Genomic DNA, 115,343 nt, shown 5'->3' with positions numbered 1-115,343 from the left:
GGATCGTTTAATCCGTATTTTTCTAGAATGATTTCTCTTTGTTCAGGAGAAAGCTTTTCTTCCATGGTAAGAGGTGTACCTGGCATTAACTTCATTAAGAAGAATGTAGCAGAGGCAATAATAAATAAAGTAATTATCATGTAGACAACACGTTGAAGTAAATATTTCGTCATTATGCGCACCTCCTAAATAATAACCGTCAATCCCGGTGGAATTTTATAAATATTCACCAAAATTCGACAATTCTCAAACAAGGTAAAAGAGAGTATGATTACATACTCTCTCATATCCTTTAATTAGTTATTACTGAATTATTTCGTCTTTCCTTCGATATAAGCCCACTTGTAGCTGTAATCAGGACCAAAAGAGTTATTTAGTACACCTTTTACATACGGTTGAAGTAATTGAGCAGTTCCACGTTGGAATAGAGGCCCAATTCCTGCATCTTCTTCAAGTAGGATACGCTCAGCTTCTTGCATTGCTTCGAAACGAGCTTCTAAGTCACCAGAAAGAGTAGTTTTTGCATCTGTAATTAGCTTATCAAACTTAGCGTTTGAGTATCCACTAGCATTGTGTCCGCCATCAGTAACCCAAAGGTCAGCGAATGTCATAGCATCCTGGTAATCAGGACCCCATCCAGCAACTTGGATTTGATAATCTAATTTCTCATCAAGCTCTAAACGTTGCTTGAATGGTACGTTTTTTAGAGTAATTGTTAAACCAGGTAGATTCTTTTCTAATTGGTTCTTGAAATACTCAGACATTTTGATTGAAGTCTCAGTGTCTCCACTTAAGAGTTCAAGTTCTAACTTATCTGTTCCAAGAGTAGCAAGACCCTTAGTCCAATGTTCTGCAGCTTTAGCAACATCAGTTAAATTGAAGTCACCGTTCTTAGCACGGAAATCTTCACCAGTTGTTGGGTGTGTTACAAAATCAGCAGGTACTGCATAGTAAGCAGGTACTGAACCGTTATTTAAGATTACATCTGCTAAGCCTTGCTTGTCAATTGCCATACTAAGTGCTTTACGAACATCAACATTCGCTAAAGGACCATCTTTTTGCATATACTTAAAGTAGAATAATGTTGGCTCACCAAACGTTAAGAAGTTTGGATCCGTCTTGAACTTGTCAACGAATTCAGCAGATAATCCAACGCGGTCGACTTGACCAGTTTCATATAAGGCTACAGCAGTTGCAGGATCTTTAACAACCTTTACTTTGATTGCATCTAACTTAACATTTTCTTTATCCCAGTAAGTGTCGTTCTTTGTGTATACCCAACCTTCTTCATGCTTCCACTCAGTTAATGTGAATGGACCATTGTAGATCAAGTTTTCAACTTCTAAACCGTAGTTCTCGCCTTGTGCATCGCGGAACTCTTTATTTTGTGGTAAGAATGTAGCAAATGTAGTTAGTGATAAGAAATAAGGTGTTGGCTTTTCAAGTGTAACTTCAAGAGTAGTAGCATTAACTGCCTTAACTCCTAATTCATTTAGGTCTGTGATTTCACCAGCTGCGATCTTAGTAGCGTTCTTAACATCTCCTAAGATGAATGCATATTGTGATGCACTTGCAGGGTCAACCGCTTTTTGCCATGAGTAAACGAAATCTTCAGCAGTTACTGGAGTACCGTTTGACCAAGCTGTTTCACGAAGGTTGAACGTGTAAACAAGTCCATCGGCGCTCATCTTGTGGTCAATTGCTACACCAGCAACTGGTTGCATGTTTTCACCAAGTCTGTAAAGACCTTCGAAAACTTCAGACATAACTTGGAACGCAACAGCATCTGTACCCTGTACAGAGTCCATTGTTGGAATTTCAGCTGAGTCAAGAATGTTTAATACTTGCTCTTCAACAACTGCTGGTTCTTCAACAGCTGGCTCTTTGTCATCAGTACCTTGTGCGTCTTCTGGTGTTTTTGTATTGCCACCACAAGCAGCTAAAAATAAGCTTAGTACTAATGAAAGTACTAGTAACATCATCCATTTAGAATTTCTCATGGATAGGTAACCTCCCCTTAAAAATTAATTTTATTTAATTAATAGATGTTTTTCATCTACAGTTTGTATTATACAAGTTTTCTAACTATTTTGCATATATTTTTTTTTACACTTTTAACAAAATACCTACTATATTTACGTTTCTGTTACAAAAGATAGTCCTTTAGACCTACTATATTCAGTAAACATACTGTGTTATTTTATCCAATATTTGCTTAATTATGTTTAGGATTGTATATTTATATCACTGTTTATATACTTTGATGTTGTTGTTACGTATTCTTGTAACATTTTATACCATCAAATATACATAATAGCTTATATTTACAATTTCCAGTTCAATTAAGGTAATATGAACATTGTTAATGTATAACACAATTGTTAGTAGGGAGGATTAATTTTGAAAAGCATTATAATGAAGCAAACCATCATTATCTCATTTGTCATTTTTTTAATTTCAATAGGCATCAGCATACTATTCTACAAATCATTCTCACTCCTTTCAATGATTAATAGCTTATTTTCAGTTGGTATGTCCTTATTTTTGATCAGTGCATTCTTATTTATTGGGAAGAGTGGATTCTTTGATGGAATTATATACAGCTTTCGTCAATTTTATAAATCTTATTCAAAACAAGGACAACAAATCGGTGATGAACTCGATCACATGGCTTTACCCTCTGAATATTCGTATTCTTTTATTAAACCCATGTTTTATTCAAGTTTCCTTACTATTGGCCTTATGCTTATTTTATTGTTCTTCTATTATTAAACGCTCTTGAAAATGTCATTATGTTCATATATAATTAGTAAAACTTTACAAACTAAGCGATGAGAAAGACAAGTATATGTCGGGTAACCTTCACAGAGAGCCTGTGGTAGCTGTAAACAGGTATGGTCCTCACATAGAATGGGCTTTTGAGCTTTTAAACCGAACTGATGCAAATTCAAAGTAGGCTTTAACGCACTCCAAGCGATACATTGGACCCTGTTTAGTATCACAGGAGAAAGCGATTTTGCAGTTATGCAAAATAATTAGGGTGGCACCACGGTCATTCGTCCCTTTTCATAGGGATGAGTGGCTTTTTTTGTTGGAAAAAAACGTTGTAGGAGGCTACACTATGAAAACTATTTTTTCTGGAATCCAACCAAGCGGTTCATTAACCCTAGGAAATTATCTTGGAGCACTCGTACATTTTCCTCCATTACAGGATGAATTCAACTGCTTTTTTTGTATAGTGGATCAACATGCGATAACTGTTCCGCAAGATCGTATCGCTTTGAGGAAAAACATCAAAAGTCTTGCCGCCTTATATATCGCAGCAGGTATCGATCCATTTAAATCAACTCTTTTTATTCAATCAGAGGTTCCTGCACATGCGCAAGGAGGATGGATGATGCAATGTATTGCCTACATTGGTGAGCTTGAGAGAATGACACAGTTTAAGGACAAATCACATGGCAAAGAAGGCGTGTCTGCTTCCTTACTAACATACCCTCCTTTAATGGCTGCTGATATTCTTCTTTACGGAACCGATGCCGTTCCTGTCGGAGATGACCAAAAGCAACACCTTGAATTAACACGTGATTTAGCTGATAGGTTTAATAAGAAATACAATGATATTTTTACAATTCCTGAACCAAGGATTTCTGAAGTTGGTGCTCGAATTATGTCCTTACAGGAACCAACGAAGAAAATGAGTAAGTCAGATGAGAATTTAAAGAGTACTATTTTTATTTTGGATGATGCAAAACAAATTGAGAAAAAAATTAAAAGTGCTGTCACAGATTCTGAAGGAATCGTAAAGTTTGATAAAGAAAATAAACCAGGAGTTTCTAATCTACTAACTATCTTCTCGATCTTATCAAATAAGACCATTTCTGATCTAGTAAAAGACTACGATGGGAAAGGGTACGGAGATTTTAAAGCTGATGTTGCAAAAGTTGTTATTGAAGCTCTCAAGCCTATTCAGGAAAAATATTATTCTCTTATAGATTCTGAAGAACTTGATGTTTATTTAGATCAAGGTGCAGAAAAGGCAAATCTAACCGCCAAAAAAATGCTTGCAAAAATGGAAAACGCAATGGGTCTTGGACGTAAGCGGTAATATAGTAAGGCTCATTTTGAAAGATTATTGTTTTTTAAATAGGTTTAGTGAAAGCAAGCTGTATAAATAAATTGAATGGAGCGTTAGGTGCTAGGGCTCCTGTGGGTGCAGCGGGACAGTCGAGACTCACGCAAGGCGTTTGCGCTAAGGTAGGCTTTTTCACAGTAGTGAAAATAACCTTCTTTTTTTCGCCCACCCCTTTTGGGTTAAATAGCAACAAAGTTTACGAAAACAGCCTATATTAAAAACCCGCTATTGATGGCGGGTTTTTCGTTTTTTATACGGGAATTATATTAAAGTTTAGTTTGATTGTACAAAATCCCTTCAATCATTTTCAATATATGAATAATCCAAAAATTACTAGCCTCTTCCACCTATTATTCATGCTATACTAGTTTTAGTATTTCCAGAAAATTGTCGAAATATAGGGGGAGCTTTTATTGCAGAGAATTAAAAGGTTTTTTTCTCAAAACATAAAAACAATAAAAACAGAGAAGAAATTACCTTCATTTAATCATTTTAGAAAGTTTCACTTTAGAGATGTTGCTTTTAAGTCACAATTCCATGGAATTAGCTTTAAGTTAAATCTTGCATTCATTTTATCTCTTGCTACATTCGGAATTATTTTAAGTGCTATTATTACTCCTTACATTACCAAAACGATGAAGGATTTAATCCAAGAACAGTCTCTCTCTGTTGCACAAACGCAAATGAAAACGATGGAGAATCACATTGCTACAACAGTTGAGGAACTGCAGCTCATGGCTGACATTCTCGTTAATCAAGAACCTAATGAAATTAGCGGTGGGTATGCAAAAATGAGAGGGTCTAACCCGAAATTCTTAGATATCTATCACATTGGTATGGATGAAAAAGAAATTATGAGAAAAGGACTTACAACAGTTCTCTCTGACCGTTCGAAAGATCCTGTTTTTAAAGAAGCTTTAAGCAATGGACAATATATTAGTCCCCTCCAAGTAAATGATGGAGGCTTGCAGAATGCATTTACCTTTGAGGTAGCTGCAACGGTTACAAATTTATTGAGCAAGCCCATTGGAGTGATTGGTACATATTTAGATACATTTTCAGTATGGAGGACTACTAGAGGAGAAATAAACGAAGTTACAGCACAGAAAATGTACGTAGTATCCAAGGACGGTTATGTTGTAGCCGCCGATGATCAAAAATGGTTAAAGACTTTTGAGAAAAAAAATAGAGTCTATTCTACACTTTCTAATCATGAAGGTGTTAATGACTTTATGAAGAACCTAGATAAAAAAGATTCCAAAGGATTTAGTGGTGTTGGAACGTTCAAAAATGATCAAGGTGATGATCAAGTTACAGCTTATTCCTACAATGAGAAGCTTGGTGTAGCCATTTTTGTTGAAACACCAGTTCATGTTGCATATAACTCCGTTTCTTCTATGCAAACGATTATTTTTGTTCTTATTATACTTTCTGTCATCGGGATTGCTATATTTAGTTATATATTCTCTAGACGTCTCGTTTCACCTTTACGTCAGCTTATTACAGTTACAAATGAAGTTGCGAATGGCGACCTAACTAAACGCATAACAATTATTCGAAAAGATGAAATTGGACAATTAGCGAGCTCATTCGATACCATGATCGTGAACTTGGAAACCATCGTTAAGCACACACAAAATGCATCACAGCTTACGTTTGAAACATCAAGTGACTTACGAGAATCTGCCCGTGAAGCTGCTGCTTCTTCAGAGCAAATAACGGCTGCTATTGATGAAGTTGCTAGAGGTGCTGAGCAGCAATCTGCCATTAGTCAGGAAACAGACGAGAAAGTTAACCAATTTCTTCATGTTGCATCACAATTGGAAGGCCAGAGTCATGTTGTCATTGAAACAGCAAAGAACACGCAAGAAAATATTTTTTCTAATCAAGAAGTATTAGAAAAGTTAATCCAGGGCGTTCAAAGATTATCAGTTGCGACATCTGATTCATCTACTGAGGTTAAGAAATTAGAAGGCCGAACGAAGCAAATTAAAAAGATTATTGAGCGTACGAATCAGATTGCTAGTCAAACAAATCTTTTAGCCTTAAATGCTAGTATCGAGGCTGCACGTGCCGGCGAGCACGGAAAGGGCTTCGCTGTTGTAGCAAATGAGGTTAGGAAGCTTGCGGTACAAAGTAACAATACGACCGTAGAAATCGACACAATCATTAAGCTTATTTTAGAATCTATTGAAGTAGTTAGCACCAAGATGGCTGAGAGCATTCTTCAAGCACAAGAAGAAAGTAAATCAGCAGTGTTAGCGAAAAATGCATTGTCTAAAATTGTCCATTCGATGGATCAGGTACTTCAGTCCGTTCAGTCAATGGACGAGCTATTAATGCAACAAAAAGAATACATTCAAACGATTCAAGATCATTCAAAAGAAGGATTATCTTATGCTATTCAAGCGAGCTCTTCTACTCAAGAAGTGGCAGCATCCTCCATTCAGGCATCAGGCAATATGAATGGTGTTATAGAGAATATAGATTCTCTCCTTAAAATGGCAAAGGATCTAAATGAATCAGTAAGCCGTTTTAAGGTACTTGAAGAATCCGAATAATGAAAAGGGGTGCATTTAGCGCCCCTTTTTAATTTACTCTTGTTTCTTGTTCTAGCTCCCATAGCTTTTCAAAGAACGGTTGTCCTTTAATTAAGTTTTCACACAGCTGTAAATGTCGCTCACTCCAGCCATATTGAACATCCTCGAGGAGGTGATTCCAAGCGTTCTCAAAGTCCATCTCTTGTATAGCTTGGTATCTAGAAGGATCCCAATCGGTATACCAATAACGAACTTCCGCTACATTATTTGAAGTGTATAGCTGGTCCAAGGCCATTAAAAGCAACTGCTTCAACTGACGCTCTTTTCGCGTAAGGCCGCTCATTAAATTTGGAGAGGGTGATAAAATATGATATTCCTTCAACCCATCACTCTTCATTGAATTAAATTTATAAGGGGAAGGTTCCTGATCTGATACCATATCATAGACAAGCTGTTCCTGCCTTGGTATCAAACGACTTTTGCGGATAGGAATATTATAGCCAATCGTGTCAACGACTAGTATACCCACTCCATCTGTAACGACAAAGCAGTAATCAAGCTGAATTCGTTCATGATTTTTTCTCAAATAGGACTTTTGAAACACGTCTTTCATTAGTGAGCTTGGCAAATCTAACAAATCGTTTTCTATGTAATGGTATAGCGTTGTGTCAACCTTAATAAGTGGGACTTGGTCTAATAGCTCAACGCTATCATCTTTACGCCATTCATGGAAATGACAAACATTGTAGCCGTTCTCCTCACCTTCAAACCAGTTAACCCATACATCATGCAGATACAACATTGATTACCCCTCACTTTATATCTGTTTGTTAAGAATCAGTATAGGCAGTCATACGTTAAATTATTCCATCTCGGGAAACTTCTTGTACATTATTTCTTTGATTTTTGAGCCACCGCTGTTTTTAGGAGAAATTATAATCGAAAATACATTTTTTATTCAACAACCATCCTACTTTCTAAAAAAGAACCCTTATCACATCATATTTTACTTAAATGTAGGTCCGAGGAGTATTGGATGTGTAAACAAAATTTTGAAACAAAAAAAATCCATCACATAAATGTGACAGATTCATAGCTATCGGTTTGACTTTGGATTAAATGCATCCTTTAAGCCTTCACCCACAAAATTAATAGATAATATCGTTAAGGTAATTGCTGCAGCAGGAGGTACCCAAATCCATAACTTATCGCTTAATACATCAGGACTTCTTGCTTCTTGCATCATATTTCCCCATGTTGGAGTAGTCGATGATACCCCAAATCCAAGGAAGCTTAGCCCTGTTTCAACGACGATCATGACTGCTAGTGTTAAAGTAGCTTGAACAATGATGGTTGACAAAACATTAGGTAGTAAATGTTTGGTAATCACCTTGAATGGAGAACACCCAATTGAAATGGCGCTAAGAGTATACTCATTCTCTTTTTCTGCCAATATCTTACTTCGAACTAAACGGGCTAATCCGCCCCATGACAGGAGACTAATTACAACAATCAATGTCAATAAGCCTGAGCCTTGGAAAATAGAGCTTAATACGATAACAAAAATCAAAAATGGAAAGGTCAGAATAAAATCGGTGAATCTCATCAAAGCATTATCAATTGCTCCACCGAAGAAACCAGCAGTAGCTCCGATGACTGTTCCAATAATACTTATAAAAATCGTTATCGTCGCAGCAAGTGTTAATGATACTCGACCACCATATAAAAGCCTAGCAAAAACATCTCTTCCGGCTTTATCCGTACCAAAAAAGTATTCAGTCGAAGGTTCCTTAGCCATTTGAAGTAGATTTACTTTCTGAGTTTCTTCATATGGAATTGTAAGTAATGGGGCAAACACTGTAACCAGTGTAATAAAAACAAGGAAGATTAATCCTATCATCGCCGGTATATTCCGTAAAAACTTACTTCTAGCTATAGCCCATGGAGATCCCCCCCTTGTTACAACCCTTTTATTATTGACAACGACAATTGTTTGATTTTGAGTAACTGGTTTCATGTGTCACCTCTATTCTAGTCTAATACGTGGATCAACTAATCCTAAGAGTATATCCGCAAGTAAATTTCCGAGTAAAGTAAAGATCGTTAGCATTAATGTAATCGCCAATACTACTGAGTAATCGCGTGACAAAATGGACTCTATAAATAGGAACCCAATACCCGGATATGTGAATATCGTCTCAGTGATTACTGCTCCACCTACTAAAGCAGCGATGTCAAACCCAATTAAGGTTACAATTGGAATCAATGAATTTCTTAAAATATGCTTATTGTAGATCGCTGACTCCTTAGTACCTTTGGCCCTGGCTGTTCTCACATAATCTTTCCGAGAGCTTTCAATCATGTCATTACGTAAAAACTGAGTGTAGCTGGCAGTGGCAAATGCACCAAGAACGGCAGCTGGTAGAATCGTATGCTTAAGCTTACTAAAGTAAAAGTCAAGAGTACCTGGCTCTATGCCCGTTCCAATACTTCCTGTAGCAGGAACCCATTGAAGCTGAAAGGCAAATATATAGATTGCTACTAGAGCCGCCACAAAGCTAGGGATAGCTAGGCCTAAATAGTTGTAGAAGGAAATTGCATAGTCCCCTAAACCATAAGAATGACGACCTGCATAACGCCCCATTAGAAAGGCTAAAATGTACGTAATCGTTAATGCAAATAATGCTAAAAAAATTGTATTAGGTAAACGAGAACCAATTAGCTCCATTACTGGTAATTTATGATTAAATGAATCACCAAAGTCTCCCTGTAGAACTCCTCCAACCCAACGGAAATATTGAAGATGAACTGGATCATTCCATCCCATTTTTTCACGCATTTCATTAATATATTCTGGGCTAGAATTGAGTGGATCTACTTTACCAGTTAGCGCATCCCCTGGCATTAACTTTGCCAGGGAAAAGCACACTACTGAGATAAGGAAAAGTAATGGAATCATTCCTAGTAATCTACGAAGCGTGTAAACTAGCATTATGATTTCCCCTTATCTAGGTGAAACGCGCATCGCATTTGATTTGATGCACGTTTCACCATCTTAGTATTCTAGAATCGTACTTATTCTTTTACCCACCATAAATGGACATCTCTTTGTACTGTAAACGCGTTCGCAGCTGTGTTTTGAAGACGCTTATTTACTGCATAAACATCTAATGGTTGGAACATGAAGATCATTGGAAGCTCATCGTTTACTAGCTTCTGCCACTCATAGTAGATTTCCTTACGGTGTTCAAGTACATCTTTGCTCTTGTCTTCAGGGAATTTTACACCCGCTTTAATTAACTCATCAGACTTTTCGTTATACCATCTTTGCATATTCCATTGGTCTGTACTTAACCAAATTCCAGACGGATCTGGATCCGTTGCTAGACCCCAAGCACCGTTGAATGTTTCAAACGATGGATCATCTGCATCAATAGAATCATAGAATAGGTTGAATTCCTTAAGTGCTCCGCCGTTTAGACGAGCATCAATTCCAGCGTCTTTCCAGTTTTGAAGAATGTATTGTGCACGTGGCTCAGCAGTTGACGTACTGCTCATTGCATCAAAGTTTACAGTGAATTTCTCACCCTTTGGATCTTCAACCAACCCATCACCGTCAATATCCTTATACCCTGCTTCTGCAAGAAGTGCTTTTGCTTTCTTTACGTCATATTCATAGGCATCGATTTGATCATCAGGAATCTTAGCCCAAGAAACAGAAGGCTGTGGAACGTTTACAAGCTGACCAAGACCATTACTGAATGCGTCTAGAATACCTTTACGATCTAGAGCATGTGCCATTGCTTTACGAAGTAACTTATTTTGGAACTTCGGATTGTCAGAAACAACTACACCTTTATCCTTATCCCAACGTCCGAAGTCAAACCCAATATAGCTATAACCTAGGCTTGGCTCTTCATGAAGAATGAGGTTATCTAGAGCTTTAATTTGTGGATATTGGTCTGAAGGAGCACCCATAATATCTACTTCTCCACTTTCAAGTAGTCCACTTGCAAGTGTAGGATCGATTACCTTATATACAACGCTATCTAATAATGGCTTACCTTGCCAGTAATCATCAAAACGTTCGAACTCAATCATTTCACCAGGAACGATATTCTTCACTTTAAATGGTCCAAATCCTTGTGGAGTCTTACGAACTTTATCTGAATCTATCATGTCCTTAACTGCAACGCCTTCATAGTGATCCTTGTGCATTGGGAATAACCAAATGTTATCTAAAAGGTTTACGATTGGCTCCTCTACTGTAACAGTAATTGTGTAATCGTCTTTAACCTCAATACCTTCAATTTTGTCTGCAGTGCCGTCTTTATAAGCTTGTGCACCTTTAATCATAGAAACGTTCGTGAAACGTTGCCCAGGGTAATCTTTATCAGCAATTACATTCCAAGCAAATTCCATATCTTCTGCTTTAAGCTCATCACCATCATGCCATTTAACACCTGGCTTAATCGTAAATGTTACTTGTGTATTGTCTTCTGACATTACCCAAGTAGCTACGTTCGGCTCTGGTAAAAGATCATCACCCGTCGAAAGTAATCCTTCTGACATAAAGCCTAGCGCTAGAGAATCGTCTTCTCCTTCATAAAACGCGTAATCTAAAACACCTTTAAATGGTTGTGTAAATGCAAAAGTAACATTTCCACCAGCTTTTGGTTCATCATTTGCTGGCTCTTCTTCAACTTCTGTTGTAGTATCTACTGGCTTATCTTCTGGTTTTGCCGTGTCTTTTGTTCCCCCATTACAAGCTGCTAGGAACATAGAAAGTACTAGTAACATAGCTACTAGCCATAATACTGACTTTTTCATCATTTTCCCCCCAATAAAATTAGTATTTGAAAAATTCCTTTAAAGATTGTTGCAGCGAGAACGTAGAAATAATCCTGTATCACTTTAGTTGTAAAGGTGACAAGCAACTCTATGTCCTGGCTTCACCTCCTTTAAAGAAGGCTTCACCTGCTGACATTCAGACATGGCATGACGGCAACGTGGGTGGAATGTACAGCCTGAAGGTGGATTAACAGGACTTGGTACATCACCTTGTAGAATGATTCGGTCTTTCTTCTTCCGTGGATCTGGTTCTGGAATGGCTGAAATTAATGCTTGTGTATAGGGATGCATGGGTTCTCTATAAATACTCGCTTTATCTGCAACCTCTACTAATCCGCCAAGGTACATAACTCCAATTCGATCGCTCATATGTTTGACAACGCTTAAGTCATGGGCAATAAATAAAAACGTTAGATTAAATTCGTCCTGAAGTTCTTTTAATAGGTTTAATACTTGTGATTGAACGGAAACATCGAGAGCGGATACAGGCTCATCTGCAATAATAAGCTTTGGCTTTAATGCTAAGGCTCGGGCAATTCCAATTCGTTGTCGCTGCCCTCCTGAAAATTCATGAGGATATTTATAATAGGCATCCTCAGGAAGTCCCACCTTAAGTAATAAATCTAATACCTCTTCTTTCAGGTCTTTCTCTGTTTTTTTCGTGTAATTACGGATGGGTTCTGATACTAGTTTACCTACCATCATCGTAGGGTTTAACGAAGCATATGGATCCTGGAATACCATTTGGAAATCCTGACGAATCTTTCTAAGAGAAGTTCCTCTTAAGTTCGTTATATCTTTCCCATCAAAAATAATTTGTCCCTCTGTTGGCTCTAAAAGGCGCAAAATGGTTCTTCCAGCTGTCGACTTTCCACAGCCTGATTCTCCAACAAGCCCTAATGTTTCGCCCTTTTTAATTTCAAAAGAAATATCGTCCACTGCCTTTACAGCTCCGATATTACGTCTAAAGAATCCCCCTTTTATAGGGTAATACGTTTTGAGATTCCTAACTTCTAATAATACATCCTTCTCGACATTCACTGTGACACTCATGTACTTACCCACACCCCTTTTTCAGAGTAGCTCACATCATATAGTAAACAGGAAACATCATGTCCTGTTGCTACTTCAGCAAGAACAGGTGTGACTGTTTTACATTCGGCTGTAGCTTGTGGACAACGTCCAGCAAATCGGCAGCCAACCTCTGGCATGTTCACTAACGAAGGAACAATTCCTTTTATAGAACTTAATACCGCTACATCCTCTTCCATCTTTGGAATAGCACCTAATAACAGCTTAGTATAAGGGTGTTTGGGATCGTGGAAAAGAGTGTCAACATCTGTCTTTTCAACAACCCTCCCTGCATACATCACGATGACTTCATCACACATTTCAGCTACGACACCAAGATCATGTGTAATTAGTAGAATAGACATATCATTTACTTCTTGAATTTCTTTAAGTAACTCTAAAATTTGGGCTTGTACCGTAACATCAAGAGCAGTTGTTGGTTCATCAGCAATTAACACTTTAGGTTGACACGCAATGGCAATCGCGATCATAACCCTCTGCCTCATCCCCCCGGAAAGCTGATGAGGATATTCGTCTAAAATCTTTTCAGGTCTAGAGATACCAACACTCTTTAAGAGGGCAATACTTTTTAGCCTAGCCTCTTTCTTCGTTAAATCCAGGTGGTTTAATATTGCTTCTTGAATTTGAAATCCTATTGTAAATACAGGATTTAAAGAGGTCATTGGTTCTTGGAAGATCATTCCTATATCCTTGCCACGAACTTTATTAATCTCTTTATCTTTTAACTTCGCAAGATCCTGTTCTTGAAACAGAATTTCACCATCCAAAATCTTCCCGTTTTCTTTAGGCAAGAGTCCCATAATGGATAAAGACATGACACTCTTACCACAGCCGGACTCGCCTACAATTCCAATTATCTGCTTTGGTTTTAATGAAAACGAAACACCATCTACCGCATTGTAGTACTTTCCGTTAATTTTAAATCCAGTCTTCAGATTATTAACCTCTAGTAACGGTGATTTACTTCTCGATTTAATGTTAGCGTTCATCTTACACCTCTGAATTCTCTGACATTCACAAAGTTATTTGTTTAAAATATTATTACAAATTCGTTACAATTGCAAGAATATTTTATATTTTTGTAACATTTAGATTTATATTATCAAGGGAAACCATACCAAATAAGGACTTCTTCAATTATACTTTTAGTAATTTAATTATTTTTTCTGTTTTCATCTTTTCAATCTTTTTCAAAGAATATTTTTTCTCTTCTAAAAGTAAGTCAATTAGGTAGAATCCTACGCAATATCCCAGCATTTTAGGATTGCTTTTCAATCCATATAAAATCTCTTGGGACTCTTTATCATTTTTATGCTTAAACTTATTGGGATATACGAGCTCACTCCACCATTTTTCCAATTGTTCGGTAGAATATAGCTTTGTCCAATAGGCCACAAACTCGTTTCCGCAATGCTCTCTAACTGCATGCTCTGCTAGTCCTTCAAGAATAATAGTATCTAGTAACGTTATATCTTCTTCTTTTTTTGATATATAGTTCAATCGACAGACATGGTTATATTCATGTGTCAGTAGTGCTTTAATTTCAGACTCATCTACTTTAATAGCAAAGAACAAAAAGAGCTTATCATCAAATGCAACACCCGACTTTCCTTTGTTCTCCTTCATAATTTCCGTTTGACGCTGGTTCACTGGTAAAATAAAGATAGGTATATCAGGGCCATTCCACTTCTTTTTTAATACTTCAAATTCTTTTTTAACAATCTTCCAATAGTTTTGCTCTAGAAAGAGTTCCACATCATCTCTTCTAGTAAATATGGATGATCTATACATCCCAAATAGGCTAAGGTACTCATATATGTCACCTGCTTTATTTCCGTTAAAATAAGTGGACAGTTCTTCACATATTCTTATAGGTTGGTAACCAAAATCTTTTAGCCAAGCCTTCGTATCAATAACTCCCAACACCTTCACCCCTCATCAGTTCATACTCCTATCTTATGAAAATAATAAAAACTGAGTGAGGAAAAATACCTCACTCAGTTTTTTTGTTTGTTACCTCGTTTGAAGAAGGGGGCATCAGCCAGAGCTTTGATTAAATAAGGCTAATTCATAAAAGAGAGGCGTGGACAAGAATCTAAAATCAGATTTTAATTCTGATTAAAAAAAACCTGTATAGTTAGATACATTAGTATCTAACTATACAGGTTTATCGTTTTATTCGAATTTTTTAAAGACTAATGTTGCGTTGTGTCCACCAAAACCTAGAGAGTTACTTAGGACAGCATATACATCCTGTTTTCTTGCAACATCAGGGACATAATCTAGATCACAGTCTGGATCTGGTGTCTCAATGTTAATTGTGGGTGGAATGATTCCCTCTGAAATAGCCATTACAGAGAAAATTGCTTCGATCCCACCTGCTGCTCCTAATAAATGTCCGGTCATTGATTTTGTTGAACTAACTGCCATTTTATAAGCGTGATCTCCAAATACTTCTTTGATTGCCATCGACTCATATTTGTCATTATAAGGTGTACTTGTACCATGGGCATTCATGTAAGTGATTTGCTCAGGCTGAAGCCCTGAATCTTTAATTGCTTGTCTCATTGCACGTACTCCGCCTTCTCCAGCAGGTGCAGGTGCAGTAATATGATAGGCATCACCTGTTGCACCATAGCCTACTATTTCGGCATAAATACGTGCACCACGAGCTAGCGCAAATTCAAGTTCCTCTAAAATAAGGATCCCAGCACCTTCTCCCATGACAAAGCCATCACGATTTGCATCAAATGGACGACTAGCTGTTTTCGGGTCTGAATTAAACGATAATGCCTTCATAGAGCTAAATCCAGCATATGCCATGATCGTTAATGGGGCTTCTGTTCCACCCGTCACCATCGCATCTGCATCACCACGTTGAATGACTTTAAAAGCATCCCCAATCGAGTTCGCACCTGATGCACAGGCGGTCACGGTACATGAGTTGATTCCTTTTGCACCTATAGCAATTGACACTTGCCCTGCTGCCATATCGGGAATCATCATTGGAACATAGAATGGACTTACCCTTCTGTAGCCTTTAGCTTGAAAATTTCTGTATTGCTCTTCATGTGTTTCCATTCCGCCAATCCCTGAACCAATCCAAACGCCAATACGAGGGGCATTATCTTCTGTTATCGTTAAATCTGCATCCTTAACAGCCATTAGAGAAGCAGCCATCGCATATTGCGTAAAGCGGTCCATTTTCTTAGCATCTTTCCGATCCATATAATTTTCAGGATTGAAGTCTTTTAACTCTGCTGCCACTTTGGCAGGAAATAGATCCGAATCTACACGAGTTAATGGTCCAACACCTGAAACCCCATTAATTAAATTGTTCCAGGTTGTTTCTAAATCATTTCCTAGTGGAGATACCGTTCCTAATCCTGTGACAACTACGCGTTTCTTTTGCATAGAATATTCTCCTTTTTGAGACGAAATATATTTTTTTCGCATTGACTGAGATCATTGAATTCTATAATAAACTTCGATTTTACATTTTAGGCATGATGAATGGAAATTATACCTTTAGCTAAGGCAACGTTAACGACCCCAACGCATGGCGATTGCTCCCCAGGTCAATCCTCCACCAAACCCAACCATAACGACGACATCATCATCTTTAATCGTTCCGTTTTCTAGCTCTTCTACAAGAGCAATGGGGATTGAAGAAGAAGAAGTGTTTCCATATTTCTTAACCGTTTTTGACATCTTCTCTTCAGGTAATTCAAGTCGTTGTCTTGCTGCTTCCATGATACGAATATTGGCTTGATGAGGAATTAAAAAATCTACATCTTCCTTACCCAATCCTGCCTTTTCTAGTACGTTTAGACAGGATTCACCCATTTGGCGCACAGCAAACTTAAATACTTCTCTTCCGTTCATGATAATATACTCATCCTGATACAAGTGCTTAGCACCGGTTCCATCAGAGCCTATTTCAAATGAAAGAATACCTCTTCCCTCTGACACAGGACCAAGAATGGCTGCACCAGCACCGTCACCGAAAAGTACAGCTGTATTTCGGTCAGACCAATCCGTAATCCTAGAGAGCTTCTCAACACCAACTACTAATACATGTTGATAGGTACCCGCTTCGATGAATTGTTTCCCCATTACGATTCCATACATAAACCCTGCACAAGCCGCACTTATATCAAATGCAGCCGCATTCTTTGCCCCTAACTTCTCTTGTATAACGCAAGCAACAGATGGAAAAGGATTGTCCGGTGTAACTGTTGCAACAATGATTAGATCAATCTGCTCCGCAGTAATCCCAGCGTTTTCCAATGCCTTTTGAGCTGAGGCATAGGCCATGTCAGACGTGTTAATATCATCGCCTGCAATTCTTCTTTCTTCAATACCCGTTCTTGTACGTATCCATTCGTCAGATGTATCTATTATTTTTTCCAGATCATGATTGGTCACTACTTTGTCAGGTAGATATCGTCCAATTCCAATTATTCCAGCATTCATGGAAAAAACCCCTTTTTTATTATCAATTATTATGACTTGGTACTAATTTTATAGCAAGAATATCAATTTAGCAATCATTTTGGTATCTAGTTTTTCACATTCGGGCAACTGTCCATAGCGAATTAAAATCCCTCAACATAATTTATCGTATATACCATGTATGCACTTACCCATCAATTCCATACAAATATCCTTAAAGACCATTCTTTTTAGGAGGTGCTATTATGAGCGAAATAGAAAAACAAGAACCTTCAAAACAACAAGAATCCAATTACCACCCTTTTGACCGATTAATGTTTGGAACGAGAAGAGTGCCCGTCAAAGTAGAAGAAGATAAGGCTGAACCCCAATCAACATCCACTTCCAAACAAAGCGAATCATTTGATATGATGACGATGATTCAAAATGTTGATCAACTTATGGGGTCTGTTAACAAATTCAAGCCAATGGTCAAACAATTAGCTCCACTTCTTGATTTATTTAAGACAAAAAAATAGACGCTGGGATCAGCGTCTATTTTTTTTACTTTTCTTCTAGTGCATCATGACGCCCGAGATCATACGCATCTGACATAACTTTTGTTAAAAGTTCTATCACTGGTTGTAGCTTAGATAAATCTAACTCCAAACCAGTCTCATCTAGAATTGACTTTGCCTCCGGTAAATACTTCATAGCAATTTGCATGAATTGTAGCTGTTTTGAATCCATTTATCATTCTCCTATTAATCAGTTTGATTCGGAAGATTTCCTGTCTTAATGTAGACCTGCACGGCCTTATCTATCTTCTCTTGAAGCTTAGTACTAACCTCAGGACTATATTTCCCTAAAGTAATAACTTGATCATCAAAATCAAAATAAAGATTTCCAGAAGCTAATTTACCTTCATTAAATTCTTTTGCAACAACCTCGTACAACATGTCTACATGCTGTACAGTACTAGTCAGTACTGTTGCTTCACCTAAATCAGATTGATCAGAGATGTAACCTATTGCATATAAACCTTCTTCTTTTAGCCGCTCAATAATAGGCACGTTAAACCCATCACCAGCAGGATAGACGACATCTACTCCGTTATTGATCATGTCCTCTAGCTTATTTAACGCAATGTCAACATCATCCCAGTGTTCCGTATAGCTAATCTCGACATCTACTTCCGGATTTTCAAAAAGTGCTCCTTCAAAAAATCCGTTTATTTCAGGCTGCCATTCAAATGCAGCAAGGACACCCACTTTGTTTGTTTTCGTCATCTCTCCCGCAATCATGCCTCCAAAGAAGCCCATTGCGTCAGCATTAAAATTCAAGCTAGTAACGTTTTCTCCTCGGACATCTCCGTTAAAACAAACAAAATGAATGTCTGGGAATCTAGCTGCTAATTTATTAAACCAGGGTGCATATTCACTTCCATGCCCAAAAATTAAGTTTACCCCTTTATTCGAGTATTCCTGGATAGCATCGAACACGACATGTTCATTATCCATTCCTTCTTTATAAAAAACGTCCACATCAAACACAGATTGAACCCTGAGCATTCCTTTGTAGCCTTTTGTTCCCCATACTTGGTCATTCACTGTTTCAGGTACAAGCAAACCTACCTTTTCAATCTTTCCTGGGACCATAGGCTGTGCGCATCCAGTTAAGATGAAGGCGATTAGCAATAGGACGATAAGTGGCTTTTTCATCTATCTTAGTCACTTCCTTTATCAAAACTCCCATTATATCTCTTAATTGGGAGCATACTGATCTATCTTAGGTTCTGTTATGAGTCCATTTTATAATGCATGTCCTAGATTATTTTACCCTTTAACCACCGTAATGGTAAAGGATAATTCTCTTAACTCAAGATATTTCTAGAATTTCTAGAATTTAAAATAAATCTTTTACAAATTTTTTTTAGATGTTAGCCTAATATGAGACCTTTGTTTACTTAATCCTTCTTCAATAGTTATACATGGTCTAAATGATAAAAGTTCTTCCGCCTTTTTGTTTGAGAGTCTATTGCTGAAATTTTCTTCATTGTTTTTTCTACCTAGAAGATAATTCATACCTTTCAACCATTCTCCGGAATTCCCAGTTGTTATATGGATGATTTCCTCTGAAATCATGCAATTTGCAGCTTTTTTAATGGCTTCAATTGCATCCTCAACATAAAGGACATCACCTATATATTTATCATCCACCCAACCAACGTCTTTTCCTTCTTCTAACAACCTCAAAACCTGTTGAAAAGCAAATGTATCAGGCTGCCATGGTCCATAAAGAGTTGGTAGTCTTAGTATTAGAAAAGACAGGGCTTGTTTACTATTTTGAGCTTGAATAATTTCTTCCAAAGTCAAATATCGCTCTCCTCTTGTAGTTAGGGGAGAAATATGTGTCTGCTCGGTTATGAATGTTTCCTTATGTGCTACTATTTCTGTTGTGGATAAAAAAATAAATCGTGTTGAATGCAAATGGCAATATTCAATTGCCTCATATAGATATTTCTCCACTAGGCCGGGCTTTGCCTGTTCTTTATCAGAAGGAAGGTCTATAGTGAAAAATAATGTGTCAATCTTTTCGTTTATCTTAGGATTCCAATGTTCTCTATCTTTTTGACTTACATAATGTAAATTAGCGTTTCGACCAATTGACATCTGCTTTTCTTCTTTTTGGTCATACGAACCTTCGTTTTGCTCTAGATCAAGTCCATAAACGGTTATTCCTTCTTCTAAAAGTTTTTTAGTTAGGTGAAATCCAAGAAAGCTGAATGCACCGATGACAATAACTTTTTCCAACAGAAATCACTCCTCTCTTTTAGGCTTATCTACTATCCTATGAATACTAGCAGTCAAGAATGACGCTAATACAATACTTTTTCCTTTTTAAAACTCAAAAAGTCCCCTTATCCTTAAGTGATAGAGGGACTTTTATAAGGTTCTCTCATGCTTCTCAAAAAATTGTAATAGGCTACTCCCGATGCCAAAACGCTTCTCATTCACATGGAAGACTAACTGTATCGGAGAATTCTTATTTCGATTTTGCTCATAAATTCTGCTCATTTTCTTCGATTGGTATGTTTTTTCATCTGTAGATATCCACATTTTTACTGGAGATGTTCCTGTATGGTCTTTTATCGTAGGAAGCATCTTGACTTGTTCATCAAATTCATGTTCTTCCCACTCATAAGCATCTAAAACTTCTTTCACGACTCTTTTGTAAAATAACTTATTTTCTTGTTCATGAATGAGCTGAGCTCTTAAGCTTAAACAAGGATTTAACATTGCCACAGACCTGAGTTTATCTCCCATTTCATCCATCAGCTGAAGTCCAGTCAAAGCACCCATTCCTTCTACTAGAATGTGAATACATTCATTTAGAATTTCTCTTTTCATGACAACATGATATAGTCTTTTAGCAAACGCAACAGCCCTATGTGATCCATAATTACGACCAAAGAGATTGGAGTAAAAAACAGTATAACCGTTATCCAGAAAAACCTTAAGAAAGGTAAACCTTCCTGCATTCTGAATCCAAAAGCTCGTTGAATGATCCACAAAATGGTTTCGGTCTCCAATCACAAAAATAGCAAATCCGTTTGGGCGCTCTGGCAAGTGAACGACATTCCATTCTCCGTCCAAAATAAATTGATGTTGATTCATTACTGCTCTCCCCCGCTCAAGCAACATCCACAGGAAAATCCCGCTCGTATTAATGTATGTTCTTCAGAAAAAAATGATAGGGGAAATGCCCATAAATGTAAAAAACTTGAGAAATTCAATTGATTGGTACACTACATTTTCTATTCTGTAAGTAGGGAGTGGGTTACTTTACAGAAAAAAAACATTTCTAACCTAAGAAATGTTTTCTTTATAAATATTTTCCAATTGTATTTCCTCTTTTAATTCACTCAATCTTTCCTTACCTAATCTAGTTAGATTAGACTCATCCTGATCTAACAAAAGCTGTAACTCCTCTTGTTTATCAGACATGTGAATTCCTCCCTCTTCACTTTTTACTTATCAATCATTTTCTTATATAAGTATGAATTTTATACATGGAATTATGTAAATTTTCTATAAATTTCTACATATTTATTTTTTATTATGCTATGTGTTATAATAGAATCAAATGTAAGAGAAATTGAGGTGATACCATGCGTTACTTTTGGACATTCTTTTGGACATTCCTTTTAATTCAAATGTTATTTTACGTAATCAGCGCTATGCAAGGTGGTACATATGATTTCATTCAAGGATCCATCATTGCAGTTGTCTTCTCACTACTAATTTTCATTTTAGGGGATGCACTTATACCTAAAGAGCCTGCTGCACACAAGCATGACTAATAAAAACCCATTCAAGATTTGATCTTGAATGGGTTTTTATTTATGTTTTTGAGGATTTTATGAGAAAACACCATACAATAAAGTTAGGATGCTCCTCTACTAGTAAATATCTTTAAAAAGAGCATTCCCACAAAAAAACAGGGAATGCTCATCTACTATGGTTTTCTTTGATAGCTCCATTTTCGGTTATGGTTCGATGTTTCTGGAAAAGAATCCCCAGCATTTAGTTTGATCAACTTAGGATTCGTTACCGTGCTACCAGTCTCACCGATTTCAATATATAATCCGTTGTTTGGTGCTTTTTGTCCGGGTGTAAATTGGCGATTTTGTCCCATTGTGCACCCTCCTTATTTGAAATGGGTTGCCCAACTATTTTACCCTTCTTCTAAAATTTATTTCATAGTATGTCTGATATTTATCTATTCAATAATTGGAATTTTTATAAAGACTAATCTGCAATTCGTAAGGCTATTTTTGCATACCTAGACATCCTGTTCTTCGTCCAAGGCGGAGTCCATACTATTCTTACGTCGACTCCTTTCACCTCAGGCAGGTCTGAGAGAGCTATCTTAATTCCTTCTGTAATGGTTCCAGCTAGTGGACATCCCATTGAGGTAAGAGTCATGGTAATAACCGCTACTCCCTCGTCTGTTAGCTCTACCCCATAAACAAGTCCTAAGTTTACAATGTCAACACCTAATTCTGGGTCGATTACTGTTTCTAGTGCACCGAACATACTTTCTTCCATGGCTTGATCCATTTACACCACTCCCTTACTCTCTTTGTTATAAATATAACCAACATAGTTTTTAGCATTAATCTATTTGCTTACAGATTCCCTCACATTGCTTTTAACAGCCTCTTTTCGCAGCCAAAATGAATAGGAAAGTGTAAGGATTGGTAAGCACCATAAGAGTATGGCAAAAGGCAAATAAGTAAATAGAGACACACCTAGCACGGTACTACACATAATCGCTAGTACACTCCAAGGAATCATTCCAGCAAATAACATGGATGAATCGGCCATTACCCTAGCCAGTTGCTCTCTTTGGTGATTTTTTGTCCAATCTGGCAAAAATGTTCTTCCCGTTAAGATAATTGGGAGAGTCTGGTTACATGCTAACAAGGAAATAAACAAGGTAGCTACCATCGTTTTCCAGGTCATCGTGTACAGAGATGTTTTAGTCCCCAACCATTTAGTTAACAATAACTGAAAAACTTGGAATTTCTCTATAATGCCATTATAGGCTCCTGCAAGTCCAATGAAAGCGACTAAAGGAATCATCTTTCTCAGCCCTCCGCCAGACTCTTGAGTACCGTTCCATAAAAATTGAAACTCTAAAGGTATTCTTTGGTAAGAATAGATAATGACTAAAGCGACAGCAATACTCACAATAAAACATGTTCTTATTTTTATTTTTAATAATGCAAGAAGAATCAGAACCAACAAAGGGAACATGACAATTACATTTGCTTCTAGTTCAGTTTTAACACTGGAAAGAGGCTGGCTGTCGATTAAGATATCTTGTATGAAAAAGAATAAAATTGATGCTACACAAGCTACAAAACCCGTTTTCCAAAGTATCCGTTGAAACGGCTTACGCTCTATTTCAAGTGTGTTAGATAGCAATTGATTTGCACTCGAAAATGGGGAGGTACGGTCTCCAACAAAAGCCCCTGAAACTAAAGCACCTGCTGCTATTTCAACTGACATGCCGATTGATACCGCGGCAGCAATAATAGGAATTCCAATCGCACTTAATGTACCTACACTAGTTCCTAGGATCATTGAAACAACTAAAGTACTTATAAAAGCAGAAACATAAAAAAAGCTTGGGTTGATAAAAGAAAGAATGACTTCTACCATGCCAGTAATTGTACCCGCTATCTGCCATGACGGTAATAACAAGCCAACAAGCAATAGAATTAGTATTACTTCTTTTGTTTTAAGTAACCCAACTAAGGCACTCTTCCCAATCTCAGTATATGTATAGCCTTTTCGAATACATACGTAATATAAGAATATAAACCCTGGTAAGAAACCAAAAAATAGTAAAAAATTAAATACAACAGAGCACACGATGCCTATTAGTGTAACAAGTACAATCATGACTGTGTCCTTTAAACTAATTTGTTTCTTCATGCTATCACCTCCTTTCTGCATAGTATGAAAGTAGACATTCGAATTAGAAACACGGTAAACTAAAAATTAGACAAAGCTAATAAAAGGAGAAACGTATGAGTAAACCACATTTAATAGCTGTTGATTTAGACGGTACATTATTAACGGACAACAAAATTATATCATCAAGAACAAAACTTGCTTTACAAAATGCAATGAATGCAGGTCATCATGTAGTCATCGCGACTGGAAGACCTTACAGGGCAAGCCAAATGTATTATAAAGAACTTGGTCTTACAACACCTATTGTGAATTTTAATGGAGCACTCGTTCACCACCCCACCTCTTCAACCTGGGGCACATTTCACTCACCGTTTGATATCAAAACGGCCAAGCAAATAATCGAGACAGGTGAAAGCTTTACCGTGAAAAATATTTTAGCAGAAGTAATAGACGATGTATATCTTCACTATCATGATGAAGAAATGATGAATATTTTTACAACAGGGAATACAAAAATTCAAACAGGTGACCTAAAAGAAATATTGCTTCATGATCCAACATCTGTATTAATTCATGCGAATGAAGAACATGTTGCCGATATTCGAAAGCATTTGTCAGATGTTCATGCTGAAGTAATTGATCATCGCAGATGGGGTGCTCCTTGGCATGTTATTGAAATTGTTAAAAGTGGATTAAATAAAGCAGTTGGACTAAAGAGAATCGCAGAGCATTTTAACGTACCAACCGATCGAATTGTTGCATTTGGAGACGAAGATAATGATTTGGAAATGATTGATTACGCTGGTCACGGTGTTGCAATGGGGAATGCAATTTCACAACTTCAATCTATTTCAAACTTTATAACCAAGACTAACGAAGAAGACGGGATCGCCCATTACTTAGAGGAAGTTCTGCAATTAACAAGGAAATAACTTGGCTATTAGAGGATGTTCAAAAAGTCCGGCAAAAATAGCTTCGAATTTCTTCGTCAGCTCGTCTTTCCGCTCCTCACGTATACAAAACATACGCGCAGGTAGCTCAAGACTTTGCTTCCTTGAACTTCTTTGCTCTTTTTGTCCTCCTTTTTGAACAGGCTCTATTATATATATGTTCACAACAAAGAAAGAAAAAAACAGTTGATAATTCCAAAGCGGTAAAGTTTTGAGCATTCGAACATCTATCTCTACATAAATCCTTTATTAGGAAATTCTCTCTTGAATAGGTCATGATTTTTTTCCACAAACTAATCTTCGACGCTAAGGTAAGCGTCATCTACTTTAAGGGGGAATAAATCATGGGCCGAAGCAATAAATCAAAACGCTTTGTTCAACAGGGCACAGATTTTATTACAAAGCATGATGAACGATTCCCGTATCGATCAACTTTAGCAGAAGCTGAAGCGAAGAAATTAAAAAACGTCACTGAGAGCTCTCTTGGAGGCGTTTAAATGGGTAACCAACTTTTTCAAAAAGCCAGAGAGTCCGTTCACTTTGCCAAGCAGGCTTCATCTGGAACTGGTTCTATTGAATTGATAGTCAAGCAATAGAAATAGCAAAAAATGCTCTTTCCTCTGCCTATGCAAATACTACGAATGCTAAAAAAAGAGCAGCTTCGTGAATTGCAGCAGAAGCTAGAACAGCTCCAATAACTTGTAAATTCAATACCATTCACACAACCTGCGGCGATTACTCCGCAGGTTTCTCTTTTCATATACATACTCATTCTGTTACTATTTAAATTATCTAACTCTACTGGGGAGAAACATAAAATGAAGGTACTTACATTAAAACAAAAACAAAATGAGAATCATTACCCAATTGACCTTATAGATTCCTCCCTGTTTTATTTATCTAAAACAACGACTGTCTTTCCAGTAGCTGATTTTACGATCTATGAAAAAAAAGGACAAAGGTCAAAAGCCATCCATACCGTAAAAGATGCTATTGAATTCCCATATGAGTATCCTTTTATTAGCTATGCCGTTCGGAATATATCAACGCATCAAGTGTTTTATACGTTCTTTCGATATAATCTTGTAAGTAAAGAGCAACATGAAGTAGGTACTGTTCACTATACTTTTGACGCTGAGCTCGAAGGTGTGTTTATGACCGATACAGAGGTCATGTATATCATTCGTAAGATCGACGAATCCGATTATGACGACGATACAACCTTTTATTTATTGGATGCTAAAAAGCAGAAGCAATATGTTATAAAGGAACCCAGTTTTCAAGACTCCATTTCTACACCCACAATTTTTAGTCATAAAGGGGACCCTTATTTATTATTGAATCCTTATTATTTTGAAACGTGGGAAAAGGAAGACCATTTTCGTCTGAAGGGTCAGCTTTTTAAGGAGAAGGAGTACATTGCCGTCATGCCGTTAAAGCATTTTATTAGGGATGTTAAGGCAGGAGCTCCACTAAACACTTTGTTGATTGAGGAAAAAAATAAAGGTGGTTTTGCTCGAGTCATTGCAGAAAATGGAGACTCGATCTTCTATGTTCAAAAGGATTTTAGTACAAAAAAGGAAGAACTGATTGAATTGAGTAAAGATACTCTTCAAAAGAAGAGTTATTTTCTTCCGAGCGGATTTTCGTATCACTCCATTCGCATATTCAATGACAATGTCTATTTTGCGTCCATTGATGAAGACTACTTTTATTCACCCATGAAAAAGGAGATATTTCGTTTAGAGCATACCTATTTTCAACATCTGTCAGGTGTAATGAATGTTTATGTCCATTACTTGGATCATCGGTATATTGTGGCTGATTGCTGGACAAGAAATAATGGAGCAGATCTTTTCTATGTCGCTATAATAGATAAGGAAACTCGTAACGTTCAATACTTTGAAGATAAAGCATTGGGCTGTGAAGTTTACGATCAAACAGTTGTTATTTATTAAATCATAAAACATCCCCAGCCAAGATGTGGCTAGGGATGTTTTTTATTTAAATTGCTGTAAAGGTACATAGTAAGAATTAACTATAGAGCCATCTTTCGCACTTCTTTCAAAAATATGTGCTGTTATGGTTCCGTTGGAAGGTAGCTTATCTTTTGGAATCGAAACTTTCAATTCAAATGCTGACCACGATGGTGCGCCCTCATTTGCTTGAAAAGGTGTCTCTTTGATTAGTTCATTATGTCCGTCTTCAACACTGTACATGAAAGACGCTTCAAATACACGGGCTTCACCTGTTATGATGTATTCTCCATTCTCACCAGTTGACTTGATGTTACGAAATGCAGGATTATCAGAATCTACTTCAGATTCACTTGCTTCTGTTTCAGTATTTTCTACAGATTTTTCAATTGTCAGTAACCCTTCGGCAACAAAGGTACCTTTGTCTACTTTCTTGCCGTTAATTTCGATCGGTATTACAGTTGCCACAACTCTATAATCCCCTGCTTCTACCTTTTTTCCCTCTTTTGTATAATCCCACTCATCCTGGAAGGTAAGCTTATCCCCAGCTTCTAGCTTTTGCATAACTAATGCCATTGTAAACATTTTACCATCTGAGTACCGATATACTTCATCTCCTGCATTATCACTTACTACTACCTCAAATTTTTGACCAGAAGAAAAGGTTAAATCTGCAACTTCTTCACTATTATTGGTAAAAGTCATTTGGAACGTAGCTTTTTCCTTAGTTGGTTCGATTTCTACTTTCGTACTAAAATCTGCCAAATCAATGGAAGGTGATGTTGTTTCCTCTAATTCTTCGTTCCCTGTATTTCCATTTGTTACTTCATCTGTGCTTCCACAGCCTGCTGCCAGAAACAGCAGGCCTATAATAAAAATGAATCGTATCATTTTATTTCCTCCTAATGTTTGCTTCTTCTACTATTGTAGTCGAAATTGGATCAAGAAAGGTTACACTTATTATGTTTTAACCATCTTTTCTAAAGAATCCGAAGACCCCTGTGGATTGAACAATATTTGTAAATGCATTTTGGTCCACTTCTCTAATAATTCTCTCTAAATCATAGAGCTCATACCTTGTAATGACAATCATAATCATTTCTTTCGGTTCGTTTGTAAATGCCCCTTTTGCAGGAAGAATAGTGATCCCTCTAACTAATTTTGAGTGGATGGCCTGCTTCAGTTCTTCTCCTTTTTTTGTAACAATCATCGCTGTTAGTTTGGCATGTCTTGTATGAATGGAATCAATTACTCGAGTCGTAACATATAAGGCAACTAGAGTGTACAGAGCTTCCTGAGTCCCATAAAGTAATCCGGCTGCAACGATGATGATTGCATTTAGCGCGAAAATGTATGGCCCAATTGGTTTATCCTTCATTCTAGACAATACCAACGCAATGATATCAACACCACCAGTGGATGCACCAAATTTCAAGGTCAATCCTACACCCAAAGCAATAATAACACCACCAAATACTGCATTTAACAAGATATCCGTTGATACTTGGTATACAGGTATTAGTTCAAGAAACAGTGTTGTCAAAGCAACACTTAAAAAACTATACAGTGTGAAGGATTTTCCAACCTTTTTCCACCCTAGAATGGTAACTGGTATATTTAAAAGGAATAAAAGGATACCCGTTGAAATGAAAAAAGGTGTATGATCCTGAATTAAGCTAGCAATTAACTGTGCTACGCCTGTAAATCCACTCGCATAAACATGGGCTGGTATTAGAAACAGGTTAAGACCTATAGCATTTAATAAGGCACCTAGTAGTACAACGAGAATTTTTTTGCCCTCTGCCAAAACCATGAAACTCCCCCTTATTTTCCCTTTATCTATAATGTTGCCTATTTTTCCTGAAATGAAACCAAAAAGTTGAGTTTTCACCGGGAAATAAGTTAAACTTATCTTTATATATATATTAATTTTATACATAGGTTTTTAGTAGAAGTAACAATGAGTTTATGAATTAAGAGGTGAGAGAAATGTCAGTACAATTATTAACTGATAGTGGCTGTGATTTACCGAAGGAATGGCTAGAAAACGAGAAAATAACGTTATTTCCGTTAGTTGTTCATATAGATGAGCGTGATTTTTACGATATGGAATCCATTGACTCTTCAAAAGTGTATGAAGCAATGAGAAAAGAAAGTGTTCCTAAAACCTCACAAGTTCCACCAACCAGGTTTCAAGATACCTTTACTAAACTTGCTGAAGATAAGCAGGAAGCCATTTATATATCATTTTCATCCGAACTTTCTGGTACCTTTCAAACAGCAACATTGATTGCATCACAAGTAAAAGAGCAATACCCTGACTTTAAATTAACCATTATTAATACGAAATGTGCTTCATTGGGCATGGGTTTAGTCGTCGTAAAAGCAGCAGAGTATGCCCGAGGCGAGCTCGAATATGACGAGCTTGTAGAGAAAATTACGTTCCAAGCAACTCATATGGAACATATATTCACTGTAGATGATCTTACATATTTAGCTAGAGGCGGGAGAGTTTCTAAAGCCTCTGCCTTTGTTGGAGGGCTGTTGAATATTAAACCTTTACTTCATGTTGAGGACGGAAAACTTATTCCATTAGAGAAGATTCGCGGTCGAAAAAAGGTGCTACAACGCATGGTTGATGTAATGAAAGAAAGAGGAGTGGACCTATCTACCCAAACCATAGGTATTAGTCATGGTGAGGATGAGGAGACAGCTTTATTTCTACGTGAAAAGATCAAGGAGCAACTAGGATGTGAGCACTTCTTCATTACTCAGATAGGCTCGGCCATCGGAGCCCATGCTGGACCTGGAACGATTGCCCTTTTCTTTCTGAATAAAACGGAGTAGTACATAAATAGGGCTACTTTGAGTTAGGCTAAGGTAGAATTGAATTCTAAAAAGGAGCTGAGCTTCTATTGCCTAAAACAAGTGATAATGACAAAAAAGCACGTGACAACAATGCCAAGCACGTCGAAAAGAACTTAGAGGCAGAAGAAAACCGCCAAAAAGGAGAAAATCAATACTCAAAAAAGACCGATCATAAGTAGGAAGCTTGGCTAGATGCCAGGCTTTTTGTTGTTTTGATTGCAATTGAGAAAACATGGACCTTCCCTTAGTGCCTCTGGTTACCGTCTTCTCCCTTTTTCGTGATTTACGGGCATCATTGAGACCCTTTGGCTACTGGCTAAGCACTTTTTCTCAATTCACGCGACTTGACTAAGTCGGGCTACCTAACTTACTATCACACCAAATCAGCTGTACATTGCGGGCATCTTGATGCCTTAATTGGAATAGAAGTTGTACAATAGGTACATTCTTTCTGAGTAGGACTAGATGGAGCTTTTTCTTCTTTTCTTCTTAGTCGATTGATTTGACGAATGACAAGGAAAATGACAAAAGCCATGATGATAAATTGGATCACATTATTAATGAATATCCCGTAATTGATAGTTGGTGCTCCGGCCTTTTGGGCATCAGCCAACGTTTGATAATCACCTGCATCTAACGTAATGAAAAGATTCGTAAAGTCTACTTTACCGATCAGCATTCCAAGTGTTGGCATAACGAGATCATTTACAATCGAAGTGACAATCTTGCTAAAAGCACCACCTATGATGACTCCAACAGCAAGGTCAATCACACTCCCCTTCACAGCGAACTCTCTAAATTCCTTAAATATCCCCAAACTTAGTTCCTCCTTATAGTCGTTTTAGTTTTTACTATGTTCAAAAAAGGTCAGCATTATAAGCTGACCTTCAGGCTATATTACATCTTAAATTGTGATAGTACTGAATTTAATTCGTCTGTTAGTTCTCTCATGGAGGTCACTTTGCTAGCAAGTTTTTCAAATGCATTTAGCTGTTCAGCTGTTGATGCACTTATCTCTTCACTTCCAGCTGCAGATTGTTGAACAACAGCACTAATATTTTCTACAGATTCTAGCACTTGTTCACCAAGTAATTTTGAGGCGGACATTCCTTCAACTAGACCTTGAATATCCGATGAAATACCTTGAACCTTTTGCTCGATTGTTTCAAAAGCTTCTGTTGTGACAATCATTGATTTCTCCTGTTTTTCAGAGAGTTTTACACCTAAATCAACAGATTGTAAAACCTGTGACAAACCCTTTTTAATATGATCCACCATTTCAAAGATTTGCTTTGTTGCTCTCGTTGAAGCTTCGGCTAACTTTCTAACCTCATCTGCTACAACGGCAAATCCTTTACCCGCTTCACCAGCACGTGCCGCTTCTATCGCAGCATTTAAGGCGAGGAGATTTGTTTGCTCTGCTATAGCAGAAACAGAAGTGGCCATCTCTTCAATTTTGCTCGCATATCCAGTGAATTCCTTCGTTGCTTTCTCAACCATTTTTGTTGATGAGATATTTTCAGATAAAAGCTGACGTTGTTCTTCCATGGCCTCTCTACCGGAAGTAATGGATGCCACTGCTTCTTGACTATAATCAGCGGTTTGTTTAGAACGTAGTAAATTAGCCTCAAATTCTTGTCCCATTTGTTCGACAATATGAACAGAATTTTGTAGGTCCTCAGAAATAACCTGTGATCCAGATGACAGTTCTTCTGTAGAGACAGCAACTTGATTACTAATCTCTGTTAATACATTATTTTCTTGTTCAATTTCACGTGAGTATTGCTCAACATTCTTGCTCACACTTTCCACAGATCCAATAAGTCCTCTAAGCTGCTCAACCATTTGAGTGAAAGACTGATTAAGCTCACCGATTTCATCTTTCTTGTTATAGTTCACTTTCTCTACTACAAGATCACCAGAGGAAATTTTTCTTGCGTTATCAGTTAGCAATTGAAGTGGTTTCGTAATAGACAATGTAAATCGATAGCTAAACAGAATAGATGCAACCACTAAAATAACAGATCCTAAGCCTGCAATGGTAATAATCATTCCAATTTTTTTCTTGAGATCTTCCTGTAAGAAGTCATAGTGGGTCGATGCATACAAATCTAATAAATGTAAATCATTTACAATTCCTTCTGTTCGAATGGATTGCCGTTTTACTTCAGCCGCATCTAGACTTTGTAAGGACTTTTGGGCATCAAACAGTAAGACTTCATACTTGCTAAATGATTTGGTAATCACTTCTTTCGTTAGTTCTAAAGAATTCAACTTTTGAACTTTTTCAAAGTTTTCGCGAGTTAATATAAGCTGTTCAAGAGCTTCAAGCTTATTAGCTTCTGTCATATTAAAAGAATAGTTGTTTAAGCTTTGCTTTGTGATTTTCATTTGAGCATTTAGTTCGTGTACAGAAAGTAAGAAAGGTACATAATCTGTGTTGGATTTCTCGATTTCAACCATCTTTATAATAATGTATCCAATCATCATGATGGCTAGTGTAAGAGCAATCATGGAATGAAGCATTAATTTTTTCTTAAGATTCATATCTGTTGTACCTCCTTCCTTATGGATTTACTGTTATTTTCCCAGCAATAATATCATCTTTATGATCAGTGATCGTCTTAAGTTGCTGCTGTGTAAATGGAATAACACGAATAGGTGATAAATTTACCCCATTCTCTTTCAATCCAAGTTGAATAAGTCCCTTAGGAAGCTCTTTCTTTTCTTTAAAAGAAGAAATTGTTTGATATAATGCAACATCAACATTTTTTAGCATGGAAGTCATAACCGCTTTTTCGGCATAAAAATATTGATCACTGTCAACACCGATTGCATAAACACCTTTGTTTTGAGCTTCTTTTAAAACACCTACACCTGTAAAGCCGGCAGCTGCATAGAGGACATCAGATCCCTCTGCAATCATTTTTGTTGCTATATCTGTGCCAAGCTTATCATTTCCAAAATCACCAGCATACACGACAACCACTTCAATTTCAGGGTTGATCGTCTTAGCACCTTGTTCAAATCCTCTAGCAAACTTATTAATGAGAGGAACATCAGCACCACCAATGAATCCTAGTTTATTCGTTTTTGTTGCTAATGCAGCGGCAACTCCCGCTAAAAAACTTCCTTCATCTTCTTTAAAAGTAATGGAAGTGATATTTTCTAGCTCAGATACTGAGTCTATTAAGATAAACTTTTGCTCAGGGTATTTTTTTGCTACTTTTTCTAAATCTTCTTGAACCATAAAGCCTAATCCGACGACAACATCATTTCCAGTTTCAACAAGCTCGGTTAAACCTTTTTCATACGTTTCTGTATCCTTTAGCTCACGATAATCGAATAATATATCGAGCTCTTCTCTTGCTTTTATTAAGCCATTAAAAGCTAAATCTGAGAACGATTGGTCCCCTAACCCAACGTCTGATAGCATAATACCAATCTTAATTCCATCAATCTCTTCTGATGTGTTCGTGCTGTTTGTTGAACATCCTACTAAAAGAAGAACTACAATCATGATGAGGGATGTTATCTTTTTACCCATTTACAATCGCTCCTTTTTTGCCATTACTACACTTTCTTTTATCGACATGATTCGACGAAAGTTAATCTTTATAGAAAAGATGTAATAATCAGTAAATTTCGTTTTAAAAAAACATCAGGCTGTCCGAGATATCTCGAACAGCCTGATGTTTTGGTGGTAGAGTGTATTAATTATTAATTTATTTTCTTGCTGAATTATACGTCCAGCCTTCTTCCTGATACACTTTCCCTTCTTTCATTAGTTTTCCTAACGCTCGTTTGAAAGCTCCCTTACTCATGTTGAAAATTTGTTGGATATCCTCAGGTGTACTTTTATCGGAATAAGGCATAGCCCCACTTCGTCCCTCCATGTAGTCATAGATAGCCTGTGAATCAGTGTCCATTCCTTCATGTCCTCTTGGTAACAGGGATACATTTACAGAACCATCTTCTTTTACATCAACGACTCTACCTTCCACTACCTGTCCTAAACGTGGTTCTACTTTCCGTTGCGATTCATGAATAAACCCAACCAACTTGTCATCAGTATAGATATAAGATCCTACTTTGACTGTTTTATAGATCGTTCCTTTGATATTTTTGTTAAATACTTCTCTTGTACCAACAACTCCGATTTCCCACATTACAGGCTCTGTTGCCAATCTTGCAAGTAGTCGACCATTCCGATCCTGCATTAGGCTACAATAAAGCTTATCTCCAACTTCAGGCCATAACTCCTCGAACAATGGAAGATCGTCCTTTGAAAGAAGCATATCCTTAGTTAATCCGATATCAATAAAAACACCTAACCCACGATTCACCCCAACGACTTCAACCCATTCATATGTATCAATGACAATTTTAGGTGTCTTCATTGTCGCAATTGGTCTGCCCTCATGGTCATGATAAACAAATACTTCTATTTCGTCCTCTATCTCTATCTCACCAATAACTTCACCATTTGGTAAAAGTACCTCATTTTCTTCTTGATCTATCAAATAGTATCCAAAGTCTACTTGCCTAGAAACGTGTAGCATTTGTATAGTACCAGGATTGATTCCCATCATTTGTTACCTACCTTCTAAAATTATTCCTAAACTCATTCTTTCCATTTCGAATCATTATATCACTATTTTACTATCTATATGATTAGTATGTGCTGATTTCACCTTTTCCTTGTAAAAGGTCGGGGAAATTTTGTACAATAGTAATTATTATCATTTACGGAGGAGATTTACTAGATGTCAAAAGAAAATTCATTTGATATAGTTTCGAAAATTGAGTTACCAGAAGTGACGAACGCAATCACCAGTGCCATGAAGGAAGTAAAAACTCGTTACGATTTCAAAGGGAGTAAGAGTGATATTTCCTTAGACAAAGAGGAGCTTGTCCTCGTTTCGGATGATGATTATAAGATGGAGCAATTGAAGGATGTATTACTTAGTAAGCTGATCAAACGAGGAATTCCCATAAGAAATCTTGATTATGGAAAGCTAGAAAATGCAAGCGGTGGAACCGTAAGACAGCGTGCCAAGCTAGTTCAAGGAATTGACAAGGACAATGCGAAAAAGATTAACATGGTTATTAAAAATTCTGGGCTAAAAGTAAAAAGTCAAGTTCAAGACGATCAAGTTCGAGTTACAGGTAAAAATAGAGATGACTTACAAGCTGTCATGGCTGCGGTAAGACAGTTAGATTTAACTGTAGAAGTACAATTTATTAACTATCGTTAAGAGACAGAGTGAAGACTCTGTTTTTTCTTTTTACTTTTTTCATATTTCCTCTGCTAGAAGACATACTAACCTTCAGTAATTATGAGAAAAGGAGCAAGCTATGACAAAGCAAAAACAACCTCAACAAACATTACCACCACAGCATCAAAATAGGCAGCCAGGACTTGAATCAGAAATGAATCCTTTACCTAAATTTGTTGATCCTGCTTATCGGGGGAGTGGGAAGCTTAAGGGAAAAGTCGCTATCATAACAGGTGGTGATAGTGGAATTGGAAAGTCGGTAGCCATTTACTTTGCTAAGGAAGGAGCACAAGTTAGCATCGTATATTTGGACGAGCATGAGGATGCAAATGAAACGAAGAGTTTGATTGAAAAGGAAGGCTCCCAATGTTTATTGATACCGGGTGATATTGGAAAAGAGGAATTTTGCCAAGAAATTGTAAACCAAACGATACAAGTATTTGGTAAGATAGATATTCTAATAAACAATGCTGCTGAGCAACATCCGCAAAAAAGCATTGTAGACATTACTGCCGAGCAGCTAGAAAAGACGTTTCGAACCAATGTATACTCCTATTTTTTCTTAACGAAAGCAGCCCTTCCTCATTTAAAAGGTGGAAGTGCAATCATTAATACAGCATCCATCACTGCGTATGCAGGAAATGAAACACTGCTTGATTATTCTGCAACGAAAGGCGCAATTGTTACATTTACTCGGTCACTATCCCAGCAGTTAGTCGGGAGCGGAATAAGAGTGAATGGAGTGGCACCTGGACCTATCTGGACACCCCTTATCCCTTCCACCTTTACTAGCGAAGAAGTATCGACATTTGGTGCAGATACACCTATGAAACGACCTGGACAACCATGTGAATTAGGACCAAGCTATGTTTTCTTAGCTTCTGAGGATTCAGCTTACATGACAGGGCAAATGCTACATAGTAATGGCGGAAAGATCGTGAATGGATAAGTAACATACTTATTTATCCTTTAGGGCATCAAATGTAGTCTTTGATAACCCTTCCCTACTTAAAAGGTGAATTTTCAGGGCACCCTAAAAATTCCGTAATAAGAAAAGCGCAAGCGCCTTGTTTAGACCAGGCATAGCAAATGACCTCGGGGGGGGGGATAGGCGTTGGAGCTAGACACTAACCCATTTTGAAAAAACTTATAGAGGGTGTTCAAAAAGTCCGGCAAAAATAGCTTCAAATTTCTTCGTCAGCTCGTCTCTCCGCTCCTCACGTATACAAAACATACGCTCCGGTGCTCAAGACTTCGCTTCCTCGAACTTCTTTGCTCTTTTTGTCCTCCTTTTTGAACAGACTCTTATACTTTCTTAATCTTTTCAAAAAAAAAGGGGGGCCACACCCCTCCTCAACTTACAACTTCAACACTATGTTTTTCCTGACATGACTGTCTCTTTACTAACTGGTGGGGAATCATAACCCGCTTAACATGCTCGGTCGGATCTTGAATCTTCTCTATTAGGCATTTTGCTGCCATACAGCCAAGCTCGAAAATATTTATATCTACAGAAGTTAATGGTGGTCGTGAAACCTCTGATAGCATAAGATTATTAAAGCTCACAACCGAAATATCCTCTGGTACACGAATTCCCATTTCATCAAGTGTATTAAGAACACCCCAAGCCATTAAATCATCCGCCACAACTAGTGCCGTGGGTGGTTCCTCAAGTGCAAAAAGCTCTTTAACAGCTTCTTGACCACCTTCTTTTAAAAACTCTTCATGAATAATGTATTCATCTCGGTACTGCAATCCTGAATTATGAAGTGCCTTCTCATAACCTAGTAATCTATCAATTGTCACGACTAAATTAAGACTACCTCCGACAAATCCAATCTGATCATGTCCGAGTCCGATAAAGAATTCAGTTACCTCTTTTGCGGCTTTGTAGTTATCGTTATCGACATGTGAAATAGACTCAGAGTCTTTGAACGGCTTTCCAATAACTGTAAAGGGAAAGTCTCTTTTTTGAAGGTACGAGATAATTTCGTCATCCACTCTAGAATATAGTAAAACAATTCCATCCACTCGTTTGCCTTGAACCATTTTGACAACGCCTTCAAAAATCTCATCCTCTGTTTCCCCAGTAGACATATATAAGGCATATTCTTGCCCATGGGCAATTGTACTTATTCCACGGAGTACTTCTGGAAAAAAAGGATTTTGAAACACTTTATCTGCAGAGCTTGGCATGACAATCCCAATTGCTTGAGTTGTCTGATTCGCTAAGCTTCGAGCATTAAAATTCGGATGATACCCCAATTCTTCCATCGCTTCACGAACTCGTTCCTTCGTCTGATGACTAATCCTTGGACTATCGGCAATGACTCTTGAAACGGTGGAAGGGGCAACGCTAGCAAGCTTTGCAACATCCTTTATTGTTACCGCCATACAGCAAAAACTCCCTCTCCCCAAATTATCTATCTCTAGTTTATAACTTTATGCAACATTTGTCAGTGTCATTTTGTTTCCAATTCCACTTCCTACTCTTCTTTCACCTTTCGCTTTTGGCGTCTGATGGCGAATACAAGAAACAACCCGAAAATTGCCCAGACTCCAATCATTCCAAGTATGACGGGCCAATTAACACCTGTCTCCTCACCTATTTGGAAGATATTCGCAGTCTCTCTGTCCATTGTAATCATGAACTGTTCTTGATTTGGTCGGACGATATCATCACTAAGTAAAGCACGAAGTTCCCGATTTTCCCCAACCTCAGAAACATCAAACTCTGCTGTTATTGTTTCACTCGCATTATTAATGGCAAGAATAGTTGTTTCGTCCTCGTATGTTCGTTTAAATACAGCCATCCCTTTATCTTCAAACAGCATTTTAAAATCACCATATCTAAGAGAAGGAAATTCTTTTCTTATACTTGCTAGTTTAGATATATAATCAATGATCACTTTATCAGCTCGAAAAGCCATCATTCTTCGATTATCAGGGTCTTCTCCTCCGTCTAATGCAATTTCAGTTCCATAATAAATAATGGGGATTCCAGGTGCACCATATAGATAGGTTAGTGCAAGTTTTAGCCTTGTTTCAGGATTTTGCTTTTTCTGCACCACTTCTCTTGTGAACCGAAGATTATCATGGTTATCAAGGAAAGTTCCTAATAAGTAAGGATTTTCATAAAAAGCTTCATTTCTTAACCATATTTTATGAAGCCAATCAACCGGCTGATCTGGTTGACGAAATGTCGTATTTAATCCTTCGTACAAGGGATAGTCGACAAAGGAATCGATTCCTGTTTCACCATAGGCAGCAACATATCGAGGATCCTCATGCCAAACCTCACCAATTAAGAAGAAATCCTCTTTGACACTTTTTACTTCTGAAGAAAATTTTTCCCAAAATGATTTTGGTACATGTCTTACTGTATCCAATCGATACCCATCAATATCGGTTTCTGTAATCCACCACTTCGCCATGTCTAGGAGGTATTTCTCGACTTCTTGGTTTTCATGTGCTAAATCTGGCAAGCCAAAAAGCTGACCATTTTCTACATTGTCTTGGTTATCCCAATTGGTAATATCCTTTTTCTCATGAAACCAATCTGCTTTTTTTGGATCATTCAACCAGGGGTGCTGATAACCGGTATGATTGACGACTAAATCCAAAATGACTTTAATATCTCTGTTATGAGCTTCTTTCACTAAGGTCTTCACATCTTCTAATGTACCGAAATGCTCTTCTACTTCATAGAAGTCCTCGGTCCAATAGCCGTGATACCCTTTTTCTTCATTTTTGACAATTGGCGTTAACCAAATGGCTGTAAATCCCATTTCTTTTATGTAATCAAGCTTGTCAGTTACACCTTTCAAATCTCCACCATGATATGCACGAGGATCATTGATATCTACTTCAAAATCATTACTAGTATCTCCATTGTTAAATCGGTCGACCATGATAAAATATATCAACTCATCCTGCCAAGTTCCCTCTTCTTTTTCAACAGCCTTTACTTGAAAGCCGCAAAAAAGAAGAAACGGGATAAGCATTAACAAAATCTTTCTGCTCACTCGCCGTTCCTCCTTCAATTATGATATTAACTTAACCTTTAGTGCCTCCGGCTGTTAAGCCAGAAATTAAATAACGTTGTAAAAACAAGAAAACAACTGCAATTGGTATAGCAATAAGTATAGAACCTGCTGCGAACCTAGTAAAGTTATTATTAAATTGATCATTAATAAAGTTAAATAAGCCAAGTGCTAAAGTGAATTTTTCTGGATCTCTTAACACAATTCTTGGCAGTAAAAAGTCTGTAAATGGTGCCATGAAATTAAATAAAGCAACAACAGCTAAGATTGGTTTTGCCAAAGGAAGCATAATTTTAAAGAATACACCTAAGTGACCTGCTCCATCCATACGTGCTGCTTCGTCTAGTTCCCTTGGTATTGTATCAAAATAACCCTTCACAAGCCAAGCGTTAAATGGAATTTGTCCACCTATATAAATGATAGTTAAACCTACTAGTGAATCCAGTAAACCAACCATGTTAAGAAGGATATACAAGGCAACCATCGCCATTAGAGAAGGAAACATTTGTAGGATTAAGAATGCATACAATCCATTCTTTCTTCCAATAAAACGATATCTTGAAAAAGCATACGCTACAAAAGATGTAATTAATACCGAGAAAAAGGCATTTGCAACGGCAACAAGAATACTGTTTTTATACCAGATTAAATAGTCACTATTGGGGCTTGTGAACAGCCATTTATAATGTTCAAAAGACAAGTTTTCAGGAATTATGGAGCCTGAGTACAAGCTTGTACCCTGGTTAAGAGAAAGACCAATCGTCCAAAGTAACGGGTACCCAATAATAATAAACATAAAGAATAAAAAGATATATATAAGTGTGACTTCAATTCTTGATTTTGTTTTACTAGTCATCTCTAAATGTTCCCCTCCTCTTTGAAGGAACGTGTCCGTCTAAATTGGAAGACCGCAAATCCAGAAACCATAATTCCAATGATAATGGAAATGGCAGCAGCCATATTATAATTGTTGGTTTCAAAGGTCAGTCCAAACACCCACGAAATGAGAATATCGGAGCCACCTGCGTTTTGTCCTCTTACAGCAGGTCCGCCTTCATTAAATAAGTAGATAATATTAAAGTTATTAAAGTTACCTGCATACTGCATGATTAATAATGGAGCTGTTGCGAAAAGCACATGTGGCAGTGTGATAAATCTGAATTTTTGCCAGCGTGTACCGCCGTCAACATCTGCTGCTTCATACCAATCCTTAGATATACTAGTTAAAACCCCAGTAAATAAAGCAAAAATAAACGGGAATCCAAGCCATGTTTGAATCATGATCAATGCAACCTTCGTCCAAAATGGATCACTTAACCAAGGTATCATCACACCAAAGTTACTCAATATATCTCTGTTGATTGCACCAAATTTATCGTTAAACATTGCCGCGAATATAAGGATTGTGATGAACGCCGGAACGGCCCAAGGTAGAATAAGAAACGTTCTAATCAATCTTTTAAATTTAACTCGTGGATCATTTACAAGAAGTGCTAGGAAAAGCCCTAATGATACTTGTAATGTTGTAGCCACAAGAGTCCATATAAGTGTCCATGAAAAAACGGTTAAAAAGGTATTTTTCCAAATTGGAATAGAAACAAGGTCTATGAAGTTTGTAAACCCAACCCAATTTAATAGGTTTCTCGGAGGAGAGTTGTATAAGTTGTAATCCGTAAAGGCTAAAGAGACCATAAATAGTAGCGGAAGAACAACAATGAAGATTAATAATATTAACCCTGGTGTAACAAATATGTATGGGAAACCTATATCCCAAGCATTATTGATTGCTTCCATAAAATTAGGTTTTCGCTTACCTTCTTTAATACTTAAAGCATCTCTCTTTGCATCCATAATATTCAATACATATAAGCCAACAGCAAAGACAACTAAAATAGTTGAAACAAGCCCTTGTATTAAAAGGAATATTGAATGGTCCACCTTTGGTATTTCTCCTAAGGTTCGGATTCCCCACAGTCCAATATTTATAAAATCTAAAAAAGCAATCAGAAAAGCCGCTTCAATAATTAGGAATAGGGTTCCTTTAAAGAAACGACGATTGTAAAACTGTCCTAGTCCAGCAAAAATGATTGACAAAATCATGGCTACTGTAGGGTTATGTCTATTACCATTTGTGTTCTTTACCTTATCAGACATAGTGATCCTCCTGTTCATTAAAGCATAAATGGTGGATAGAAAAAGTACTTTCTATCCACCTTTACTTACTACTATTTATTTTGCTCCACTAGCTGCAATATTATCTTTAATAATTTGTACTGTTTCAGTTAGAACTTCACCAACATCATCACCGTTAGCAATAAACTGAAGTGCGTCACCCATTGGATCCCAAACCTGTTGCATTTGTGGGATACTTGGCATTGGCTCGCCGTAAGCAATCTGCTCTGCGAAACCTTTCATTAATGGATCTTCTGTAATTTTCTTATCCGTTAATGCTGCTTCGTTAGCTGGCATTTCACCTGCTGTTTCATAATAAGCCATTTGGTTCTCAGTGTTCGTAATGAACTTCAATAAATCAAGTGACCATTCTTTATTTTCTGAGTAAGAAGAAACCATCCAAGACTTAACACCAACGAATGACTTAGGATGCTCACCATTTGCAAGTGTTGGAAGTGGTGCAGTTGCAAGCTTATCTCCTAATGCATCACGGTATGTTGGGATATTCCAAGGACCTGTGATAACTGTAGCAACCTTACCACCTGTAAATAATCCATTCATAACGTCACCAGTGATTTCTTTCGGGATGTATCCGTTAGAGAACCAAGATTGAACAAGCTCTCCACCTTCTACAGCACCTTCGTTACCTAGACCGATATCTGCAGCGTCATAAGCACCGTCTTCTTTGTTAAATACATATCCGCCATATCCAGCAAAGAAAGGATATACGAAGTAAAAGTTAGCAGCTTCCATTAAAAAGCCGTATTTATCTTGCGTTGCATCTGTTTGATCTTTTGCAATTGTCATTAGTTCTTCCATAGTAGCTGGAGCTTCCTTTACTAAATCCTTGTTGTAATAAAGACCATAAGTCTCAACAACATGAGGAACACCGTAAATTTCTCCATCATATGTTACCGCTTCAATTGCAGTAGGGCTGTAATCTTTTTCATTTTCAATTACGATTGGCTCAGCTAATCCTTGAGTTACAATATCACCAATACGATCGTGTGGCTGGAAAAAGACGTCTGGACCAGTACCAGCTGGAGCATCAAGAGCTAGGTTTTTAACTTGATCTAGCATTGATACGCCTGTTATTTCAACTTCAATGCCAGTCTCTTCTGTATACTTTGCCACGATGTCAGCAATGGCAGCCTTTTGCTTTTCTTCATCATTTACCCACATTGTTAATTTTTCAGGTTTTTCAGTTTCTGTTGCACCTGAGTCTGCTGGAGTTTCTTCAGCACGCTGTGGACCACAAGCAGCTAGTACTCCAAACGCTAAAATCATAATCATAAACTTCGATAAGACTTTTTTCATTTTGACCCCTCCGTCATCTTTTTTTGAAAATCATTGTCCATTTGAACAACCGTTTGCACGATTATGTAAAAAAAATGTATGAAAACGATTGCATTTGGAACTTTAATTCTCATTATACAGCCTATTCTTAGTTTGACAACCATTTTTTATTGACCTTACCTTTATCTTTTCCCAGCATTTTTTATTTCATCCTGATAAATGTTGTTATTATTGACTTTCACCTGCTCATCTACTACTCTAAAAAGAAGCAAACGCTTGCACAAATTCCAATAGAAAGGTTGATGATTTTGTTAAAAGAAGCGATTTATCATAGACCCAAAAACAACTATGCTTATGCCTATAATGAAGAAACATTACATATTCGACTTCGCACAAAGAAAAACGATGTAACAAGTGTTCAACTAATATTTGGAGATCCATATGATTGGAGAGAGATTGCTCCAAAAAAGCACCAATGGCACACTGAAGAAATACCGATGATGAAAAGTGGTAAAGATGAACTATTTGATTACTGGTTCGTTGAAGTTAAGCCAGCCTTCAGAAGGCTTCGTTACGGTTTTAAGCTATCAGATGGTGCTGAAATATTGTTTTTCACTGAAAAAGGGTTTTACAAAGAGCAGCCAACTGACGATACGGCTTATTACTTTTGCTTTCCCTTCTTAAACAAAATTGATGTATTTCAGGCACCCGATTGGGTTAAGGACACGGTTTGGTATCAAATATTCCCTGAGCGGTTTGCTAATGGAGACGACTCAATTAATCCTCCAGGAACCCTTCCTTGGGGAAGTACTACGCCTGAGTACAATAATTTCTTTGGTGGTGATTTCGAAGGGATTATCCAACATATTGATCATCTCGTAGAGCTTGGTATTACTGGAGTCTACTTCACCCCAATATTTAAGGCCCAGTCCAATCATAAATATGACACGATTGATTATATGGAAATTGATCCCCAGTTTGGGGATAAAGAAACGTTTCGTCGCTTAGTCGATACCTGTCATGAACATGGAATTAAAGTGATGTTGGATGCTGTTTTTAATCACAGCGGTTTCTATTTCCCACAATTTCAGGATGTGTTAGTAAACGGAGAAGCCTCTATTTATAAAAACTGGTTCCATTTACGTGATTTTCCTGTCGTAACAGAACCAAAGCCAAACTATGATACATTTGCATTTACTAAGAATATGCCTAAGCTCGATACAGAAAACGCGGAAGTTAAAAACTATCTGTTAGAGGTTGGTCGTTATTGGGTTCGTGAGTTTAATATTGACGGTTGGAGATTAGATGTCGCTAATGAAGTCGATCACCAATTTTGGAGAGAATTCCGCCAAGCCGTGAAAACAATAAAACCAGATGTTTATATATTGGGTGAAATTTGGCATGATTCATTACCTTGGCTTCAAGGAGATCAATTCGATGCCGTCATGAATTATCCATTCACAAATGGGGCCCTTCAGTATTTTGCAAAAGGCACAGTAAGGGCAACAGAATTTACAAACATCATCTCAAATGTTTTACATTCTTATCCAAACAATGTAAATGAAGTACAGTTTAATTTATTAGATAGTCATGACACACCTAGAATTTTGACAATCTGTGAGGATAACTTGGATAAGGTTAAGTTACTTTACTTATTCCAGCTTTCTTTCACAGGAACTCCTTGTATCTATTATGGGGATGAAATTGGCATGACAGGTGGGCAGGATCCTGGGTGCAGAAAATGTATGGTTTGGGAAAAGGAACAACAAAATTCAGATCTTTTTGAACATGTGAAAAAGTTGATTCACCTTCGGAAAGTTAGTCCCGCATTCGGAAATCAAGGGACAATTGAATTCGTCGAAGCAGATGACGAGACAAATCATCTTGTCTATCGGAAAACGTTTGGAAATGAGTCATTATTATTTATCGTTAACAATTCTGAGAAAAGACTAACAGTGAATCTAAATAAGCAGGCTGCTAGCTACATTGATATTTGGCAGGATGACTCCAGCTTAACAAGCAATAGCTTGGAGTTTGCCGCTTACGGGTTTAGGATTTTAAAAGAGATATAATTTGGAACTAGCTATTGTTGATTGCATTAGAATGGCGTGTGAATTCATTCACGTCATTCTTTTTCATTTAGGTTAGGTGTGAACCACCATTCTGTTCACCTCTCCTGCTTTCTTTCCAAATCTGTCTCAAATATCCACTAATCGAGACTCCTCTCCTGCTTTCTCACCTATATCTGTACTGAATACCCTCTATTCGAGACACCATTACTGCTGTCTCTCCTATATCTGTCTCGATTACCGACTAATCGAGACTCCTCTCCTGTTTTTTTCCCCCATATCTGTCCCGATTATCCACTAATCGAGACTCCACTTCTGTTTTCTCCCCCATACCTGTCTCGATTACCCTCTATTCGAGACACCATTACTGCTTTCTCTCCCATATCTGTCTCGATTACCGACTAATCGAGACTCCTCTCCTGCTTTCTATCCCATACCTGTCTCGATTACCCTCTATTCGAGACACCATTACTGCTTTCTCTCCCATATCTGTCTCGATTATCCACTAATCGAGACTCCTCTCCTGCTTTCTATCCCATACCTGTCTCGATTACCCTCTATTCGAGACACCATTACTGCTTTCTCTCCCATATCTGTCACGATTATCCTCTATTCGAGACACCATTACTGCTTTCTCCCCCATATCTGTCCCGAATACCCTCTATTCGAGACTCCTCTCCTGCTTTCTCTCCTATATCTGTCTCGATTATCCACTAATCGAGACTCCTCTCCTGCTTTCTCCCCCATACCTGTCTCGAATATCCACTATTCGAGACTCCTTTACTGCTTTCTCTCCCATATCTGTCTCGAATACCCTCTATTCGAGACACCTTTACTGCTTTCTCTCCCATATCTGTCCCGAATACCCTCTATTCGGGACTCCTCTCCTGCTTTCTCTCCGATATCTGTCTCGATTACCCTCTATTCGAGACTCCGCTCCTGCTTTCTCTCCCACATCTGTCTCGATTACCCTCTATTCGAGACTCCTCTCCTGCTTCCTCTCCTATACCTGTCTCGAATACCCTCTATTCGAGACACCATTACTGCTTTCTCTCCTATATCTGTCCCGAATACCCTCTATTCGAGACTCCTCTCCTGCTTTCTCCCCCATATCTGTCTCGATTACCCTCTATTCGAGACTCCTCTCCTGCTTTCTCTCCCATATCTGTCCCGAATACCCTCTATTCGAGACACCATTACTGCTTTCTCTCCTATATCTGTCTCGATTACCCACTAATCGAGACTCCTCTCCTGCTTTCTCTCCTATATCTGTCTCAATTACCCACTAATCGAGACTCCTCTCCTGCTTTCTCACCTATATCTGTCCTGAATACCCTCTAATCGAGACACCATTACTGCTTTCTCTCCCATATCTGTCCCGAATACACTCTATTCGAGACTCCTCTCCTGCTTTCTCTCCCATATCTGTCTCGATTATCCTCTATTCGAGACACCTCTCCTGCTTTCTCTCCCATATCTGTCTCGATTACCCACTAATCGAGACTCCTCTCCTGCTTTCTCCCCTATATCTGTCCTGAATACCCTCTAATCGAGACTCCGCTCCTGCTTTCTCTCCCACATCTGTCTCGATTACCCTCTATTCGAGACTCCTCTCCTGCTTTCTCTCCTATACCTGTCTCGAATACCCTCTATTCGAGACACCATTACTGCTTTCTCTCCTATATCTGTCTCGATTACCCTCTAATCGAGACTCCTCTTCTGTTTTCTCCCCCATACCTGTCTCGAATACCCTCTATTCGAGACACCATTACTGCTTTCTCCCCCATATCTGTCCCGAATACCCTCTATTCGAGACTCCTCTCCTGCTTTCTCTCCGATACCTGTCTCGAATACCCTCTAATCGAGACTCCTCTCCTGCTTTCTCCCCCATATCTGTCTCGATTACCCTCTATTCGAGACTCCTCTCCTGCTTTCTCTCCCACAATTATATTTGTACTCATTTGCCTAAACCCTCTGTTCGATGAACAATCCTTCTATACTCAACGGGTGACATCCCTTCTAACTTTCTAAACAGTTTAGAAAAATACCCTTGGTCCTCAATTCCAACCTCCCTGCAAATGGAGGTTACCTTATCATTCGTTGTCGATAAACGCGACTTTGCTTGTGAAATTCGGTATTGATACAAATATTGAATCGCACTGATTCCGATTGTTTTTTGAACACATCTCGTAATGTAATCCGGGTGGAAATGAAGATGTGAGGACATATCCGACATTTTAATGGATTTTTGATAATTTTCTCGTATGTATTTCAGAGCTTCCTCGCAAACTTTCTCAGTAGCAGTAGGGATTTGCATGGCTTGTTTTTGAAGTTGGAGCATAAAATCCTGAAAAATATTCTGTTGCTGCAATTGAGAATCCGGTGTATGTTCATTTCCCACTTTGACTAATTGCTGCAGAAGCTGCTCCATCAATTCCCTCTGATTAAAGGAATGATATTGAGGAATATAAAACATAAATTGAGCTGGTTTTTCAAATGTTCCCTCAGTTATCGAAAGGTTAGGCCATTCTAGCTCAGTTATCTGGACTTTTTCATATTCACCATGAACTATAAAATGCAGCCAGATGTATTCGGTCTCTTCTTCGCATCCTTTGTGTCCATAATGCTCTAGCCCTGGAACGAGAATGAGATATTCACCGTTCTTTACTTCAAACTGCTGTTTACTTTCAGAAATAAACAACGTTCCTTTTTTTACATATAACAAGTCAAAAACAGAATAGGTTCTTTTAAAGTGTCTTTTCCCTTTAGCAAATATAGCTTCTCCACCCTTAATAAACGTCGGGAATGGAGGCAGCTGAAATGAGATATGTGTCATAGCTCGTCTCCTCTTTAAGTCGTAATAGTACCAATATTATCGATATATTCTCTTTTTTTTATATGTTCTTCCCTTTAAACTAAAGTATGTTGTTCTAAACAATTATTCTACACAATCATCCCAAAATTCAGTTTATAGCAAATGTCGGTATTTTCATATAATATCTTTATTAATTGGAAATGCACACTCTAAAAAAGAGGTGAGTTAATTGGCCAAAATTCATAACAAGCATGACATAAAAAAAATGACCTTATTCGCCCTGACATGGCCTATATTTATTGAAATCTTACTTCATATGTTAATGGGTAATGCAGACACGTTGATGCTTAGTCAATACTCTGATAATTCCGTCGCCGCAGTAGGTGTTTCCAGTCAAATCTTAGCGTTAGTTATTGTCATGTTCGGCTTTATTTCAACGGGTACTTCTGTACTAATCGCTCAGCACTTAGGGGCAAATGAACAGAAATCCGCACGAGAAGTTGCCGTCGTATCATTAGTAGGAAATCTTATATTTGGCTCAATCATTAGCTTAATTTTATATATATTCGGAAAAAATATTTTACAGCTAATGAGCATTCCCGAGGAGCTAATAAGGGAAGCTTACACATATTTAGTTATTGTTGGTGGGTTTTCAGTTATTCAGGGAATTATTATGACCATTGGCTCCATTATTCGAAGCTATGGCTTCACTAAAGATTCCATGTATGTAACGATTGGAATGAATATACTCAATGTAGTCGGTAACTATGTGTTTATATTCGGCCCATTCGGTATACCTGTTCTAGGAGTAGAAGGAGTAGCTATTTCAACAGTCGTGAGTAGATTGATTGGTCTAATTGTATTGGTTTTTCTACTAGTTTGGCGCATTGAAGGATCTCTTCCCTTTTCTAAAGTGTTTACATTACCAGTCATACACACGAAAAACCTATTGAAAATTGGTATCCCATCCGCTGGTGAGAATTTAATGTACAATGCTTCTCAACTCGTCATCACATACTTTATAACCATGATCGGAACTGAGGCATTAACAACAAAGGTTTACACGCAAAATATTATGATGTTTATCTTTTTATTTAGCTTCGCCATTAGCCAAGGCACACAAATTATCATAGGTCACATGATTGGTGCTAAACAATATGAAGACGCCTATGAGCGTTGCATCAAAAGTTTAAAATTAGCCATACTGATATCCTTTAGTTCAGCAATCATCATTAGCATTTTCTCAAAGCAATTTTTCGGAATCTTTACAGATAATCCTTCGATTATCGAGCTTGGTAGCCTATTAATTTTGTTAACCATTATCCTTGAGCCTGGACGTTCATTCAACCTTGTTGTAATTAGTGCCTTACGTGCTGCTGGAGACGTCAGATTTCCCGTTTACATTGGAATATTGGTCATGTGGGGTGTAGGTGTTACAATCTCTTACATTTTAGGCATACACTTTGGCTTAGGACTAATTGGTATTTGGATTTCATTTATAGCTGATGAATGGCTGCGTGGAATCATTATGCTGTATAGATGGAAGTCAAAAGTTTGGATTCGAAAGACATTTATTAAACACGAAGATCAGCCAGCTTGAGCGAGAGACAAATTGTCTCTCGTTTTTTTATTTCAATGTCAGAAAAACTAACGTAACTTTGAAAGCGAATACATAAAAATCAGGCTTGTTATATTCAATTTTACTGTTGATTTTAATTATTCAGTCAATTATGATAGTTAACATAACACTTCATGTTACTTTTTCTAACATATTAAACAAAGGAGGAAAACAGTTGAAAAAACTTGAAGCAATCATTCGCCCTGAACAGTTTCAACATCTGCGTGAAAAGCTTGCACAGATTGGTATTAACGGGTTAACCGTTTCTGAAGTAGCAGGTTGTGGTGGTCAAAAAGGGAAACAAGGATTATTTCGTGGAACTGCTTTTGAAATTAAGTTAGTTCCTAAAGTAAAGGTTGAAATGGTTATAGAGGATATTCGGGTTAATGAGATCGTGGAAACTATTCAATTGAGTTGCTCCACAGGAACAATAGGGGACGGGAAAATCTTTATTATACCAATTGAAGATTGCATTCGAATTAGAACAGGTCAACGCGGAAACGAAGCAATTCTATAATAACGGGAGGGTGATCAAGATGGTAAGAAAAGTAATGTTCCTTTTAGTAGCAAGCCTCAGTTTAGGTCATGGTGTCTTGGCAGAGGATTCGATTGAGTCTTTACGCAGCTCCCTCGATATGTCTTGGATGATGATTGCAGCTATTCTTGTTTTCTTTATGCATGCTGGCTTTGCTATGGTAGAGACAGGATTTACTCGTTCAAAAAATTCTATAAATATATTGATGAAAAATCTTCTAACGATGTCCATTGGATCCATTTTGTTCTTTATCATTGGATATGGCGTGATGTTCGGAGAATCAGCATTTGGTCTAATTGGGACTAATGGGTATTTGTTAATAGGACAAAATGAACAAATCGGATTCCTCCTTTTCCAAGCCGTATTTGCAGCAACTTGTGCGACCATTATTTCCGGTGCTGTTGCAGAACGAATGAAGCTTAACTCCTATATGATGTTAACTGTGGTCATGACTGGACTTATTTATCCAGTTGTCGGGCATTGGATTTGGGGTGGGGGCTGGTTATCTAAGCTCGGTTTCACCGACTTCGCAGGCTCTACAGTCGTTCATTTGACTGGGGCAGTTGGTGCTATTGTTACTGTAGGTTTCCTTGGAGCTCGAATTGGGAAATACTCTGGTAAAAAGATAAATGTTATCCCTGGTCATAACATCCCGCTCGGTGCTTTAGGTGTTTTCATTTTATGGTTTGGATGGTTTGGTTTTAATGCCGGGAGCACGTTATCAGCTGACCCCGAGCTCGTCCCTCAGATCATTGCTGTGACCTTACTTTCCGGTTCTTGCGGGGTAGTAGCTACTGCACTTTACACACTTTTTCGGTTTAAACGAATTGACGCCTCCCTTACCTTAAACGGAGCACTTGCTGGATTAGTCGGAATTACAGCTGGATGTGCCGAAGTATCTTTACTTGGATCGCTCATTATAGGAGGAATCTCGGGCATTCTTCTCGTTGAGGCTGTTCAATTTATTGATCGGAAGGTTAAACTTGATGACCCGGTTGGGGCGATAGCTGTTCATGGTGTAGGTGGGATTTGGGGCACCCTTGCTGTCGGACTGTTCTCAACTTCCAAAGGGTTATTTTACACCTGGGATGTTAGCTCCCTAGGCATTCAGGCAGTTGGAGTTCTGGCTGTAATTATTTGGGCGACACTCTCCGTGTCTATGACTCTTTATGTACTAACAAAATTTTCCTCCATTCGAGTATCACGTGCAGATGAGATTGCTGGCTTAGATTTTTCAGAACACGGCTCTTCTGCTTATGAACTAAGGGAAAGCACATTATCCGAAACCTACCTTGATCAACCTATTGTTTTTGGAAACGGGTTAGTAGATCGATTAAACCAACTTGGAGCAACTCCTAGAACGACCGAGACATAAAGAAATATTTTTCTCAGTGGGGGTTCTCCTACTTCCACTGGGATTAGTTTTACCAATTCTTTACTCCGTATTTTTTTCAATTTGGTGGCTTCGTTCCCCATCAAAGTCCTCCACATTTATCTATAAGTCCCTAAACTCAAACACTTTCTAGTTACTTACTCCTTTTTAGATCATGATGAAACACATCTATTTATAATATATCGCGAATTAAACCGTATATTTACAATAAAGTGGATATAGGGAGTGAGATTGGTGGGATTATTAGAGATACTTTTACTGGTGGGTTTTCTGCTTGGCGTAACCATTTTTCTATTACTGTATAAATTTGGCGATTTCACTTGGCTCATCTCTTCTCTCATTACCTTAGCTTTAGGAATATTTATTTTTGTTTGTAGTGAATATTTCATCAGTGGATTTGAAGGAATCCCAATCGGAGCTATTGGGGGAGCCATCATATTGTTTGCATTCGTTTTTCTAGTACTGCCTTTTTTATGGAACATTATAAAGGTGAAGTTACTAAAAAAATAATTCGAAGTAACTATCTCATCCAAATGTTTTCTGAAAGTTACCGTTTTTTGCGTATTAAAAATATACATATCCCCCACTTTCCTTTTATACTTAAAGAGATTGGGGTGATTTTGTGTTGAAAACGTTGCCAGATTGGTTTTATCGATTCTTTATCGTTTGGTATATTGGTGGCCTTATTTTAGTCGGATTTGATCTTCTCCCTCCTTCTTGGGAATGGGCAAATGCATTGTTTATCATTTTAGCAGGTGGAATTGGTATCTTTTATTTATGCTTTACCTATTCTCCTTTAAAAGGAATTCTATATAGTGTGTTTGTCCTTATTCTTTCTATATGGGTGGAATATATGGGGACAACCTATGGTCTATTCTTTGGTCAATACTCTTATACATCACATTTTTGGATTCAACTATTTGATGTTCCGTTAGCGGTCGGCTTTGCATGGGTTGCTGTTATTTCTTCAACTCACGCACTTACAAAGGATTTGCTCCGTGGTTTATCTACAAGATTGAGTCGTTTTCTTCTCTTCCCTCTAATAGGTTCAATGCTAGCTGTTCTATTAGATTTGATTATTGATCCTGTAGCCTTTCAACTTAAGGAATATTGGCTCTGGGAAGAACCAGGGTTTTATTACGACATCCCAGCATCAAATTTTCTCGGATGGTGGATTCTTGCTTTTCTGTTTCACTTCATTGGTTCTATATTTTTTTATGGCAAAGAAAAAGCCTCTGATTTTCAGATGACTTGGAAAATAAGAGCCATCACACTTTATTTTCTTCTTGTTCTCATGTTTTGTTTTATCGGTTTAATCGGAGGATTATATCTTGGAGCTATATTAGTTTTATTGATTACTGGTCTTATTCTAGGATTCTATTTTTACACAAAGAGGCGATCGCATTGATTGAAGCAAAAAAAAGCAAGCCGTTTGAATGGTTATTTCATCAGTTTAATAAACGTCTTCTTCGTTTTCATTTTGAAGGAATTTATATAAAAGGAACTACAGATACTCATCAGCATTCTGCTTTGTTCATTGCCAATCATAGCTCTTGGTGGGATCCACTTGTTTGCTTTTACTTAAACTATGATCATATCAAACATGATAGCTATGCGATGATGAGCGAAAAAGGGTTAACAGATTTCCCGTTTTTTAAAAAGATTGGATGTTTCTCCGTTCAACGGGATCATGTTAAAGACGTCGTTCGATCATTGACCTATGGATCCAAGCTTTTGAATGAAAATAAAAGTGTTTGGATTTTTCCTCAGGGTGATGAAGCACATCTTGAAAGTAGACCCCTAAAGTTTCAGTCAGGTGCCATATACTTGCATGAAAAGGCTACCTCTAGCCTACTTATTCCTGTCTCGTACTATTATTCTTTTTTACATAAGAGAAAGCCTTATATTTTTGTCACAATTGGCGAGTCTATCAACTACCATGATGATAAAAAAAGTAAGCAAGAGAAGACCCAGCATTTGGAAGAGATATCCACACAGCAACTGGATGAATTAAGAGACTTAGTGATTCATGAACGTCTAGATACTTTTACAAAGATCCTATGATAGGAGAGATTGAATGATAGTAGAACTTCTCATAAAGTTATTTGTCCTAATACATGCTATTCTTTTTGTCTGGATTGTTATTAATTCACTCTTCCTTCCTTCTTTAAAACAAAAGAGGAATCAATTTGTTCATCCTTCTGTTTCTATCTTAATTCCATTACGCAATGAAGCTAGAAATGTAAAACCTTTAGTAGAAAGCCTTAAGAAACTAGATTATCCAAGTCTATCCTTTTATTTTCTTGATGACGATTCTACAGATCAAACTTACGATCTATTATTTAATGAAACAAAGGGATTACAAAATTCAGTTATCCTTAAGGGGCAGGAACTTCCGAACAGTTGGACCGGTAAGGTGTTTGCCTGCCATCAATTAAGCCAAGCAGTGAGAGATAGTGAACTTTATTGTTTCATAGATGCTGACGTGCGACTTACGTCTTCTTCTATTAGACAAGCTGTTCAATTATTGAAGAAAGAAAACGCTGGGCTGCTCACTGGTTTTCCTGCATTTCCTGTAACCTCCCTACTAAGTAAGTTATTAGTCCCTATGCAACATTTTGTCGTCTTTCTTCATCTTCCTATTTTTCTAGCCAATCGGTCTACTTTTCCAGCAGCAACTGCCGCACATGGTGCATTTATGCTGTTTGATCGACTGTCCTACTTAGAAGCTGGGGGGCATGAGGCTGTTAAATCATCGCTTGTAGAGGACGTACAACTTGCTATGTTAATGAAAAAAAAGGGTGCTAATGTTATTCTTACCAACATTACCTCTTTCGTCACTTGTCATATGTATGAAACGAATCAAGAGGTTTGGAATGGCTTTAAGAAGAATATTTTTAATGGGTTAGGTCGCTCGATTCTATTAAGTCTATTCATTATCCTATTTTATTTCCTTTTTTACTTAGTTCCGTTTGTTTTTCCTTTTCTAACTGGATTCACTAGTATCGGGGCTTATTTACCCATTCTTTTCATCTTTTTACAACGCTTACTTGTTGATGTGGTGACTAAGCAGAAAGCGTGGTTATTTATTATGATGCCATTCTCTAGCTTCATGTTAATCTGTTTGTTGTTTGAAGCAATGCGAGCCTATTTTTTTGGGGCAGGATATGAATGGAAGCAAAGAATATATCGAAAGTGAGGTGAAACAATCATGATGAAAAAGATTTCGATTATCGGTGGCGGACTAGGTGGACTATCTGCTGCCATTACATTAGCACATCACGGCTTTCTAGTTGACGTGTTTGAAAAAAATGATCATTTCGGTGGAAAGCTAATGAAGGTTACGTTAGGTGACTATTCTTTTGATTTTGGTCCAAACACAATTACCATGCCTCATGTTTTTGGGCAGGTTATATCCCAAACAGGTGAAGATCCTGATGATTACATACAATTTGAAAAAATAGATGTACATACTCGAAACTTCTTCTCTGATGTAGTATTCGATCTTTCCTCGTCTAAGGAAGTTATGTTGCAACAGTTAAGCAAGCTTGACCCCTTAGGTGCCAAGCAATATGAAAAATTTTTAAGTGAAGTGAAAAAGCTCTATGAACTCTCAGATAAATACTTTCTCCCTAGAACCTTTACTTCCTGGCAGGATTATTTATCACCAAGTCTCGCATTAGCCTTAGTCCAAGCGAAACCTCATACAACCATGCACTCTTTTATCGGGAGATACTTTTCGAACAAGAACGTTCAAAAGTCCCTGGAGCGTTATGCGACATATGTTGGATCCTCCCCTTACTTACTTCCTGCAACTTTTGGAATGATTGCTTATTTAGAGCTTGTCCAAGGGGTATTCACCGTTAAAGGTGGAACACATAAAATCGCAGACGCATTTGTAGACGTGGCAAGAAAACTAGGTGTGGGGTTACACTCAAATTCCGAAGTCAAACAGCTTATTGTGAACGGTAGAAGTGTGCAATCCATCATCTTGGAAAACGGTGAAGCATACGAATGTGATGAAGTTATCCTAAACGGGGATCTCTTTCATTCTTTGCCGAAGCTTATTCATGAACAAAAACGTAGATCTCTTTCGGATAAAAAAATAGAAAAAATAGAGCCTTCCATCTCAGCATTTGTTATTTTAGCAGGTGTTTCAACAAGGTATAGACAGCTTTTACATCATAATGTATTTTTTTCAAAGGATTATAAAAAGGAATTTGAAGACTTATTTGAGCATAAGACCTATTCATCAGACCCTACAATCTATATTTGTAATTCGTCATTTACAGATAAAACGATTTCACCTAAAGGTGATAATCTATTTATCTTAGTTAATGCCCCTTCTCTTACAGATGAAAATAGGACCATTGATAAAGATACGTATAAACAAATGATCTACAATCGACTTGAAGAAGAAGGACTGAATATACGACCTTATCTTATAGAAGAAAAGGTGATTGCTCCATCTGATATTCAAGAGCAATTTTATGCTTTTAAGGGTAGTTTATATGGAATCTCTTCCAATGAAAAAGCGAATGCCTTTTTGCGTCCTTCTAATAAAAGCAAAGACTTAAAGAACTTATATTTTGTAGGTGGAAGCACTCACCCTGGTGGTGGCTCTCCTATGGTGACAATAAGCGGGATGAATGTGGCTCGGGAGATTGTGAAGAAGCAAAAAATGGATACTAGTAAAGCAACTTAAAAGATATCTTGTAAATACAACTCATACAATGTGATTAAATGGATAATAATGATTATTTCCTTTACTCAGAATGACATTCTCCAATCATTTTTTTAAGAAAAAATCCAAATAAATGGTTTTTGTAAGTGTTTTAAAGAAAAACAGTTTTCGTAAACTTTGTTGCCCATTAGAAGAGTGGTTGATTTCCACTCAGCTAGTGGGATAATGATACAACTTTGATGATTCTATGTTTACTTTTGTTGATTTGTAGATAATATTCAACAAATAATGAAAGTGGAGGTGGAAATAATGATACACGAACGTGATGAAGACATCCTGTGGGAAACTGTTGCACTTCTAAAAGATGAAAATCATATTGAAAATGCACAAGCTTTATTTAGGAGCTTAGTAGACAAAACCTTCTCCATGCTGAAGTTGCCAACTGATTTCTTACATGATATTTCGTTGGATATTCCTCCAAGAGAACTTTTTTTAACATTTAAGCACATTGACCGAACCATTCATCAACTTATAGAACTAAAGGAGATTGAACGGGCTAACGAACATGTATTAGATTATATCGATCTACTAACTCAAACAGCACCTTACACTGATAGAGACGTGTATAGAAAAAAAATATTAGTTCAAATGCTCAATACACACTCTAAAGTGCAAGCAATGCTAGATGAAAGAAACATAAAAGAGATAGATTCAGAAACTTATACATCTTCTGAAGCATCTGAAATTGTTGGGGTTTCTGACCAGACAATAAGGCGATGGTGCGAGAAAAGAAAATATCCAGATGCTTATCAAACAGAAGGTGGACATTGGCGTATTCCCGAAAAATACTTTAGCATCACCCATGACGATGCACGAAAAAGAAGAATTTTTGAAAATAAGCTGAATAAAATCAATAAAAATAAGGGGGATCTTGATGAATCAGAATTCCTATAACAACACCCCTTCAGTAATGTTTGACACAACGGTTTTATGCGGCGCACTTATAACGGATGGGGTGAATCGTCAATTACTACGCCTAGCTTCACAGACCGTTGATTTTCATCCTATATTATCTAAAGTATGCCTGTTGGAATTCTACAAAAAGGCAGTTTACGATGGGATAAGTGGAATGAAGTATAAGAAAGAACTGGTTGAAGATTTCTTAGAACTTTTCGTATATCCGATTTTAAGTAACTCCCCTGCTGTAAACAGCAAGGTTGGTAGATATCACTCGGAGATTATCAGAAGAAATGAAATGCGAATTGGTCAAGCATTAGCTGAAATTAGTGGGTTCTCAACTACCAATGCCGTCTCATTAATTGAAGATGCTGGACTTCAGGATCCCCTCCGATACTATGACGAGCAAGAAGTACCTGTTTGGGTAACAGCAATTCATGAGAAATGCAGATTTATAGTTACAAGTAATACTAAAAGGTTCCCAAAATCAATTGGAAATATTATTAGAGTAAGACCAGGTGATTTTTTTAATATGTTTATGGATTGAGTTCAAATTAAATAAATACTTATAATCTAAAAACAGTAGTAATGGTTTTAAACAAAAATTTATTACCTCCCCAATCAATCTCCACTTTTTTACCCATCATTAACCATCCTACAATTTCCCTTAGAACTATTTCTAGCATCTGATCATCCCAGTAAATCCACAATCTAGAAAGGAATTATTGAATTTCAATAAATTAAAAAAAGTGTCAAGTTTACTTAACTCAAACACTCCAACCTTTAGGAAATAGATTTTAGACTTTTTTCTATTGCAATACACTACTCATAATTTTTATCTTCTCTTCAAGGCTCACAAAGTTTTTCTTTTTGAAGACTTGGTACTTATTTCTCCTAACAGAGCCTAGTATCGCTCGATATAAATAAGCTGCACCTTTTACAGGAGTTCTTGAATAGAGAGGGTATTCATCTATCGTCTTAAAGACTTCCTCATACAGTTCTTCTGCAACACTTGCCATTTCCTCCCATAAGGAGATAAAAGAAGAATTGATGACTTGATGTTTAATGTCAAAGAAGGAGTATTGGTGTTTGGCCATGATGTCTCTTGGCATGTAAACTCGACCTCGTTCAAAGTCCTCCCCGATATCTCGAAGGATATTTGTGATTTGCATCGCCTGACCTAAGTAAATGGCTCCATCACGCAATTTATGAGAATTTGCAGGAGCTAAAATCGGAAGTAACATGAGTCCAACAGAACTTGCCACATAATAAGAGTACTGTAAGACCTCTTCAATCGTTTCAAAGCGTACCTTCGTTAAATCCTGCTCCTGACCTTTAATCATTTCGTAAAAGGGTTCTACGTCCATCTCATATGTGTCAAAGACATCTCGAAGCGCTATCCACCTAAGGTCTGTCGTTTGTAAGCTCCCAACAACAAATTGATCGAACGTCATTTTGAATTCTTGTAATTGCTGTTCTGGATTTTCTCCTTCATCGACAATATCGTCTACCGAACGGCAGAAAGCATAAACTGCCCATACCGCTTTCTTTTCCTTTGATGGTAGAACTGTAAATGCCTTATAAAAAGTTTTGGAGTGCTGGGAAACAATACCCTCACAAACTTGATAGGCTTTCGCTAATTGACTCAACTGTATCCCTCCCTAGTGGCGCATCTTCCATAATCATTTCAACGGCTAATTTCGCTCCCTGCATCACAATCGGAATCCCACCACCAGGGTGAATGGATGCACCAACTGCATAAACATTAGATAACTGGAACGGCTTTACTTGTGGACGAAAAACACCTGACTGCATTAATGTTGGGGCAATCCCAAAACTACCGCCCTCATACAACCCGTCCTTTTCTGCATCTGATGGATCCCTAGTTTCAATCCATTCAATGTGCTGTTGTAGTTCTGGAAATCCACGATCCTCTAATTGCTCTAGTATTCTCTCTTTAATAAAACTCTGCTCCCAATCAATATGTTGACCTGAAGGGACTGGAATGAGAACGTATAAAATACTTTTTCCAGCAGGTGCAGTTGTAGGGTCAACAACCGTTGGATAAAATGTGTAAAAAGATGGATTCACTGGTACTTCTTTTGTCTGAAATACCTGTTTCATATGAGTATTGAAGTCTTCACACATAAAGAATTGGTGAAGTGGTGTCTTTTCATACACTTTACTTAAACCAATGTATAGTAGATAGCATCCGGAAGATGGCTCAAACGTTTTTTTTGTAAGTTGATCGGGAACTAGCTTTTTCACAAGAGGAAAATCACCATTCAGAATAATTCTATCAAACTCGTAGTCATTTCCATCAACAATCAACCCTGTGGCCTGACTATCTTGCACGGTTAGTCGTTCAACATGCTTTTCAAGATGAATGGATACACCACGCTTGTTTAACTCCCTATGAATGAGAGAAACTAGACTCGCATACCCACCTTTTACATACCAGATTCCGTGTTCGTGCTCACTATAGGGAATAAGATTGTATAGGGCTGGAGCTGTATTAGGATTTCCACCAATATAAAGTGTTTGCAGACGGTAGCTCTCTTGTAAATAAGGATGCTTGAAGTAACTCTTAACCTGCCTTGTCACAGATTGATAGGCTTTCAGGTTCACTAAATTCCTCAGGTTGCTAGTAGTATAAAAGCTTGATTTAGTAACAAATGATTTTTCTAAGAATGCCTTTTTTCCAATTAAAAATCTAATCTTCATGTCATTCATGTAACGTTTAAAGGCTTCTTCCTCACCAGGAAAAACTCTAGAAATTTCTTTTACTTGTTGTTCAACTGTTGGATATTTTGTGTAAGTAGTACCATCAGTAAAATGAAGTGAATACATCGGGTCACAAAGGAGAAGCTCGTACTCATTTGAAGCAATGCCCGCTTCATCTAATATCTCCCTAAGCATATCTGGAAGTAAAACAATCGTTGGTCCTTTGTCAATTCGAAAACCATCCTTTTCGACAAAAGAAAGGCGACCACCTAGCTGCTTCTTTGCCTCAAAAATCTCCACTTCATATCCTTTTTTTGATAGAAGAAGAGCTGAAATCAGTCCGCCAATTCCACCACCAACAATCGCTATTTTCATAAAGGGTTCCCCACACTTTCAGCATTTTGTTTTGGTTTTGACACTGATATACTTTTATCCTTTTGCATTAATAGATTAGTTGTAATTCTTGCTGATTCCAATATAGTTGGCAGCCCACTACCAGGGTGTGTTCCACCACCAACTAACCAACAATTCTCTAATTCTTCAAATTGGTTATGTGGGCGAAATAGCATCATTTGAGAGAGCTGATGACCTAAATTAAAGGTGGCCCCTTTATATACATGAACGTCTTGCTCCCAGTCGAGAGGAGTGATCATCTTTTCAATTTCAATATGTTCTCGGATGTTTTGAATAGAAGTCTTCTTTTCTAGTAGATCAAGGATTGCTTCTCTAAATGCTTCTTTATGCTGTTCCCAATCTACTAAGCTAAAATTGTTAGGCACAGGTGCTAGTACATATAAGCTAGATTTACCCTCTGGTGCTAGTGTTGGGTCAGTTACCACAGCGTTTTGAATATAGATGGACGGATTAGACGGTATCACCATATCCTTCGTAATTTGCTCGACATTTTCCTTATAGTCATCTGAAAAGATAATGGTATGGTGTGGTAAATCAAATGTAGTGTTGACTCCTAAATACATCATAAAAGTAGAGATGGAATATTTCTTTTTGTCAAGCTTTGTAGGATGATATTTTTTAATGGTTGTAGGATCCACTAAAGTGTTCATCGCATGTGCAAAATCTGCATTGATAACGACATCGTCAAACGCATGCTTTGTCCCGTCTTCGAGGATAACACCCTTAATTTGTTTTCCATTTTGCCAAAGCTTTTGAACACCACTGTTTAAATGGACTTTTCCACCATATTCTTCCACCACTCGTGCCATCGCTTTAGATATTTGGTTTAATCCCCCAATTGGATGAAAAATCCCATACTCGTGCTCCATAAACGATAGGATCGAAAAGGCGCCGGGACACTCCCATGGTGACATACCTAAATACTTAGATTGAAAAGTGAAAGCTAGCTTTAATCGTTCATCACTGAAGTAATCACTTAACACCTCATAGAGGCTCTTTGTCAAACTTAATTGAGGAATAGCTTTAATCATCTTCAAGGTGAAAAAATCCATAAACGAATCCATTTTATTTTGTAAAATAGGAGAAAGTGCATCCATCTTTTTTCTTGTTTCATTCATAAAACGATCATATCCAGCACTGTTTCCTGGAAACTTCTCTTCTATTATTTCTTTCATCTTATCAGGATTTCGTGTCATTTGAACTGTTAGATCTGGAAAAATTAATTCATACATGGTATCTAGCTCGACTAGATTCATATAATCATGTAGATTTCGATTTGCACGTTGAAAGATTTCTTCTAAAATGTGAGGCATACTTAAAAAAGTTGGGCCCATGTCAAACGTATATCCTTCTATCTCAATCGCGGAATTTCGTCCACCAACCGTGTCTCTCTTCTCAAATACCTGAACATCATACCCACTACTAGCCAGAATCATCGCAGCAGCTAATCCACCAGGACCAGCACCAACAATCGCTATACTCTTTGACAAACCCATCACCTCACTATTATCTGTACATTAGTTATACAAATATTATACAGTACTTTATTTATTTTTAACACTCATAAATATCGAACGTGTAAAATAAATAAACACAGCTAGGCAATAACTCCTAGCTGTGCTTTTCAATATTGAGTGGATTGAACTATGAACTGCTGATGGTAGAATTGGAATAAATAAACAAAAATAGTTAACCATGAAGGAATGATCATTTATTCTTTAACATTCACCCCATATTTGTTAAACCAAACATGAATTTGAGCAAGATGAGCGAGCAGCTGTGGTCCTGTCATAAGTTGACCAAACCATGGAACTTTAAATGCTTGCCCTTCCGATTCTACGATTTCCTTTAGCTTTTGAGCTTCAAAGAAGTGGAAGAGCGCTGATGACTTATCTGCTAGAATTTCCTCCATCCAACCTTTTACAGCTTTCGTATAGGTAGGATTATGTGTTTTCGGATAAGGGCTCTTCTTACGATAAAGAACATCTTGGGGAAGAAGTCCCTCTAACGCTTTTCGTAATATACCTTTTTCACGATTACCATACATTTTCATTTCCCAAGGAATGTTCCAAACATATTCTACTAATCTGTGGTCAGCAAACGGTACACGGACCTCAAGGCTAGCTCCCATACTCATTCGATCCTTACGATCAAGGAGTGTCGTCATAAACCAAATCATATTTAAATAGAATAATTGTCTTCTATTTGCATCCTCAGGAGATTCTCCATCTAATACAGGTGTCTCTTTCACTGCTTCATCATAACGATCTTGCACATATTGCTGTAAATTCAATTTTTCTTTCCAGTGGGATTGAAGAAGATCTACTCTAAGTTCTGTTGATCTCATCCATGGAAATGCACTCGAAGCTAAGTCTTCTGCTCGGTGAAACCAAGGATAGCCTCCGAATATTTCGTCTGCACATTCACCAGACAACCCCACTACAAATTCCTGTTTAATCTCCTTACAGAACCATAAAAGTGAAGAATCGACGTCGGCCATTCCAGGTAAGTCACGAACATAAACAGCATCTGATAAATGATCGACGAGCTGATCTGTCGTTATAATGGAACGATGGTGCACCGTGTTAAACGTATCGGACATCAATTGAATCCAATGTTGATCGGAATTCGGCTGAAATTCATTCGCTTTAAAATATTTGTCATTATCTTCATAATCAATTGAATACGTATGAAGAGGGCCTTTACCCTCTTTGTCAAAAGCATTTGAAGCAATGGCAGTAATAGCACTGGAATCTAACCCACCAGATAAAAACGTGCACACGGGTACGTCTGAAACAAGCTGCCTAGTCACGGCATCTGTAAACAAGTGCCGAACTTTTTCAGCTGTTTCTTCTACATTATCTGTGTGGGCTTTACTTTCTACATTCCAATAGCGCCAGATCTTTAATCCTTCTTTAGAATAAGTTAAAGCATGGGCCGGTCGTAATTCCTTCACACCTATAAATACACCGTGACCTGGTGAACGAGAAGGCCCTAGCCCAAACACTTCCGCTAATCCATCTACTCCAACTTCAGCTTTTACTTTGGGGTGCGCCAAGATCGCCTTTAGTTCCGAAGCAAAAAGCAAGTTGCCGTCTTGCTCGTGATAAAAGAGCGGCTTAACCCCCAAACGGTCTCTTCCGATAAATAATTTTTCCTTACTTTCATCCCAAACAGCGAAAGCAAAAATGCCATTTAGATGCTCCACACATTGCTCTTGCCATTCAATATAGGCAAGTAATAGAACTTCTGTATCAGAATGTGATTGAAACGAGTATCCTCTTGATACAAGCACTTTCCGAATATCCTCTGTATTGTAAAGCTCGCCATTATAACAGATCGTATATGCGTTTTCCTCTTTTTTTCTAGTCATTGGTTGCTTTCCACCGTGAGGGTCAACTACTACTAAGCGTTTATGACCAAATGCAACATGCCTTCTCACCCACACATTTGTATCATCGGGCCCACGCAAACTTAATGTATCAGCCATTTTCTCTACGAGTTTATATTCATTTTCTAATGAATTCCGATAGGATACCCATCCTGTAATTCCACACATGTTGACATCATCCTTTCTTCGTTCAATGCAGACGGATAGCAAAACACTGCTTCCATTGTATGCATCCATTTAGAAAAGAATTCATTAAAGAGGCTAGTTTGAAGCTAATCACGGCTCACATTTGGAGTAATATTTAATAAAATAATAAAAGAGATTATAATTTGGTCGATTTCTGTCAAAAAAAGAAGTATCGCTGATAGAAATTGACGGAGGAAAACCATGAACCTACAACAACGCTTAGAACAGCTTCCAAATCAGGAAAGATCCTACTCTGAAGGTAATGTTGAATACATTCATGATCAATGGATCCTTTTTGACGAGCAGGATGAACCAATTTCATTAAATGATAGGACGAAAAGTTCGTTTGAAATATACATGAGTGGAAAATGGGTATTATTTGAACAATTCGATCATGGAGTTGCATATGGGCAGCAGTCCTATCCCATTAAACAAGGAGATACAATTCGTTTCCAAAAACAATTATTATTTACTTACCAAGAATGGCTAAGTGAGCTAACAGATGAGTCAATCGAAAGGTTTGTCGTCTCAATGAATAAACTTCAGTATTCTATTTACGATTGTATCTATTGCCATAACTTTTTGTTTTTTAACGTAAAACAGAAGCCGAAAAACGGTGTGAATTTCCTCGTTTTCGATAACGGAGAGCAAATTTGTGCAGTTCAACACCATTTCAAAAGAGATCAACGACATATAGATCGGTTTGAAATTACATTAAATGATGGTACAAGGCAATTGCTTATGAATACTTCTAAATGATGACTAAATGAGGCACGTTTTGATGAGTATAGACAACCTTCACCGAATTTTTAGGCAAAAAAACAAATCACATTTCTGCGATTTGTTTTTTTTTGACTATTAGTACTACATGCCTAACCGAACATATCCATAATAAAATACAAGCAATAGTGCAATAACTAATTGTATCCAGAAGATCTTGGTTGGCTTTCCTTTGCTGCCTCTAGTTAAAATAAACTCCATACAGAAAATGATCCATAGACCAATTATGCTTTTAATGTTTGCATCTAATACTTGGAATTGATAGTATGTAGCAAGTAAATATATGCCTGTTCCTAAAACTAGTAAGTACAGTAAACGGAGTACCATTTGAATAATTTTTAAGGGCTTTTTCTTATTAGCTCTTAATAAATAGACTGCAACGAAGAATAGTACTAACGTCAAGGTCCATGCGGTTACGTGCAAATGAATCATTTGCTCCTCCTCCTTTTATCTTACAGATGTCCAAGACTATCATATCATGAATAGTAGGTAAAAATGAAGAAATCAAAGGGATTCTAAGACAATTTTGTGAAGATACTGTTATAATGTAGTTAGATTTACGTGAAGCGTCTGCAATATTGAAATGGAGGAACTATTAATGTCAACATCTCAAAAAATCATCTCCCAAACCGAGAAGTATGGTGCAAATAATTATCATCCACTGCCAATAGTAGTGGCTAAAGCAGAAGGTGTTTGGGTCGAGGATCCTGAAGGCAATAAATACATGGACATGCTTAGCGCGTACTCGGCTGTTAACCAAGGGCATCGTCATCCACAAATTATCCAAGCACTAAAAGATCAAGCTGATCGAATTACGCTTACTTCTCGTGCATTCCACAATGACCAGCTTGGACCTTGGTATGAAAAAGTTTCTGTACTTACAGGTATGGAAATGGTACTGCCAATGAATACAGGTGCTGAAGCGGTTGAAACAGCTGTAAAAGCATCTCGTCGTTGGGCTTATGATGTAAAAGGTGTTCCAGCAGACCTTGCCGAAATCATTGTATGTGAAGACAATTTCCATGGCCGTACAATGACTGCTGTATCGATGTCCTCAAACGCTGAGTATAGGCGTGGATTTGGTCCAATGCTACCTGGAATTAAGATTATTCCTTACGGAGACGTTGAGGCACTTAAGCAAGCTATTACTCCAAACACAGCTGCGTTCATTTTTGAACCGATTCAAGGTGAATCTGGTATCATTATCCCGCCTGTTGGTTTCTTAAAAGAAGCATATGATATTTGTAAAGAGAATAATGTCCTTTATGTTGCCGATGAAATTCAGGCAGGATTAGGTCGTTCTGGTAAAATGTTTGCGGTCGATTGGGAAGATGTAAAGCCGGATATGTTCATATTAGGCAAGGCGCTTGGTGGCGGTGTATTCCCTATTTCTTGTGTCGCAGCAAGCCAAACTATATTAGGCGTGTTTGAACCTGGTTCTCACGGTTCAACATTCGGTGGGAACCCTCTAGCTTGTGCGGTTTCTATCGCAGCACTAGACGTTTTAGAAAAAGAAGACTTAGCTGGCAGATCACTTGAGTTAGGTACTTATTTTGTTAAAAAACTAAAAGAAATTACCAACCCTATGATTACTGAAGTTCGTGGAAGAGGTTTATTTATTGGAGTTGAGCTTAAGGAACCTGCTCGTTCTTATTGTGAACAGTTAAAGGAAAAAGGGCTACTCTGTAAAGAAACTCATGATAACGTGATTCGCTTTGCACCTCCACTTGTCATTTCGAAAGAAGACTTAGACTGGGCAATTGAACGAATTACAGAAGTACTTTCATAACAAATATAGGAGAACTCAAACACATTGAGTTCTCCTTTTTGTTATTCTTCAATTGTGTTTACTAATGTCCCAATTCCTTCAAGCGTAATTTCTATCTTATCTCCTGGCTTTAGATAAATAGGAGGCTTAAATCCTTTTCCTACTCCAGCTGGTGTTCCTGTAGCAATAATATCTCCAGGCTCTAAAGTCATACCTTGAGAAAGAATGGAGATTATCTTTTCAACAGAGAAAATCATTTGATTTGTATTTGAATCTTGCCTTGTATCTCCATTAATTGTGGTCTTGATTCCAAGGTTGTTTGAATCTACTATTTCCGAATGGTGGACAATCCAAGGTCCCATTGGACAAGATGAATCTAAGCTTTTCCCTAGAAAAAACTGCTTGTGCTTAGCCTGTAAGTCTCTTGCTGTTATATCGTTTATAATTGTATAACCAAAAATATGGGACCTAGCTTCTTCTTCTGATATGGCTTTGCCGCGTTTTCCAATGATAACTGCTAACTCTCCTTCATAATCCAATTGATTTGTTATCTGTCTATGATTTTGAATTGTCGCCCCGCTCCCTACTACTGCAGTAGGAGCCTTAGTAAACACAATGATATTCTCCGGAATATCATCTGAACTTCCCATTTCAATCGCATGATCTGCATAGTTTTTCCCTATACAAAATACATTCTTTCGAGGATAAGGGATCGGTGCAAGTAACCCAATTGAACTTAAATCATAGATAAATTCAGAGTTCACTTCATGAATCTCTGAGAAGATCTGTGAAACTCTATCGAAGAAAAGATCCCCAAGCCCAATTGCCTCAATCATAGTATCCGGAATAATCGCTTCTCTTTTTATAGAAGTCTCAGCTTTTTTTAAGTGTAGTATTTGTTCACCTACTACTAACCCAATAAACTCTATGCCTTCGACCAGCTTCGCTGTTACAAACTTCATTTTTCTCCCACCTTATTTCATAAATCTATCATTTCAAAATTGATTTTTATAACCTTTTTTTTTATAGAAATTCACGATACTATTAATGTGAATAGCTTATAACACTCTTTTTACATAAGGGATTTTCACAATCAATATTGCAATTACAAAACATAGAACTGTTCCTATAGATCCAACGAATAAGAACTTTATAAAAGGGTGCATTACGAAACTAGTAAATAGAATGCTCAAACTAACAATAATTACAGGGTGAATAATAAAGACTGTGTATGCTGAGCTTGAAAGCATGGTTTTAAACCTTGTAGGAGGTTGATTCACCTTTAATTGAAAGTGATAAAGTAGCCAAAGAATGATACCAAATGCAACAAATGGCTCCCATAGTGCATACAATAATGCTTGAACTGATACTCCACCTTCAAAGGAAATATTTCCTTCCAATGCTCCTGTCAAAATCAAGCCAATTGGTAAAATAGGAATGGAAACGAGTGATATAAAGATCCATGACTTTACTAATTTTGATGAAATTGATTCAAGCCATTGCTGTCTGTATGCAAGGGTACCTAAAATAAATAAAAGAATATACGATGGGAAATAGCCAAACTGTAATCCTAGAATTCCCTCCCCGACGGGCCAAATTAGCCTAATAAGAAATGCAACAATTCCTAACAACATAGCAGTTAACAGGAATATTGTTTGTGAAGGGAATTCCCACCTCTTCTGGATAGTTCCCCCTCTAATTTTACGATAGAAGACATAAAAAACAGAAAAATATAATAGAGTTTGTACAAACCATAAGGGTCCCATATGAACTGTTTTCAGGTTAATTACTTCAGACATGTAATAGTCTAGTAGTGTCATAGAGACTCGAAAGTGTGCTGAATAAGTTATAACTGGCCCTAAAATAAATACATATAATAATAAGGGTATCCCTAATCGAATGAGCCTGTCGGTTAAGAACAATTTCCAGCCTTTTCGATCATAAGAACCCGGGGTAAAATACCCAGATAACAAGAAAAAGAAGCCCATAAAATAAGTTGGTTAATCGCAGTAAAAATAGTTAATAGAATGCTTGAAATTGTGAGCACTGATTTATCAACATCCTCATAAATCCATGACCCACCTGCACCATATCCAATTGCAGTATGATGGACAATAACTAAAACAGTTAACAAAACTCTCAAATAATCTAAATAATAAAGTCGTCAATTCATGATACATCACCTAACCCACTAGTTTATGAAAACATATTCCTATAAACATTATATAAAAAAAAAGTAAAATTAGAAGTGGGTAGCTTCCATGATGACTTTTTCTGGTATTATTTCTAAGATTTGGGCTATATGGATTCTACCCATGACATAAGCTTATCAATACAATTAAAATAAGCAGCGAGTTATCCTCACTGCTTAAATGTTTCAAGAAACTGGATTACGGCAGGACCCAATAATACAATGAACAAACTAGGGAAAATAAACAACACGAGTGGAAACAACATTTTGATTGGTGCTTTCATGGCTTCTTCTTCTGCTCGTTGTTTTCTGCGGTCACGTACTTCAACCGATTGGATTCGAAGTACTTGTACCATACCAATCCCTAGTTTTTCTGCCTGTATAATACTACTAATCAAGATTTTTATTTCATCAACGGATAGCCTGTCCCGGATTCCAGACAAGGCTTCTCTCCTAGTCTTTCCTAATCGAATTTCCTCAAGACAGCGGTGAAATTCAGCTGGTAGTATACCCTCTTTTTTAGAAACTACTTTACTTAAAGCAGAGTCAAAGCCTAATCCAGCTTCAAGGCTAACCGTTAGTAAATCTAACACATCTGGTAGCTCTCTAACCGCAAAGAAATTCCTCTTCTTAATCTTTTGATTAATATAAAAATGTGGGATAAACATGGCAAGAACTATACTTATTAGAAGCATTAGAAAGATCCCTTTAAATCCTGCTCCCAGTAATAAACCGTAACTGACAAAAACGAATGGAAAGAGAACAAACAACGCAATTTGAAACAAACGAAATTCTACTGGGGTCATCCCAAATGGATTTCCAGCTTGTTGAAGCTTTATTTCAATTTTCGCTTCCTTCTCTCCAGGCATTCTTTGTTTAAAGCTCTTTTTGAATTCTCTCCAAACTGGTGCTATCATTCGTTGTAGAAGACTAGGAGCTTTAGGTTCTGTTGACACCTCTAGCTTTTCAACATCCTTACTTTTCTGATTAAAAAACAAGGTTATTCTTCTTTTCACTCGAGCATTTCTTTCGGACTGAAAGACTAGAAGCGCATATATAACTAGGAAGATGGTCAAGAAAAAGGTGATAAAAACCATGGACTACACCTCAATTGATGTTATTTTTTGGATAAAGATGAATCCAATCAAACTAGAAAAAACACCGGCCCCTACTAAAATGAGTCCAATAGGATGAGTAAACAATGTCCCAATATATTCTGGTTCAATAAGAAATAATACGAAGGCTAAAATAATAGGTAAAAGTCCAATAACAATTCCTGATAATCTACCTTGTGCGGTTAACGTCATGATCTGGCGTTGTATTCTCGTACGATCTCGGATGGTTTCAACAATTTTATCTAAAACAGTCGCTAAATTTCCTCCAACCTGTTTTTGAATCAAAATCGCTTGAATCATTAGTTCTAAATCCTCAGAAGGCATTCGTTCCTTTAAAGCATTCAGAGATTCTTCAATACTGCTTCCATATTGGAGTTCTCTCAGCACTGTTTCCATCTCTTCCTTAATGGGAGAATGGGCTTCTTCAACAACTGTTTTTAATGATTGTGGAAAACTAAATCCTGCTCGTAATGCGCCTACAATGGTGGTGATCATATCTGCTAATCCATCATTAAAAGAAATGAGACGGTTCTTCTGTTTCTTTACTAAATACCATTTAGGTAGCATAAATCCTATGATTCCACCTACGAAAATGAAAAATATTTGACCGGATATGATAAATAGTAACCCACCACAAAGCCCTGTTGAAATCCATTGAAACAAAATATATTCTTCTGGTTTTAAAGCAACTCCGGACCGACTAATTAATATTTCTAAACGATTATTCTTATCCTTTGTTAGTACCTGTTTTTTAATTTTCTGCTTCGTCATTTGCATTTGGACGAGTAAGCTGAACTTCTTCGGATCCAAAGTCTTTCGTTCCTGAATGGATAAATAATGTTTCATTCGCTTATCCAATCTGCTATTCGATAGGAAGAATATTTGTAACACGGAGACAAAAAACAAAAACGAAGTGAATAATACTAAAATAAGTAGATAGTATTTCATTAGCCCCATTCCTCTCCATCAATAAAGACACTTGCTGGAATATGAATGCCAGAACTTTCTAAACGCTCATAAAATTTTGGGCGAACACCTGTAGGAATCATTCGTCCTTTTATCTTCCCGTTTCCATCGACTCCAACTTGTCGGAAAGTAAAGATATCTTGTAGAACGATGATATCACCTTCCAACCCCTGAACCTCGGTTATGTTCACGATTTTTCGGGTTCCATCCTTTAATCTGGTTTGCTGAATAATTAAATCAACGGCACCGGCAATTTGTTCCCGGATGGCTCGAACCGGTAAGTCAACACCAGCAAGTAAAACCATTGTTTCTAGTCTGGCAATCATGTCACGAGGACTATTTGAATGTCCTGTCGCTAAGGATCCATCATGCCCTGTATTCATTGCTTGAAGCATATCAAGCGCTTCTCCTCCACGAACCTCACCAATAACAATTCTGTCTGGTCTCATCCGAAGAGAGTTTCGAACAAGGTCACGTATCATAATTCCACCTTTTCCTTCAATGTTTGGTGGACGTGACTCTAGTGAGATGACATGCTCCTGACCTAACTGTAACTCAGCAGCGTCTTCAATGGTGACGATTCTTTCATCATGAGGAATAAAGTTGGACAAAACATTTAATGTCGTGGTTTTTCCAGAACCTGTACCACCACTTACGAAAATGTTAAGATGGGCTTTTACACAAGCCTCTAAAAAAACGCCCATTTCTTTTGTCACTGTACCAAAAGAAATCAAGTTATCAATTGTGAAAGGATCCTTTGAAAATTTACGAATGGTCAGAGTGGGTCCATTTAATGCTAGTGGTGGAATAATTGCATTTACACGAGAACCGTCTGGTAATCTAGCATCAACCATCGGACTGCTTTCATCAATTCTTCGACCAATTGGAGAAACAATCCGTTCAATGATATTCATCACATGTTCATTGTCTCTAAATTGGACTGTGGTTAATTCGATTTTCCCTCTTCGTTCGACATACACATGTGTAGGGCCGTTAACCATTACCTCAGTAACCTCATCGTCCATTAATAAAGGATTAATTGGACCAAATCCAGTAACATCATTGATTAACTCATCTATAACCTTTTTTCGATCAACTTTTCCTCTAAATGTTTCGTCTTCCTTCATAATCTCAATGGCCATCGCATCAAGCTTCGGAATGATTTCCTCAACATTATCGTCCTTAAGGTCGGATAGAATTTGTTTATGAAGTAAATTTTTTAATTCTTGGTGCTTGTTTACTGGTTGCGGCTTCTGCTTTGACGTCTGAGAAGAAGGAGCTTCAACACGCTTCGATTCTCTAAATGAAGTTAAAAGGTCCTTTTTAGGTATCCTTTCGACAGAATCTATTTGTGAAATATTTTCACCTGAGTCTATGTCTTGCTCTTGTTTTATTTCTTGAATTCGTTTTAATAGACTCATTCAGTCTCCTCCTTCAAGCGCTTTTTGCTAAATAGCTTCGATATCAAAGATGGTCCTTTTGTTTTTATTAGAGCAATCTCACGTCTTGAGGAAATTTGTTCAGCCATCTTAAAGATTGATTTGGCGATTTCCGTTTTTCCATGGTTTATGACAAAAGGAATACCAATGTTCATAGATTGGGAAGAAATCTGGAAGTCATTTGGTATAAAGATTGGCTCTTCTACCCCTAATATCTCTGGTACATCTGAGGCTTGGATCACACTCTCCATTGTTGCTCTGTTTACGATTAATTTGACTTTATCCTTCAGACCAAGCATCTCAAGTGTTTCAAGCATGGATTTTGTATTTTTCAAGGTTGCCATTTCTAAATTTGTAACGAGTAGTATTTGATCTGCCTTTTCTATAATTTGAAGAGTGTGAGTTTGTAAGCCTACACCTGTATCAGCAATAACATATTCATGACTAGCTAATAGAAATGGAATGATTTTATCAAGAGCTGCCTCAGTAACTAAATCTGCGTATTCTGGTTTTTCAGGTGCAGAAAGTACTTTTACACCGCTCTCGTGAACACTTAAATAGCTTGACAAGGTGTACTCATCTAAACGGTCAATTTCTTGAATGACATCCTTGATTGTAAACGTTGATTGAAGATCCATGGCTAGACTTACATCACCAAATTGAAAATCTCCGTCAAGAATTCCAATTCTTATATTTTTTTTGACTAAGGCAACAGCTAGGTTAACCGATATGAGTGTTCTTCCTACTCCGCCTTTAGCACTACATATTGCAATAAATTCCCCGCGTTTTTGGACTCGACTGTCTTGTTTTTCTTGTTGTGAGCTCATCATGAAATCACCTCAGTTCCTTGCTACTTAGTATCAGGCGGGACAGTACTTTGTGCATCTTTACTACCAGGAGGCAAAAGCCTAGTGTGAAGGGTAAATTGGATATTTCCACGCTCAGAAGAGTTTATAATTTTTACCGTATCTTCTGGCTGTAGCTCTAATGTTACCGATGTATACTCTACATATTCTTCAGCTAAATCTGTTTCAGCTACAAGCTTTCTTCCAACCGCTAAAACTCGAGCCTTTTGCAATATAATAGTTGTTTCCACTATGTTTGGATTTGTGCTGATAATCTCGCTAAATACAACATCGACATAATCTTCGGGTTCGATTAAATTTGATGCTGATTGAACAAAGTTTACACCTACAGAAGTAGCTCTAAAGCCCTCCTTTACCTTTCTTGATACAAAAAGTTGCTCTTCCAATTCAGACTGGACGCGATGTTCTAAAACAGGTTCTCCTGCTTCAATTGGTGACGTCACATACAAGCCTTCTAATTTTGTGACATCCTTAATCACTTGAGGGTGAAGTCCTTTTTCAGGAATCTCCTTCATTTCTACTAAACTTGCATCTAATTTCGTATTGGCAGCAATTCGTTCTTTTGCTACAACAACCTCTACCATACTCTCGCTTATCACCATTTCTGTATCAAACTGCTTCATATAATTGAAAAATAAAAAGGTCGTAATAGCACCCATTGCTAACGCTAAAATTAAAATAACTTTCGATCTCATCACATTCACCTACTCAGTTAGTCTTATGCTAAATGCTCCTCGGTTTGTGGCCGACTCGTCAATTGTTCCTGATCCTGTTAGCTTGATAAACATACCGTGAACCGATGTATCCTTTCCTGATACAGGTTCAGTCAAATAAAAATAGGCAAAGCCCTTTATTTTCACTTGTTTAACTTGATTGGACTGAACATTGTAAGGCTGATATACCGGGACTAAAATAATTCTTGAACACTTCTTTTCTATTCCTGTTTGAATAGCATATGGACATGCGTCAATTCTTTCTTTAACCGCAGACCTTGTTGTACCTGCTACATTTCCAGTTTGGGTATCTATTACATCTCCAACGCTTATTTCATATTGATAACCATTCTTGAAATTATCATAATAAGTTGCTGCCCCTGGGCCCCCAAGTGCTAAAATACCAAACCAGCCAGCATCTACCCCAGTTGTATCTGTTTTCAACTCATATTCCTCATAAAATTCTAGTTCAAATCTCTCATCAATCCCTAGTGGCACGGCACCCATTGCACTACCCATAACCCCAACCTCAGCTGCTGCCTGGGCCTCTACTGGTGCTGTATCTTGACCGAAAAGTGTTGAAAAGGCTAAAGGGACTTCCTTTTTCAATTGAAGTTTGACGATATTCTCTTCATCAATTTCGATCTTTTCTAGCTGTTTCTCTTCCTTATGAAATTGGAGTACCTCATTCACTATATTTTCTACTGCACCTTCACCAAGGAATAACTCCTGAGCTCCAGATAGAGCAGCAGCGTTAGCCGCCTTTTGCAAATGACTCTTAGTCATAAATAAAGAGCCACCATCAATGACGAGTCCTGTCATTCCAAGCAAACCTACCATGGCAAGAGAAACTAGTATAAGAGCGTTACCATTCTCACGTTTCATAAATTGTTTTATCCTTATAAACAACCTTAATCGCCTCACTCTACACGAATTGTGGAATCCGCTTTTAGTTGGATAGGGTTAGGTAAAAGCCCTGAAATAATGGGAGTAATTAATTCTAGAGGGTATTCGAGCTTAACGGTCACATACTGCCCGGAAGTTCTAGAAGAATCCTTCGGTGTAATGACTACTTGCAATTTTGTCGAATCGCCAATTTGAATGTAATCCTTTGCAAATGATGTAATCTCACTATCATTCTTACCTAGACCACCAAGTCTTACAGCTTCTTGTGTGGCAAGGTGTAAATGTGAATAGGAATACAGAACTCTACCAAAATCAATGATCCCTACTAATAACAATAACAATATGGGCAAAACAAGGGCCATTTCTACTAGCGACTGTCCGCTTTCATTTCTTACCATAGAATCCCACCACCATAAACTAAGCTAATTACAGCACCTCCGGCAATAGCTACACCATAAGGATAGGTTGTTTGTAATCCTTCTTTATCTAAAAATAAAGGAACCCTTAATCCAGAACCGAAACTGCTAATAGAGTATATAATTGATTTTATGCGAGATAGTCCTCCTTTTCTGAAAAGCAAGACGACTAACCCGATCAATCCGCCAATGAGTGCCATATAAACCGAAGTTGCTAACACAAACATCGTTCCTTTTAATGCCCCAATGACCGCTAGTAGCTTAACATCGCCTGCTCCAATACCTCCCATGAAATAAGGAATAAGCAATATAGCTAGACCTACTAGAAACCCTGAAAGAGAAAACCACAAACCTGGTAAACCATTAGAAACTAGATGAACGATCAAAGACAATAGTAAAGAAGGAAAAATGACAATATTGTAGATTTTTCTAGACTTCAAATCTGTGAAAACACAGATACTTAAAAGGATAAGCAGCAATATATTAAAACCCATACAATATCCCTACCTTTTTATAACGAATCTTACAAAAATAGCCCCACGTCACAAGAACGTAAGGGCCTATTTGGTTACAATCTATCTATTTTAGGGGAAGAAAGTTTGTAAACTATTTTTTCTAGTGAATGAATAAATTCTATAATAGCTAATTTCTTAGTCAGTATTTGTTGAAGGTAATTATTCTGTATGACGACTGAGAACAGTCGCTTCAACCTTTTCAAAAAGTGTAATCATGTATTCACTTAAGACTGATATGGTGGTGATTACAGCAACTGCAATAATTCCAAGGACTAATCCGTATTCTGTCATTCCTTGTCCTTGTTCGTCTTTAGTAAACTGCTTTATTCTTTCATATAATTTCAATGTATTATGGCGTAGTTCCAGTTGTAGCACCAGTAATTGCAGCTTTTACATTATCAAACATTGTAATGATTTGCGTTCTTAGAAGACCTAAAGTCGTAACAACTGCAACTGCAATAATTCCTAATACTAAACCATACTCAGTCATACCTTGTCCTTGCTCTTCTTTAAGTAAACCTACTAATTTGTTTTTCATCATGATAATCTCTCCCTTAGTTTTGTAGTTTTAGTGTTTGTCCAATTTCCGTTCCTGTTTGTTGGACTGTTCCTGCTGGTAATTCAATGACTGAATTTGCAGCTCTGTAAACTTTACTGACGTTTCTCGGTGACATCGATTCAACAATACCGACTACTTCTAATCGATCATTTACAAACAACACATCAATTGCGTAATTCATGAAGTACGTATGAACCGAGCGGCAGGGTGTAATATGAAGTCCGGTACCTATTGGTAATTTATGAGAGAACATTAACCCTATTAATCTCTTAAAAAAGGTGTCTGCTCTGCCAATCTTATTGGCTAATTCCTGTTCATTACTTAGGTTGACCAACTTCAACTTCCCTTTTCACCTCCTAGATATAAAAATACCCCGCCTTTACCGAAAGGTGGGGTTTGTAAACTTTACAAAACACCCTGATCTTTCGGTAACTGGCTGGCATAGTGTGAAAATCCACACCGTAGCCCCTTTAGCTTTGCGTCACTGACTTTCATCAGCTTTGCCTTTATCGAGATTCAGTGTGTTCGTTTTCCGACTGAACTCTTGCTTTTATAATAAAACTTTTTCACCAAAACAAATATCCGTCATACTTCTTATTTTTAATGTCGATTTTAATGGGCATATTGTCACTGTTTGTTGAAAAATCTTAAAATACGCTGGATATCTTGCTGTATTTTGTAAGTATATAGCAAATACTAGTACTCTATGCCTATATTTGTTTGAATGTTTAAATAATTCTTACTATTTGCTGAAAGTTACTATTTTTTCACGAAATATTTGTAGAATTTTGTATTTTTTTGTAAGATTAACACTACTTTTATCGAAGCTATTTTCTTTTCATCATTCATGGTTATAATAAGTCTGTACAATCGATTGCACATATTATAGCAACCGGTTAGTTACTATCTTTTTTTGCAGGAGAAATGAAATGATTGAACTTATGATTGAAGAAAAAAGAGAAAAAATGATTGTACTCGCAATGGAGCTTGGATTTACTGCAATAGAAACAGTCGTATGTAGTCAAGAACTAGATGAACTTATCAATATCAAGTTATGTAACTCCGAAAACATTCAGCACTAATTCATATGCAGCTCGCAAAGACCATTTCCATTACAATGACATGTCTGTAAACAGACATGTCATTTTTTTTGTATCTAATTGGTTTACTAATTCAGGGACTTTAAGTTCTAGAGCCACCCGAAAACAATAATCTTGAAGGGTTTCAAATTTCGCAAAGAAAAAAACGCCCAATCACGAGGCGTTTACTCTTCTTTTCTATCCACTTTTTCAATCTTCATCTGACCCCATGGTGCAATTCGGATGTGTGCCTCTAGATCTGCCATGTGGTCTTCAAGCTCCTTGCCAGTACCCTCAGGAACATAGTAGCGTTCGATCCCATATTCTATATACATTTCTTTCGGATCAATTTCGTACATGTATTTCCCTTTAAAAACTACCTGATCTGTATCGACGACTGGATTCGTAGGACTAACTGAAACGACTTCGTGATAGTCCCCCTCTTTTCCAAGTACTACATAAACAGAATCTCCATACTGTGGCAATTCAGATTCTGTCCATAAGTATTTGGGCACTGAAGAAATACTGTATTGTAAAATGACATAATCACCATAAAAGATGTCTCTTGGATCAAAGGGCTCTGTTTTCAGTTTGATTTGCTCTCCAAATGCATCAATTGCATAAAAGGATGCAGTCATTACGACTAAAAACAATGCTTGTAAAAGAATGACCATATAAAATAATAACCGCTTAGTCATTTTTCGCCACTCCCTTCACAAGCTTTCTCCTACTTTTCTCAAGAAACCAGCTTAGTACAAATAATACTATTCCACCAATTAAGAAAAACATTGATTTTGGCATAAAGTCCCATGCTAGTTGAATATAGCCGACAAATGCACTTATTAAAAACAATGCTGTGCCTAAGCTTGCCTTATCTGTTAGATGTTCACGATACCCGATGAGCAATAGACTAATCGAGTAAACAAACAGTAAGAGTAAATAAAGAAAATCGACCATAACCCCTACATAAAACACTGGTAAAAATAAAACTCCGTCTGCTACATCAAATGTCCCTCTTTTTCGAATGACGAATAGTACTAGTAGAACAGCAACTATGAATGGATAGATTGTTAGCCCATTCGTATAAGCTTCTTCCCCATAACTGATAAACGACTCGATCCAAAACACATTAAAGATGGTGACCACAACCGCACCAATGAGCATGGTTAACTGAATGATACGTTTGATTTTCACTTTCTTTATGAAGTCACTAAGAACATAAAGTCCTAAATAAATAGCAAACAAATATTGATAATTGAGTTCATTACTTACTACGAATAGTAGCCCTGTAAGTAAGAAAGAAAGGGAAAAGAATACACTTGTTAAAACATCAGGTCGATAGAAAATAAAATGTCCAATGCCAAACAGCAACAAGAGTGCTAGGATATAGCTAAACGAGGAAAACTCGGTTGTACTATATAATTGGCCTGCTGTTGTAATTACAATCGCAAGTAGAAGCAGGTATCTACTTTTCCAAAACTGCACAGCCAACAATGCTGCAATCGACCAAAATATGAAGGGTAACGCACTATGTGATTGAAAGCTGAACATTTGACCAAGCAAGAAAATCCCAGCCCCAAATGTAATAACTCCAATGCCAATAAGTCCATGACCTAAGCGATCATGTCCGCTTTTTTTCATGACTCGTTCCCCAGCAAAATAAAATCCACTCATTGATAGTATAATAATAGCTACACGAACTAAGTGATGAATTCCATCCCAGTTTGACGCAACAAAAGATAAGATTCCGAGACCTATTAATATACTAGCCAAGATAGGCAGTAGGTTTGAGCTTTTTTCATGTTGATATCGACTCAAAATTTGCTCGTACTGTTCTTCGGATATGATTCCATCCTTTACCCATTTCGTTCCTTCTTGAACTAACTTTTTTCTCATTGGTTATGCTCCCTTCTTTTAAATGTTTGTACCTTCCCATACGTTAAGCTTCTCCAAAGCCATTCCATTGGACCATATTGGAAATTCTTTAGCCATAAGTAGCTACCAAACACTTGGATAAAGAAGATACCGATCGTTAAAAGGAGTCCTTGAACATGGGAAACCTCTCCGTAAAATCCAAATCCATAACTGTAAAATAGGGTCGTACAAATAATAGATTGAAGTAAGTAGTTTGTTAATGAAAGCTTACCGACAAAAGAGAATGGCTTTAGGATCCTTTTCCATATTTGGGTATCCATTAAAAGAACAATGGATGTTGCGTAAAATAGAGCTAGTGCTGGTCCACCAATAGAGCCTTGGAAATATTCTGTTCCAAAATTCTTTGATGTGAAATATGGAAGTAATTTTGAAGGTATCCCTATCAAAAGAGAAATTAACCACATCGTACGGATCGCCTTTTTGTGAGTCTTTACTTCACTAAACCATTTCTGCTTGGCTACATAAGCTCCAAGTAAAAAGAGTGGCAGGATTGAAACAATTAAAAATAGTGCATTCTCTAAGTTATTTACATAGAAATAATCATTCATTCTTTGTGTTGTAATCTCTAAAAACGAACCATATTTATAATTTTGTATGGATTCAGCAACTAGTGCTTCATCTCGTGGCACTATCTCTTGATCAGGCATAAAAAAGGAAGTCATTATTGCTAATGCACTTAATAATATAGCCGGAACTAGTAATATTGATAATCCAGTCGTAAGCAAAACCTTAGCACGAGCCCCATAAAACAGTAGCAGGATAAAGCCAATCAACGAGTACGTTACTAGTATATCTCCATGCCAAATGAGAAAGGCATGTGTGATGCCAAATAGAAATAAAATAAGGAGACGTCTGATGAACAACGTTTTATACGATTGACCTCTTTCTTTTGCCCGATCTAAAAAGATAACCATTCCAAATCCAAATAAGAAAGAAAACAGCGTATAAAAACTTGCTTGAGCAAAGATGTCTATGAAATTTGTAACCCAAGTATCAAGAGTGGTTAATTTTAGATTCGATCCCTCATACATGGCTGGCGAATGAAAGGATGACATATTCACTAGAAAAATACCGAGTATGGCAAATCCGCGAATTACGTCTATTGAATGGATTCGTTCTTTTTCAGAAATTGGCATCGAATTATTTATCATATTCACTTGTCTCCATATCCATTATTTTCTTTTTATTATACCTGTTATTTGTTAGGCTTTGTAAATTTTTTCGATGTTGTGAATATTTCTACCATGAACATTTACGGGCGTTTGTCATAATATACTGCATAGAAAACTTATAAAAAAGGGTGTTTTACTATGCCTGCAATTGTTGGCGCGGTGAAGGTAATAAGTATTGGGGCATCTAGTGTATTTAATATTGGCGATGTATTTATGATTACCCCTAGCTCATCAGCAAAAACATTTTCAGGAGCTGGTTCATTTAATACCGGGGATGGTCTTCGTGTTGTCAATAATCAAAGTGCAACGAATACACAGGATAATGATGTGACAGATCAGCCCATAATTGATCTAGCCTAAGGAGGAGAGCTTATGAATTTTTATATTCATCAAACGATTACTATTCATCATTTAAAGGTAGGTAGTATCTCAAACTCCTCTGTTCTTCAAATTGGGAGTGCTGGAATCATCAAACCTCTATCCAATTTATATAATACCGGTGGCTTTAAAGCAGCAGCTCCACAAACGGGACCTTCAAGTACGATTGAAGGACCCGCTGTTCCTCTTACTTCTGGAGCATAATATATATAGGCATTCACCCATTTTTAACTTGTGCATACAATGCAGTATATAGCTTTGGACTGTATTCAACTAAATGTATTTGAAAGGGTGATTTGCAAATGTATGGAAATCAATTTGATCTCTACGGTTATTTACAGCAGCTTAATCAAGCCATTCAGCAACAGCAACTAGAAATTCAACGGTTGCAGAAGTCCCTCGTGTTGATTCAAACAGAAATAAAGGATCTTAAAGCAAAACCGTCTACTACTATTGAGAAAGTCGAATATAAATTCGATCAATTAAAAATTGAAACATTAGAAGGAACCTTAAACATTGGATTAAATCCCTATAATTCTGAACAGGTCGAGGATTTTTCAGTCAATCAAGGAAAAGTAAATGTACCTCAGCAATCTTTTGCACCACAAATTCAGGAATCAGTTCGACAATCAATCCTCCACTATCTCGACCAGGAGGGTTATAAAAAAATTCAGTCTGTTCAACAACGGACGGGCACTCCTCTAAATGAAGATTATTATGATTTTATGATTCAGGATGTAAAAAGACAGCTGGACGGAAGAGTTCAATATTACTTAGAGCAAACCACATCAGATCAATGGAGTAACGAGGAAAGATCTGCCGAGACAATTGAACAGGTCATTCATAAAATGAAGCTTGATATTGATGGAGCGTTTTTAGCATTTGTACAGCACTTACCAAAATAAATGGGGTGAAAAGAATGAACTTTACCGTAGTTAATAAAGGAATTCATATTGGTGATATCAATGTGGTCGGAGTGGCTTCTTCTGGTTTATTACTAATTGGTGACGCAGAGACCATTTGTTTATCTGCCACCTTTGACACACCAGCAGAATCACTGATAATTGGTCCCTTTGTTCCACTAATATAGGGGTGTTTTAACATGAATCATCGAACTTCTGTAGTATCTACCACCTTCATCAACTCAATATCCTTTAGCAGCGTGTTTGAAATTGGTGATACTAGAAAAATTAACGCAACCTCTCAAGCCATAGCTGTCCAACGTGAATACCCTCTTTTCGTTGAAAATGAGGCTGATTTCTCATTATATCGTATTTTCTCTGAAATCATTCCTAGTCCAATTATCGACGAGGTTGTAAACACAACTTTCATACATGAAAACCCAGTGATTAAAGTCAATTCTCTCAAAATAACAGGTATTTCAAATGCCTCAGTTGTCCAAATTGGTTCTACTCATTGTGTTAAAGCTGAAGCAAGAGTTAAGCATATTCGCCAACTTTTAAATTCCAACAGGTCAAAAAAGAAGTAAACGGTTGAACGTTTCTATTTTTTTATCATAGGCTATGGTAGAAGACTGATTTCATAAAGGGTGTTCACCATGCCATCCATTGTAGGACCAATCAATATTATAAGTGTAAGTGGAGGCGTGATTAATTTTGGTGACTCCTTGAATATTTCACCAACAAGCTCCTCCAAAACAAATGCCGGGTCAGGCTCATTTAATACAGGAGATTTCATATGTACCAATAACGGGATAAGTGCAACTAACTCCATTGATCCTGATATTAGTGATCAGAAGACGACGAGTGTGAGTTAAAATTTCTAACATTGTCCCTAGTGTTCCATTGAAACTAGGTTTTTTTACATGATAAAGGCTCGATTTTTGATATTGTTGATTAGTTCTTACGCGAGACGGTTAAAACAGCAGTCTTTCCACTGCCAGAAGTGTAGCAGAAGTTTAACTGAAACTACTTTATCAGCGATTATTAGGATTTATCAGCGATTATTTCATTTTATCGACGATTATTAGATTTTATCAGCGATTATTGGATTTTATCGGCGATAACCAGAATATATCAGCTATTAGCCATTTTTACCCAGTCTCACCTGCCTTTAAAAGCCAAGAAAAAGGGAACTAGCCCAATACGTTAGCTAGTTCCCATATTACATAAGATTTACTTACCTTTTTGCCTTCGTTCATTCGATTTTCTGATTTTCATCAGCTTTCCTGGTGGCTGTTTTCTAATCCATTTAATAAAGCTTGCGAGCTTTTCATCTTTCCTGAGTTCTGGAATGGTCGTCAAACGAGCAACAATCTCCTCATTTGTATAGAGAGCATGAATCTGTTTATGACATGGAATACATAGAGCAGCCGTTGGTTCAAACGCACCGCCTTTCTCTTTTGGGGTCAGGTGATGAATGGTTGTTTCGACCTCACTTCGTCCACATAGTTCACATCTATTCAGTAATACTCACCTCCCACTCATAGAACTTCTAGCTTAATTCGAGTACCTCTACCAGATGGTTCAGCAGGATCAACAATTAGCTTTTTCGGCAGCCTTAATCGTAATTCGTTTACATGGCTAATGACTCCGACTGACAAATTGTTTGTGTGAAGCTTTTCTAGTGCTGTCACAACCGTATCCAATAAGTCTGTATCAAGAGTTCCGAAACCTTCATCTAGGAAAAAAAATTGAAGTGGGTATTCACCTCTTAGTTGAATTTGCGCAGATAAAGCAAGTGCTAAGGCCAGTGATGTTAAGAACGTTTCTCCCCCTGAAAGTGTACTGACAGGTCGGCGGACTCCACCATTCGCATCATCTCTCATGATAAATCCACCCTGTGAATCAACCTCTATTGCATATCTCTGTCTTGTTAAGAGGGCTAAACGTTCAGATGCATCTCTTGCTACACGAACGAGCTGTTCTTCTGCTAAAAACTCGACAAAGCTATTTCCCTTTAATACTTGCTGAAGCTTTCCGTATTGTTCAGCCTTTTTTCCTAGCTCTTCCCGCTCTTTCTCGATTTCAGTAAAACGGATATGCTTGTCCTTAAGAAGTTCAAGCGTTCTAGCAGCTGCACCCACTTGCCCAATGACATCTTGAAGCTGCTGCTTTAACTCAGTGAATAGTTCTTGAGTGGACAACCATTTTTCTTCGGTAATTTCAGTGTCACCAATTTGATCTATTACTTTTTTGAAATCATGCTGTGTTTGTTTTAGCTTGTCCGAAAAGAGTTGAATTTCTTCTTTCATCTCCTTTCTTTTTTCACCCGGGATGATGGCCTTTTTTATAGACGACAAGTCTTGTAACGTAGATTCTAAAACGAGTGAATCCCACTTTACTCTCACTTTTTTCAACAATTCTGCTGTTTCTACAAGTGCTTTTTCCGTTGCCTTAACCTCTCCCTCTAAACTTTGGAGCTGTTGGCTTACGATTTGGAAGGAATGGCTCGTTTCCTTCTCTAAGTGATGTAGACTTTCAAGTGTCTTTTCTACCCTCTGTAATAATAGATCCACGTCCTCATCGCTTGTCAGCAACTGAAGCTGAGCAGTCAATTCTTGCAGTCTTTCTTCTTTGTTTTGGACATTGGTTGTTCGTTCAATTTGACCTTTTTCTAACATCGTTATTTCTTCTTTTACCTTTGCTAATTCAAGATCTTTATCCTCTAAAAGAGGCACACTCTTTTCAATTCGAGCAGCTAGAGTTTGAGCTTCTTTATCCTTTGTTGCCATAATGTTTACGAATTGATCAAATGCTTCTAAATCGTAAGTTGGATACCTGTTCACCCAAGTAATCTGTGCTTCGTTCAAATCTTTTTCCAAAAATTCCATTTTTCCCTTTTGTAGATATACCTCTTCCTCCAAATACTTAAAAGATTGCTTTTGCTCGACCAGTATAGGAGTACTATCCTTTTTATTCTTTAGATCTTTTTGAATCTGTTCTTTTTGTTGAATGACATCTTGGGTAAGGGCTTTTATTTCAGTTAATAGTGCTTGTATATCTCCTTTAAATGAATCTGATACAACTCTATTCTGATTCAATTTATTCGCAAGTGTTGAGTTTATCACTCCTTCACTTACAAGAATCTCGGATAATTGTTCTAGTGATAGCTTGATAGAAAACACTTTAGGAATGGCATTTTGTATTTCAATTAAATGAGCGTTTAGCTGTTTTTCGTGTAGCTCAAGATTTTCATTGGATTCAACATGCAAAGCAATCGCACCATTATGGTCAATTGATCCACAAACTTGGCAAGGCTCTCCAACCACTAGTCGACTTGCCAGATGCTCAGCCAGCTTCAATTCTCGATTAACATCTATTCTTTTTCTTAAATCTTCAATTTGTAATTCTATTGCTTGTTTTTCTGTCTCTAAATTACGTTCCCGCTCACACGTTTGTTCATATAAATCTTCAAGTTGTTGGAATGAAGTTTTCAGCCTATCGTGAAGATGGTCTTCCTGTTTTATAAGTTGGTCAACTCGTTCCTTCGCTTTCTCTTGTTGGAGGTATCGATTCGTATACAATTCTCTTACTTCTTCTAACTGCTGTTTTAAATAAGATAGGTGCTGCTTTTCGTCACGAGCCTTTTGCAGCTGTTCACGATCTTCCACTGATATGGAAAGTTCACTAAGCTGAATTTTTAACTCCTTTTGACCTATAACCCAGCTTTCAAAAAGATTTTTATTTTCAGTGAAAAAGTGCTGTTTTTGTTTGATCTCCTCATGTTTAAGTGAAAGCTCCTGCTTGTGCTGTTTGACTTCCTCTAGTAGATCGAACTTCTTAACAGATAATTCCTTTGCTCCAATAAGCTTTTCCTTCTGACCTAAAAGACCAGGCTCATCCTTCGTTCTTTTTTTCGTCGCCTCTTCAAATTGATTCTGTACTCGTTCATATTCACTTCTCTTATTGATGAGCGACTCTTGTAAGGACGTTAGGTTTTGCTTTACATCTCTGTTTCTTTTTTCTGTTTCTTGTAGCTCCTCAGCATATGGTAACAGCCTTTCCGCTTCTTCTGAAAGTGCCAACTGATTTGATAACTCAACCTTTTTTTCCTGCTGCAATTCCAGTTCTTTCAGCTTTTTGGATAGCTCTACCTTTTCTTGCTGCCATACCCAAAGCTGTTTTTCTTTTTCAAAATTTTGTTCCGTTTGTTCGAGCTCTATTTTCCGCTTATTTAAAAGAATATCTAAATCATTTACTTCTTGAATGGCAGCTTGGAGTGCTTCTTTGGATGCGTCTCCTAGACCTGCTTGCTCAGCATGTAGCTCACTTATTTTCTGGTTGGCTTCTTGCAGGCGAGCCTTGACCTTCTTACTTAGATCATCACCATATTGCTCAAGGTGAAAAATTCGTTGAAGCATTTGACGACGGTCGACACCCTTTAACGAAAGGAATTCAGCAAACTTCCCTTGTGGAAGTACAACTGCTCTTGTGAAATCTTCTATCGTAAGTCCGAGAAGCTCTTGTATCTTTTGATTAACCTCACCAGATTTATCAGCTAAAACAGTCGTTTCTTCTGCCTTTTCTATTAAGCGACAGGAAGCCGTTTTTAGGCGAATATCATCTGTTCGTTTAAAGCTTCGTTCGACTGTATAATGCTTGATTCCAGAAGCAGACAATAGTTCAAAAGTAAAAGAAACCGATAAAACATCTTCAGCATGATTCATAATCCCTTGTGTTTGATTGGCCGCTCGTTCTACTTTTCCATAAAGAGCCAGTGTCATCGCATCCAATATCGAGGACTTTCCACTTCCAGTAGGTCCAAAAATCCCAAATACTCCACCTTCACAAAGTGTTTCAAAATCAACTTCCTGTTTTTCTCGAAAGCTGTGTAGACCCGCTATAGATAAAAGAATCGGCTTCATTATTCTTCCCCTCCAACGTTTGATTGACTTTCATTAAGCAGCTCAAGAAAAACACTTAATAATTCAGGCTCTAGCTTCGCTCCGCCTGTTTGTCTTTCATAAAAGCGTTTAAACAATTCGTCAATGGGGAGGTCCCTAGTTGAGGATGCGATTTCTGTTGCTAGTTCTCCTTCAAAGATCGGTCTAATATGCAGGATACCTGCATGTGCTTTTCGGATTCGCTGGATTTCTTCAATGGATAGGGCGTTAGTTACATTGATCTCGAGGTCCACCCATGCATTTGGGTCCTTCTTTTCCTCTAGCCACTCGTGAACTTGAGTTATTCCCTGTATAGCTTTCCACCTGACTAATGGTTTGCCCGATGAGAGATAAACTTCAGTTAGTTGTGCCTCTTCTCCTGGATTAACATCAATAATAGTTACTGATTTTGTGTAACCTGCTTCAGAAAAGCTATAGGCTAAAGGAGACCCCGAGTACCGTGCCATCGTTTCAGCCCGCTTGATCATTTGTGGACGATGAAGGTGGCCAAGTGCCACATATTGAGCCAGTCTAGGAAGACTAGATGCCGCAACTGTATAGGCTCCTCCAACTTCAATTGGTCGCTCTGAATCAGAACTGCTTCCTCCTGCGACATAGAGATGGCTCATTGCTAGATTCACAGTATTTGGTGTAAATTGCTGACTCATGAATTCAAACATGCCTTGAATTCTCTCATCATATTTATTTCGTAAACTAAGCTCATCATTAATTTCTGACAAAACCTCTGAGAGTCTTGATTCAGAAGGATAAGGAAGTGCCGCAAGTTTGACTGTTTGATCAGAGGAAGGAACATAGATTTCCTTCACTTCTACAGTTGGAAAACCAATAATCGTTATTCCTTGCTTTATAGCTAACGGAGTCGCTGCTAACAATCGATCCGGACTATCATGATTTCCTGCAATAATCGCAATGGGTCTCTTCCCATTATTGGATAGCCTTGAAATGCTATCATAGAAAAGCTGTTCAGCTAATGCAGGTGGATTGACGGTATCAAACACATCTCCAGCCATCAAGATCATATCCACTTGTTCACGTTCCACAATTTCCACAAGCTCGTCCAGAAACTGAGCTTGCTCCTCCAAACGACTACGTCCTTCTAACGTCTTCCCCAAATGCCAATCTGCCGTATGCAAAACTCTCATTTTACCCGCTCCCCGTCTTTACTATCTATACTAATTCTACCATATCCAAAAACTTGGAAGCTATTTGTAAGTGGTGCCAGCTATTCTGGCGCGGTGTACTTGTGGATTTTTCAACACGGTGCCTGTCAACACGGTGCCTGGCACTTGTCGAATCAACACGGTGCCTGGCACTTGTCGAATAGTCTTTAAATTAGGAAGCTGTCGAATTTTTACAATCAAAGTGTTGGATGGATTTAGTTTCACTAAGATACAATGAATATACATATTTTGGAGGCGCTCGTATAAATGGTGAATGTTTATGCAGTTAACAATACGATTCTATCCTTTCTATCAAGTTTAGCAGTCTTATTCATGGGATTTGTATCAGACTTCACTTCAATTTCTGGTGCGTTTTGTTTGGCTGCACTTTTATATAGGGTGTCTGCTTTAATAGGGTTCATATACAAACCATTAAGGACGAAGCAGTTTCAAGAAGAGACTTTATAGGATTAAAACATTTCACTTTACCAATGGAAAGTGATAAAATCTCAATTATACCTACTAGAAGGGAGTGAGTACATGTCATTACCATATTTAAAGGAAGCTATAGAGAATGGCAATCAAGAAAAGCTGATTCGTTATGTACGATTGCATTTTGGTGATGGAAATGAAGACGCGGGGCGTAAGGAGATTGATAAGTCCTGGATCGAAGCCTTGAAGCTTTTATTAGATTCTCCAGATACGGATCGCGCGTTTATTTTCGAAACACTTGATAATAAAGACGCAGAAACTCTAGCTCACCTATACTTTCACCTTCACTTTCACTTTTTAAAAAGATCGGGGGAATGGATTCATGACGGAAACCTCTAAAGCAACCCAATTAAGACCAGGGCTCTGGGATACGGTAAACGAACGATATCCTGGGTCGATGATTTCTAAACAAGATTATGTACCGCTAGCAACACTAAAAAAACCATTATCAGAATCAAAGCTAACGTTTGTAAGTTCGGCAGGTGTACAACCCGTCGGGACAATGCCTTTTGACACTGTCCACCCAATTGGTGACTATACATATCGTACGGTGCCATCTGATTCAAAGCCTGAAAACCTTGAAATTCATCAATTAAAATACCCGACAGTTGGCGCAAATGAGGATGTTAATGTAATATTCCCAATTGAAAGGCTACAAGAGCTCTCCAAGGAAGGAATAATTGGAGGGTTAACAGAAAACTTTTTTTCATTTATCGGGTACAATATGGACCCAGATAAACTTGAACAGACATTGGCCGAAGCTATTGCTGATGCTGTTGTGAAGGATCATGCGGATATTGCGTTGTTATGTCCTGCATGACCGATATGACATCAGTCTGTCGCGCTCGTGCAGCGTGCTATAGAACGTAGGGGTATTCCTACGGTTTCATTATCAGTTTCCCTAGATGTTACCGAACATGCAAAACCCCCAAGGGCTGTCTTTTTGCCCTTTATGATGGGTCACCATTTTGGAGTTCCGCACCACAAGGAACTTCAACGGCAAATTACCCTTGAAGCTCTCGATCACCTAGTTAAGGCAAAAGAGAGCGGAGAGATAAGCTACCCGCCATTTAAATGGGCACAGGCACGAAAAGAAGGAATCGCCATTATGAAATCTCTGGGTTTAAAATAGTCTAGAACTAGATTTTCAAACCGAGTACTTTCTCGGCTTATATATTTTAAAAAGCTGCCTATGATTCTGGCAGCTTTTTAGAATGGATGTATTTTTCTAATGATAAATGCCACCACGATTGCTTTCGTCTGGATTAACAAAGTCTATAACCTTCCGGGCGGCTTGGTGAATCATTGCATCTCCAATCATGACTACGTCTGTGTCCATTGTCTCTTCTGTCGAAACTTCAAATTGGATTTTTTCTGCATATGGTGCGGGTCTATTCATCATATAAGCAGAAGTAACTTCACAATAAACTTCACGAGCCTGCTCGGCATTTAGCTTACCAATCACAATTTCATGCATTAGATTGAGAGAAAGGATATTCGCTGCCTCCATATCACATCTAGAAGACACTTCTCCTTTTGTTCTTTCAACGATCACACTCCCATCAAACTTCGCAAGCTCGCTGAACATTTCAGGAGGTACCCTGTAATCAATAAAATTTTCAATGACGTCTGTGTGAGGCTGCGGAAAATCGTGAGGTATCTCATCACGAAAGACAATGGTTCGCTTCCAAGGTCCATTGTTATACCAGATTAAACGACTTGCAATCGCCTCATTTGGTGGACCATATTGTTCGATGGTAAGATGTGCTGATTGCTTAGACATAGCAGGCCAATCTATAATTATTGTTTGTACCATGTCTATTTCAGTAACAGTTAAGGTCGGCTTCTCACCACCTCCACCATTCAACTGAACCTTTATATCACTCGTCATTGAAATAGCGGCGGTTTTCAATCTTTCCACAGGTTCCATCCAATACCTCCTATTTATCTATCCTTCATACATCTAGTATTTGAAAAAATAGAAAAATCATCCTGAATCCTGACAAGTGACAGGTACTTGTCGAATCAAATTTTCTTAATCTAACTGAATAGCTACCACTTCATCTATATAATTCGTAGTACTATAGCCATATATTTGAAGCTTTGAAGGGATTACTTGTTCATTAGAAGAGTCTCTTACTAACTCGCTCTCAATTTTCGTTTCGTAATAGCGAGGTGGCTCACTTTTAACAATATGGATATTATACTCACTTGCCTCATATATAGTACCGTCCCGATCAATTAATACACCATCGTTACTAATGTAATTCATGTTTACGTATTCGTTTTCGTTTTTGGTTTTAAATTCAAAATGTAAAGATTCATACGCCCTATCTTCTGGTGGTCCATGTATAAATACTACCTTAGTCGGAGTTCCAATCGTTAAATCTTCAATTGTAATTGAGCTACCTACATATTCAAAAGTTTGTGGGAACGTTCCCTCTGTATTAAGATTAAAGGATACATGATCTTCTACGAAATAATTTATCGAGCTAAAATGAATGTTAACTTCCTTTGATTTCTCAAAATAAAGAGATTCAAAGCTTTTTTGTAAAGAACCATCATTCAGATAGTGATCATAATGAATATTATGAGTTTGAGCTATCTGTTTATCTCTTTCAAGACTTTCAATATTAATATTTTGAATTTGTTTATTCTTTTGAATCGTATCACTGAATCTGTATTCTAGTAAGGTTGTTGTTGGGGCAAAAGCGATTCTTTCTAGTATTATTGGAATCCCATCAATCTCGATTTCCTTATCTAATTCATGTTCTATGGAAGCGTGTTTGGTTACTGGAATTTCAAAGCTCCAATCCCCTTCCATATTACCCATCAGATTATAATTTAAGTTGTACATTGTATTCTCTGAATTCGAGGTATCTTCTATTACCTCTAAAAGCTTTGAAATCTTTAGCATAATTGTCCCAGTTTCTTTAGAAATGGGTAATAAGCTAAGTTTTCCGCTAAATACATTTTGATCTTTCTTTGCTAGTGTTTCTTCTCCCATTTGAATATAAGGTAAAAATTCAGCCTGAAGATTTAACAAATCATACTCGTTTTCTACGGTTACTCCCTCAAATGCATTTATTGCATATTTTTCGTTTCCTTCATTCGTATCTTCTACTTCATAATAGATAAGTGTCTGTGACTCATCAGCTATGGCTGTTTTTATCTTTACTTTGATACCATTGCTTTCCGCTTCCAAGTTTAATGGCTCTCCCAAACCATTTTTTAGATAGGTGAGCATCTCCTTATCTTCTAACTGATTCCAATCTAACCACGAATAATATATATTTGAAAAACCATTTGTAACAAATCCCACAAACATAGTTATAGTTATTATCGAGGCTAGAATTGCACTTATTAACGTTCGTTTCTTTTTCACCTGCTTTTTAACACGCTCTATTTCCTTTTCGGTTTCCATTACCTTTTTTGTTACAAGATCCATAAAAGCAGGGGGGATCTCCAAGGACTCTGACTCTCTAATAAGTGTTAAAATGACATGTTGATATGAGAATAACATGTTATTACAACTATCGCAGGAATGTATATGGATTTCTAGTTCTATACATCTTTCCCTATTTAACGTCCTGTCTAAATAATTAATAAAGTGATCTTGATATTGCCTACAGCCATCAAGTATTGTGCTGTCTTCCCATTCATTCTGTAGCAATTGAATTCCTGAAAACAAGCGTGATTTTACAGTTTGAATAGGTATCTGAAGAATTTGTGAAACTTCGTCAAGTGTTACATTCATCATATAACTTAATAGAAGTGGATCTTTATAGTTTTTTTCCAATTGGCTTAATTTACTTAACATTTCCCCTTCTGAAACATCCAATTTCTCTTTTAAATTATTAGCAGACCTAACCCAACATTCATTTAAAAGGATAGAGATAACCCAGGCATCAAAACTAGTATCCCTTTTGATTCGATAATTCTCTTCGTATATCTTGATAATCACTCTATAAAAAACTTCTTCTATTTCTTGAGGATCTTTAAGATAAATCAAAGAAGCTTTATAATATATGTCCTTCTTTGTTTCGAACCAAGTCATAATTGTTTTGATGTCTCTTTCTCTTATCTTTTCTATCAAAATAGGATTTGTTGTTTTCGCTACTATCACTACTATAATCCCTCCACATCTTTCAAATGCCAAATTTTTAATAGCATTATCTAATAAAGAAAACCCTACTTATACATCCGGTAAGGTTCTTTATAGTTATTCTACAAAAGGGAAGATTATCCTTTTTTAACTGTATCGTTAGTTGAGTAAAGAACTTATATATCCTTCTTTTTAAGATAGAACGCAATCTAGATCTTAGTAGTATTCAACTGAACTCTAATTTAATCTTTGTTTGTCTTTTCCTCTTACAATAATTTCATATGGCTCATTGTCATTTATTTTTTCGAGTGCTGCTGAAGTTAAAAATTCTTCTATTGATGCTTCAATTTTTGCTACAAGTTCATTTGCATTTTCATCTGAGCTTTTTATTGAAGTCTTTATAATGATTTGTAAAGGTGCCGGGTGAAAGGAGTAGGCAAACCCAGTAACCTTATATTCTTTTTTACCCAAAATCCTTTTCCCTTTGGTCAGGGATCAGTAGACTCAAATGAGAAATCTGTTGTCCTTTATTTATTCTTGGCTTTGTTAAATAATATTGTTGATATTTCATTAGAAAAAGAGCCTTGATAGGCTTTTTTTTAAAACTCTTTAATTTTACTTCTCCACCAAGTTAATAAAATCATTTTATTAACTTTTCTGGGTTTTTCACTTTTATTGAAACAACTTCTCCGCAATCCAAACAAACCGTAAGATTCTATCAGAACCAAACGTCATTTCCTTATCCACTTGGCGAAGATTTATGAAATCCATTGCTTGTACAAATGATTTTCCTCCACAACTTTTACATTTCATTTCCAAAACATTCATTTATACTATTCCCCCCTTCTATCACAGTCGTTTACAAGGTTGGATGCAACGATTTAATGGTGTGGCTACAAAATACCTCGAACATTATTTGAATATCCGCAAACATAACTGACAACCCTATTCTCATATATGTGTATAGTGAGAAAAAGCCAGATGAAATTTTTAATACATATACCTTGCTCTCTCTGCAAAAAAAGGAGGTTCATGCGATGACTCAAAATCCTTGGTATCAACAATGGCTTCAGCACCAAGAATGGATTAGGTATCAAGAATGGGTTCAGTATCAAAATTATGTAAATGCGCAGTATACCAACACTCAGTTGCAACGTTCGCAAGCAACAATACCTGATGAACGATTAAATACTCCATCATTTAAACCTACATCAAAGAAATATATTGATGAACTACCCGAGCCTGTTGATCGGATACCCGTCAACCCAAAAGATTTGTTTTTAGATCCAGATTATATACTCGAGCCGGTGGTCGTGGGACTTAATTTCCCTACGAGTATTACTTTTGATGATGAGGGTCGTCTTTATGTTGGTGAAGGTGGTTATTCGTATGGAGCTGCTGAAACACCTGAAAAAGGACGTATTCTCGAAATAAGTGGTAACGGTAAAGTCAAAGAGATTGCATCTGGCTTCCGAGGTCCTATTACTTCAATCACCTGGAACAAGGGGTATTTTTATGTAGCGGAGGGCAAGTACCCAGGTCGGATTTTACGTGTTCGGAAAGATGGTTCAAAGGAAACACTAATAGATGGTCTTCAAACGGGCGGAGATCATTACACGTCAGATGTTATATTCGGTCCTGATGGGAAAATGTATTTCTGTGTGGGTAGTGCTACAAACTCTGCTGTTGTTGGTATTGATAGCTACTATACTTTTAGCTGGTTGCAGAAAAGGCCTGACTTTCATGATGTTCCTTCAAGCGATGTAGTATTAAAAGGTAAAAACTTCAAATCTATTAATCCTTTTGAAGTAAATCCTCAAGAGGCTAATGTAAGTACTGGAGCATTTCAGCCATTTGGGAAACCGGTAACAGATGGACAGCTTGTTAAAGGGAAGTTGAAGTCAACGTCTGTCATGTATCAGGCCAATCCAGATGGTTCTGGTTTACGAGTCTACCTTCATGGCCTTCGTAATGTATTCGGATTAGGATTTGCTCCTAATGGAAAGCTGTATTTTACGGAGTATGGATTTGACCAAAACCATAGTCCTCGGCCGATAAAGGGTCTTGAAACTATGTGGGAGGCCATTGAAGGAGGATGGTATGGATTCCCTGATTTTAGTGCAGGATTACCTGTAACGGATCCGATGTTCAAGCCTGATAAGTCGCCTCAGCCAGAATTCGTCCTAAAAAAACATCCGTCACTTGCTACTAAACCGACCATTATTTGGGAGCATGGGACCTCCCCTAGTAAGTTTGATTTCTCCAAAAATCAACGTTTCGGCTACAAGGATTGGGCTTTTGTCACGTTATTCGGGAGCTTCCTACCTCAAGCAGGCATTGGGTACAAGGTAGTGCGAGTAAATGTCAAAACTGGGGAAACAGGCGACTTCTTAGCCAATCTAAATCCGGGAGAAAAAACAACAGGTGTTGTGCATCCGATAGATTGTCGTTTCAGCCCGAGTGGTGAGGAATTGTATGTACTCGATTTTGGTAAAATCTTTTCTATTGCTAAATCACCGAACCTTAAAACGGAAGCAAGTGGTGGGATTCTTTGGAGAATTAGAAAGAGAAAGTAACGATAAAAAAACAACAGACCTCGTGAATTTGGTCTGTTGTTTTAATTTATAACACTTCTTACGCCTTTACCAAATACCCACCATCAAAGAAATACAAATACTTCTCCTTCAAAGGTCGTTTCCAGATGTGCTCAATGGCTTTGCTATATAGCTCAAGCTGGACCTCGTAGCGTTCTCTCAACAGTGGCTCTACTTCCGTTTCATCAGGAAATCTTCCTGTTACAGCATCCGTCTTAAAGTCTAGCAAGACAATCCCTTGCTCATCTTCAAACAACAGATCAATAACTCCTTGAAGAAGAATGGTTTCACTTTCACCCTCCCATTCAGGATAAACCTCATTAGAAGGCAACCCTAAACTAAATGGAACCTCTCGCATGACGTTTGAAGACTGCATAATCCGCTTACCAAGCTCAGTCGCAAAAAACGCGACCACTCCATCTACATTGATATTGTTTGCCTGTTCTTGTGATAGTAGTTCGTTTACAACCATATACGAAAGCTGTTCATTCACACTAGCCACCGTAACAAATTCATCCAATTTTACATGTTGCATCACCATATGCATGGCCGTCCCTTTTTCTGCCGGTGTCATTGACTTTTCCTGCAAGAACCGTGGTCGATCTGCAATTGGTTTTCGCACTATTTTGACTAAAGTCGTCTCACTGAATTCATCATGAGTCTCTCTCATCCTTTTGATCTCTGAGACCGATTGCTTTGAACGATGAGTGGATGCATTCTTGAAATCATACTCCCACGTTAATCGTTTGTGAATCATTTCTTTGAACTGACTGTCCAATTGAATAGGTTCTCCTTGTTTGACCTGCTGAAGGATATCCTTGTCCAATTCAGACTCTATGGTCAATGCTTCTTCTAAGAGCTTCGGATCAACAAGTGTAACCTCCCAAATGGACGGATGGTGAGAAATTTCTTCATTTATGTTTGTTAGTTCATTCTGCCTTAATCCTTCAGCGTCAATATGTCTAACTAGAGATGGAGCAACCCAATCCATATAACATTTAGCCTTAGAACGCTCATAGCTTGGCAATATCCATTCATGAACGGATTCAAGCTGGCCCCATTGCTCAAGCTTTTTCTCAAGCTTCTTGACGGTTCCCACTAGATAAAGCTTTTCCTTCGCTCGTGTCAGTGCTACATATAAAACACGCATCTCTTCAGCCAGCATTTCGTTTTTCATCTGCTGTTTAATCGCTAGCTGGGGTAGCGTTGGATAACTAATACGAAGTTTAGGATCAATATACTTCGAGCCGAATCCTAAATCCTTATGAAGCAAGAATGGACTATATAAATCCCTATTATTAAAAGGCTTAGACAAACCTGCTACAAAAACAACCGGAAACTCAAGTCCTTTACTTTTGTGAATGGTCATCATTCTGACGACATCCTCTTGTTCACCAAGGGCCCGAGCCGTCCCTAAGTCATCGCCACGGTCCTGCATTCTTTCGATGAACCGAAGAAAACGGAATAAGCCTCTAAATGAAGTCGACTCATACTGTCTTGAACGGTCATACAAAGCACGTAAATTGGCTTGGCGCTGCTTGCCACCAGGCATTCCACCAGCAAAATCATAGTAGCCTGTTTTTTGATAAATTCGCCAAATCAATTCTGATAATGAACCCTGCCTCGCATACGTTCGCCACTTTTGAAGCATGAGATGAAACTCCAATAGCTTTTCATACGTGTGATTATGCTTTGGAGCTTGAATACCTTTTTCCAAGACAAGTTTTATCGCATCGTAGAAGCTTCCCTTTTTCTGCTTTAGGCGAATATAGGCTAATTCATCTGCTCGTAATCCTACAATAGGGGAACGTAGAACAGCAGCAAGTGGTATATCCTGGTATGGGTTATCAATTACTTTTAACAGTGAAAGCATGATGGACACTTCAGTTGCCTGGAAGTAGCCAGTCGAAAGATCGGCATACACAGGAATTCCTTGTTGCTTAAATTCATCCATAATTTGTGGTGCCCAAGGCATGGAGCGAAGCAAAATCACGATATCACGATAGGTAATATCACGCATTCGATCAAGTTTTCGGTCATACACCTGAAATGGCTGCCCGATGAGAGATTTAATCTTCTGAGCCATAAGCCTTGCCTCTAGCTGAACCGTTTCTAGTTCAACAGCATCAAAGGTGGATTCCCCTTCCTCTGATTCAGGCTGTTCTTCTCCATCATGATTCACAATAAGAAGCTCAGCCTTCGTTTGCTGACTTTCAGGATAGCTAGCACCTAGCTTTAATTCCGCTTGCTCGTCGTAAAAGATTTCTCCAACCTTTTCATCCATGATTTGTTTAAAGATATAGTTAGTTCCGTCTAACACTTCTGCCCGGCTTCTAAAGTTTTGGGATAAGTCAATTCGCAAACCATGCTCATTTCCAATAGGAGAAAACAATTTATATTTCTTTAAAAACAGCCCAGGTTCAGCTAAGCGGAATCGATAGATGGACTGTTTAACGTCTCCAACCATAAATAAATTTCCTGCTGATTCCCCGTCTTTACAAACAGATCGAACAATTGACTCTTGCACAAAGTTGGTATCTTGGTACTCGTCCACTAACACTTCATTGAAATGGCGTTTGAAAAATAAAGCGGCATCTGTTGGTTTACTTGTTCCGTCCTCTGCCTTTTCTCGTAAAATACTTAAACAAAAATGCTCAAGGTCAGCAAAATCAACAAGTCCTTTTTCTTTCTTTACTTTCTCATATCTACTTCCAAACAAATGGACTATCGAAATTAATGTTGCAACAGAGGACTCCATTTTACGAAGGTCATTCAGGTACGATTCTGGAGTTCTCTGAAAATAGTTTAGTTTAATTTGTTTGACAATCTCTTTTGCTTTTTCTCGCAAGTCCTTGACTTGTTCCTTTAAAGCTTCATCATATTCATCGCCCTTGCAAATCTTAAGCGAATTAAATTTCAGGGATTGAAACTGCCTGTAAAGCTCGTCCCAACCAGACTCTTGAGCTGCTACTAAATGAAGAATTTGTTGCGAATCCTCTTCTACGTTTACAGCACGAGGAGCTGGCCCTCCAGGAATCCTCGTTACTTCTAATGCCTGATCAAGAATCGCTTTAGCACCTTGGAGCTTCATACTAATCTCTTTTTGAATCGATGCTAAAAAGGGTAGTTGATCTATTTTTGCATCATCCTCTAATTGATAGGTTTCCACTAGCTTATTCAACCAACGAACAGGGTCAGGATGGGCCCTTGATTCGTCATATAGCTTTCGAACCATCACCTGCAAATCACTATCACTTCTATCGCCTGTATAGCGATCTACTAAGTCAAAAAACGCTTCATTTCCTTCTTTTCCATACTCTTCTTCAAACAGCTCTTCCATGGCTTCTTCACGAAGCAAGGCAGCTTCTGTATCTTCTGCAATTCGAAAGGCTGGATCTATATCGATTTGAAAATAATACTTTCGAATGACCTCTAAACAAAAGGAGTGCAAGGTAGAAATGGAAGCACGATTGAGTAAGCTCAGCTGTCTTCGTAAATGGAGTGAGGCTGGATGTTCTGATATAGCTTTCTCCAGTGCCTCACCAATTCGGTGTCTCATTTCTGCTGCAGCTGCATTTGTAAAGGTTACAATTAATAGCCGATCCACATCGACAGGCTGATCTTTATCCATGACCTTTTGTATAATTCGCTCAACCAAAACAGCTGTTTTCCCTGATCCTGCGGCGGCGGCTACTAAAATATCCGTTCCTCTTGCAGCAATTGCCTTCCACTGGTCATCTGTCCACTGAACACCGTCAGGCTTTGGAGGTATGGAGAGTTTCATGCTCGCTTGCCTCCATTCTTATACGTTGTAGGATTGTTGCATCGTCATATGGTTGCAAAGGACGATAATTGTTTTCGTCTAATGCCTCATCGAATTGACAAATCGGTTTATATTTACAATACGTACACGGCTTTCGATCCTTTAGCTGATAAGGACTGATATCAACCTTTCCACTTATCATCTCGTTCCCAATAGCTTGAAAGCTTTTCCTCACATGACCTCTTAGCAAGGTAAATTCTTCCTCACTCGCAACGGAGGAATTACTATAAAATCCACCTGTCTTCTTCAATCCAGCTGAAACGATTTTCGAATGACCACTTTCTAGTGTTGAGTCCATAAGTCTGACAGATTCCTCGTCACCAAGTAGGAGTCCTTTCATTTTAAAGCTCTTTAGCATTTGATCTTCAATTTCTTCAATAGAAATCTCTGAATCGGTCTTTAGCATAGGATTATGCACGTGAAAATAGAGGACACCAGCAGGTAACGAGTCATTTCCTAGCCAAGCTTTGGAATGAGATAGCACAACATCAAGATACGTTACCATTTGAAGGGCAATACCGTAGTAAACCTCTGATAAGTTTAACCCCTTTTGGCTAGATTTATAGTCTACGATTCGTAAATAAGATCCCTTAGAACCTGTGGCCATGTCGACGCGATCAATTCGGCCAACAAGCTCGAGCTTTGAACCATTTTGCAGATCCTGCCTAATAGATGGTAATTCACCGTTTCGCCCAAAACCGAGCTCTAAACCAACAGGAGCAAATCCGCTAGCCTTTGCGTGCTCACTTAATATAATGGAAGCCCGTCCAATCACTTCCGTCAGCTTCCTCTTTAAATAATGATAGCGGTTTGAACTTAACAGAATTTCTTTTTGAATACGAGGTGCAAGCTCATCAACCACAGCATGTGCTAATTCCTCACACTGCCTCTTTGTTAACTGGCTCCAGCTTAACTGCTGCTTATGAAGCTCATCCGCCATCATTTTTAAGGCTGCATGAAAAAATTGACCGATGTCAGGTGCTTCTAAACGATAGATTTGACGCTCCTGTAAACCCAAACCATACGAAGCAAAATGTGAAAATGCACAGCTTTGAAATAATTCCATTCTCGACACACTACCTGTGAGTGTATCACCGTACAAGCTATTGCTAACGGTTGCTGGTAAAGGTTGTTCAACGTTTTGATAGAATAAGCTATTTAATACTCTTGAACGAAGGCTTTTCCATTCCTTTTTTTGCTCATATGCATTATAAACGTCCCACCATATCGTTGAAATCGGATAATGCCTTTTCCATTGTTGAAGCTGGGAGGCTAAATACGAAATCGTCTTTTGAGGTGAGGTGATATAGTCAATTTGTTCAATCTCCGTTAAATCCGTTGGATCCTGAAGTATTAGCTGTTCCTTTAAGGTAGGAAATAAATCTTTGACGCGTTTAATAAAAATCGATGGGACAAGTGATTTACCTTCATCATTGGCTAATGGATAGGAAAGCCATAGAAGGTCTGAGGCTGTTGAAATTGCCATATATAGAAGAAACTGCTCATCTAGTAGCTGTTGTTTGCCACCTGGTGCAAGCTTTAAACCCGTATGAGATAGTTTCTCGCGTTCTTCTTCACTTAGTACCCCATCTTCAGTAGGGATCGCTGGAATCACTCCATCATTGATCCCTAGAATAAACGTCGCCTTGATATGTGAAAGACGTGAATGCTCAAAATCTCCCACGACAACTTGATCAATTGCAGGAGGAACTAGTGCAAAACGTAACGATTCAAGTCCTGACTCAATCATGGATTGAAACGCCTGGAAGGTAATCGGCTCATTCCCAATTAATTCAACAAACTGATCGAGTAAATCTATCACTGCACTCCATACTTGTCCATGCTCTCTTGCCTTACTGTTTTCTCCAGCTTGTTCTCGTTCGAAACGCCATTTTTCCAACTTTTCTGGAGTATCTATCTCTTCTAATAATAAATAAAGAGCTTCTGCATACTGGGTGCCTGTCTTTGCTTTCTTTAACCTATTTTCAAGGTTAAGTAACGGCTCAGTTATAAGAGTTCGTAGCACATGGATTTTCGACTCCATCTCTTCTTCACTGGTTGTTTTCGCTAAGCCCTGATCGTCGATCCCTACGATTCTTCGGTATGGCCAACGCTTGTCACTCTTCCATCTAAATCCTTGAATGCCATAAGCAAGGACATAGTTTTCTAACACATCAAACTCCTCGCGTAAACTCGTTTCATCTGCATCTGCGGGGAATAAAAGATCCGTCTTCACACAACGAAAAACAGATTCATAACGCCAGCCACTAGAAATAACCTCCAGAGCTGAACGAAGTAATTCAACTAAAGGATGATGAAGCATCGAACGTTTTTGGTCAATAAATAATGGAATCTCATACTCCTCAAAAACCGTTTCCAGCAGATCCTGATACACACTCGTATTTCTGAGTAGGATTGCCATATCGCGATATCGATAGTTTTCTTCTCGTACTAATCGTAAGGCTTCCTTGGCCACTGCCTCTACTTCTGCACGACGGTTGACTGCTGCATTTAATTTTATTCCCGCATTTTGTTTAGAAGGAACAGTTGGTCTTGATTCAAAATGCTGTTCTAAATGGATGAGTGCTGAGTCACTCTTAGCACGTAGGTTAGTTTGTTGATGATGAATCTTCGTTTCTATTTCAAGACGGTCAGCAAGCTCTTTCATGTATAAATACGTTTTCCCAGTCATATGAAAAAGCTGCAGTTCATGTGGCTGACGTGATAACGGCTTGTCCAATGTCAGAGCCATTTTCACACTTTTACATGTCTCAATAAGCTTCTCTAAAACGACATGCTCTTGTGGTGTAAAGCTATGAAATCCATCAATGTAAAGTGTGGCATTCTTCAAATACTCCGAAACTGGAATTTTCTCAGCTAGTAATCGTAAATAATCCTCTGAATCTACGTACTTCTGAAAAAGCTGTTGTTCGAACTCATCATAGATGATCGAAAAATCGTGTAATTTATGCAAAAGGGTTGTATCACTTTCATTCGCATTCTGGAGGTCATGTAACTGATTTTTGATCCCATCAGCCGTGACACAATATCGTTTACATTCATGAATCATCTGCTCGATATGATCAATAAAACCTGCTTTTTCCGCAGCGCGTCCATACACAAGAAAGTCGTTCTTACGATGTTCGACAATTTTTCGAATAAGCATATTGGTTCCCACATTTGTGAGATGTAATCGGCTGATTCCTCCAGTTTCCTGAAGAATTCGCCAGGCTAGTCTACTAAAGCTAAACACCTGAGCTCTAAGCATTCCACCTAAGCCCGGGGTTTGAATCAGATCATATTCAATTTGAAACGTCATTTGGTCTGGAACAAGATACACGATTGGATCCCCAGTAGGTGTCGTGAGAAGTTCTTCTCGAACTTCATCTAACATCCCATGTGTCTTCCCGCTTCCTGATCGTCCTACTACTATATGAAGTGTCATCTCCTGACATCTCCCCTTTGTATGGATAAGTATATTTATCCTTCCATTGTACTTGAATCCTTTTCCATCTTTCAATGCACAACCATTGGAAGGATTATTAGGTAGACGACTTTCGCAATTAAAAAAATTTGCATATACTGTAAAACTTGTGTGGGTACTTCAGGAGAACTGTATTAGAAGGGTGTGTGGAAAGTATGCCCCAAATGAATGGTTATCGGATTGCACTATTGCTCATTTTAGCAGGTGTATTTGTAGCGAGTAATATTTATACCTTGATTCCGATTTATCAGGTGGTAGCAGTAGATTTAGAGACTTCATCTTCCATGATTGTTTGGGGAAGCATGTCCTTTATGTTTTGTTATGCAATTGGACTATTGGTATTTGGCACACTCTCAGATTACCACGGGTGGAAGATCGTGTTTGTAATTGGGATGCTACTATTCTCCATTACAAGTTTTCTTGTTGCATTATCCAATTCTGCTGAATTCCTTGTTTTGACGAGAGGATTGCAAGGCTTTGCCGGGGGGAGCTTTGCCCCTATCGCTTTTGCCTATACATTTGATTTATATCATGGGAAGTTTCGAGCGCTCGTTCTATCTCTGATTAATACGGGATTCCTTGTGGCTGGCATTGCGGGTTTGCTTATAAGCTCTAGCATTACTGGGTTTTGGGAATGGGAGTATATCTATTATTTATTCGGACTGGTCTATTTCATTATTTTTTTACTGTTTCTTAAAATGCTTCCAAACCGTATGCAGCCTAAAGTTCAAGGAACCGTTATACCTATTAAACAGTATCTTCAGTTTTTTCGTTCAAAGGATTTAGTTTTCTGTTACACGATTACTTTCAGTCTCTTACTTACCATGGTTGCCTTTTACGATACGGTTGGTCGATTCCTTTTACCTACACACTCTGAAACAGATCTATTTAATGTTAGATTAATAGGATTAACCGGAGCAGTACTTTCGCTATTTGGAGGAACGATTATTTCTAAAGTGGGGATAAAAGGTAGTCTTTATTTAGGTTTCTCCTTGCTTATTGGCAGTCTGCTGTTCATGATTTTATTTCCTTTTTACGAGGTCATTCTTTACTCATCTATTTTCATTGTGGCTTCGATCAGTATATTAATTCCATCTATTATTACTATAATTGGGACATTAGGAAGTGAAGCACGGGGGAGTGCGGTTGCTTTTTACTCCTTTACATTATTGGTTGGGGCTAGTTTTGGGTCCTTGCTTACTTCAATGTTTGAATTTCAAGGTGTGTTGCTATTTCTATTAATCTACGGGGCGGTTAATATCTTTCTAACGACTCGACTTTCCCATAAATAAAACCCGTAACCCTTCTTCTAGATTACGAGCCAAGTTTATCTTTTATCTGCCTGCTACCTCTATTAACTCTTACAGAACTTAATTTAACCTTGTTTGGTGGTATATAATGACCTCATGTTAAATTGAAAAGAAAATAATCATTGTAGAAAAAATGAGAATTATTATAATAATATTCAAAAAACTTCTATATTACTATTTACTTCTCTTATATATATAAATATAATTATTCCCATGAGTTCCCTTTGGCCAAAGTACTAATAAATATAACGTTTATAGGAGGTACGAGTGAAAAAAAATCTTACTTTGATAACTATAATTGTTTTATTCTTTGCTATTTTTCTCATTGTAGATACAGCATCTGCAAAATGTCTAAATCAATATAGCATTTCTCTTACAACAGAAATATATCCGACTATTTATGAAGATGATAATCTATCCCATGAGATCATTGTTGATGGAAATGTATTGGAAGGGATAATTACTGAAGAATTAGATTCAGAAAACAGTATTGTCGAAGAGTACGAATTAATAAGTAGTCTACCCTTATATGAAAATACAGTTCTAGGTTCAGAAATTACCCCAGATTGCCTAGGTGGCGGTTCTGGAGGAGGGGGTATTGGTGGAGGCTCGTCTGGATTTGGAAATTTAAATACTACTTTAATTCCAAGCTCAAAAAAAGTTCAGGTTTTAAGGTCTCTCCCCATTACATGGACAAGATACTCTGATCCATATTACAAATTTATTGAAGTAAGATATAATGGGCTAGCAAGAGTAAAAATTCACCCGCCTGATAGAGTAACCAATTATCACCATGTTCATTTATATAATTCATACGGACAGTCATTAGACAGATTTGGTAGAGTGGTTGATTATAGAAGTCAAGCAGCTCATATACCCTATCTTAGGTACTAAGAATGGATATCCAAGACTTAATAGACTCTATTCATTACTGGGATGCTAGGGTATTAGAATTAGATATAAAATATCATGCAGACGAGATTATTCTTAAATGTGAAGATGGGGAGTATCATTTTCTAGGTTGCTATAGTCTAGAAATCAAGCATACACCAAAGTTTGATAAAGAGATTCCTCCAAGAGATTGGACTTTTGCGCATATTCCTTATACTATCCATGATATAAAGGTTATAGAGAATGAATCTGAGCCAAGGAGTAAATATAAAGTTGAGATGAATATGTTTCCAATGTATATTAATCTAATTTGTAATGAGATTATAGTAAGCAAGCTAGATGCTTTAAATAATGAACTCAAAAAATGAGTAATTTATTGATCAAGAAAGAAGGGTGATGATGGTCTCAACACCCTTTCATCCTGTCTGTTTGCTCATATATTATCTTATCTGATCTATTGCCCCAACCAAGGTTTCAATAATCGTATCTAAATCCTTCTCATCAATATTCAATGGAGGCGAAAGCGATAACACATTGTTAAAGCCCGCAACAGTCATTCCATTCTTCCCGATAATGACACCATTTTCTTTACATCTTCCAATGACTCCATTTACTAGTGCCATGTCTAGCGGATCCTTCGTTCCTTTGTCACTCACTAACTCTATCCCAACAAGTAACCCTTTCCCACGAACATGCCCAACGTTAGGGTGATCCTGCAAACGTTCCTTCAATGTATTCAACAGCTTTTCCCCAAGCAAACGTGACCGTTCGAAAAGGTCTTCATGTTCCATGATTTCAATATTTTTCAAAGCGAGTGCACATGCGGCAGGGTTTCCTCCGAACGTGTTAATATGACGAAAAAAATCATACTGTTCAGAGCTGTTAAAGGCTTCGTAAATGTCTCTTCGAACAGCCGTCGCAGATAACGGTAAGTAAGCACTTGTAATCCCTTTTGCCATTGTGATGATGTCTGGCTTCACTCCGTAATTCATATATCCAAATGGCTTCCCCGTGCGACCAAATCCACAAATGACTTCATCCACTATTAGCAAGGCACCGTGCTTTTCGCAAACCTCTTTTACACCCTTCATGTACTGATCATTGGGGACTAGGACCCCACCACCTGTGATAATTGGCTCCATAATCATGGCTGCAATGGTCTCACTTTGCTCCCAAGTCATCACACGATTTACTTCTTGAACAGACTTCAAATCATGAGGGTTCGTTACGTGTTCATCCTCATCCCGATAAATATCTGGAGGTGTTACATGTAGAAATCCTGGAGCTAATGGTTCATATTTGAATTTCCGTTCCGCTTGGCCCGTTGCGGCTAGTGCACCCATCGAGCTACCGTGGTATCCTCGATATCTCGCGATGATTTTGTATCTATGAGTATCACCACGCTGTTGATGATATTGACGGGCAATTTTAAAAGCAGCTTCGTTTGCTTCTGAACCACTGTTGGAGAAGAAAATCACGTAGTCCCCACCAAGCATTTCATTCAGCTTTTCTGCTAATTCAACGGCTTTTACATGGCTTTGTGTTAATGGGAAATAGGCCATTTCTTTTAGTTGCTCATAGGCAGCCTCTGCCAATTCCTTTCTACCGTAGCCAACATTCACACACCACAAGCCTGCCATTGCATCAATATAGCGCTTTCCATCACTATCCGTTACCCAAGACCCTTCTGCTTTTGCCACGACCATCGTGCTGGATGGACTATAAGGCTTCATTGAATGCCAAACATATTTCTCATCCTTGGACAAAAGTGTTTCCTGCTGATTTGTCTGAACCATAGCAATCCCTCCTACTGTACCTTAGAAATCAAAACGCGACGTAATCATTTTCTTGCGGGTATAGAAGTTTATGCCGTCTTTTCCGTTCACATGCAGGTCGCCATAGAAAGAATCCTTCCAACCCGAAAATGGGAAAAAGGCCATTGTGGCTGGAACACCTACATTGATTCCGATCATTCCAGCATCTGCCTCTTCACGGAACTGCCTGACTGCTTTTGCATCCTTTGTATAGAGGGTTGCTCCGTTGCCAAACTTGGACCTGCGAAGATATTCTAAGCCCTCATCTAAATCTTTCGCCCTTAGAAGACTTAATACCGGACCGAAAATTTCCTCTTTGGCAATGGTCATTTCTGGAGTAACATGATCAAAGATTGTTGGACCTAGAAAATTCCCTTCTGTGAACTGTTCCATTTCCTTACGACCATCGCGAAGTAATGTTGCACCCTCTTGAATACCCTTTTCAATGTATCCTTCTACCTTCTGTTGTTGTTCTTTTCGAATAACTGGTGTTAATAAAGCTTCTTCATCCATGCCGTTACCAATAATGAGTTCATTGGCCTTTTGATTTAATGCTTCAACAAATAGATCATTCTCTCCGACAACCACGACCGCACTGCAAGCCATACATCGCTGACCCGCACTACCAAATGCTGAGCCAATGATATGTTGCGCGGCTTTCTCTACATCTGCATCTGGCATGACAAAATGATGATTTTTAGCCCCAGATAAAGCTTGAACTCGTTTCCCGACTGATGCGGCAATTTCGTACACATATTTCGCAACAGGTTGAGATCCAACGAAGGAAATCGCTGCAATATCTTTATGACGAAGCAAACCGTTCACCACATCATGTGCACCATGAACAATGTTCAAAACCCCGTCTGGAGCACCTGCTTCTGTGAAAAGTTCTACCAATCTGTTTGCTAAAAGTGGTGTGCGTTCAGAAGGCTTTAAAACAAATGTGTTTCCACAAGCTATAGCAAGTGGGAACATCCATAACGGCACCATCATTGGAAAATTAAAAGGGGTGATCCCTCCAACTACACCTAGTGGATAACGAAACATTTCCGAATCAATTTCTTCAGCAATTCCTGAGAGTGTCTCACCCATCATGTGCGTGGGAGTTCCGGCTGCAAACTCGACACACTCTATGCCCCGCTGTACTTCTCCATGAGCCTCTTTATAGGCTTTTCCATTCTCTTGAACAATTAATCTAGCAAGCTCTTCATGATTTTCGGATAACAAATAGTGATACTTAAAAAGAATTCTCGCTCGTTTGGGTACAGGGACGTTTTTCCAATCACGAAAGGCCTCTTTGGCAGCAGCTACTGCCGTATCAACATCCTCTTTTGAAGAGATTGGAACGTTAGCAAGAACTTCATTTGTAGCTGGATTAATAACATCCAGGAATTGCTGGGCAGACGAGTCTACCCACTTACCACCAATATAATTTTTTAACGTGACTGTATCTTTTTTCGTAACAGACATTTAGTTTCCTCCTTAAAAGTTAACTACTATAGGATTGGCCTATACCGACCAATCCTACTTTTTAAAGTGTTATAGTTCTAGGCCTATTGGAAAGTGTACTTGAATTTCCTTCATCATGTTGTCAAACTCCTCGGCATCATGAAAATCACTGGACTCCCAGTTTTGGCTAAGCCACAGGGCAAGCTCTTCTGGTGTGTTAAAAACCTCGCCACTTGAATCTGTTTTACGAATCATATAACGACCGTTATCCTCATCAATCGTAACCTCACAAGGATACACATTACCCTTACATCTTAAGGAGAATTCCATAGATTATCCCTCCTACACAACTTGAATTTTCTAGCCTTGATTCTGATGAATCATCATGACTGAAAAATATTTTCTCGCTTCTGCCGTCAATATGTGTAGTGTTTCAATAACTAATCCACTTTCATTCTCTTTTTCAAATTGCACAAATGCTCCACTTAGATTCTCTTGTACACTCCTGATTTGGTACCCAGTTTGTAAAAGATTATTTATCTTCTCTTTTTCTTCTAAATAGTGTTGATAATCAGACATTGCTTTTCCCCCTTTATCAGGCAGATGTGTTTTTTGATGAAATGTTTGCTTCATCATCAATGATCCAATCACGGCCTACAGATAATCCTAAATATAACTCATCACTAGGATCTTCAATTTCTGCCTGTTTGTATTTGGCGAACCACCAATATTTTGCAAGTACGTAGTAACAAGCAGCTCCTATGACAAAACCGACTAGAAACGAGTAGCTCGGGAAGAAATAAGAAGCAGTGGCTCCAATAATCCAAGCAATAAATCCCGCTACATTAACACCCTTCAAATAGTTATATTGTCCGTTCGCCTCATACAGTTCGGGTACATTCACTCGACGTTTCCGGATTAAATAGTAATCTGCAATGAGAATCCCAACAATGGCAGATAGGATTCCTCCAATGAACAATAATACCGGAATGATTACGCCAAATAGATTCCACGGTTGAACGACTGTTCCAACGATCCCGGCAGTAATTACACCTGCCCAGAATGGAAATCTCGGTCCACCAACATTAGAGAAAATAGTCGCTGCTGGAACAATATTCGCCGCAATATTGGTTGACCATTGCGCTAACACAATCATGAGTAGTAAAATCCCAAGAGCAAATCCACTGGCTGCTTGCTGCAAGGCAATCACTGGATCCGCATTCATCACGGCAATATAGGCAACTCCACCAATAACCACCATAAAAGATTGTGTTAAAGGTAACGCTACTAAGTTACCGATTAAAGAGCTCTTATTTCGTTTAAACCAATTCTTTTCATTACTTGGTGCTTTCATAAAGCGTGAAATGGAGGGAATATCAGCTGCTAGGGTGGCCCAAAAGCCCATATTGCTCATAATCACAACAAGAAAGGCTGTAATTGCTGCTCCACCAGTTACCGGGTTCTCCACCCAACTCCAAATTTCTCTTCCTTGTGCGGCGGCAGAGTCAGATAAGGAAACATACATCCAACAAGAAATTAAGATAATAACAGGAGCCGCTAAATCCGCAAATCTCTCAACTGCTTTTATTCCAAGCGCTGTGTTGATTAGCTGTAAAATCGCAAAGATTAAAAAGCAGATAAACCAATTATCAAAGCCCCATAATATATTTAAGATTCCATTCATTGCTGTTGCTCCGAAATACGTATTAATTCCAAACCACATGGACGCAGCGACTCCACGAACGACAGACGGAATATGAGTCCCTATTGTGCCAAAAGGAGCACGCATATAAACTGGAAAGGATACACCATGCTCAATTCCAATATCAGCGGTTAATGAGATAAATAGACCGATGGCTAAGGAGCCAATAAGTGTTGCGACCAAAACGAGTGGTAATGGCAAGGACATGACTCCGGCTCCACCAATGGCAAACGTTGCTAACACGACGACCATCCCTACCCACATGAAAGAATAACCAAGTGGTGTAATCTTTCTATCTTTTGCTGCTATTGGCAAAAGGTCTGATGACTTTAAATACGATTGCTTTTTACTCATTTGAACACTCTCCTTTTTAAAATGGGGTATAAAAATTAGTAGAGTTGTTCAGATTCATGAGTGTATGATGGCTGGGCTAGTGAGTTTCTACAAGTAGACGAGGTTCATCGTTAGTTAGATTGTTAGTTTTTCATGATCTGAAGAGCGTAACTCTCCGTACTTTGCTCTTTTTACATACTGACCAGAACCTGGGTTACCAACAAATGTTTGTTCACGAACAACAAACTCACCTCGAACTAATACGGAAACCGGTACACCCGTCACCTCCATTCCTTCAAATGCGTTATAATCAACTGCCATATGATGCGTTTCTGCTGATAAAGTACGCTTGATGTTTGGATCAAAAATGACAATGTCAGCATCAGCACCAACAGCGATTGTTCCTTTTTTCGGGTATAAACCAAACAGCTTTGCAATTCTTGTAGATGTGATATCCACAAATTGATTTATGGAAATCCTTCCTTTCTTCACACCCTCTGAAAAAAGAATCGAGACTCTATCTTCAATCGTTGGTCCACCATTTGGAATTTTTGTGAAATCACCACGACCTAGCTCTTTTTGCCCTTTAAAATCAAACGAGCATTGGTCAGATCCAAGCGTCTGTAGCTGCCCTGTTTTTAGGGCATTCCAGAGCACCTCTTGGTTCCATTTTTCACGGAGAGGTGGTGACCACACATACTTAGCCCCTTCAAAATCCGGCTTTTCTAGAGCTGTTTGATCAAGCACTAAGTATTGCGGACACGTTTCACCCCACACATCAAACCCTTTATTACGGGCCTCTGTAATTTTCTGTACCGCTTCTGCACATGTAACATGAACAACGTATAACCTGGAACCAGCTAAACCAGTAAGTGTTGCGGCTCTTCCTGTTGCTTCACCTTCCACCTCTGGCGGTCTTGTTAAGGCATGATAAATCGGATCTGTGTTTCCTTCCGCCAATGCCTTTTTCGTTAAATAATCGATAACATCCCCATTTTCCCCGTGAACCATGACAAGTCCGCCAAGCTCTTTTGCAGCAATTAGCGTTCTGAACAGGGTTTCGTCATCTGCTTGTAAAACGTTTTTATATGCCATGAAAACTTTGAACGAAGTGATTCCCTCTTCGTTAATTATGCTGTCTAGTTGATTCAAGACATCTTCATTAATTTCTCCAATCATTAAGTGAAATCCGTAATCAATGACTGCTTTATCTCTAGCTTTGTTATGCCATGTTTGAATTGATTGATTTAGTGGCACTCCTTTATTCGTTAAGCAAAAGTCAATAACCGTTGTGGTTCCACCGAACGCTGCTGCAATGGTGCCCGTTTCAAAATCATCCTTTGTAACCGTTCCACCAAAAGGCATATCAAGATGGGTGTGTGGATCAATACCTCCTGGGAATACATAGCATCCCTTTGCATCAATGATTTCTGCTCCATTCTGTGGTAAGTTGTAGCCGATTGAGGTAATTATTTCATCCTCTATTAAAATCTCTGCTTTATAGGTGTCCGATGCCGTCACAATCGTTCCATTTCTAATTAGCTTTTTCATGAATTCTCCCTCCACTTACTTTTTTCCAGCAAACCCTTGAAAAGCTACTTGTCGCTCATTCCAAGTCATAGGTGGCAACTCGTTGGGTAGCTCGACCATATCAATGGCTCCGTCAACTGGACAAACAATGGAGCATAGATTGCATCCTACACAATCCTCTTCACGAACTTTTAGATATTCCTTACCTATCGGGTTTTTCAGCATGTCTATACATTGATGGGATGTGTCTTCACAGGCAATATGGCACTTGTTGCAGTTAATACAAACCTCGGGATTAATTCTCGCAACCACTTTATAGTTCAGGTCTAAATTTCCCCAGTCAGAGAATTTAGGTACAGCCTTTCCGACAAGATCCGATACTTTGGAAATTCCCCTTGCATCCAGATAGTTATTCAATCCATCAATCATGTCTTCTACAATTCGGAAGCCATGGTGCATCGCTGCCGTACAAACCTGCACCCCACCTGCACCCATCAGCATATATTCAACAGCATCCTGCCAATTGGATATTCCACCCATCCCAGAAATCGGTACATGGATCCGTGGATTTCGTGCACATTCTGCGACCATATTGAGTGCGATAGGCTTTACCGCTGGACCACAATATCCACCATGTGCTCCTTTTCCCGCAACATGAGGAATCGTGTTCCACGTATTTAAATCGACTCCTGCTAAACTATTAATCGTGTTGATCATACTAACAGCATCTGCTCCACCACGAACCGCTGCTTCTGCTGTAACGGTGATATCCGTGATATTCGGTGTAAGCTTTACAATGACAGGGGTTTTCGCTGCTTCCTTAGCCCAGTAGGTTTGCTTTTCAACAAGCTCAGGTACTTGACCAGAAGCAGATCCCATTCCACGCTCCGCCATCCCATGTGGACAACCAAAGTTCAACTCGAGACCATCAACGCCAACATCTTCCACACGTTTGACAATTTCATGCCACTTTTCCTGTTTGGGCTCGACCATTAAAGAAACGACAATTGCATGATTGGGGAATCGTTTCTTTGTTTCATAGATTTCCTTTAAATTAACTTCCAACGGTCGATCGGTAATAAGCTCAATATTATTAAATCCAGCCACACGTTGTCCGTTAAAGCTTACAGCCGCAAACCTAGAAGACACGTTTAAGATTGGATCCCCTAGTGTTTTCCACACTGCCCCGCCCCAGCCCGCTTCAAATGCTCGTTGCACTTGATAGCCCGAGTTGGTTGGTGGAGCTGATGCAAGCCAAAATGGATTCGGTGATTTTATTCCTGCAAAATTTATGGATAAATCAGCCATCGTTTATTCCTCCTTTCAGCTTGTTTCTATTGGACTGTTTTGCTTATGAATGGCAAGTGCTGTCAGCTTTCCTTGCTGTGCAGCTGTTACAACCATTGCATCTCCTATGCCTTTTCCAAATACAACGTCACCACATGAATATATTCTTGGATTGGAAGTCTGATAGGTTGTCATGTCCACTTTGACTACACCACTTGCATGCTCGACCCCGAATTGCTCGATTAAAGTTTGATGCCTTTGTTGACCAATGGCTTTAATAACGGCGTCTACTTCTATCACAAATTCTGAACCTTCTATTGGCATAGGACGGCGGCGACCATCTGCGCCTGATTCACCTAGTGCCATCTTGATACATTCTATGCCTGTCACTTTTCCATTTTCTGAAACAATCCGATTTGGAGCCGTTAACCAACGGAATTCAACACCATCTTGTTTGGCAAAATCATATTCAAAGTCATATGCGCTCATTTCCTCTTGAGTTCTTCTATATACAATTTTGACGTTTTCGGCACCTAATCGGACGGAACAAGTCGCAGCATCTATGGCTGTATTCCCTGCACCTATGACCACCACTCGCTTCCCTACAAAGTCACGTGAAATCTCTCCGGCTTTAGTATCCTTTACAAACTGAATGGCATCAAACACACCTTCATTTTCTTCTCCCTGTATACCTAAGATAGGTACATTTGCCATCCCAACGGCTAATACAACATAGTCATAGGTTGCTAGTAGTTCTTCTGCCGATATATCTTTTCCAACACGAGTGTTCGTGCGGATTTCTACATCTAGTGCCTCAACTTGCTGAACCTCCCAATAGGAAATGGCTTGCGGCAACCTGAAGGAGACAATACCATACGTGTTTAAACCACCAGCCTGTTCCTCGGCTTCAAATATGGTGACTTTAAATCCAAATCTGGCAAGCTCTCTTGCGGTTGAAAGACCTGCTGGACCTCCACCAATAATAGCTACCGTTTTTCCATTGCTTTCTCCCGCTTGGAATAAGACTTGTTCATTTTGAATGGCCCAATCTGTCGCATACCGCTGAAGGTTCCCAATCATAATGGGTTTCGTAGAATGATTGAGCACACAGGCTCCTTCACAAAGCTCCTCTGTTGGGCATACACGTGAGCAGCTTGCGCCTACTGGATTAGCACTCATAATCGTTGTCGCGGATCCTTTTAAATTGCCTGATGCAATCTTTTTGATAAACGACGGAATATCAATACCTGTCGGACAAGCGGTAATACAGGGAGCATCGTAGCAGTACAAACACCGATTGGCTTCTTCTACTGCATCACGGCTAGAAAGTCCCGGGTGTACTTCAAGAAAGTTCTTCGATAAATCTTGAAGAGAAATATGAGAACCTTTTACTTTATTCACTCCATACCCTCCTTTTCTTTGTTTACTAGAGTAAAAGGAGTTTTACATGTTGTGTAAAACTCTTAGTTTGATGTTTTAATGAGTATTCTGATTTTTGTATCAAACTTGATCTCTCGTGCAATAAATTAACTTATTCATGCCAAACTGACTTCTATTACCCAGATCAAGGAAGCAACGCGGTCATATCCCCATAAGTCTCAGGACGACGGTCACGGTAGAATTGCCATACATCACGCACTTCTCTAATCAGCTTTTTATTCATTTCACCTATAATGACTTCGTCTTGATCACGACTTGCCATCGCCACGAAGCTTCCGCGAGGGTTAACTAAATACGATTGGCCGTAAAACTCACCCATATTCCATGGTCCCTCATAGCCAACTCGGTTTATGGCTCCTAAGTAATAGCCATTCGCAACTGCATGCGCAGGCTGTTCAAGCTTCCAAAGATATTCAGATAAACCAGCCACTGTAGCTGATGGATTAAAGACCACCTCTGCACCCTTTAATCCTAGTAATCTTGCACCTTCTGGAAAATGACGGTCATAGCAAATGTACACACCGACTTTTGCGAAAGCCGTATCGAATACTGGATACCCTAGATTTCCGGGCTTAAAGTAAAACTTTTCCCAGAATCCACATCCTTCGTTCCCAACTCCAACATGTGGAATATGCTGTTTTCGATATTTTCCAAGGTATGAACCATCCGCATCTATCACAGCTGCTGTATTGTAATATGTAGCAATGCCTTCTCTTTCATAGATTGGTAGAACTATTACGACACCTAGTTCTTTCGCCAACTCCTGAAATAGCTTTGTTGTTGGACCGTTTGGAATTTCCTCTGCCGCGTCATACCACTTTGTATTTTGCTCTGCACAGAAGTAAGGTCCATAAAATATTTCCTGCAAACAGATGATTTGTGCCCCTTTTTCAGCTGCATCCCTTACTAGCTTTATATGCTTTTCAATCGCCTTTTCTTTATGAACCTGGACAGGTTCCTTTCCATCCACATCATTTGAGGCTTGGATTAGCCCAATTTTCACTAAATCTGACATTGTTTTATCCCCCTTAATTAGGTTTTATTAGACTGTGTGTTCGAGATAAGGAAAGCGAACATCACATGTTTACACGAACTAGAAAACGCTTTCAATTATTATGATTTTTATTAGGACTGTACAGTACCCTTATAAATAAAAAATAACGAAGAAATCATTAAAATAACCCCAATAAGTCTGTACAGGTTCACGGGATTTCGCGTGATTCCAAATAAGCCAAAATGATCAATGACCATACTGATGATTACTTGGCCGATTATAGCAGAAAAGATCGTGGTGGCTACCCCAAGATTTGGGACACAGAATATGATAGCTGTTACAAAAGTTGCTCCAAGTATTCCTCCCAATAGTTGCCACTTCGGCACAGATAGAGCTTGAGGCAACTGGCCCTTTCCGAAAAACAAGACAAATAGTGTTAAGACTAATGTCCCGATAAAAAAGGATACTAATGCCGCTTCAAGACTCCCAATTCTTCTCCCTAATTCTCCATTTATCGGTGCTTGTGTGCCGGCGAGTATTCCACCTATTACAGCGATTAACACCATTAAGAGTTTCATATTGTTCTTACTCCCCTCGAGGAGATTCTAGTTTTCTAAGTCTTTCACTAATCTATTCTAGGAATTAGGACAAAATGTGTAAAAATTAAATGTCTTGTAAAAATAATTTTTAATTTTTTAAAAAACCTGCAAATTCTAACAACCATTATTGTAAAATGGGAATATATACATACAAAATAGGAGAGATATCAAATGCTAAAAGTCTTAGTTCTTGTCCATGTTTTATCAGCTATAATCGGGGTTGGACCTACATTCTTTGGACATGTGCTGTTTAGAAAGAATCAAAATGCAGAGGATCTTCGTCATTCAATGAAATAATCAAACTATCTTAATTACTTCCCGAAAATCGGTGGAACGATTGCTGTGGTGTCTGGTATTACGTTAGTGATACTAGGAAACTATGGGACATTTATGACAACATGGTTAATTGGTTCACTTATTCTTTATGTTGCCATTCAAGTGATCGTCATTGTCATTATTGATCCAAAAACAAAAAAGCTATCATCATGGGTTTTTGCCGAAGAAAATAAAAAAGCAGTTGAGTTACCAGACGTTCAAAAAAGCCAATTATTATCCATTAATAAGTTGTTTGCAGCGGCTACTTCACTTGGTGTACTTATTTTCTTTTTAATGATTTGGAAGCCATAAAAATAAGGGATTGACCACATCAATGGTCGATCCCTTTTACTTTGTATTGAAATACTCCTCACGTAAAATCCCATATAACAACATATCGTACCGTTTGTTATCTCTTTCCAAAAACGAACGATACACCCCTTCTTT

116 protein-coding genes, 1 pseudogene, 1 riboswitch and 1 other annotated feature (1 of these 119 running past the window's edge) are annotated in these 115,343 nt (G+C 38.0%); of the genes and pseudogenes, 45 read left to right on the top strand and 72 right to left on the bottom strand.

Translation table 11 applies throughout. The features are described 5' to 3' along the window. A protein-coding gene (gene opp3b, locus ACOI1C_RS08015) for an oligopeptide ABC transporter permease (protein ID WP_422509711.1) crosses the window boundary here: on the bottom strand, positions 1-173 show its beginning. 757 nt of this gene lie to the left of the window's left edge; only the first 173 of its 930 coding nucleotides appear in the window; it begins with the start codon at positions 171-173; its stop codon lies beyond the left edge, outside the window. Positions 174-311: 138 nt separating this feature from the next. Continuing rightward, positions 312-2,000 carry a peptide ABC transporter substrate-binding protein gene (locus tag ACOI1C_RS08010; protein WP_422509709.1) on the bottom strand — a complete coding sequence of 563 codons (1,689 nt, stop codon included), beginning with the start codon at positions 1,998-2,000 and terminating at the stop codon, positions 312-314. 400 nt (positions 2,001-2,400) lie between these two features. Between ACOI1C_RS08010 and ACOI1C_RS08005 the strand changes: the two genes are divergently transcribed. The 4 genes and pseudogenes from ACOI1C_RS08005 (at position 2,401) to ACOI1C_RS07990 (ending at position 6,696) form a co-directional block, all read left to right on the top strand. After that, a complete protein-coding gene (locus ACOI1C_RS08005; RefSeq protein ID WP_422509707.1) occupies positions 2,401-2,772 on the top strand; it encodes a DUF3899 domain-containing protein in 372 nt (123 codons plus the stop codon). Positions 2,773-2,822: 50 nt separating this feature from the next. Then, positions 2,823-3,067 (top strand) — a binding site (T-box leader). Positions 3,068-3,121: 54 nt separating this feature from the next. Beyond that, complete coding sequence (gene trpS, locus ACOI1C_RS08000; protein WP_422509705.1) at positions 3,122-4,108, top strand: tryptophan--tRNA ligase; 987 nt, start codon at positions 3,122-3,124, stop codon at positions 4,106-4,108. Between the two features lie 662 nt (positions 4,109-4,770). After that, positions 4,771-5,739, top strand: a pseudogene (locus tag ACOI1C_RS07995) (HAMP domain-containing protein); the annotation flags it as partial. Beyond that, the gene (locus tag ACOI1C_RS07990; RefSeq protein WP_422509861.1) at positions 5,734-6,696 is read left to right on the top strand and encodes a methyl-accepting chemotaxis protein; all 963 of its coding nucleotides are present in this window, start codon (positions 5,734-5,736) and stop codon (positions 6,694-6,696) included. The pseudogene ACOI1C_RS07995 and the gene ACOI1C_RS07990, both read left to right, overlap by 6 nt. Positions 6,697-6,724: 28 nt before the next feature. Here ACOI1C_RS07990 and ACOI1C_RS07985 read toward each other — a convergent pair whose 3' ends face one another. The 9 genes from ACOI1C_RS07985 to ACOI1C_RS07945 all read right to left on the bottom strand — a co-directional run bounded on the left by ACOI1C_RS07985 (position 6,725) and on the right by ACOI1C_RS07945 (position 17,094). Next, positions 6,725-7,477, bottom strand: a complete 753-nt coding sequence (locus ACOI1C_RS07985) for a YjbA family protein (RefSeq protein WP_422509703.1) — start codon at positions 7,475-7,477, stop codon at positions 6,725-6,727. Between the two features lie 294 nt (positions 7,478-7,771). Next, entirely contained in the window at positions 7,772-8,692 is a 921-nt protein-coding gene (gene opp4C, locus ACOI1C_RS07980; RefSeq protein ID WP_422509701.1) for an oligopeptide ABC transporter permease, read from the bottom strand. A 9-nt stretch (positions 8,693-8,701) separates the two neighbouring features. After that, positions 8,702-9,667, bottom strand: coding sequence for an oligopeptide ABC transporter permease (opp4B, locus tag ACOI1C_RS07975; protein ID WP_422509699.1), 966 nt, complete (start codon positions 9,665-9,667; stop codon positions 8,702-8,704). A gap of 83 nt (positions 9,668-9,750) precedes the next feature. After that, positions 9,751-11,505, bottom strand: a complete 1,755-nt coding sequence (opp4A, locus tag ACOI1C_RS07970; RefSeq protein WP_422509697.1) for an oligopeptide ABC transporter substrate-binding protein — start codon at positions 11,503-11,505, stop codon at positions 9,751-9,753. Positions 11,506-11,589: 84 nt separating this feature from the next. Beyond that, a complete protein-coding gene (locus ACOI1C_RS07965) occupies positions 11,590-12,579 on the bottom strand; it encodes an ABC transporter ATP-binding protein (RefSeq protein ID WP_422509695.1) in 990 nt (329 codons plus the stop codon). Then, positions 12,576-13,607 (bottom strand): ABC transporter ATP-binding protein, encoded by a 1,032-nt coding sequence (locus ACOI1C_RS07960; RefSeq protein WP_422509693.1) that lies wholly within the window; start codon positions 13,605-13,607, stop codon positions 12,576-12,578. Before ACOI1C_RS07960 ends, ACOI1C_RS07965 begins: the two co-directional genes overlap by 4 nt. A 148-nt stretch (positions 13,608-13,755) precedes the next feature. Then, positions 13,756-14,541, bottom strand: coding sequence for a DUF2268 domain-containing protein (locus ACOI1C_RS07955; RefSeq protein ID WP_422509691.1), 786 nt, complete (start codon positions 14,539-14,541; stop codon positions 13,756-13,758). Between the two features lie 252 nt (positions 14,542-14,793). Further along, positions 14,794-16,032: a beta-ketoacyl-ACP synthase II gene (gene fabF / locus ACOI1C_RS07950; protein ID WP_422509689.1), complete on the bottom strand. Its 1,239-nt coding sequence runs from the start codon at positions 16,030-16,032 to the stop codon at positions 14,794-14,796. Between the two features lie 129 nt (positions 16,033-16,161). Beyond that, complete coding sequence (locus ACOI1C_RS07945) at positions 16,162-17,094, bottom strand: beta-ketoacyl-ACP synthase III (protein WP_422509687.1); 933 nt, start codon at positions 17,092-17,094, stop codon at positions 16,162-16,164. Between the two features lie 224 nt (positions 17,095-17,318). Between ACOI1C_RS07945 and ACOI1C_RS07940 the strand changes: the two genes are divergently transcribed. Further along, a complete protein-coding gene (locus ACOI1C_RS07940; protein ID WP_422509685.1) occupies positions 17,319-17,591 on the top strand; it encodes a hypothetical protein in 273 nt (90 codons plus the stop codon). A 25-nt stretch (positions 17,592-17,616) separates the two neighbouring features. On the opposite strand, the gene ACOI1C_RS07935 is transcribed toward ACOI1C_RS07940, so the two are convergent. The 5 genes from ACOI1C_RS07935 to ACOI1C_RS07915 all read right to left on the bottom strand — a co-directional run bounded on the left by ACOI1C_RS07935 (position 17,617) and on the right by ACOI1C_RS07915 (position 21,059). Beyond that, the gene (locus tag ACOI1C_RS07935) at positions 17,617-17,802 is read right to left on the bottom strand and encodes a ComZ family protein (protein WP_422509683.1); all 186 of its coding nucleotides are present in this window, start codon (positions 17,800-17,802) and stop codon (positions 17,617-17,619) included. 14 nt (positions 17,803-17,816) lie between these two features. Beyond that, positions 17,817-18,773, bottom strand: coding sequence for a BMP family ABC transporter substrate-binding protein (locus ACOI1C_RS07930; protein WP_422509681.1), 957 nt, complete (start codon positions 18,771-18,773; stop codon positions 17,817-17,819). Between the two features lie 198 nt (positions 18,774-18,971). Then, positions 18,972-19,865: an NAD-dependent epimerase/dehydratase family protein gene (locus ACOI1C_RS07925; protein ID WP_422509679.1), complete on the bottom strand. Its 894-nt coding sequence runs from the start codon at positions 19,863-19,865 to the stop codon at positions 18,972-18,974. A gap of 132 nt (positions 19,866-19,997) precedes the next feature. Next, entirely contained in the window at positions 19,998-20,729 is a 732-nt protein-coding gene (locus ACOI1C_RS07920; protein WP_422509677.1) for an alpha/beta hydrolase, read from the bottom strand. A 192-nt stretch (positions 20,730-20,921) separates the two neighbouring features. Further along, entirely contained in the window at positions 20,922-21,059 is a 138-nt protein-coding gene (locus ACOI1C_RS07915; RefSeq protein WP_422509675.1) for a hypothetical protein, read from the bottom strand. 164 nt (positions 21,060-21,223) lie between these two features. Here ACOI1C_RS07915 and ACOI1C_RS07910 point away from each other — a divergent pair, with 164 nt between their 5' ends. After that, positions 21,224-21,415 (top strand): YjzD family protein, encoded by a 192-nt coding sequence (locus ACOI1C_RS07910; RefSeq protein ID WP_422509673.1) that lies wholly within the window; start codon positions 21,224-21,226, stop codon positions 21,413-21,415. Positions 21,416-21,570: 155 nt separating this feature from the next. On the opposite strand, the gene ACOI1C_RS07905 is transcribed toward ACOI1C_RS07910, so the two are convergent. From ACOI1C_RS07905 to ACOI1C_RS07895, 3 genes are all read right to left on the bottom strand, one after another. Next, positions 21,571-21,750 (bottom strand): YjzC family protein, encoded by a 180-nt coding sequence (locus ACOI1C_RS07905; RefSeq protein ID WP_422509671.1) that lies wholly within the window; start codon positions 21,748-21,750, stop codon positions 21,571-21,573. A 113-nt stretch (positions 21,751-21,863) separates the two neighbouring features. Then, positions 21,864-22,175: a metal-sulfur cluster assembly factor gene (locus ACOI1C_RS07900; RefSeq protein ID WP_422509669.1), complete on the bottom strand. Its 312-nt coding sequence runs from the start codon at positions 22,173-22,175 to the stop codon at positions 21,864-21,866. A gap of 60 nt (positions 22,176-22,235) precedes the next feature. Then, a complete protein-coding gene (locus ACOI1C_RS07895; protein ID WP_422509667.1) occupies positions 22,236-23,558 on the bottom strand; it encodes a Na+/H+ antiporter NhaC family protein in 1,323 nt (440 codons plus the stop codon). A 95-nt stretch (positions 23,559-23,653) separates the two neighbouring features. Between ACOI1C_RS07895 and ACOI1C_RS07890 the strand changes: the two genes are divergently transcribed. Beyond that, complete coding sequence (locus tag ACOI1C_RS07890; RefSeq protein ID WP_422509665.1) at positions 23,654-24,472, top strand: Cof-type HAD-IIB family hydrolase; 819 nt, start codon at positions 23,654-23,656, stop codon at positions 24,470-24,472. On the opposite strand, the gene ACOI1C_RS07885 is transcribed toward ACOI1C_RS07890, so the two are convergent. After that, positions 24,458-24,709: a hypothetical protein gene (locus tag ACOI1C_RS07885; protein ID WP_422509663.1), complete on the bottom strand. Its 252-nt coding sequence runs from the start codon at positions 24,707-24,709 to the stop codon at positions 24,458-24,460. The two genes, ACOI1C_RS07890 and ACOI1C_RS07885, sit on opposite strands and share 15 nt — an antisense overlap. A 125-nt stretch (positions 24,710-24,834) precedes the next feature. On the opposite strand from ACOI1C_RS07885, the gene ACOI1C_RS07880 reads away from it, so the two are divergent. From ACOI1C_RS07880 to ACOI1C_RS07865, 4 genes are all read left to right on the top strand, one after another. Further along, a complete protein-coding gene (locus ACOI1C_RS07880) occupies positions 24,835-24,987 on the top strand; it encodes a hypothetical protein (RefSeq protein ID WP_422509661.1) in 153 nt (50 codons plus the stop codon). Next, positions 24,988-25,086, top strand: coding sequence for a DUF3813 family protein (locus tag ACOI1C_RS07875; protein ID WP_422509659.1), 99 nt, complete (start codon positions 24,988-24,990; stop codon positions 25,084-25,086). Next, positions 25,068-25,157 (top strand): DUF3813 family protein, encoded by a 90-nt coding sequence (locus tag ACOI1C_RS07870; protein WP_422509859.1) that lies wholly within the window; start codon positions 25,068-25,070, stop codon positions 25,155-25,157. The genes ACOI1C_RS07875 and ACOI1C_RS07870 overlap by 19 nt, the downstream gene beginning before the upstream one ends. Before the next feature lie 151 nt (positions 25,158-25,308). Next, a complete protein-coding gene (locus ACOI1C_RS07865; RefSeq protein WP_422509657.1) occupies positions 25,309-26,448 on the top strand; it encodes a hypothetical protein in 1,140 nt (379 codons plus the stop codon). A 42-nt stretch (positions 26,449-26,490) separates the two neighbouring features. Here the strand turns inward: ACOI1C_RS07865 and ACOI1C_RS07860 are convergent, their stop codons facing one another. Continuing rightward, positions 26,491-27,357 (bottom strand): BsuPI-related putative proteinase inhibitor, encoded by an 867-nt coding sequence (locus ACOI1C_RS07860; RefSeq protein ID WP_422509655.1) that lies wholly within the window; start codon positions 27,355-27,357, stop codon positions 26,491-26,493. A gap of 76 nt (positions 27,358-27,433) precedes the next feature. After that, on the bottom strand, positions 27,434-28,279 hold the full coding sequence (locus tag ACOI1C_RS07855; RefSeq protein WP_422509653.1) for a YitT family protein: 846 nt from the start codon (positions 28,277-28,279) through the stop codon (positions 27,434-27,436). A 176-nt stretch (positions 28,280-28,455) separates the two neighbouring features. Here ACOI1C_RS07855 and ACOI1C_RS07850 point away from each other — a divergent pair, with 176 nt between their 5' ends. Further along, positions 28,456-29,313, top strand: a complete 858-nt coding sequence (locus ACOI1C_RS07850; RefSeq protein ID WP_422509651.1) for a DegV family protein — start codon at positions 28,456-28,458, stop codon at positions 29,311-29,313. Positions 29,314-29,381: 68 nt separating this feature from the next. Then, positions 29,382-29,513, top strand: a complete 132-nt coding sequence (locus ACOI1C_RS07845) for a DUF3941 domain-containing protein (protein ID WP_422509649.1) — start codon at positions 29,382-29,384, stop codon at positions 29,511-29,513. Positions 29,514-29,707: 194 nt separating this feature from the next. Here the strand turns inward: ACOI1C_RS07845 and mscL are convergent, their stop codons facing one another. The 4 genes from mscL to ACOI1C_RS07825 form a co-directional block, all read right to left on the bottom strand. Then, positions 29,708-30,145: a large conductance mechanosensitive channel protein MscL gene (mscL, locus tag ACOI1C_RS07840; protein ID WP_422509857.1), complete on the bottom strand. Its 438-nt coding sequence runs from the start codon at positions 30,143-30,145 to the stop codon at positions 29,708-29,710. Between the two features lie 86 nt (positions 30,146-30,231). Then, positions 30,232-31,881 carry a methyl-accepting chemotaxis protein gene (locus ACOI1C_RS07835; protein WP_422509647.1) on the bottom strand — a complete coding sequence of 550 codons (1,650 nt, stop codon included), beginning with the start codon at positions 31,879-31,881 and terminating at the stop codon, positions 30,232-30,234. A 19-nt stretch (positions 31,882-31,900) separates the two neighbouring features. After that, the gene (locus ACOI1C_RS07830; protein WP_422509645.1) at positions 31,901-32,881 is read right to left on the bottom strand and encodes a BMP family lipoprotein; all 981 of its coding nucleotides are present in this window, start codon (positions 32,879-32,881) and stop codon (positions 31,901-31,903) included. A gap of 178 nt (positions 32,882-33,059) precedes the next feature. Continuing rightward, positions 33,060-33,926, bottom strand: coding sequence for a S1 RNA-binding domain-containing protein (locus ACOI1C_RS07825; RefSeq protein WP_422509643.1), 867 nt, complete (start codon positions 33,924-33,926; stop codon positions 33,060-33,062). A 174-nt stretch (positions 33,927-34,100) separates the two neighbouring features. Between ACOI1C_RS07825 and ACOI1C_RS07820 the strand changes: the two genes are divergently transcribed. Both ACOI1C_RS07820 and ACOI1C_RS07815 read left to right on the top strand, forming a co-directional pair. Continuing rightward, positions 34,101-34,592 (top strand): YajQ family cyclic di-GMP-binding protein, encoded by a 492-nt coding sequence (locus tag ACOI1C_RS07820; RefSeq protein ID WP_422509641.1) that lies wholly within the window; start codon positions 34,101-34,103, stop codon positions 34,590-34,592. 100 nt (positions 34,593-34,692) lie between these two features. After that, positions 34,693-35,562, top strand: coding sequence for an SDR family oxidoreductase (locus ACOI1C_RS07815; protein ID WP_422509639.1), 870 nt, complete (start codon positions 34,693-34,695; stop codon positions 35,560-35,562). Between the two features lie 404 nt (positions 35,563-35,966). Here the strand turns inward: ACOI1C_RS07815 and ACOI1C_RS07810 are convergent, their stop codons facing one another. The 5 genes from ACOI1C_RS07810 to ACOI1C_RS07790 form a co-directional block, all read right to left on the bottom strand. Next, complete coding sequence (locus tag ACOI1C_RS07810; RefSeq protein ID WP_422509637.1) at positions 35,967-37,007, bottom strand: LacI family DNA-binding transcriptional regulator; 1,041 nt, start codon at positions 37,005-37,007, stop codon at positions 35,967-35,969. A 92-nt stretch (positions 37,008-37,099) separates the two neighbouring features. Further along, positions 37,100-38,617 (bottom strand): alpha-amylase family glycosyl hydrolase, encoded by a 1,518-nt coding sequence (locus ACOI1C_RS07805; protein WP_422509855.1) that lies wholly within the window; start codon positions 38,615-38,617, stop codon positions 37,100-37,102. A 52-nt stretch (positions 38,618-38,669) separates the two neighbouring features. Continuing rightward, positions 38,670-39,512, bottom strand: coding sequence for a sugar ABC transporter permease (locus ACOI1C_RS07800; RefSeq protein WP_422509635.1), 843 nt, complete (start codon positions 39,510-39,512; stop codon positions 38,670-38,672). Positions 39,513-39,514: 2 nt separating this feature from the next. Then, positions 39,515-40,810, bottom strand: coding sequence for an ABC transporter permease subunit (locus ACOI1C_RS07795; RefSeq protein ID WP_422509633.1), 1,296 nt, complete (start codon positions 40,808-40,810; stop codon positions 39,515-39,517). Positions 40,811-40,885: 75 nt separating this feature from the next. Continuing rightward, a complete protein-coding gene (locus ACOI1C_RS07790; RefSeq protein WP_422509631.1) occupies positions 40,886-42,145 on the bottom strand; it encodes a sugar ABC transporter substrate-binding protein in 1,260 nt (419 codons plus the stop codon). Between the two features lie 287 nt (positions 42,146-42,432). Here ACOI1C_RS07790 and ACOI1C_RS07785 point away from each other — a divergent pair, with 287 nt between their 5' ends. Beyond that, positions 42,433-44,196 (top strand): glycoside hydrolase family 13 protein, encoded by a 1,764-nt coding sequence (locus ACOI1C_RS07785; protein ID WP_422509629.1) that lies wholly within the window; start codon positions 42,433-42,435, stop codon positions 44,194-44,196. A gap of 1,954 nt (positions 44,197-46,150) precedes the next feature. Here the strand turns inward: ACOI1C_RS07785 and ACOI1C_RS07780 are convergent. Further along, complete coding sequence (locus tag ACOI1C_RS07780) at positions 46,151-47,029, bottom strand: helix-turn-helix transcriptional regulator (RefSeq protein WP_422509627.1); 879 nt, start codon at positions 47,027-47,029, stop codon at positions 46,151-46,153. 244 nt (positions 47,030-47,273) lie between these two features. Here ACOI1C_RS07780 and ACOI1C_RS07775 point away from each other — a divergent pair, with 244 nt between their 5' ends. The 10 genes from ACOI1C_RS07775 (at position 47,274) to ACOI1C_RS07730 (ending at position 56,742) form a co-directional block, all read left to right on the top strand. Further along, positions 47,274-48,608 (top strand): MATE family efflux transporter, encoded by a 1,335-nt coding sequence (locus ACOI1C_RS07775; protein ID WP_422509853.1) that lies wholly within the window; start codon positions 47,274-47,276, stop codon positions 48,606-48,608. A gap of 193 nt (positions 48,609-48,801) precedes the next feature. Beyond that, a complete protein-coding gene (locus tag ACOI1C_RS07770) occupies positions 48,802-49,143 on the top strand; it encodes a P-II family nitrogen regulator (RefSeq protein WP_422509626.1) in 342 nt (113 codons plus the stop codon). Positions 49,144-49,162: 19 nt separating this feature from the next. Then, complete coding sequence (locus ACOI1C_RS07765) at positions 49,163-50,536, top strand: ammonium transporter (RefSeq protein ID WP_422509625.1); 1,374 nt, start codon at positions 49,163-49,165, stop codon at positions 50,534-50,536. A 252-nt stretch (positions 50,537-50,788) separates the two neighbouring features. After that, positions 50,789-51,064 carry a hypothetical protein gene (locus tag ACOI1C_RS07760; protein ID WP_422509623.1) on the top strand — a complete coding sequence of 92 codons (276 nt, stop codon included), beginning with the start codon at positions 50,789-50,791 and terminating at the stop codon, positions 51,062-51,064. Positions 51,065-51,176: 112 nt separating this feature from the next. Then, positions 51,177-51,962 (top strand): carotenoid biosynthesis protein, encoded by a 786-nt coding sequence (locus ACOI1C_RS07755; RefSeq protein WP_422509622.1) that lies wholly within the window; start codon positions 51,177-51,179, stop codon positions 51,960-51,962. Then, positions 51,959-52,618, top strand: coding sequence for a lysophospholipid acyltransferase family protein (locus ACOI1C_RS07750; protein ID WP_422509620.1), 660 nt, complete (start codon positions 51,959-51,961; stop codon positions 52,616-52,618). The genes ACOI1C_RS07755 and ACOI1C_RS07750 overlap by 4 nt, the downstream gene beginning before the upstream one ends. A 13-nt stretch (positions 52,619-52,631) precedes the next feature. Further along, on the top strand, positions 52,632-53,753 hold the full coding sequence (locus tag ACOI1C_RS07745; RefSeq protein ID WP_422509618.1) for a glycosyltransferase: 1,122 nt from the start codon (positions 52,632-52,634) through the stop codon (positions 53,751-53,753). 12 nt (positions 53,754-53,765) lie between these two features. Next, positions 53,766-55,259: a phytoene desaturase family protein gene (locus ACOI1C_RS07740; RefSeq protein ID WP_422509617.1), complete on the top strand. Its 1,494-nt coding sequence runs from the start codon at positions 53,766-53,768 to the stop codon at positions 55,257-55,259. Between the two features lie 288 nt (positions 55,260-55,547). Then, positions 55,548-56,192: a helix-turn-helix domain-containing protein gene (locus tag ACOI1C_RS07735; RefSeq protein WP_422509616.1), complete on the top strand. Its 645-nt coding sequence runs from the start codon at positions 55,548-55,550 to the stop codon at positions 56,190-56,192. Next, entirely contained in the window at positions 56,173-56,742 is a 570-nt protein-coding gene (locus ACOI1C_RS07730) for a PIN domain-containing protein (protein WP_422509615.1), read from the top strand. The genes ACOI1C_RS07735 and ACOI1C_RS07730 overlap by 20 nt, the downstream gene beginning before the upstream one ends. A 262-nt stretch (positions 56,743-57,004) precedes the next feature. Here the strand turns inward: ACOI1C_RS07730 and ACOI1C_RS07725 are convergent, their stop codons facing one another. From ACOI1C_RS07725 to asnB, 4 genes are all read right to left on the bottom strand, one after another. Further along, positions 57,005-57,844 (bottom strand): phytoene/squalene synthase family protein, encoded by an 840-nt coding sequence (locus ACOI1C_RS07725; protein WP_422509614.1) that lies wholly within the window; start codon positions 57,842-57,844, stop codon positions 57,005-57,007. After that, complete coding sequence (locus ACOI1C_RS07720) at positions 57,810-59,294, bottom strand: phytoene desaturase family protein (protein WP_422509613.1); 1,485 nt, start codon at positions 59,292-59,294, stop codon at positions 57,810-57,812. The genes ACOI1C_RS07725 and ACOI1C_RS07720 overlap by 35 nt, the downstream gene beginning before the upstream one ends. After that, the gene (locus ACOI1C_RS07715; RefSeq protein WP_422509612.1) at positions 59,291-60,823 is read right to left on the bottom strand and encodes a phytoene desaturase family protein; all 1,533 of its coding nucleotides are present in this window, start codon (positions 60,821-60,823) and stop codon (positions 59,291-59,293) included. Before ACOI1C_RS07715 ends, ACOI1C_RS07720 begins: the two co-directional genes overlap by 4 nt. Positions 60,824-61,044: 221 nt before the next feature. Beyond that, entirely contained in the window at positions 61,045-62,892 is a 1,848-nt protein-coding gene (gene asnB / locus ACOI1C_RS07710) for an asparagine synthase (glutamine-hydrolyzing) (RefSeq protein ID WP_422509611.1), read from the bottom strand. Between the two features lie 219 nt (positions 62,893-63,111). Here asnB and ACOI1C_RS07705 point away from each other — a divergent pair, with 219 nt between their 5' ends. Then, the gene (locus ACOI1C_RS07705; RefSeq protein ID WP_422509610.1) at positions 63,112-63,669 is read left to right on the top strand and encodes a DUF2777 family protein; all 558 of its coding nucleotides are present in this window, start codon (positions 63,112-63,114) and stop codon (positions 63,667-63,669) included. 105 nt (positions 63,670-63,774) lie between these two features. On the opposite strand, the gene ACOI1C_RS07700 is transcribed toward ACOI1C_RS07705, so the two are convergent. Beyond that, positions 63,775-64,122: a YisL family protein gene (locus tag ACOI1C_RS07700; protein WP_422509608.1), complete on the bottom strand. Its 348-nt coding sequence runs from the start codon at positions 64,120-64,122 to the stop codon at positions 63,775-63,777. Positions 64,123-64,288: 166 nt separating this feature from the next. Between ACOI1C_RS07700 and ACOI1C_RS07695 the strand changes: the two genes are divergently transcribed. Beyond that, positions 64,289-65,479, top strand: coding sequence for an ornithine--oxo-acid transaminase (locus tag ACOI1C_RS07695; protein WP_422509607.1), 1,191 nt, complete (start codon positions 64,289-64,291; stop codon positions 65,477-65,479). Positions 65,480-65,520: 41 nt separating this feature from the next. Here the strand turns inward: ACOI1C_RS07695 and ACOI1C_RS07690 are convergent, their stop codons facing one another. The 13 genes from ACOI1C_RS07690 to ACOI1C_RS07630 all read right to left on the bottom strand — a co-directional run bounded on the left by ACOI1C_RS07690 (position 65,521) and on the right by ACOI1C_RS07630 (position 75,484). Beyond that, on the bottom strand, positions 65,521-66,420 hold the full coding sequence (locus ACOI1C_RS07690; protein ID WP_422509605.1) for a fumarylacetoacetate hydrolase family protein: 900 nt from the start codon (positions 66,418-66,420) through the stop codon (positions 65,521-65,523). Between the two features lie 96 nt (positions 66,421-66,516). Continuing rightward, on the bottom strand, positions 66,517-67,446 hold the full coding sequence (locus ACOI1C_RS07685; protein ID WP_422509603.1) for an acyltransferase family protein: 930 nt from the start codon (positions 67,444-67,446) through the stop codon (positions 66,517-66,519). A gap of 373 nt (positions 67,447-67,819) precedes the next feature. Continuing rightward, positions 67,820-68,746, bottom strand: a complete 927-nt coding sequence (locus ACOI1C_RS07680; RefSeq protein WP_422509602.1) for a type II secretion system F family protein — start codon at positions 68,744-68,746, stop codon at positions 67,820-67,822. A 3-nt stretch (positions 68,747-68,749) separates the two neighbouring features. Then, a complete protein-coding gene (locus tag ACOI1C_RS07675; protein ID WP_422509601.1) occupies positions 68,750-69,712 on the bottom strand; it encodes a type II secretion system F family protein in 963 nt (320 codons plus the stop codon). After that, positions 69,712-71,151, bottom strand: coding sequence for a CpaF family protein (locus tag ACOI1C_RS07670; protein WP_422509599.1), 1,440 nt, complete (start codon positions 71,149-71,151; stop codon positions 69,712-69,714). The genes ACOI1C_RS07675 and ACOI1C_RS07670 overlap by 1 nt, the downstream gene beginning before the upstream one ends. Then, positions 71,148-71,996 (bottom strand): AAA family ATPase, encoded by an 849-nt coding sequence (locus ACOI1C_RS07665; RefSeq protein WP_422509597.1) that lies wholly within the window; start codon positions 71,994-71,996, stop codon positions 71,148-71,150. Before ACOI1C_RS07665 ends, ACOI1C_RS07670 begins: the two co-directional genes overlap by 4 nt. A gap of 23 nt (positions 71,997-72,019) precedes the next feature. After that, positions 72,020-72,730 (bottom strand): Flp pilus assembly protein CpaB, encoded by a 711-nt coding sequence (gene cpaB, locus ACOI1C_RS07660; protein ID WP_422509595.1) that lies wholly within the window; start codon positions 72,728-72,730, stop codon positions 72,020-72,022. A 9-nt stretch (positions 72,731-72,739) separates the two neighbouring features. Then, complete coding sequence (locus tag ACOI1C_RS07655; protein ID WP_422509593.1) at positions 72,740-73,633, bottom strand: pilus assembly protein TadG-related protein; 894 nt, start codon at positions 73,631-73,633, stop codon at positions 72,740-72,742. Between the two features lie 35 nt (positions 73,634-73,668). Further along, the gene (locus ACOI1C_RS07650) at positions 73,669-74,052 is read right to left on the bottom strand and encodes a TadE/TadG family type IV pilus assembly protein (RefSeq protein WP_422509591.1); all 384 of its coding nucleotides are present in this window, start codon (positions 74,050-74,052) and stop codon (positions 73,669-73,671) included. After that, a complete protein-coding gene (locus ACOI1C_RS07645) occupies positions 74,046-74,564 on the bottom strand; it encodes an A24 family peptidase (RefSeq protein WP_422509589.1) in 519 nt (172 codons plus the stop codon). The genes ACOI1C_RS07650 and ACOI1C_RS07645 overlap by 7 nt, the downstream gene beginning before the upstream one ends. A 180-nt stretch (positions 74,565-74,744) precedes the next feature. Further along, positions 74,745-74,930, bottom strand: a complete 186-nt coding sequence (locus ACOI1C_RS07640; RefSeq protein WP_422509588.1) for a Flp family type IVb pilin — start codon at positions 74,928-74,930, stop codon at positions 74,745-74,747. 4 nt (positions 74,931-74,934) lie between these two features. After that, positions 74,935-75,123, bottom strand: a complete 189-nt coding sequence (locus ACOI1C_RS07635) for a Flp family type IVb pilin (protein WP_422509851.1) — start codon at positions 75,121-75,123, stop codon at positions 74,935-74,937. A gap of 16 nt (positions 75,124-75,139) precedes the next feature. After that, on the bottom strand, positions 75,140-75,484 hold the full coding sequence (locus ACOI1C_RS07630) for a DUF192 domain-containing protein (RefSeq protein WP_422509586.1): 345 nt from the start codon (positions 75,482-75,484) through the stop codon (positions 75,140-75,142). 84 nt (positions 75,485-75,568) lie between these two features. Continuing rightward, positions 75,569-75,659, bottom strand: a riboswitch (cyclic di-GMP riboswitch). Between the two features lie 414 nt (positions 75,660-76,073). Between ACOI1C_RS07630 and ACOI1C_RS07625 the strand changes: the two genes are divergently transcribed. Next, the gene (locus ACOI1C_RS07625; protein WP_422509584.1) at positions 76,074-76,226 is read left to right on the top strand and encodes a Spo0E family sporulation regulatory protein-aspartic acid phosphatase; all 153 of its coding nucleotides are present in this window, start codon (positions 76,074-76,076) and stop codon (positions 76,224-76,226) included. Positions 76,227-76,408: 182 nt separating this feature from the next. Here ACOI1C_RS07625 and ACOI1C_RS07620 read toward each other — a convergent pair whose 3' ends face one another. Genes ACOI1C_RS07620 through ACOI1C_RS07610 form a run of 3 tightly spaced genes read right to left on the bottom strand, consistent with a single transcriptional unit; the run spans position 76,409 to position 79,309 of the window. Continuing rightward, entirely contained in the window at positions 76,409-76,921 is a 513-nt protein-coding gene (locus tag ACOI1C_RS07620; protein ID WP_422509582.1) for a GDYXXLXY domain-containing protein, read from the bottom strand. After that, positions 76,914-78,119 (bottom strand): DUF2157 domain-containing protein, encoded by a 1,206-nt coding sequence (locus ACOI1C_RS07615; RefSeq protein WP_422509580.1) that lies wholly within the window; start codon positions 78,117-78,119, stop codon positions 76,914-76,916. The genes ACOI1C_RS07620 and ACOI1C_RS07615 overlap by 8 nt, the downstream gene beginning before the upstream one ends. Beyond that, positions 78,116-79,309, bottom strand: a complete 1,194-nt coding sequence (locus tag ACOI1C_RS07610; RefSeq protein WP_422509578.1) for a DUF418 domain-containing protein — start codon at positions 79,307-79,309, stop codon at positions 78,116-78,118. Before ACOI1C_RS07610 ends, ACOI1C_RS07615 begins: the two co-directional genes overlap by 4 nt. A gap of 159 nt (positions 79,310-79,468) precedes the next feature. Between ACOI1C_RS07610 and ACOI1C_RS07605 the strand changes: the two genes are divergently transcribed. The 6 genes from ACOI1C_RS07605 (at position 79,469) to ACOI1C_RS07580 (ending at position 81,485) form a co-directional block, all read left to right on the top strand. Further along, positions 79,469-79,690, top strand: coding sequence for a spore germination protein (locus tag ACOI1C_RS07605; RefSeq protein ID WP_422509576.1), 222 nt, complete (start codon positions 79,469-79,471; stop codon positions 79,688-79,690). Positions 79,691-79,702: 12 nt separating this feature from the next. Continuing rightward, positions 79,703-79,912, top strand: a complete 210-nt coding sequence (locus tag ACOI1C_RS07600) for a spore germination protein GerPB (protein WP_422509574.1) — start codon at positions 79,703-79,705, stop codon at positions 79,910-79,912. A gap of 98 nt (positions 79,913-80,010) precedes the next feature. Next, positions 80,011-80,613, top strand: a complete 603-nt coding sequence (gene gerPC / locus ACOI1C_RS07595; protein ID WP_422509572.1) for a spore germination protein GerPC — start codon at positions 80,011-80,013, stop codon at positions 80,611-80,613. Positions 80,614-80,627: 14 nt separating this feature from the next. Beyond that, positions 80,628-80,798, top strand: coding sequence for a spore gernimation protein GerPD (locus ACOI1C_RS07590; RefSeq protein ID WP_422509570.1), 171 nt, complete (start codon positions 80,628-80,630; stop codon positions 80,796-80,798). Between the two features lie 12 nt (positions 80,799-80,810). Next, positions 80,811-81,197, top strand: a complete 387-nt coding sequence (locus tag ACOI1C_RS07585) for a spore germination protein GerPE (protein WP_422509568.1) — start codon at positions 80,811-80,813, stop codon at positions 81,195-81,197. Positions 81,198-81,266: 69 nt separating this feature from the next. Next, on the top strand, positions 81,267-81,485 hold the full coding sequence (locus tag ACOI1C_RS07580) for a spore germination protein (protein ID WP_422509567.1): 219 nt from the start codon (positions 81,267-81,269) through the stop codon (positions 81,483-81,485). Positions 81,486-81,843: 358 nt separating this feature from the next. On the opposite strand, the gene ACOI1C_RS07575 is transcribed toward ACOI1C_RS07580, so the two are convergent. The 3 genes from ACOI1C_RS07575 to ACOI1C_RS07565 are packed head-to-tail and all read right to left on the bottom strand — an operon-like array spanning position 81,844 to position 86,716. Further along, a complete protein-coding gene (locus tag ACOI1C_RS07575; RefSeq protein ID WP_422509849.1) occupies positions 81,844-82,134 on the bottom strand; it encodes an HNH endonuclease in 291 nt (96 codons plus the stop codon). A 17-nt stretch (positions 82,135-82,151) separates the two neighbouring features. Continuing rightward, a complete protein-coding gene (locus ACOI1C_RS07570; RefSeq protein WP_422509565.1) occupies positions 82,152-85,535 on the bottom strand; it encodes an SbcC/MukB-like Walker B domain-containing protein in 3,384 nt (1,127 codons plus the stop codon). Continuing rightward, positions 85,535-86,716: an exonuclease SbcCD subunit D gene (locus tag ACOI1C_RS07565; protein WP_422509563.1), complete on the bottom strand. Its 1,182-nt coding sequence runs from the start codon at positions 86,714-86,716 to the stop codon at positions 85,535-85,537. Before ACOI1C_RS07565 ends, ACOI1C_RS07570 begins: the two co-directional genes overlap by 1 nt. A gap of 285 nt (positions 86,717-87,001) precedes the next feature. On the opposite strand from ACOI1C_RS07565, the gene ACOI1C_RS07560 reads away from it, so the two are divergent. The 4 genes from ACOI1C_RS07560 (at position 87,002) to ACOI1C_RS07545 (ending at position 88,358) form a co-directional block, all read left to right on the top strand. Continuing rightward, positions 87,002-87,202, top strand: coding sequence for a hypothetical protein (locus ACOI1C_RS07560; RefSeq protein WP_422509561.1), 201 nt, complete (start codon positions 87,002-87,004; stop codon positions 87,200-87,202). A gap of 72 nt (positions 87,203-87,274) precedes the next feature. Next, positions 87,275-87,565, top strand: a complete 291-nt coding sequence (locus tag ACOI1C_RS07555; protein WP_422509559.1) for a hypothetical protein — start codon at positions 87,275-87,277, stop codon at positions 87,563-87,565. Further along, positions 87,549-88,046 carry a glycine/sarcosine/betaine reductase selenoprotein B family protein gene (locus ACOI1C_RS07550; protein ID WP_422509557.1) on the top strand — a complete coding sequence of 166 codons (498 nt, stop codon included), beginning with the start codon at positions 87,549-87,551 and terminating at the stop codon, positions 88,044-88,046. The genes ACOI1C_RS07555 and ACOI1C_RS07550 overlap by 17 nt, the downstream gene beginning before the upstream one ends. Positions 88,047-88,169: 123 nt before the next feature. Next, a complete protein-coding gene (locus ACOI1C_RS07545; RefSeq protein WP_422509555.1) occupies positions 88,170-88,358 on the top strand; it encodes a hypothetical protein in 189 nt (62 codons plus the stop codon). Between the two features lie 96 nt (positions 88,359-88,454). Here the strand turns inward: ACOI1C_RS07545 and ACOI1C_RS07540 are convergent, their stop codons facing one another. The 4 genes from ACOI1C_RS07540 to ACOI1C_RS07525 all read right to left on the bottom strand — a co-directional run bounded on the left by ACOI1C_RS07540 (position 88,455) and on the right by ACOI1C_RS07525 (position 92,159). Then, positions 88,455-89,156, bottom strand: a complete 702-nt coding sequence (locus ACOI1C_RS07540; RefSeq protein WP_422509553.1) for a hypothetical protein — start codon at positions 89,154-89,156, stop codon at positions 88,455-88,457. A 105-nt stretch (positions 89,157-89,261) separates the two neighbouring features. Further along, a complete protein-coding gene (locus ACOI1C_RS07535; RefSeq protein WP_422509551.1) occupies positions 89,262-91,352 on the bottom strand; it encodes a DUF4179 domain-containing protein in 2,091 nt (696 codons plus the stop codon). A gap of 216 nt (positions 91,353-91,568) precedes the next feature. Continuing rightward, complete coding sequence (locus ACOI1C_RS07530; RefSeq protein ID WP_422509549.1) at positions 91,569-91,802, bottom strand: DUF4030 domain-containing protein; 234 nt, start codon at positions 91,800-91,802, stop codon at positions 91,569-91,571. A 201-nt stretch (positions 91,803-92,003) separates the two neighbouring features. Continuing rightward, positions 92,004-92,159 (bottom strand): hypothetical protein, encoded by a 156-nt coding sequence (locus ACOI1C_RS07525; protein ID WP_422509865.1) that lies wholly within the window; start codon positions 92,157-92,159, stop codon positions 92,004-92,006. A gap of 209 nt (positions 92,160-92,368) precedes the next feature. Between ACOI1C_RS07525 and ACOI1C_RS07520 the strand changes: the two genes are divergently transcribed. After that, positions 92,369-93,907 (top strand): PQQ-dependent sugar dehydrogenase, encoded by a 1,539-nt coding sequence (locus ACOI1C_RS07520; RefSeq protein ID WP_422509548.1) that lies wholly within the window; start codon positions 92,369-92,371, stop codon positions 93,905-93,907. A 58-nt stretch (positions 93,908-93,965) separates the two neighbouring features. Here ACOI1C_RS07520 and addA read toward each other — a convergent pair whose 3' ends face one another. Together addA and addB are read right to left on the bottom strand one after the other, a co-directional pair. Next, entirely contained in the window at positions 93,966-97,709 is a 3,744-nt protein-coding gene (gene addA, locus ACOI1C_RS07515) for a helicase-exonuclease AddAB subunit AddA (RefSeq protein ID WP_422509546.1), read from the bottom strand. Next, entirely contained in the window at positions 97,681-101,193 is a 3,513-nt protein-coding gene (gene addB / locus ACOI1C_RS07510; RefSeq protein WP_422509544.1) for a helicase-exonuclease AddAB subunit AddB, read from the bottom strand. The genes addA and addB overlap by 29 nt, the downstream gene beginning before the upstream one ends. 194 nt (positions 101,194-101,387) lie before the next feature. Here addB and ACOI1C_RS07505 point away from each other — a divergent pair, with 194 nt between their 5' ends. The 3 genes from ACOI1C_RS07505 to ACOI1C_RS07495 all read left to right on the top strand — a co-directional run bounded on the left by ACOI1C_RS07505 (position 101,388) and on the right by ACOI1C_RS07495 (position 103,801). Next, on the top strand, positions 101,388-102,524 hold the full coding sequence (locus ACOI1C_RS07505) for an MFS transporter (RefSeq protein ID WP_422509542.1): 1,137 nt from the start codon (positions 101,388-101,390) through the stop codon (positions 102,522-102,524). Between the two features lie 285 nt (positions 102,525-102,809). After that, positions 102,810-103,436 (top strand): hypothetical protein, encoded by a 627-nt coding sequence (locus ACOI1C_RS07500; RefSeq protein WP_422509540.1) that lies wholly within the window; start codon positions 102,810-102,812, stop codon positions 103,434-103,436. A 2-nt stretch (positions 103,437-103,438) separates the two neighbouring features. Next, positions 103,439-103,801: a hypothetical protein gene (locus tag ACOI1C_RS07495; RefSeq protein WP_422509538.1), complete on the top strand. Its 363-nt coding sequence runs from the start codon at positions 103,439-103,441 to the stop codon at positions 103,799-103,801. 72 nt (positions 103,802-103,873) lie between these two features. Here ACOI1C_RS07495 and ACOI1C_RS07490 read toward each other — a convergent pair whose 3' ends face one another. The 10 genes from ACOI1C_RS07490 to ACOI1C_RS07445 form a co-directional block, all read right to left on the bottom strand. Next, positions 103,874-105,229, bottom strand: coding sequence for an aspartate aminotransferase family protein (locus ACOI1C_RS07490; RefSeq protein WP_422509536.1), 1,356 nt, complete (start codon positions 105,227-105,229; stop codon positions 103,874-103,876). Positions 105,230-105,250: 21 nt separating this feature from the next. Beyond that, a complete protein-coding gene (locus tag ACOI1C_RS07485) occupies positions 105,251-106,717 on the bottom strand; it encodes a CoA-acylating methylmalonate-semialdehyde dehydrogenase (RefSeq protein ID WP_422509534.1) in 1,467 nt (488 codons plus the stop codon). Positions 106,718-106,786: 69 nt separating this feature from the next. Beyond that, a complete protein-coding gene (locus tag ACOI1C_RS07480) occupies positions 106,787-107,026 on the bottom strand; it encodes a hypothetical protein (protein WP_422509532.1) in 240 nt (79 codons plus the stop codon). A gap of 30 nt (positions 107,027-107,056) precedes the next feature. Continuing rightward, positions 107,057-107,275, bottom strand: a complete 219-nt coding sequence (locus ACOI1C_RS07475; RefSeq protein ID WP_422509530.1) for a hypothetical protein — start codon at positions 107,273-107,275, stop codon at positions 107,057-107,059. Between the two features lie 16 nt (positions 107,276-107,291). Beyond that, positions 107,292-108,752 carry an NCS1 family transporter gene (locus ACOI1C_RS07470; protein WP_422509528.1) on the bottom strand — a complete coding sequence of 487 codons (1,461 nt, stop codon included), beginning with the start codon at positions 108,750-108,752 and terminating at the stop codon, positions 107,292-107,294. A gap of 114 nt (positions 108,753-108,866) precedes the next feature. Next, positions 108,867-110,282 carry a dihydropyrimidinase gene (hydA, locus tag ACOI1C_RS07465; protein WP_422509526.1) on the bottom strand — a complete coding sequence of 472 codons (1,416 nt, stop codon included), beginning with the start codon at positions 110,280-110,282 and terminating at the stop codon, positions 108,867-108,869. 15 nt (positions 110,283-110,297) lie between these two features. Then, entirely contained in the window at positions 110,298-111,569 is a 1,272-nt protein-coding gene (gene preA / locus ACOI1C_RS07460) for an NAD-dependent dihydropyrimidine dehydrogenase subunit PreA (protein ID WP_422509524.1), read from the bottom strand. A 15-nt stretch (positions 111,570-111,584) separates the two neighbouring features. Continuing rightward, entirely contained in the window at positions 111,585-112,949 is a 1,365-nt protein-coding gene (locus tag ACOI1C_RS07455) for an NAD(P)-dependent oxidoreductase (RefSeq protein WP_422509522.1), read from the bottom strand. Positions 112,950-113,112: 163 nt separating this feature from the next. Beyond that, positions 113,113-114,003 (bottom strand): nitrilase-related carbon-nitrogen hydrolase, encoded by an 891-nt coding sequence (locus ACOI1C_RS07450; protein WP_422509520.1) that lies wholly within the window; start codon positions 114,001-114,003, stop codon positions 113,113-113,115. A gap of 110 nt (positions 114,004-114,113) precedes the next feature. Next, entirely contained in the window at positions 114,114-114,560 is a 447-nt protein-coding gene (locus tag ACOI1C_RS07445; RefSeq protein ID WP_422509518.1) for a DMT family transporter, read from the bottom strand. A 192-nt stretch (positions 114,561-114,752) separates the two neighbouring features. Between ACOI1C_RS07445 and ACOI1C_RS07440 the strand changes: the two genes are divergently transcribed. Together ACOI1C_RS07440 and ACOI1C_RS07435 are read left to right on the top strand one after the other, a co-directional pair. Continuing rightward, on the top strand, positions 114,753-114,878 hold the full coding sequence (locus tag ACOI1C_RS07440) for a hypothetical protein (protein WP_422509516.1): 126 nt from the start codon (positions 114,753-114,755) through the stop codon (positions 114,876-114,878). Between the two features lie 27 nt (positions 114,879-114,905). Further along, complete coding sequence (locus ACOI1C_RS07435) at positions 114,906-115,208, top strand: DUF2269 family protein (RefSeq protein WP_422509847.1); 303 nt, start codon at positions 114,906-114,908, stop codon at positions 115,206-115,208. Positions 115,209-115,343: the final 135 nt, after the last annotated feature.

The organism is Bacillus sp. DJP31 (assembly GCF_049310945.1).
GTDB lineage: Bacteria > Bacillota > Bacilli > Bacillales > SA4 > Bacillus_BS.
This window is presented reverse-complemented; position numbering and strand designations above follow the sequence as displayed.

Excerpts from the sequence above, each read along its gene's own strand:
- ACOI1C_RS08010 (WP_422509709.1), bottom strand. The coding sequence starts at position 2,000 with ATGAGAAATTCTAAATGGATGATGTTACTAGTACTTTCATTAGTACTA.
- trpS (WP_422509705.1), top strand. The coding sequence starts at position 3,122 with ATGAAAACTATTTTTTCTGGAATCCAACCAAGCGGTTCATTAACCCTA.
- ACOI1C_RS07990 (WP_422509861.1), top strand. The coding sequence starts at position 5,734 with ATGATCGTGAACTTGGAAACCATCGTTAAGCACACACAAAATGCATCA.
- ACOI1C_RS07985 (WP_422509703.1), bottom strand. The coding sequence starts at position 7,477 with ATGTTGTATCTGCATGATGTATGGGTTAACTGGTTTGAAGGTGAGGAG.
- opp4C (WP_422509701.1), bottom strand. The coding sequence starts at position 8,692 with ATGAAACCAGTTACTCAAAATCAAACAATTGTCGTTGTCAATAATAAA.
- opp4B (WP_422509699.1), bottom strand. The coding sequence starts at position 9,667 with ATGCTAGTTTACACGCTTCGTAGATTACTAGGAATGATTCCATTACTT.
- opp4A (WP_422509697.1), bottom strand. The coding sequence starts at position 11,505 with ATGAAAAAGTCAGTATTATGGCTAGTAGCTATGTTACTAGTACTTTCT.
- ACOI1C_RS07965 (WP_422509695.1), bottom strand. The coding sequence starts at position 12,579 with ATGAGTGTCACAGTGAATGTCGAGAAGGATGTATTATTAGAAGTTAGG.
- ACOI1C_RS07960 (WP_422509693.1), bottom strand. The coding sequence starts at position 13,607 with ATGAACGCTAACATTAAATCGAGAAGTAAATCACCGTTACTAGAGGTT.
- fabF (WP_422509689.1), bottom strand. The coding sequence starts at position 16,032 with ATGCAAAAGAAACGCGTAGTTGTCACAGGATTAGGAACGGTATCTCCA.
- ACOI1C_RS07945 (WP_422509687.1), bottom strand. The coding sequence starts at position 17,094 with ATGAATGCTGGAATAATTGGAATTGGACGATATCTACCTGACAAAGTA.
- ACOI1C_RS07940 (WP_422509685.1), top strand. The coding sequence starts at position 17,319 with ATGAGCGAAATAGAAAAACAAGAACCTTCAAAACAACAAGAATCCAAT.
- ACOI1C_RS07935 (WP_422509683.1), bottom strand. The coding sequence starts at position 17,802 with ATGGATTCAAAACAGCTACAATTCATGCAAATTGCTATGAAGTATTTA.
- ACOI1C_RS07930 (WP_422509681.1), bottom strand. The coding sequence starts at position 18,773 with ATGAAAAAGCCACTTATCGTCCTATTGCTAATCGCCTTCATCTTAACT.
- ACOI1C_RS07920 (WP_422509677.1), bottom strand. The coding sequence starts at position 20,729 with ATGAATCAACATCAATTTATTTTGGACGGAGAATGGAATGTCGTTCAC.
- ACOI1C_RS07915 (WP_422509675.1), bottom strand. The coding sequence starts at position 21,059 with ATGTCTGATAAACAAGAGGAGTTACAGCTTTTGTTAGATCAGGATGAG.
- ACOI1C_RS07910 (WP_422509673.1), top strand. The coding sequence starts at position 21,224 with ATGCGTTACTTTTGGACATTCTTTTGGACATTCCTTTTAATTCAAATG.
- ACOI1C_RS07905 (WP_422509671.1), bottom strand. The coding sequence starts at position 21,750 with ATGGGACAAAATCGCCAATTTACACCCGGACAAAAAGCACCAAACAAC.
- ACOI1C_RS07900 (WP_422509669.1), bottom strand. The coding sequence starts at position 22,175 with ATGGATCAAGCCATGGAAGAAAGTATGTTCGGTGCACTAGAAACAGTA.
- ACOI1C_RS07895 (WP_422509667.1), bottom strand. The coding sequence starts at position 23,558 with ATGAAGAAACAAATTAGTTTAAAGGACACAGTCATGATTGTACTTGTT.
- ACOI1C_RS07890 (WP_422509665.1), top strand. The coding sequence starts at position 23,654 with ATGAGTAAACCACATTTAATAGCTGTTGATTTAGACGGTACATTATTA.
- ACOI1C_RS07885 (WP_422509663.1), bottom strand. The coding sequence starts at position 24,709 with ATGCTCAAAACTTTACCGCTTTGGAATTATCAACTGTTTTTTTCTTTC.
- ACOI1C_RS07880 (WP_422509661.1), top strand. The coding sequence starts at position 24,835 with ATGGGCCGAAGCAATAAATCAAAACGCTTTGTTCAACAGGGCACAGAT.
- ACOI1C_RS07875 (WP_422509659.1), top strand. The coding sequence starts at position 24,988 with ATGGGTAACCAACTTTTTCAAAAAGCCAGAGAGTCCGTTCACTTTGCC.
- ACOI1C_RS07865 (WP_422509657.1), top strand. The coding sequence starts at position 25,309 with ATGAAGGTACTTACATTAAAACAAAAACAAAATGAGAATCATTACCCA.
- ACOI1C_RS07860 (WP_422509655.1), bottom strand. The coding sequence starts at position 27,357 with ATGATACGATTCATTTTTATTATAGGCCTGCTGTTTCTGGCAGCAGGC.
- ACOI1C_RS07855 (WP_422509653.1), bottom strand. The coding sequence starts at position 28,279 with ATGGTTTTGGCAGAGGGCAAAAAAATTCTCGTTGTACTACTAGGTGCC.
- ACOI1C_RS07850 (WP_422509651.1), top strand. The coding sequence starts at position 28,456 with ATGTCAGTACAATTATTAACTGATAGTGGCTGTGATTTACCGAAGGAA.
- ACOI1C_RS07835 (WP_422509647.1), bottom strand. The coding sequence starts at position 31,881 with ATGAATCTTAAGAAAAAATTAATGCTTCATTCCATGATTGCTCTTACA.
- ACOI1C_RS07830 (WP_422509645.1), bottom strand. The coding sequence starts at position 32,881 with ATGGGTAAAAAGATAACATCCCTCATCATGATTGTAGTTCTTCTTTTA.
- ACOI1C_RS07825 (WP_422509643.1), bottom strand. The coding sequence starts at position 33,926 with ATGATGGGAATCAATCCTGGTACTATACAAATGCTACACGTTTCTAGG.
- ACOI1C_RS07820 (WP_422509641.1), top strand. The coding sequence starts at position 34,101 with ATGTCAAAAGAAAATTCATTTGATATAGTTTCGAAAATTGAGTTACCA.
- ACOI1C_RS07815 (WP_422509639.1), top strand. The coding sequence starts at position 34,693 with ATGACAAAGCAAAAACAACCTCAACAAACATTACCACCACAGCATCAA.
- ACOI1C_RS07810 (WP_422509637.1), bottom strand. The coding sequence starts at position 37,007 with ATGGCGGTAACAATAAAGGATGTTGCAAAGCTTGCTAGCGTTGCCCCT.
- ACOI1C_RS07805 (WP_422509855.1), bottom strand. The coding sequence starts at position 38,617 with ATGCTTATCCCGTTTCTTCTTTTTTGCGGCTTTCAAGTAAAGGCTGTT.
- ACOI1C_RS07800 (WP_422509635.1), bottom strand. The coding sequence starts at position 39,512 with ATGACTAGTAAAACAAAATCAAGAATTGAAGTCACACTTATATATATC.
- ACOI1C_RS07795 (WP_422509633.1), bottom strand. The coding sequence starts at position 40,810 with ATGTCTGATAAGGTAAAGAACACAAATGGTAATAGACATAACCCTACA.
- ACOI1C_RS07790 (WP_422509631.1), bottom strand. The coding sequence starts at position 42,145 with ATGAAAAAAGTCTTATCGAAGTTTATGATTATGATTTTAGCGTTTGGA.
- ACOI1C_RS07780 (WP_422509627.1), bottom strand. The coding sequence starts at position 47,029 with ATGACACATATCTCATTTCAGCTGCCTCCATTCCCGACGTTTATTAAG.
- ACOI1C_RS07775 (WP_422509853.1), top strand. The coding sequence starts at position 47,274 with ATGACCTTATTCGCCCTGACATGGCCTATATTTATTGAAATCTTACTT.
- ACOI1C_RS07765 (WP_422509625.1), top strand. The coding sequence starts at position 49,163 with ATGGTAAGAAAAGTAATGTTCCTTTTAGTAGCAAGCCTCAGTTTAGGT.
- ACOI1C_RS07745 (WP_422509618.1), top strand. The coding sequence starts at position 52,632 with ATGATAGTAGAACTTCTCATAAAGTTATTTGTCCTAATACATGCTATT.
- ACOI1C_RS07740 (WP_422509617.1), top strand. The coding sequence starts at position 53,766 with ATGATGAAAAAGATTTCGATTATCGGTGGCGGACTAGGTGGACTATCT.
- ACOI1C_RS07735 (WP_422509616.1), top strand. The coding sequence starts at position 55,548 with ATGATACACGAACGTGATGAAGACATCCTGTGGGAAACTGTTGCACTT.
- ACOI1C_RS07730 (WP_422509615.1), top strand. The coding sequence starts at position 56,173 with ATGAATCAGAATTCCTATAACAACACCCCTTCAGTAATGTTTGACACA.
- ACOI1C_RS07720 (WP_422509613.1), bottom strand. The coding sequence starts at position 59,294 with ATGAAAATAGCGATTGTTGGTGGTGGAATTGGCGGACTGATTTCAGCT.
- asnB (WP_422509611.1), bottom strand. The coding sequence starts at position 62,892 with ATGTGTGGAATTACAGGATGGGTATCCTATCGGAATTCATTAGAAAAT.
- ACOI1C_RS07705 (WP_422509610.1), top strand. The coding sequence starts at position 63,112 with ATGAACCTACAACAACGCTTAGAACAGCTTCCAAATCAGGAAAGATCC.
- ACOI1C_RS07700 (WP_422509608.1), bottom strand. The coding sequence starts at position 64,122 with ATGATTCATTTGCACGTAACCGCATGGACCTTGACGTTAGTACTATTC.
- ACOI1C_RS07695 (WP_422509607.1), top strand. The coding sequence starts at position 64,289 with ATGTCAACATCTCAAAAAATCATCTCCCAAACCGAGAAGTATGGTGCA.
- ACOI1C_RS07690 (WP_422509605.1), bottom strand. The coding sequence starts at position 66,420 with ATGAAGTTTGTAACAGCGAAGCTGGTCGAAGGCATAGAGTTTATTGGG.
- ACOI1C_RS07685 (WP_422509603.1), bottom strand. The coding sequence starts at position 67,446 with ATGGGCTTCTTTTTCTTGTTATCTGGGTATTTTACCCCGGGTTCTTAT.
- ACOI1C_RS07680 (WP_422509602.1), bottom strand. The coding sequence starts at position 68,746 with ATGGTTTTTATCACCTTTTTCTTGACCATCTTCCTAGTTATATATGCG.
- ACOI1C_RS07675 (WP_422509601.1), bottom strand. The coding sequence starts at position 69,712 with ATGAAATACTATCTACTTATTTTAGTATTATTCACTTCGTTTTTGTTT.
- ACOI1C_RS07670 (WP_422509599.1), bottom strand. The coding sequence starts at position 71,151 with ATGAGTCTATTAAAACGAATTCAAGAAATAAAACAAGAGCAAGACATA.
- ACOI1C_RS07665 (WP_422509597.1), bottom strand. The coding sequence starts at position 71,996 with ATGAGCTCACAACAAGAAAAACAAGACAGTCGAGTCCAAAAACGCGGG.
- cpaB (WP_422509595.1), bottom strand. The coding sequence starts at position 72,730 with ATGAGATCGAAAGTTATTTTAATTTTAGCGTTAGCAATGGGTGCTATT.
- ACOI1C_RS07655 (WP_422509593.1), bottom strand. The coding sequence starts at position 73,633 with ATGAAACGTGAGAATGGTAACGCTCTTATACTAGTTTCTCTTGCCATG.
- ACOI1C_RS07650 (WP_422509591.1), bottom strand. The coding sequence starts at position 74,052 with ATGGTAAGAAATGAAAGCGGACAGTCGCTAGTAGAAATGGCCCTTGTT.
- ACOI1C_RS07645 (WP_422509589.1), bottom strand. The coding sequence starts at position 74,564 with ATGGGTTTTAATATATTGCTGCTTATCCTTTTAAGTATCTGTGTTTTC.
- ACOI1C_RS07635 (WP_422509851.1), bottom strand. The coding sequence starts at position 75,123 with ATGAAAAACAAATTAGTAGGTTTACTTAAAGAAGAGCAAGGACAAGGT.
- ACOI1C_RS07625 (WP_422509584.1), top strand. The coding sequence starts at position 76,074 with ATGATTGAACTTATGATTGAAGAAAAAAGAGAAAAAATGATTGTACTC.
- ACOI1C_RS07620 (WP_422509582.1), bottom strand. The coding sequence starts at position 76,921 with ATGACTAAGCGGTTATTATTTTATATGGTCATTCTTTTACAAGCATTG.
- ACOI1C_RS07615 (WP_422509580.1), bottom strand. The coding sequence starts at position 78,119 with ATGAGAAAAAAGTTAGTTCAAGAAGGAACGAAATGGGTAAAGGATGGA.
- ACOI1C_RS07610 (WP_422509578.1), bottom strand. The coding sequence starts at position 79,309 with ATGATAAATAATTCGATGCCAATTTCTGAAAAAGAACGAATCCATTCA.
- ACOI1C_RS07605 (WP_422509576.1), top strand. The coding sequence starts at position 79,469 with ATGCCTGCAATTGTTGGCGCGGTGAAGGTAATAAGTATTGGGGCATCT.
- ACOI1C_RS07600 (WP_422509574.1), top strand. The coding sequence starts at position 79,703 with ATGAATTTTTATATTCATCAAACGATTACTATTCATCATTTAAAGGTA.
- gerPC (WP_422509572.1), top strand. The coding sequence starts at position 80,011 with ATGTATGGAAATCAATTTGATCTCTACGGTTATTTACAGCAGCTTAAT.
- ACOI1C_RS07590 (WP_422509570.1), top strand. The coding sequence starts at position 80,628 with ATGAACTTTACCGTAGTTAATAAAGGAATTCATATTGGTGATATCAAT.
- ACOI1C_RS07585 (WP_422509568.1), top strand. The coding sequence starts at position 80,811 with ATGAATCATCGAACTTCTGTAGTATCTACCACCTTCATCAACTCAATA.
- ACOI1C_RS07580 (WP_422509567.1), top strand. The coding sequence starts at position 81,267 with ATGCCATCCATTGTAGGACCAATCAATATTATAAGTGTAAGTGGAGGC.
- ACOI1C_RS07570 (WP_422509565.1), bottom strand. The coding sequence starts at position 85,535 with ATGAAGCCGATTCTTTTATCTATAGCGGGTCTACACAGCTTTCGAGAA.
- ACOI1C_RS07565 (WP_422509563.1), bottom strand. The coding sequence starts at position 86,716 with ATGAGAGTTTTGCATACGGCAGATTGGCATTTGGGGAAGACGTTAGAA.
- ACOI1C_RS07560 (WP_422509561.1), top strand. The coding sequence starts at position 87,002 with ATGGTGAATGTTTATGCAGTTAACAATACGATTCTATCCTTTCTATCA.
- ACOI1C_RS07555 (WP_422509559.1), top strand. The coding sequence starts at position 87,275 with ATGTCATTACCATATTTAAAGGAAGCTATAGAGAATGGCAATCAAGAA.
- ACOI1C_RS07550 (WP_422509557.1), top strand. The coding sequence starts at position 87,549 with ATGACGGAAACCTCTAAAGCAACCCAATTAAGACCAGGGCTCTGGGAT.
- ACOI1C_RS07540 (WP_422509553.1), bottom strand. The coding sequence starts at position 89,156 with ATGGAACCTGTGGAAAGATTGAAAACCGCCGCTATTTCAATGACGAGT.
- ACOI1C_RS07525 (WP_422509865.1), bottom strand. The coding sequence starts at position 92,159 with ATGAATGTTTTGGAAATGAAATGTAAAAGTTGTGGAGGAAAATCATTT.
- ACOI1C_RS07520 (WP_422509548.1), top strand. The coding sequence starts at position 92,369 with ATGACTCAAAATCCTTGGTATCAACAATGGCTTCAGCACCAAGAATGG.
- addA (WP_422509546.1), bottom strand. The coding sequence starts at position 97,709 with ATGAAACTCTCCATACCTCCAAAGCCTGACGGTGTTCAGTGGACAGAT.
- addB (WP_422509544.1), bottom strand. The coding sequence starts at position 101,193 with ATGACACTTCATATAGTAGTAGGACGATCAGGAAGCGGGAAGACACAT.
- ACOI1C_RS07505 (WP_422509542.1), top strand. The coding sequence starts at position 101,388 with ATGCCCCAAATGAATGGTTATCGGATTGCACTATTGCTCATTTTAGCA.
- ACOI1C_RS07495 (WP_422509538.1), top strand. The coding sequence starts at position 103,439 with ATGGATATCCAAGACTTAATAGACTCTATTCATTACTGGGATGCTAGG.
- ACOI1C_RS07490 (WP_422509536.1), bottom strand. The coding sequence starts at position 105,229 with ATGGTTCAGACAAATCAGCAGGAAACACTTTTGTCCAAGGATGAGAAA.
- ACOI1C_RS07485 (WP_422509534.1), bottom strand. The coding sequence starts at position 106,717 with ATGTCTGTTACGAAAAAAGATACAGTCACGTTAAAAAATTATATTGGT.
- ACOI1C_RS07480 (WP_422509532.1), bottom strand. The coding sequence starts at position 107,026 with ATGGAATTCTCCTTAAGATGTAAGGGTAATGTGTATCCTTGTGAGGTT.
- ACOI1C_RS07475 (WP_422509530.1), bottom strand. The coding sequence starts at position 107,275 with ATGTCTGATTATCAACACTATTTAGAAGAAAAAGAGAAGATAAATAAT.
- ACOI1C_RS07470 (WP_422509528.1), bottom strand. The coding sequence starts at position 108,752 with ATGAGTAAAAAGCAATCGTATTTAAAGTCATCAGACCTTTTGCCAATA.
- hydA (WP_422509526.1), bottom strand. The coding sequence starts at position 110,282 with ATGAAAAAGCTAATTAGAAATGGAACGATTGTGACGGCATCGGACACC.
- preA (WP_422509524.1), bottom strand. The coding sequence starts at position 111,569 with ATGGCTGATTTATCCATAAATTTTGCAGGAATAAAATCACCGAATCCA.
- ACOI1C_RS07450 (WP_422509520.1), bottom strand. The coding sequence starts at position 114,003 with ATGTCAGATTTAGTGAAAATTGGGCTAATCCAAGCCTCAAATGATGTG.
- ACOI1C_RS07445 (WP_422509518.1), bottom strand. The coding sequence starts at position 114,560 with ATGAAACTCTTAATGGTGTTAATCGCTGTAATAGGTGGAATACTCGCC.
- ACOI1C_RS07440 (WP_422509516.1), top strand. The coding sequence starts at position 114,753 with ATGCTAAAAGTCTTAGTTCTTGTCCATGTTTTATCAGCTATAATCGGG.